The following is a 99,186-nucleotide window of genomic DNA, read 5'->3' as shown; positions in this document are numbered from 1 at the left end:
CATGTTCACTCAGAGACTTGGTATTCATTTATTGTCCGAAGACATTAAGAATCCATGTCACTTTGAGTGCCCACACAGATTGTCTGATAAATTGTTAAAGAGCAGTGCAACGCGGCTTTCGCTCACCGTTGCGAGGTCCCGTATATTACGTTTTCCTCATTCAGAGTCAAGCAATTATTTTCGCTTTTCTCTGCTGGCGTTCATCTCTGAACCCCGCTAACCCGGCGGCCTGTAAGCCGTTGTTCCGTGTCAGTGGAGGCGCATTATAGGGAGTTCTCAGACGTTGACAACCCCTCTTTTAAAAAAAACTTTCAACCGTCTCTTTTTTGCTCAAAACCGTGCTACAGCGCCAGTTTTTCGAGCGTTTCAAAGCCATAACGGCGTAAAACGGGTAAAAGTTGCTCAGTCTCTTTCGTGAGGGCCATACAAAACGCGATATTCGCATCGGTAGATTTCGCATCTGGCGCTTCATGCTCCAGCAGCCATGCGGTGCGACGGGCGATAGCGGCACCGGAATCCACCAGGCGCGTCCCTTCCGGCAGCACCTCTAATAGCTCTTCCTGTAATAGCGGGAAGTGGGTGCAGCCCAGCACAACGGTATCCGGGGGTTCGGGCATCCGCAGCCACGGACGAAGAATACGACGCAGCTCGTCGAGTGATACCGCCTTTCCATGCAGCTTCGCTTCCGCCATCTCCACCAGCTCAGCCGAACCCAGCATCGCAATCTGGCATTCGTTGGCAAAACGGTCGATCAGCTCGCGGGTATAAGGACGCTTCACCGTGCCTCGCGTTGCCAGCAAACCCACAATGCCGTTCGCCGTCAGACGTGCAGCAGGCTTTATTGCAGGAACGACACCCACAACCGGGAACGGGAATTTTTCACGCAGGGCGGGAAGAGAAACGGTGCTCGCCGTATTACAGGCGATAACGGCCAGCGCAAGGGGATAGCGCTTTTGTACGGCGGTGACGATTTCAACCACACGCTCAACAATAAAATCTTCGCTTTTTTCCCCATACGGGAAAGCGACGTTATCGAAGGCGTAGATGTAATGGAGATCCGGCAGTAGATGCCGAATCTCATCATAGACCGAAAGCCCACCGACGCCGGAATCAAACACCAGCACGGTGGGACGCGGATTAGAAGGTGTAGCTGCCAGACAAGGTGTATTCCCGTCCTGCAGTTTGGTAGCCATAAACTGTCTCGTAATCTTTATCGAACAGGTTGGCTATTTTACCACGAACTGTGAGATGTGAGGTGACAGGATACGAAACTGCGACATCCCACAGGCTTACACCGCCCATTTTTACTTTCTCAGACGGATAAGTACCAAAGTCAGTGTCGTAACGCGTACCGAGGTAGTGATAAGTCAGGCTCCAGTCGAAATCATAGATCTGCGTATCGAGCTGATATTTCACCTGCTGTTTAGCACGACGGTCCAGAAGTTCGTTGGTTGCGGCATTGCGGGCATCCACATAGTCGTAGCCTACAGTATGCGTCAACGGGCCCGTATCAAATGATGCTGTCGCTTCCACACCTTTGATGCGTGCTTTACCGACGTTGTAATATTGCTGGAGGTTATTATTGAAGTCGATGAGATTATCAACGTCATTACGGTAGCCGGAGACGCGCCAGCTCACGCCCGCCGTCAGCCCTTCAAACGCACCTTCCCACTGCTTGCTCTCTTCTGGATCAAGATGGTCATTGCCATATAAACCATAAAGCTGACCCAGATTCGGTGCTTTATAGGCCGTACCATAAGAAGCAACAAAGCGGTAACCCTCCACGAACTCCCAGGCCGCACTACTTTGCCAGGTACCATGGCGACCGAACTGAGAGTTGTCATCGCTGCGAACCGCGCCTTCCAGAGTGAAGTCACCAAACTGCTGCAACCCGGTCAGGTAAACGCCGGTGTTACGCAGGTCGTAGCCGTTGGTCACGTAGTTTGTACCCGGTTCAGTGCTCTGCTTCTGCCAGTCAACGCCCGCGCCAATGTTTCCATGGCCAACATCAACGGAGTTGATCCACTGGACGTTGTACTGTTTGATTTCATCCAGCGTGGCTGTCGAATCGTAGCGGCCCAAATTTGGGTCGTAGTTATAGTCCTTGCTGTGGCTATAGCTGGTGAGCAACTGTGAATGGAAGATGTCATCGTTGAAGCGCAATCCCGCATCCCAGGTCTGACTATAGAGCTGGCGGGTATCGACCAGTACGTTAGGGGTAAATGAACTGTAGTAAGCGTCGTAGGCGGTACGGTTGCTGTAGCCAAAGCCGCGAACAAATCCGCTCCACTGCTCCGAGAATGCGTGATCCAGTGCACCATAGAGCGTTTTATTCATAAAGCCGTCGCGATCGGTCTGGGCAAGACCACCATTGTTGCCGTCTGCAACCACATCAAACCCTTTGGTATAGGTGTAATCACCCGCAAGCGTGACGCGCGTGCTGTCGCCCAATGTTTGCTGAGTACTGCCGCCATAATTCTGGTAACCATGCGACCCTACACCTGCATTCAGCGTGGTACCGTCCTTCGCGCGAGTGGTAATAATGTTTACAACTCCGCCGATCGCGTCCGAGCCGTATACAGCCGAACGCGGACCACGCACATATTCGATACGCTGCACCAGAGAGATCGGGAACTGGCTGAGATCGGATGACCCCGTAACGCCAGCCTGGTTAAGGCGGATCCCATCAACAAGAATCAGGACGTGGCTGGAGTTGGTGCCACGTATAAAGAGAGAAGAGAGTTGCCCCATCCCACCACTTTGCGCCGTATCCACGCCGGGCAGGCGACGCATAACATCCAGGACCGAGGTTGACTGCCAACGGTCAATATCGGCACGCGTAACAACCGTGTTTGCAGCCAGAATAGTTTTTTCAGGTTGTTCAAAACGATTTGCCGTCACCACCAACGAGTCGGCGCTATCCTGCGCCCAGCCCGAAAATGCCGTGACGGACAGCGCCGTCAACAGCGATACTTTTTTAATCATTGTTAAAGCATCCACAATATAAGAAGGATGCCGCAGGCCTCATCGATAGCACGCGATGATGAAACCAAATGCGACGTGATCCCGGCAGGTCTTCGGGCTAGGTGGCATATAAGGATGAAGACTTCCCATTTTCACAGTGTCTACAACGCTCATCCCGCCAGACTTTACCGCTGCGCGTCAGCTCCAGATTTACACTGGATTCCCTTTTCACTCTCAGGAGACCGGAAACAGAATGCTACAATTAGACACGTATAGATGTCCAGACAGCTATTGGCCATTAAATCTGGACATCCCCTGAACAATGCCTACAATCCCCGCGTAATTCATTATCACTCAGGACGCATCATGACCCCAGAACACCTCCCGACAGAACAGTACGACGCGCAGCTGGCAGAGAAAGTTGTCCGCCTGCAGAGTATGATGACGCCTTTCAACGCGCCCGTTCCCGAGGTGTTCCGCTCTCCTGTCAGCCACTACCGCATGCGCGCCGAGTTCCGCATCTGGCACGACGGCGACGACCTGTACCACATCATTTTCGATCAGCAGACGAAGTCCCGTATCCGCGTGGACAGCTTTCCGGCGGCAAGCGAGCTCATTAACCAATTAATGACGCTCATAATGGACGGCGTGCGTAACAATCCGGTACTGCGTAACAAGCTGTTCCAGATTGACTACCTGACCACGCAAAGCAATCAGGCGATTGTCTCTCTGCTGTATCACAAAGCGCTTAACGACGAGTGGCGCGAGCAGGCAGAAGCCCTGCGCGATGCGCTGCGTGCGCAGAACATCAACGTTCACCTGATTGGCCGCGCGACAAAAACCAAAATCATGTTGGATCAGGACTACATCGACGAGCGTCTGCCGGTGGCGGGTAAAGAGATGGTGTATCGCCAGGTTGAGAACAGCTTCACCCAGCCGAACGCCGCGATGAACGTGCAGATGCTGGAGTGGGCGCTGAAGGCGACGGAAGGGTCAACGGGCGATCTGCTTGAGCTCTACTGCGGTAACGGCAACTTCTCGCTGGCGCTGGCGCGTAACTTCGATCGCGTCCTGGCAACGGAAATCGCCAAGCCGTCGGTGGCCGCAGCGCAGTACAACATTGCCGCTAACCATATCGACAACGTGCAGATCATTCGTATGGCCGCAGAAGAGTTCACGCAGGCCATGAACGGCGTGCGCCAGTTTAACCGCCTGGAAGGGATCGATCTGAAGAGCTACCAGTGTGAGACAATTTTTGTCGACCCGCCGCGCAGCGGCCTGGACAGCGAAACCGAAAAGATGGTGCAGGCGTACCCGCGTATTTTATACATCTCCTGTAACCCGGAGACGCTGTGCAAGAACCTCGAAACATTAGGCCAGACGCACAAGGTTGAACGTCTGGCACTGTTCGATCAGTTCCCATATACGCACCATATGGAGTGTGGCGTACTGCTCACGGCGAAGTAATGTGGGCCTTGTAGGGCAGGTAAGCGAAGCGCCACCTGCCAAAAAAGCCGGATGGCGCTTCGCTTATCCGGCCTACAATGACAAAACCCTTTACTCTGGTAACTGGCTCTTACGGCTACGCATGCGCGAGCCAATCCAGAACACTAGCGCCACAGACAGTACCGCAGGGAAGAAGTTAGAGCCGATATCCGGATACTCCGCGCGCACCACGGTGCTATACAGCAATACGCCCAGAATAAAGCAGGCAGCGGCCAGCCCCGGTAACCCCACCGGCATGGTGCGGTTCAGGTAACGTTGATGCAGGCAGTAAACCGTCAGCACCAGCGCAATAAGCGGGAAAATCGAAAACGGCACGATTGAGCTAAAAATAGCCGCAAACGTACCATTAATGGATAAGCCAGCGATCAATGCCAGCAACAGCGTCCCTTTATCCTGACCTGACTGTTTCATTACTCACCTTCACTCTTCGGTTTGATGTGCCAGTTTCTCTTGTTCACGGCGATACCAGTAGTACGCGCCTTTGGAGATCATCCTGAGCTGCAATACCAGTCGCTCTTCGAGCTGTTTGCGTTGTTCAATGCTGACATCCAGCGCTTCGGCACCCGCGCTGAAAACAATCGTCACCATCGCCTCGGCCTGTGCTTCAGTAAACGCACGCGGCATATGGTTTTCGAGTTCAAGATAGTCGGCAAGTTCCGCGATGAAGTGCTGAATTTCACGCGCGACGGCGGCACGAAACGCCGCCGACGTGCCCGAACGCTCGCGCAGTAACAGACGAAACGCGTTGGGGTTATTGCCGATAAATTCCATAAAGGTCGATACGGAGGTGCGGATCACGCTGCCCCCTTTGGCGATACGCTGACGCGCCTGGCGCATCAGCTGGCGCAGCATTAAACCGCTCTCGTCGACCATGGTCAGGCCCAGTTCATCCACGTCACGGAAATGACGATAGAAGGACGTTGGCGCAATCCCGGCCTCGCGTGCGACTTCGCGCAGGCTCAAACTGGCAAAACTCCGCTCAGCACTCAGTTGACTGAATGCGGCTTCCACCAGCGAACGCCGGGTTTTCTCTTTTTGTTGTGCTCTTACGCCCATCACGATAGTTGAATCCTTCCAAAGGCCTGATGGCACTATACCAGAGAATAAAATTAATCTGTTTGCCTGGCTTTGTGAATGATTGTTTACGTGCGGTTTGTGCTCCACTGCCGGAAAAAAGCACAACGATAATTGGGTTACTCTGGCAATGATGTTATGATTCTGTTGCTTTTATGTATAAGAACAGGTAAGCCTTGCCATGCCACATTCCTACGATTACGACGCAATAGTTATTGGTTCCGGCCCCGGCGGCGAAGGCGCTGCTATGGGTCTGGTGAAACAGGGAGCCAGAGTAGCGGTCATTGAGCGCTACCATAATGTCGGCGGCGGTTGCACCCACTGGGGCACCATCCCTTCGAAAGCCCTCCGCCACGCCGTTAGCCGCATTATCGAATTTAACCAGAACCCTCTTTACAGCGACCACTCCCGACTTCTTCGTTCATCTTTTGCTGACATCCTGAATCACGCGGATACCGTTATTAACCAGCAGACGCGCATGCGTCAGGGGTTTTATGAGCGTAACCACTGTGAGATTTTGCAGGGCAACGCGCATTTTGTGGATGAACACACCCTGGCACTCGAATGCCACGACGGTTCGGTTGAAACCATCACGGCTGAAAAATTTGTGATTGCCTGCGGTTCACGTCCGTACCATCCGGCAGACGTGGACTTCTCGCACCCGCGCGTCTACGACAGCGACTCGATTCTGAGCCTGCATCATGAACCCCGCCACGTCATTATCTATGGCGCGGGGGTCATTGGCTGCGAATATGCGTCGATCTTCCGCGGAATGGACGTCAAAGTTGACCTGATCAACACCCGCGACCGCCTGCTGGCGTTCCTCGATCAGGAAATGTCGGACTCCCTCTCCTACCACTTCTGGAACAGCGGCGTGGTGATTCGCCACAACGAAGAGTACGAGAAGATCGAAGGCTGTGACGACGGGGTGATCATGCACCTGAAGTCCGGTAAAAAGCTGAAAGCAGACTGTCTGCTGTACGCCAACGGCCGTACCGGCAACACCGATTCACTGCAATTGCAGAACATCGGTCTTGAAACCGATAGCCGCGGTCAGCTGAAGGTCAACAGCATGTACCAGACCGCCCTGCCGCACGTTTACGCGGTCGGCGACGTGATTGGTTACCCAAGCCTGGCCTCTGCCGCTTACGACCAAGGACGCATTGCCGCACAGGCGCTGGTAAAAGGCGAAGCGACGGCGCATCTGATTGAAGATATCCCGACGGGCATCTATACCATCCCGGAAATCAGTTCAGTCGGGAAAACCGAGCAGCAGCTGACGTCAATGAAGGTGCCTTACGAGGTGGGTCGTGCGCAGTTTAAACATCTGGCGCGGGCGCAAATCGTGGGTATGAGCGTGGGGACGCTGAAGATCCTGTTCCACCGCGAGACGAAAGAGATCCTCGGCATTCACTGCTTCGGTGAACGCGCGGCGGAAATCATTCATATCGGCCAGGCGATAATGGAGCAGAAAGGTGGTGGTAACACCATTGAGTACTTCGTTAACACCACCTTTAACTACCCAACTATGGCGGAAGCCTACCGGGTAGCGGCACTAAACGGCCTGAACCGCCTGTTTTAACGCGCTGTCGAAATGGCCATCCATCGAACCGCGGATGGCCTCTGCCAGCTGCTCATAGCGGCTGCGCAGCGGTGAACCCGGACGATAAACCAGGCCGATCGTGCGACGCGGCTCCGGCTTAATGCACGGCAGATAAACCACGCCATCACGTTTACGCTCGCGCGGCACGGCCAGCGCAGGCAGCAGCGTAATACCGCTTCCCGCCGCGACCATATTACGCAGCGTCTCCAGGCTGGTTGCGCGGAAATGGGTATCCTCATCCGCACCCGCTTCGAAGCAGAAACCCATCGCCTGATCGCGCAGGCAGTGGCCATCTTCCAGCATCAGCAGCTTTTCACCGGCCAGATCGGCCATCGGCACGCGATCGCGGTTCGCCCACGGGTGATCTTCATAGATCGCCAGCATCATCGGCTCATCGAACAGCGGCACTTCAATAAAGGCTTCGCTCTCTTTCACCAGCGCCAGAATGGCGCAGTCGAGCTTGCCGCTATCTAACTGCGCCAGCAGCTGATGGGTTTGCGCTTCGTGCAGGTACATTTCGAGTTTCGGGAACGTCTGGTGCAGCATCGGAATGATGTGCGGCAACAGGTACGGGCCAACGGTTGGGATCAGGCCAATATGCAGCGGGCCGGACATCGCCTCCCCCTGCTGGCTTGCCATTTCCTTGAGCACTTTGACCTCGCGCAGCACGGTGCGCGCCTGATCCACCAGCAGAAGACCTGCCTGTGTGAACAGAACCTTACGACTGGTGCGCTCCAGCAGCATCACGCCCAGCTCGTCTTCCAGCTTGCGGATCTGACCGCTCAGCGTGGGCTGGCTGACGTGGCAGGAATCTGCCGCGCGGCGAAAGTGACGATGCTCGGCTAACGCTACCAGGTATTCAAGATCACGAATATTCATTATTCATCCTCCGTCGCCACGATAGTTCATGGCGATAGATAGCATAGCAACGAACGATTATCCCTATCAAGCATTCTGTTGAATAATACACCACATAGACGAGGCGGCACGTGTTTGACCCTTGACGTCCCCGCACCGTCAGCGAGTTTCTCTCAAAACTCGAACAACTAAAGCCAACGTGAACTTTTGCGGACCCCGTGGTCCGCTTTTTTTTTGCGTAAAAAAAAGCCTGGCACTAAGCCAGGCTCTGTTTTTCTCCCTCTCCCCGTGGGAGAGGGCCGGGGTGAGGGCACCCGCCCGCACAAATCAAACCAGCCGGTTTTTCGCATCCGAAATCGCCTGCGCCACCTGCTTCGGCGACACGCCGCCTTTCGCCGCACGCTTGTCCAGACAAGACTGCAGGGCCAGAATCGGATACACATCGTCTCCAATCACCGCGCTGAACTTCTGCAGGTCGGCCAGCGCCAGATCTTCCAGCGGTTTACCCTGACGAATGGCTTCCACTACCGCTTCACCCACAATATGGTGCGCTTCACGGAACGGTACGCCTTTCGCCACCAGATAATCCGCCAGTTCGGTAGAGTTCGCATAGCCCTGCTGGGCCGCTTCCTGGCAGCGCGGACGTTTCACCTGAATGCCGTCCAGCACCAGCGCGCCCATATGCAGGCAGTCCAGCCAGGTGTCGAGGGCGTCGAACAGCCCTTCTTTGTCTTCCTGCATATCTTTGTTGTACGCCAGCGGCAGCCCTTTCAGGGTCATCATCATGCCGGTCAACGCGCCCTGCACGCGGCCACACTTGCCGCGGATCAGCTCCAGCGCGTCCGGGTTTTTCTTCTGCGGCATCAGTGAAGAGCCGGACGTCACGCGATCGGACAGCTCGACGAAGCCCGCTTCGCCAGAGTTAAAGAAGATCAGGTCTTCGGCAAAGCGCGACAGGTGCACCATCCCGATAGAGGCATTCGAGAGCAGCTCCAGCACGTGGTCACGGTCAGAGACGCTGTCCAGGCTGTTGCGGGTGGCGGAGGCAAAGCCCAGCCAGCCTGCCAGCTGCTCACGGTCGATTTCATACGCCGTACCGGCCAGCGCGCCGCTGCCCAGCGGGCTGACGTCCAGACGCTTGAGCGTATCCTGCAGGCGGCTTTCGTCACGCGCAAGCATCTCAACGTAGGCCAAACACCAGTGCGCAAAGGTCACCGGCTGCGCGCGCTGCAGGTGGGTATAACCCGGCATCACCGCGTCCTGATTATTCTGTGCGGTCTCCACCAGCGCGGTCTGCAGCTGACGATTAGCCGCCAGCAGTTCGCCGACGGTATCTTTACACCACAGCTTAAGATCGGTTGCGACCTGGTCGTTACGGCTACGGCCGGTGTGCAGCTTTTTACCCAGTTGACCGACCTTGTCGATAAGCTTGCCTTCCACCCAGCTGTGAATATCTTCAGCATCGCTTTCGAGGATCTGCTGCGGGTTAAGACGCACCTCTTCCAGCAGATTATTCAGCGCTTCTTCCAGCCGTAATTGTTCGTCTGCGGTCAGTACGCCCACCGTCACCAGCGCTTTGGACCAGGCCACAGAGCCGACAATATCCTGTTCGGCCAGGCGGTAGTCGAAGCGCAAAGAGTCGTTGAACTGTTTGAACCGCTGATCCGCTGCCTGTGTAAAACGCCCACCCCAAAGTGCCATAACATGATTCCTTTATTCGTTAGTTCTGCCGGGTGGCGCTTCGCTTACCCGGCCTACGGTCATTCAATAAAAACTTACGCTAAAATACGCGTGCCAATCGGCGTGCCGTTAAACAGCGCCGGGAGCTGCTCCGCGTGACGCCAGGAGGCGATATCCACCGGGCGGCCCAGCGTGCGTGCGGCATCCAGCGCGGCGTTCACTTTGACGATCATGCCGTCGGTAATAATGCCCTGAGCAATCAGCTGCTCGGCTTTCTCAGCCGTCATTTCCGCAATGCGCTGGCCTTTACCGTCCAGAATGCCGCTCACGTCGGAGAGCAGGATCAGATCCGCACCCAGCGTTGCCGCCAGGGCAGTCGCCGCCTGATCCGCGTTGACGTTCATCAGCTCACCCTCTTCGGTCACACCGATAGAGCTTACTACCGGCAGGAATCCGCCTTCCAGTAGGGTGTTAATCAGCTTAGGCGAACCTGGCTGCGCCAGTCCAACGTGGCCGAGCGCTTCGTCGAGCTGGGTCACTTTTACGCTGTCGCCATCGCCCAGATAGAGGCCCACGGACGCGATGTTGTGTTTCTTCGCCCACGCCAGCAGCGTTTTGTTCGCCGTACCCGCCAGCGCACCGGTAATGATGTCAATCTGGTCAGCAGGCGTGACGCGCAGGCCGTTCTTCTTTTTCACCGGCAGGTTGAGCCCTTTCATCAGCTCGTCCACCACGCAGCCGCCGCCGTGCACGATCACCAGCGGACGCTGGTGTGATTCGCGATAGTTCACCAGCGCGGTAAACAGACGCTCCAGCGCTTCTTCGCTGTCCAGTAGTACACCACCGAGTTTGATAATTAATGGGTTCATCATCACACCTTAAATAAGAGCCTGCGTTTCCGGGAAACCGAAACGAATATTTGCACACTGCACAGCCTGTGCGGCAGCGCCTTTGAGTAAGTTATCTTCTGCGGCGACAACGATGAGATGCTCGCCCTGCACGGCAAAGCCGATGTCGCAGAACGGCAGGCCGACCACGTTTTTCAGCGCCGGCACGCCTTTATCGTACAGGCGCACCAGCGGTTTATCCGCATAGGCCTGCGTGAAGGCCTCGTTCACCTGCTCTTTGGTCACGCCGGGCTTCAGGCGGCAGGTAATGGTTTCGAGGATCCCACGCGGGAAGCTGCCCAGGTGCGGCGTGAAAATCACCTCCGCGCCCAGATGAGTGGTGATTTCAGGGTGATGACGGTGATTAAACACACCATACGGCTGAAGGCTCACTTCGCAGAAGCTGTTGGAGATAGCCGCTTTGCGCCCTGCTCCGCTCACGCCGCTGGTGGCGTTGATCACCGGCCACTGGTTGAGATCCAGCAGGCCTGCATCGATCAGCGGCTTCAGGGAAAGCTGCGCCGCCGTCGGGTAGCAGCCCGGCACGGCAATCAGGTCCGCTTCTTTCAGCTTGTCTGCGCTCCACTCCGCCAGGCCGTACACCGCTTTTTCAAGCAGATCCGGGTGCTGATGAGTGAAGCCGTAATATTTTTCGTAAAACGCGCCGTCGTTAACGCGGAACGCGCCGGAGAGGTCGAAGACCACGCAGCCGGCCGCCAGGAACTGCGGCGCCAGGTCGTGGCTGACCTCGTGCGCAGTGGCTAAAAACACCACGTCGACGCCGTCGGTAAACTCGCTGATGTCAGACATTGGCTGCAGCGGCAGATCGACAATGCCCTTAAGCTGCGGATGCAAATCGGAAATTAACTTTCCTGCATCATTGCTTTGCGCTGACACGGTCAAAGCGGTTATGGTCATATGTGGATGGCGATTCACGTAGCTTACAAGCTCTGCGCCCGCATAACCGCTAGCGCCTACAATCAGCGTATTCAACATCGGGTTCCTTTATGCTCAACGTTAGTGTATTTTTATTCACATTTATTGCATGAATATTGATACTATCACGACCTAAGGTGTGTCAACAATGAAAATGAACTTACCGCCATTTATCGAGATCTACCGCGCCCTGATTGCCACACCGTCCATCAGCGCAACGGAAGAAGCGCTGGATCAGAGCAATGAGTCTTTAATCAATCTGCTGGCGGGTTGGTTTAGCGATCTTGGGTTCAACGTTGAGGTTCAGCCCGTACCCGGAACACGCCACAAATTTAACCTGCTCGCCAGCACCGGAACCGGTGCGGGTGGCCTGCTGCTGGCCGGTCATACCGACACCGTACCGTTTGACGATGGCCGCTGGACGCGCGACCCGTTCACCCTGACCGAGCACGACAACAAGCTCTACGGTCTGGGCACCGCTGACATGAAAGGCTTCTTCGCCTTTATCCTCGACGCCCTGCGTGACGTGGACGTGACGAAGCTGAAAAAACCGCTCTATATTCTGGCGACCGCCGATGAAGAGACCAGCATGGCGGGCGCGCGCTACTTCTCTGAAAACACCTCGATTCGCCCGGATTGCGCGATCATCGGCGAACCGACTTCTCTGCAGCCGATCCGCGCGCATAAAGGCCATATTTCTACCGCCGTGCGCGTGCTGGGCCAGTCCGGCCACTCCAGCGACCCGGCGCGCGGCGTCAACGCCATCGAGCTGATGCATGATGCCATCGGCCGCATCATGACCCTGCGCGACGACCTGAAAGAGCGTTACCACTACGAGGCGTTCACCGTACCGTATCCGACGCTGAACCTCGGCAGCCTGCACGGCGGCGATGCCTCTAACCGTATCTGCGCCTGCTGCGAACTGCATATGGACATCCGCCCGCTGCCGGGCATGACGCTGAGCGATCTGGATGGTTTACTGAACGAAGCGCTGGCTCCGGTAAGCGAGCGCTGGCCGGGCCGCCTGACGGTCTCCGAGCTGCATCCGCCGATCCCGGGTTATGAATGCCCGCCGGATCATCAGTTGGTCGAAGTGGTGGAAAAGCTGCTCGGCGAAAAAACCGACGTGGTGAACTACTGCACCGAAGCGCCGTTTATTCAGACGCTATGCCCGACGCTGGTGCTCGGCCCGGGCTCCATCAACCAGGCCCATCAGCCGGATGAATATCTGGAAACCCGCTTCATCAAGCCCACCCGCGAGCTGATCGCCCAGGTTGTGCATCACTTCTGCTGGCATTAATGACCTTTCCCCTCTCGGAAGAGAGGGGAAAATCCCGCGATCTCCGTCACATTCCCATAAGCATCTCTTATCTGACGCAATACGAATTAAATTTCGTAAATTACCCACATTTATTCGTTTGCTGAACCGTTTTCGCAGCAATTGACGACGGGGGTTTTACGTGGCTTTATAAAGGGAGATGACAAAATAATGTCCAGAAGATTCTCGCCTGGGCATAAACAAAAATGATGGGGTGACTGGGTTTTTATGAACGAACAATATTCCGCGTTGCGTAGTAATGTCAGTATGCTCGGCAAAGTGCTTGGAGATACCATCAAAGATGCGTTGGGGGAGAACATCCTCGACCGCGTTGAAACCATCCGCAAGCTGTCTAAATCTTCCCGTGCCGGTAACGAGGCCAGTCGTCAGGAGCTGCTCACCACCTTGCAGAACCTCTCTAACGACGAGCTGCTGCCCGTTGCACGCGCATTCAGCCAGTTCCTGAACCTGGCCAACACCGCTGAGCAATACCACAGCATTTCGCCTAACGGCGAAGCGGCCAGCAACCCGGAAGTCATTGCCCGCACCCTTCGTAAACTGAAAGACCAGCCAGACCTCAACGAAGCCACCATCAAAAAAGCGGTGGAGTCGCTTTCGCTGGAGCTGGTGCTGACAGCTCACCCAACCGAAATTACCCGTCGCACCCTGATCCACAAAATGGTGGAAGTGAACAACTGTCTGAAGCAGTTGGATAATAAAGACATTGCCGACTACGAACGCAACCAGCTGATGCGCCGTCTGCGCCAGCTGATTGCCCAGTCCTGGCACACCGATGAAATTCGTAAGCATCGCCCAAGCCCGGTAGACGAAGCCAAATGGGGCTTTGCGGTGGTGGAAAACAGCCTGTGGGAAGGGGTGCCTAACTACCTGCGCGAGCTGAACGAACAGCTGGAAGAGAACCTGGGCTACCGCCTGCCGGTCGACTTTGTTCCGGTGCGCTTCACCTCCTGGATGGGCGGCGACCGCGACGGTAACCCGAACGTGACCGCGGAAATCACCCGTCACGTCCTGCTGCTGAGCCGCTGGAAAGCGACCGACCTGTTCCTGAAAGACATTCAGGTGCTGATCTCCGAGCTGTCGATGGTTGAAGCGACGCCTGAACTGCGCGCGCTGGCCGGGGAAGAAGGTGCCAGCGAGCCGTACCGTTTCCTGATGAAAAAACTGCGTGGTCAGCTGATGGCCACTCAGGCCTGGCTGGAAGCGCGTCTGAAAGGTCAGCGCCTGCCGAAGCCGGAAGGGCTGCTCAGCCAGAACGAACAGCTCTGGGAGCCGCTCTACGCCTGCTATAAATCACTGCAGGCCTGCGGGATGGGGATTATCGCTAACGGCGAACTGCTCGACACCCTGCGCCGCGTGAAGTGTTTCGGCGTGCCGCTGGTGCGTATCGACGTACGTCAGGAAAGTACCCGTCATACCGAAGCGCTGGGCGAGCTGACCCGCTATCTCGGCATCGGCGATTATGAAAGCTGGTCCGAAGCCGACAAACAGGCCTTCCTGATCCGCGAGCTGAACTCGAAGCGCCCTCTGCTGCCGCGCAACTGGGAGCCAAGCAACGAAACCCGCGAAGTGCTCAACACCTGTAAAGCGATCGTGGATGCGCCGAAAGGATCGGTGGCCGCCTATGTGATCTCCATGGCGAAGACCCCGTCCGACGTGCTGGGCGTTCACCTGCTGCTGAAGGAAGCGGGAATCGACTACGCTCTGCCGGTCGCCCCGCTGTTTGAGACCCTCGACGACCTGAACAATGCCAACGACGTCATGAGCCAGCTGCTGAATATCGACTGGTACCGCGGCTTTATTCAGGGTAAACAGATGGTGATGATTGGCTATTCCGACTCCGCGAAAGACGCGGGCGTGATGGCTGCATCCTGGGCGCAGTATCAGGCGCAGGACGCGCTGATCAAAACCTGCGAGAAAGCCGGTATTGAACTGACCCTGTTCCACGGACGCGGTGGTTCAATTGGCCGTGGCGGCGCGCCAGCACACGCGGCGCTGCTGTCACAGCCGCCGGGAAGCCTGAAAGGCGGCCTGCGCGTCACCGAGCAGGGCGAGATGATCCGCTTCAAGTACGGCCTGCCGGAAGTGACCATCAGCAGCCTGTCGCTCTATACCAGCGCTATTCTGGAAGCAAACCTGCTGCCACCACCGGAGCCGAAAGCATCCTGGTGCCATATCATGGACGAACTGTCTGATATCTCCTGCGATCTGTACCGCGGCTACGTGCGTGAAAACAAAGATTTCGTCCCTTACTTCCGCTCGGCTACGCCTGAGCAGGAGCTGGGTAAACTGCCGCTGGGCTCACGTCCTGCGAAGCGCCGCCCAACCGGTGGCGTAGAGTCTCTGCGCGCGATCCCGTGGATCTTCGCCTGGACGCAGAACCGCCTGATGCTGCCCGCCTGGCTGGGTGCCGGTGCCGCGCTGCAAAAAGTGGTGGAAGACGGCAAACAGAACGAACTGGAAACCATGTGCCGCGACTGGCCGTTCTTCTCTACCCGTCTGGGCATGCTGGAGATGGTCTTCTCGAAAGCGGACCTGTGGCTGGCGGAATACTACGACCAGCGTCTGGTGAAACCTGAGCTGTGGGCGCTGGGTAAAGAGCTGCGCGAACTGCTGGAAGGCGACATCAAAGTGGTGCTGGATATCGCCAACGACTCACATCTGATGGCGGACCTGCCGTGGATTGCCGAGTCTATTCAGCTGCGTAACATCTACACCGACCCGCTGAACGTCCTGCAGGCAGAGCTGCTGCACCGTTCGCGTCTGGCGGAAGAAGAAGGTAAAGAGCCGGATCCGCGCGTTGAACAGGCGTTGATGGTGACGATTGCAGGCGTTGCGGCGGGTATGCGTAACACTGGCTAATGCTTTATGCCCGGCGGCGCTGCGCTTGCACGGGCCTACGTCAAGTAGGCCGGGTAAGCGTTAGCGCCACCCGGCAAATTTCGGTAGTCCCCTTATGCATTTCGATATCACCCTGATTTTGACTGACCTAGTGAACCGCACGTTACCGCTGGGTCAGATTCATTTCTCAGCGCTGACTGAACAGCATCCCCGAACCTCTCCCTGCCTCGGCATTACGCTTGATACCCCCTGCGAGGCCTTTTTTTCTTTTTTTGGACAAATCACACCTCCCGCGCCTCACGTCCTGAGCATACATTTCGGTAAGCAGCAGCTTACAATCGAGTTACAGCGTGACAATGTACTCTTACAACAATTACAGATTGCCCGACGCGGCCCGCGAACCGGGGCTTTTCTTCTGCAAACGCTCACCGAATTACAGATGCAGCCTGAGGAGCAAGACACAGCAAGGTTGGTGATTTTAAGTCTGCTCAGCCACTGCCGGGATCTGCTTGGCAGCGAAATTCACACCGACAGCCGCAGCCGGGCACTGTTCGAAGCCGTTCGGAGCTATATCGAAGAAAATTATGCCTCTTTGTTAACTCGCGAATCCGTAGCACAGGCGTTCTACATCTCACCAAACTACCTTTCCCATCTATTCCAGAAAGTCGGCAGCGTCGGATTCAATGAATATTTAACAAAAACGCGCCTGGAACATGCGCGTCAGCTACTGAAAGGCTACGATCTCAAAATTAAAGATATCGCCACTCGCTGCGGATTTACGGACAGCAACTACTTTTGCCGTCTCTTTCGCAAACACACCGAACGTTCCCCTTCCGAATATCGACGCCAGTATCACAGCCAGCTCATCGCAAAAAAAGTAGCATTGTGATCGCTCTCTCACTTCGCTAAGGACATTACATTTGTCCAGTATTTAGCAAAATTGACCTGTATCGGCCGCGCCTGGCAGGGCCTTATCCTTTATTTAACCTTTCTGACTTAAGGAAAAATAATGGAACTGTACCTGGATACCGCCAACGTGGCGGAAGTTGAACGCCTGGCCCGCATCTTCCCTATTGTGGGCGTCACCACCAACCCGAGCATCATTGCCGCCAGCCGTGAATCCATCTGGGACGTGCTGCCGCGTCTGCAAAAAGCCATTGGACCGGAAGGCACGCTGTTTGCTCAAACCATGAGCCGCGATGCCGAAGGCATGGTGGCGGAGGCAAAACGTCTGAGTAACGCCATCCCGGACATCGTGGTAAAAATCCCGGTCACGGCTGAGGGCCTTACCGCAATCAAGGTGCTGAAAAAAGAGGGCATTACCACGCTGGGGACCGCCGTTTACAGCGCGGCACAAGGTTTGCTTGCCGCGCTGGCAGGCGCGAAATATGTCGCGCCGTACGTCAACCGCGTTGACGCTCAGGGCGGTGATGGCATTCGCATGGTCCAGGAGCTGCAATCCCTGCTGGAACTGCACGCGCCAGAAAGCAAAGTGCTGGCCGCCAGCTTTAAAACCCCGCGTCAGGCGCTGGACTGCCTGCTCGCCGGATGTGAGGCAATCACGCTTCCCTTAGACGTAGCGCAACAAATGCTCGGCACGCCAGCGGTAGAGTCAGCCATAGAGAAGTTCGAGCAGGACTGGAAAAACGCGTTTGGTAACCTCAACCTCTAAGGGAGAACTGTTATGGACCGTATCATTCAATCGCCGGGGAAATATATTCAGGGCGCTGATGTGCTTACCCGTCTCGGCGACTACCTGAAACCTCTGGCCAATCGCTGGCTGGTTGTCGGCGATAAATTTGTGCTGGGTTTTGCCGAAGAGGCCCTGCGTCAGAGTTTTAAAAAAGCCGAACTGCATGCCGAAATCGCGCCGTTTGGTGGCGAATGTTCACAAAATGAAATCGATCGCCTGAAAAAGCTGGCCGATAGTGCCGACTGCATGGCGGTGCTGGGCATTGGCGGCGGTAAAACGCTGGATACCGCCAAAGCGCTGGCCCATTTTATGGACGTACCCGTCGCCATTGCGCCAACAATTGCCTCCACCGATGCGCCGTGCAGCGCCCTTTCCGTCATTTACACCGACAGCGGTGAGTTCGATCGCTACCTCATGCTGCCGCACAACCCGAACATGGTTATCGTCGATACCAAAGTGGTAGCGGGTGCGCCGGCACGTCTGCTTGCTGCCGGGATTGGCGATGCGCTGGCGACGTGGTTTGAAGCGCGCGCCTGCTCGCGCAGCGGCGCGACCACCATGGCGGGCGGCAAATGTACGCAGGCAGCACTCGCGCTGGCCGAGCTGTGCTACAACACGCTGGTTGAAGAGGGTGAAAAAGCCATGCTGGCCGCGGAACAGCATGTGGTTACACCGGCCCTGGAACGCATTATCGAAGCCAACACCTATCTCAGCGGCGTAGGCTTTGAAAGCGGCGGGCTGGCGGCGGCACACGCTATTCATAACGGTATGACGGCGGTACCGGACGCGCACCACTTCTATCACGGCGAAAAAGTGGCGTTTGGTACGCTGACGCAGCTGGTACTGGAAAACGCGCCGGTAGAAGAAATAGAGACCGTCGCCGCGCTTTGCCACAGCGTTGGGCTGCCGATCACGCTGGCACAGCTGAACATCAAAGAGGATATTCCGGCCAAAATGCGTCTGATCGCGGAAGCCTCCTGTGCCGAAGGAGAAACGATCCACAACATGCCCGGCGGCGTCACGCCGGATCAGGTGTATGCAGCGCTGCTGGTGGCCGACCAGTATGGCCAGCGGTTCCTGCAGGAGTGGGAGTAAATAGCGTGAATAAAAATCCCCGCATCAGCGGGGATTTTTTTTGCCTGTATGCCGGGTAAGCGTTAGCGCCACCCGGCACAAGGGTTACTGCAGGTCAAACCGGTCCAGATCCATGACCTTCGCCCAGGCGGCAACGAAGTCGCGGACAAACTTCTCATGCGCATCATCACTGGCATAAACCTCTGCCAGCGCGCGCAGGACGGCGTTAGAACCGAAGACCAGATCGGCGCGGGTGGCGGTGTATTTCACTTCACCGCTGGCGCGATCGCTTCCGGCAAACAGTTCGTTTGATTCGTCGGTCGCCTTCCACTGAGTGTTCATGTCCAGCAGGTTCACGAAGAAATCGTTGCTCAGCACGCCCTCGCGGTCGGTGAACACGCCATTCTTACCGCCATCAAAGTTGGCACCCAGCACGCGCAGGCCACCGATCAGCACCGTCAGCTCAGGCGCGGTCAGCGTCAGCTGCTGGGCTTTGTCGATCAGCAGTGACTCAGTGGTGGACACATCCACCTGCGCACGGTAGTTGCGGAAGCCGTCGGCAATCGGTTCGAGCAGGTTAAACATCTCGATATCCGTCTGATCCTGACGCGCATCCACGCGGCCCGGGGTGAACGGCACGTTGACATAAACGCCTGCGGCTTTTGCCGCCTGCTCAACACCTACCACGCCTGCCAGTACGATGATATCGGCCAGAGAAGCTTTGTTGGTGGTGCGCTGGATAGCCTCCAGAGCCGGCAACGCGCGAACAGCCGCGGCGTTAACGTCCCAGTCGCGCTGAGGAGCCAGCGCCAGACGCGCGCCGTTGGCACCGCCGCGCTTATCGCCACCGCGGAAGGTTGAAGCTGACGCCCAGGCAACCGAAACCAGTTCGCTCACGGACAGACCGGATGCCACGATTTCAGCCTTCAGGCTTTCAATGTCTTCTTTCGACGGATTGAACACCGCCTGCGGCAGCGGATCCTGCCAAATCAAATCTTCTTTCGGCACTTCAGGGCCGATGTAGCGCGCTTTTGGCCCCATATCACGGTGGGTCAGCTTGAACCAGGCACGCGCGAAGGCTTCGTTGAAAGCCTGCGGATCGTTCAGGAAGCGGCGGGAAATTTTCTCGAATTCCGGGTCAAAACGCAGCGTCAGGTCGGTGACCAGCATAGTAGGTTTGCGTTTTTTCGACGGGTCGAACGGATCGGGCATGATTTCCGGCGCATCCACGGCTTCAAACTGAATCGCACCCGCCGGGCTGCGGGTCTGTACCCATTCATATTTGAACAGGTTCTCGAAGAAGTAGTTGCTCCACTGGGTCGGGGTTTGCGACCAGATAACTTCCAGACCGGAGGTAATGGCATCTGCACCAACGCCCGTACCGTGCGTGCTGGCCCAGCCCAGACCCTGCGCTTCAATCGGCGAGGCTTCCGGATCGGTGCCCACGTGGGTGGCTTCACCCGCGCCGTGGGTTTTGCCGAGGGTGTGGCCGCCTGCGATCAGCGCAACGGTCTCCTCGTCGTTCATCCCCATGTTGCCGAAGGTCGCGCGAATGGCTGCCGCTGCAGACAGGGGTTCACCGCTGGCGTTCGGTCCTTCAGGGTTAACGTAGATCAGGCCCATTTCGGTGGCGGCCAGAGGGCGCTTCGCCAGCGCTTCCGGGTCGCGGTGGGTCAGCCAGGCTTTTTCATCACCCCAGTTCACGTCGAGATCCGGTTCCCAGACGTCTTCACGCCCGGCACCAAAACCAAAGGTGCGGAAGCCGGAGTTCTCCAGTGCGACGTTACCCGCGAGGATAAAGAGGTCAGCCCAGGAAATTTTTTGTCCGTATTTTTGCTTGATTGGCCACAGCAGACGACGCGCTTTATCCAGGCTCACGTTATCCGGCCAGGAGTTCAGCGGCGCAAAGCGCTGTTGACCGCGTCCAGCCCCACCGCGCCCGTCAACGGAGCGATAGGTACCCGCGCCGTGCCAGGCCATACGGATAAACAGGCCCGCATAGCTGCCCCAGTCGGCAGGCCACCACGGTTGGGAGTCAGTTAAAAGTGCTTTGAGATCGCCTTTAAGAGCGGAGTAATCAAGCTTGCTGAATTCTTTGCGGTAGTCGAAGTCTTCACCCAGCGGGTTCGAACGGTTGGAATGTTGGTTAAGAAGATCGATGCGGAGTTGTTTTGGCCACCAGTCGCGGCTGCTTGTACCTGCGCCCGCGCTGTGATCGACGCCGCCCTGATGGAACGGGCATTTGCCGACTGATGCCGCTTTATTGGTCTCGTCTGACGTGCTCATCGCTATGCTCCCTTTTACAGTGTTACCGTTACGATATACGCCCTTGTTGATAAGGTATAGTTGAGATAACCCACAGATTCGATAGTTAAATCCGTTTAATTTCCCATGGAAAATACATGAGTTATGTACGTCAAAGGCAGCATTGCTGATATGGCAGGAAAATAAAACCCTTATAAATCAAAAAACCCTCCGAAGAGGGCCCTTTTTTGTTACACGCCGGGTCTAACGCCGAGCGTATGGCATATGGCGTAACTCATCTCTGCACGGTTCAGCGTGTAGAAGTGGAAATCCTTCACCCCTTCACGACTTAAGATCTTCACCATGTCCATCGCGATATTTGCGCCCACCAGCTTGCGTGTTTCCGGGTCATCGTCCAGCCCCTCGTACATTTTAGACATCCACAGCGGAATGCGCACATTGGTCATATCAGCAAATTTCTTCGCCTGTTTGAAGTTAGACACCGGCAGAATACCCGGGATAATCTCAACGTCGATGCCTGCGGAGACGCAGCGGTCGCGAAAGCGCAGGTAGCTTTCCACATCAAAGAAGAACTGGGTAATGGCGCGGTTCGCGCCAGCGTCCACTTTACGCTTCAGGTTAAGCAGATCGGCCTGGGCACTTTTCGCTTCCGGATGCACTTCAGGATAAGCGGCAACGGAGATATCAAAGTCAGCCACATCTTTCAGCAGCGCGACCAGATCGGCGGCATACATGTCCGGCTTACCGCTACCCGGCGGCAGATCGCCGCGCAGCGCGACAATATGACGAATGCCGTTATTCCAGTAATCCTGGGCGATGGCCTGCAGCTCGTCGCGGGTGGCGTCGATACAGGTAAGGTGCGGCGCCGCTTCCAGACCGGTACGATCTTTAATGCCTTTAATGATGCTGTGCGTGCGGTCACGCTCGCCGGAGTTCGCACCGTAAGTCACGGAGACAAACTTCGGTTTCAGGCTGCTGAGACGATCGATAGAGCTCCACAGGGTTTGCTCCATTTCACTGGTGCGCGGCGGGAAAAATTCAAAAGAGACGTTAATCTGGCCGTTTACTTCGGCCAGGCTCTGATTCAGTGCTTCCCGCTGGTTGGCGTGAAAAAAGCTCATACCTTACCTCTATCAATCGCATGTCGTTGTCTGTTGTGTTGTGAACTTCTATACGTTTAGACGTCCAGATGTAAAAATGACGGAAAAGCGGAGGGACGTCAACATAAATAATCAACAATAACGGTGAGGTTTGCTCAGGGAAGATGAGAGAAATTCAGGATGAGGGTGGGAAGGCCCCTCACCCCGGCCCTCTCCCCAAAGGGGCGAGGGGGAAAAGACCGCACCGAGCAGTCCCCTCTCCCCTTTGGGGAGAGGGTTAGGGTGAGGGGTTACAGCAGCTTAGCCAGACGGTTAATGTCGGACTGGATCGCCCCGGCGGTGACATCGCGCCCCGCGCCCGGACCGCGGATCACCAGCGGGTTATCGCGGTACCAGCGGCTTTCGATGGCGAAGACGTTATCACACGGCAGCAGCGCCGCCAGCGGATGTTCAGGACGCACCGCCTCGACGCCGACTCGCGCTTTTCCGTTGGCCTCGAAACGCGCCACGTAGCGCAGCACCAGCCCCATCTCGTTCGCGGCTTCCAGACGCTGCACCATCTGCTCGTTAAGCTCTTCACCATTTTCAAAGAAATGGTCCACAGAGCCTTCTTCACAGCCGGCAGGCACCAGCGATTCGACGCGGACGGCATCCGGTTCGATGTCGTAACCGGCTTCACGCGCCAGGATCACCAGCTTACGCATCACGTCTTTACCGGAGAGGTCAACGCGCGGGTCGGGTTCCGTTAAACCCTGCTGCCAGGCCTGATCCACCAGGTCGGTGAAGGGTACGGTGCCGTCAAACTGCAGAAACAGCCAGGAGAGCGTGCCGGAGAAGATGCCGCTCAGCGCCAGAATGCTGTCGCCACTTTCAATGAGGTCGCGCACGGTGTGGTTAACCGGCAGGCCAGCCCCTACCGTGGCGTTATAAAGCCAGTGGCGCCCTGTTTTTTCAAACGCGTCGTGGATCTGGCGGTATTTGTCGGTGCTGCTCGCCCCCGCCAGCTTGTTGGCGCTGATGACGTGGAAGCCGTGGCTGGCGAAATCAAGGTACTGATCGGCAAGCTGTTCGCTGGCGGTCACGTCCAGCACCACCAGATCGTCATACGGGTGCGCGCGCATCCACAGGAACAGCGACTCTTCATCCTGCTCTACGGCTTCATCATTAAAGAAGGCAAGCGCGCGGCTGGCGTCCAGCCCTTCGTAGTTCAGCAGGCTGCGGCGGCTGTCCACGACGCCCGCGAGAATGAATTCGAATCCGGTACGCGCCGAGAGCGTGACCTGCTCGCGGGCGAACAGCTCCAGCCAGCGGGAACCGATGTTGCCTTTACCAAACAGCACCAGACCGATGCGCTTTTCCGCGCGGAACAGGGAGGTGTGCAGGCCCTGAATCAGGCTCTCGGTTGGCCCTTTACGCAGGACGGCGACCAGGCTGATACCCTCTTCCGACTGCCAGGTAAATTCCACCGGCTGGCCTTTCAGCTGCTGCCAGAAGCGGTGGCAGTGCAGCGGGTTACGGGTGACACCCGCACCCACCATCGCCACCAGCGCCAGCCCCTGACGCAGGCGAAGCTCGCCCGGCAGGCCCGCTTCATCCAGAATTTTCAGCGCGCTGTCAGCCACTTCAGCGGTATAGCAGAACTGCAGCAACTGGCGGTCATTGTGAACGCCAACGGCCAGCGGGCGCACCTGAGCGCGCTTTAATACCAGGTCGATATCTTTATGTGCCAGCTTGAAGTCCTGGCCCGCAGGCACCTGGAACTCAATCAGACAGATGTCGTCGTGGCTGGTGACAATACGCGCGCCCGTACCGGAGGCCAGTACGCGTTCAATACGGGTAGAGCCTTGATCCGGGGTATAGCTGCAGCGCAGCTGGAGGTCGATATCGCTGCCGGAAACCGGCTGCAGGGTGCGCGCGTGCAGTACCGGCGCGGCCAGGCGCGCCAGCTCGCTGGCTTCGTCGAGACGCAGCAGCGGCAGCAGACAGGCATCTTTTACTTTACGCGGGTCCGCGCTGTACACACCGGCCACGTCGCTCCAGATGGTGACGCGGGACACGCCCGCCAGCGCGCCAATTTGCGTTGCCGAGTAGTCCGAGCCGTTACGGCCCAGCAGCACGGTTTCGCCCGCGTTGCTGCGGCTGATAAAGCCGGTGACGACAATACGTTTGCCCGGATGCTGCACCAGCAGCTGTTGCAGCAGCGGGTAGGACAACCCTTCATCTACCTGCGGCTGCGCGGCGCGTTCGGCGCGCAGGAAATCACGCGCGTCGAGCCAGGCCGCCTCTACGCCCAGGTGCTGCAGCACGGCGGCCATCAGGCGCGCGGACCACACTTCACCGTGGCCCACCACTTCGGCGTACACCGCGTCGGTGATCCCGCTGTCCAGCAGGGCAGCCAGACGTTCAAGGTCATGCGTGAAGGCGCTGATCAGCCCGTCCGCCACGTCCGCAGGCAGCAGGCCGGCAATCAGCTCGCTCTGATAACGGCGTAAGGACTGTTGCACCTGATGCGCAGAAAGGCGATCGGTCTGGCTCAGTTTCAGCCAGCTAATCAACTGGTTGGTGGTGCTGCCCGCCGCCGAGACAACCATCATGTCACCCGGCTGTGAATATTCCGTCATGATCCCTGCAACGCGCAGGTAACACTTCACATCAGCAAGACTACTACCACCAAACTTGTGCAGTTGACGACCCTTCGCCCCTGCCTGCGCTATCACACTCATGATTACCCCTTGGCTGCGATCCGGAAGGCATTTTCCAGATCGGCAATTAAATCTTCAGAATCTTCAATACCGGTTGAGATCCGCAGCAGCGTCTCAGAAATCCCGGCGGCGGCACGTGCTTCCGGTGCCATACCTGCGTGCGTCATGGTCGCGGCGTGGGAGATCAAGCTTTCAACCCCACCTAAAGACTCCGCCAGCGTAAACAATGACAGCCCGCTCAGGAAGCGACGCAGCGTTTGCTCGTCACCGTCCAGTTCAAAACTTAACATCGCGCCAAACCCTTTCTGCTGGCGCGCGGCAATCTCGTGCCCCTGGTTTTCCGGTAGCGACGGGTGATACAGCTTCTTCACCAGCGGCTGGTTTTTCAGGAAATCGACGATCGCCTGGGCATTGCGCTGCGCCACGTCCATGCGCGGCGACAGCGTGCGAATGCCGCGCAACAGCAGATAGCTGTCGAAGGCACCCGCGGTGACGCCAATATTATTGGCCCACCATGCCAGTTCGGTGACAACGTCGGGATCTTTGGCAATCACCACGCCTGCTACCACATCAGAATGGCCGTTCAGATATTTAGTGCATGAATGCAATACCAGATCGGCACCCAGTGCGAGTGGGTTCTGAAGGGCCGGACTGAGGAACGTATTATCCACTACACTTATCGCTCCCGCATCCCTTGCGAGCTGACAAATTTTCGCAATATCGACAACGCGCAACAATGGATTGCTTGGACTTTCCACCAGAACCAGCTTTGGCTTCTCTGCCAGCGCCTGCTTCAGCGCCTGTTCGTCGTTTTGATCGACAAACAGCACGCGATAGCAGCCGCGTTTTGCCAGGCTATCGAACAGACGATAGCTGCCGCCGTAGCAATCGTGCGGCGCAACCAGCAGGTCACCTGGTTTCAGGAACACCGTGGTCACCAGGTGAATGGCTGACATCCCCGTATTGGTTAATACTGCACCTGCGCCACCTTCCAGCTCGGCCAGCGCACGCTGCGTCACGTCACGCGTAGGGTTGCCACGACGCGAATAATCATGCGCGCGGGGTTCATTAAATCCGGTGAAATTGTAGGTACTGGAAAGATGAATCGGCGGGACAACGCAGCCGTACTGCTCGTCATCATTTAATCCGCTACGCACTGCAATAGTGGCCTGTTTACGCGTCATGGTGAGGGCTTCCTGGCGAATGAGGTGAAAAGTCAGGCACCAGAGTAAACATTGAAAGTATGGACGTCAATACATCTGGACATCTAAACTTCTTTGCGTATAGATTGAGCAATGCGCAAATAGCCGTTAAAATTATATGCTTTAGTGCACGCTGCAGCGGCAATATCCGTGCCACGGTATCGTCTCTACGGTAAACTAGGCAAGATTGCGGTTCAAAACGGGTGGTTACAGGTTTTGCACCTTTAGATAAATGACTGAGAGGATTAAAGGTATCTCATGGCTGAATGGAGCGGCGAATATATCAGCCCATACGCTGAGCACGGTAAGAAGAGTGAACAAGTAAAGAAAATTACGGTTTCTATTCCTCTGAAGGTGTTGAAGATCCTCACCGATGAACGTACGCGTCGTCAGGTGAACAACCTGCGCCACGCGACCAACAGCGAACTGCTGTGCGAAGCGTTCCTGCATGCGTTTACCGGTCAACCGTTGCCGAACGATGAAGATCTGCGCAAAGAGCGCAGTGATGAAATCCCGGAAGAGGCGAAGGTGATCATGCGTGAACTGGGTATTGACCCGGATACGTGGGAATACTGAGAAGCGGATACAAAAAAGGCACCTTGCGGTGCCTTTTTTTCGGGAAACTTATTTAGCGCCCGGGATGCTGAAACGCTTGTTGAAGCGGTCAACACGGCCACCGGTTGCAACATCACGCTGCTTACCAGTGTAGAACGGGTGGCATTTGCCGCACACGTCCAGGTTCAGATCGTGACCCACGGTGGAGCGGATCTGGATAGAGTTACCGCAAGAACAGTTTGCAGTAATCATTTCGTATTTCGGGTGAATATCTTTTTTCATGGGAGAACCTCAGTTAAGGCCGCGTCGCTCTTCCAGCCCTAACGCCAGACACCACGCGATGTTGAATGTAATTTCTCTGGCGTAATATACACCAAAGGCGGCGAATCATACAGAATTTGACCAACGTATGCAAACTGATCCGCACGCCGCTTTCACTAATGTGTATACTAACGCGCCACTTTTCAAGTCAGGAAGATTCGATGCCCGTCGCTCACGTTGCCCTGCCCGTTCCGCTTCCCCGCACCTTTGACTACCTGCTGCCCGACAGCATGAGCGCTAAAGCGGGCTGTCGCGTGACCGTGCCGTTTGGCAAACAGCAGCGCGTGGGTATTGTTGTCTCCGTCAGCGACCAAAGCGAACTGCCGCTCAATGAACTGAAGTCGGTCGTTGAGGTGCTGGACAGCGAGCCGGTTTACTCCACCAGCACCTGGCGACTGCTGCTGTGGGCGGCAGATTATTATCATCACCCGATTGGCGACGTGCTGTTCCACGCCCTGCCGATCATGCTGCGCCAGGGCAAGAGCGCCAGCCACGCGCCGATGTGGTACTGGTTTGCTACCGAGCAGGGTCAGGCGGTGGATATTAACAGCCTCAAGCGCTCGCAGAAACAGCAGCAGGCCCTGGCGGCGCTGCGTCAGGGGAAAATCTGGCGTCATCAGGTCGACGAGCTTGAGGTCAGCGAAACGGCGCTACAGGCCTTAAGAAAGAAAGGGCTGAGCGAACTGGCCAGCGAAGCACCCGCTCTTTACGACTGGCGGGAGAGTTTCTCCGTTTCAGGGGATCGCCTGCGCCTGAATACCGAGCAGGCCACCGCCGTGGGCGCGATTCATAGCGCCTCCGATCATTTCTCTGCCTGGCTGCTGGCGGGCGTGACGGGTTCTGGCAAGACCGAAGTCTACCTGAGCGTGCTGGAAAACGTGCTCGCTCAGGGCAAACAGGCGCTGGTGATGGTGCCAGAAATTGGCCTGACGCCGCAAACCATCGCCCGATTCCGCGAACGCTTTAACGCGCCGGTTGAGGTGCTGCACTCCGGCCTGAACGACAGCGAGCGCCTAAGCGCCTGGCTGAAAGCGAAAAACGGTGAAGCGGCGATTGTGATCGGCACCCGCTCGTCGCTGTTTACCCCGTTTAAAAATCTTGGCGTTATCGTGATCGACGAAGAACACGACAGCTCCTATAAACAGCAGGAAGGCTGGCGCTATCACGCCCGCGACCTGGCTGTTTATCGCGCGCACAGCGAGCAAATTCCTATTATTCTCGGCTCCGCCACGCCTGCGCTCGAAACGCTGCACAACGTGCGCCAGCGTAAATACCATATGCTGCGCCTGACGCGTCGGGCGGGGAATGCCCGTCCGGCCATTCAGCACGTGCTGGATCTGAAAGGTCAGCAGGTCCAGGCCGGGCTCGCGCCTGCATTGATCACCCGTATGCGCCAGCATTTGCAGGCGGGCAATCAGGTCATTCTGTTCCTCAACCGACGAGGCTTCGCGCCCGCCCTGCTGTGCCACGACTGCGGCTGGATTGCCGAGTGCCCGCGCTGCGACCACTACTACACTTTCCACCAGGCCCAGCGGCATTTGCGATGTCACCACTGCGACAGCCAGCGGCCGGTGCCGCGCCAGTGCCCGTCATGTGGTTCCACGCATATCGTGCCGGTGGGTCTGGGAACGGAACAGCTGGAACAGGCGCTTGGCCCTTTCTTCCCGGACGTGCCTATTTCGCGTATCGACCGGGACACCACCAGCCGCAAAGGGGCGCTGGAACAGCAGCTGGCGGAAGTGCATCGCGGTGGCGCGCGCATCCTGATTGGCACCCAAATGCTGGCCAAAGGCCATCACTTCCCGGACGTGACGCTGGTCGCCCTGCTGGACGTGGACGGCGCACTGTTCTCGGCAGATTTCCGCTCCGCCGAGCGCTTCGCCCAGCTGTATACCCAGGTGGCGGGGCGCGCCGGTCGCGCCGGTAAACAGGGCGAAGTGGTGTTGCAAACGCACCATCCTGAGCACCCGCTGCTGCAAACTCTGCTGCATAAAGGCTATGACGCTTTTGCCGAGCAGGCGCTGGCCGAACGCCAGACCATGCAGCTGCCGCCGTGGACCAGCCACGTCATCATCCGCGCGGAAGATCACAACAACCAGCAGGCGCCGCTTTTCCTGCAGCAGCTGAGAAACCTCCTGCAGGCCAGCCCGCTGGTGGATAACCCGCTGTGGATTTTGGGCCCGGTGCCGGCGCTGGCACCAAAACGCGGCGGACGTTTCCGCTGGCAAATCTTACTTCAGCACCCCTCGCGGGTTCGTCTTCAGCATATCGTCAGCGGCACGCTGGCGCTCATCAACACCCTGCCGGAAGCGCGAAAAGTGAAGTGGGTGCTGGACGTCGATCCCATCGAAGGCTGAAGACGGATCGAAAAATTTAACGCTCCTCACACTTTTTATGAAAATTCTGTAACCGATTCCATTAACTATCTGTAAAAATGGTGATGTCAGAAGTTCGGTGTTCAGGCGAGGAGAAGACGTTGAAGTCCAGGAAAGAGGTTGCCACAGCGACCATGAAAGACGTTGCCGAGAAAGCACAAGTCTCAACGGCAACCGTGTCCCGCGCATTAATGAACCCGGACAAAGTCTCCCAGGCGACCCGTAACCGGGTGGAGCAGGCTGCGCTTGAAGTGGGCTATTTCCCACAGGCGATGGGGCGTAACGTTAAACGCAATGAGTCGCGCACCATTCTGGTGATTGTGCCGGACATCTGTGATCCCTTCTTCAGCGAGATCATCCGCGGTATTGAAGTCACCGCAGCGGAACAGGGTTACCTGGTGCTGATTGGCGATTGTGCTCACCAAAACCAGCAGGAAAAAACCTTCATCGACCTCATTATCACCAAGCAGATCGACGGCATGCTGCTGCTTGGCTCTCGCCTGCCGTTTGATGCCAGCATTGAAGAACAGCGTAATTTACCGCCGATGGTCATGGCCAACGAGTTTGCGCCAGAGCTGGAGCTGCCGACGGTCCACATTGATAACCTCACCGCCGCGTTCAACGCCGTAAACTATCTCCAGGAGCTGGGGCATAAGCGCATTGGCTGTATTGCCGGGCCGGAAGAGATGCCGCTGTGCCACTATCGCTTACAGGGCTACGTTCAGGCGCTGCGCCGTACCGGCGTCACCGTCGATCCGCACTACATTGCGCGCGGTGACTTTACCTTCGCCGCGGGTGGACAAGCGCTGGAGAAACTTCTGGATCTGCCTGAACCGCCAACCGCCGTATTTTGTCACAGCGACGTGATGGCGCTGGGCGCATTATCCTACGCCAAACGCCGCGGCCTGCGGATACCGAAAGATTTATCGATCGTCGGATTCGATAATATTTCGCTTTCAGAATTTTGCGACCCGCCGCTCTCAACGGTCGCTCAGCCGCGCTACCAAATCGGCCGCGAAGCGATGCTGCTTCTGCTGGATCAGCTTCACGGTCAAACAGTTAGCAGCGGCTCACGTTTGCTGGACTGCGAACTGATTGTTCGCGGCACTACCCAGGCATTGACTTAAAGTAAACGTCTTTCGGATACCCTTATCTGGTCAAAGCCCCGCCGCTTAAGTAACATGGCGGACTGACGAACGAATAAATACAGCGAAACGATAGTGGCACAACGAGATTATGTACGTCGCGGCCAGCCGGCACCTTCGCGACGCAAAAAGAGTAGCTCAAGGAAAAAGCAACGTAACCTGCCTGCTGTATCGCCAGCAATGGTCGCTATTGCTGCGGCTGTAGTCGTCGCCTTTATTGGTGGCCTGTACTTTATCACGCACCATAAAAAAGAAGAGTCTGAGGCGCTTCAGGCCAGTAAAGTTGCCGGAAATGGCCTTCCTCCGAAGCCTGAAGAGCGCTGGCGCTATATCAAAGAGCTGGAAAGCCGTCAGCCTGGGGTGCGTGCGCCAACCGAACCTTCTGCGGGTGGTGAAGTGCAGAATGCGAATCAGCTGACGGATGAACAGCGTCAGCTGCTGGCACAAATGCAGGCCGATATGCGCCAGCAGCCTACGCAGCTGAACGAAGTGCCGTGGAATGAGCAGACGCCGGCGCAGCGTCAGCAAACGCTGCAGCGACGTCAGGCGCAACAGCAGATCCAGCAGCAGCAACAACAGCAATGGGCGCAAACCCAGCCGGTGCAGCAGCCGAAAGCACAGCCGCGGGTAACGGAACAGCCATACCAGCAGCAGACGCGTACGGCGCAGTCCCAGCCTGTTCAGCAGCAGCCAAAAGCGCAGCCGCAAAAACAGGCGGCCCAGCCGTATCAGGATCTGCTCCAGACGCCAGCACATACCACCGCGCAGCAGCCGAAAACGCAGCCGGCCGCGCCGGTCACCAAAGAGACCGAAGCGCCGAAGCAGACGGCGGAGAAAAAAGACGAACGCCGCTGGATGGTGCAGTGCGGTTCGTTCAAAGGTGCCGAGCAGGCGGAAACGGTGCGCGCGCAGCTGGCCTTTGAAGGGTTTGATTCGCGTATTACCACCAATAACGGCTGGAATCGCGTGGTGATTGGTCCGGTCAAAGGCAAAGAAAATGCCGATGGCACCATTTCTCGTTTGAAAATTGCCGGTCACACAAACTGCATTCGACTCGCCTCCGGGGGTTGAAACCCCCAAATTCCCCCCCATCTATCATTTAATTCAGCCCTGAGCACAGGCTCAGGGCTTCTGTTTCCCGATTCTGTAACCAGGGGGTCTGCTCGTGACAACAATAGTAAGTGTACGCCGTAACGGCCATGTGGTAATCGCCGGTGATGGCCAGGCCACGCTGGGTAATACCGTCATGAAAGGCAACGTGAAGAAAGTGCGTCGTCTCTATAACGACAAAGTGATCGCCGGTTTTGCAGGCGGCACGGCGGACGCCTTCACGCTGTTTGAACTGTTTGAACGCAAACTGGAAATGCACCAGGGTCATCTGGTGAAAGCCGCCGTTGAGCTGGCAAAAGACTGGCGTACCGACCGCATGCTGCGCAAGCTCGAAGCGCTGCTGGCGGTAGCCGATGAAACCGCCTCGCTGATTATAACCGGTAACGGTGACGTGATTCAGCCGGAAAATGACCTGATTGCCATCGGCTCTGGCGGCCCGTACGCCCAGGCTGCAGCCCGCGCGCTGTTGGAAAATACCGACATGAACGCGCGTGATATCGCGGTGAAGGCGTTGGATATTGCAGGCGATATCTGCATTTATACCAACCACAACCACACCATCGAAGAATTGACCTCCAAAGCGTAAGGATCTCCCATGTCTGAAATGACCCCACGCGAAATTGTCAGCGAACTGAACAAACACATTATCGGCCAGGATAACGCGAAGCGTTCCGTGGCTATTGCCCTGCGTAACCGCTGGCGTCGTATGCAGCTTGACGAAGAGCTGCGCCACGAAGTGACGCCGAAAAACATTCTGATGATCGGTCCAACCGGCGTCGGTAAAACCGAAATCGCCCGTCGTCTGGCCAAACTGGCTAACGCACCGTTCATCAAAGTTGAAGCCACCAAGTTCACCGAAGTGGGCTATGTGGGTAAAGAAGTGGACTCCATCATCCGCGATCTGACCGACTCGGCGATCAAAATGGTGCGTGTCCAGGCCATTGAGAAAAACCGCTACCGTGCAGAAGAGATGGCCGAAGAGCGCATTCTCGACGTGCTGATCCCACCGGCAAAAAACAACTGGGGCCAGGCAGAACAGCAGGCGGAACCGTCCGCTGCGCGCCAGGCATTCCGCAAAAAGCTGCGTGAAGGCCAGCTGGACGACAAAGAGATTGAGATCGATCTCGCTGCCGCGCCAATGGGTGTGGAAATCATGGCACCTCCGGGCATGGAAGAGATGACCAGCCAGCTCCAGTCCATGTTCCAGAACCTGGGCGGCCAGAAGCAAAAAGCGCGTAAGCTGAAAATTAAAGACGCGATGAAGCTGCTGATTGAAGAAGAAGCGGCAAAGCTGGTGAACCCGGAAGAGCTGAAGCAGGACGCTATCGACGCGGTTGAGCAGCACGGTATCGTGTTTATCGACGAAATCGACAAAATTTGTAAGCGCGGCGGCAACAGCTCCGGTCCGGACGTGTCCCGCGAAGGCGTTCAGCGCGACCTGCTGCCGCTGGTTGAAGGCTGCACCGTCTCCACCAAGCACGGCATGGTGAAAACGGACCACATCCTGTTTATCGCTTCAGGCGCGTTCCAGGTTGCCAGCCCATCGGATCTGATCCCTGAGCTGCAGGGGCGTCTGCCTATCCGCGTTGAGCTGCAGGCGCTGACCACCGAAGATTTCGAACGTATTCTGACCGAGCCAAACGCCTCTGCTACCGTTCAGTACAAAGCGCTGATGGCGACCGAAGGCGTGAACCTCGAGTTCACCGAAGACGGTATCAAACGTATTGCCCAGGCTGCCTGGCAGGTTAACGAAACCACCGAGAACATCGGTGCGCGTCGCCTGCATACCGTGCTGGAACGCCTGGTCGAAGATATCTCTTATGATGCGAGCGACCTTAACGGTCAAACCGTTACCATTGACGCAGAATATGTGAGTAAACATCTGGATGCGTTAGTGGCAGATGAAGATCTGAGCCGTTTTATCCTATAATCGCGGTTACTGGATTCTCATCACGTTTAATGGGGGCTAATGCCCCCATTTTTATTGGCTAAATACTTATGACTGACATCAGCCGTACGCAGGCGTGGCTCGAAAGTCTGCGCCCTAAAACACTTCCTCTGGCCTTTGCCGCGATTATCGTCGGCACCGCCCTTGCCTGGTGGCAGGGTTATTTCGATCCGCTGGTCGCCGCGCTGGCGTTGATTACCGCGGGCCTGCTGCAAATTCTCTCCAATCTCGCCAACGACTACGGCGACGCGGTAAAAGGCAGCGACAAGCCGGACCGCATCGGGCCGCTGCGCGGAATGCAGAAAGGGGTGATTACCCAGGCGCAGATGAAACGCGCGCTGATTATCACCGTGGTGCTGATCTGCGTATCCGGCCTGGCGCTGGTGACGGTGGCGTCTAAAACCACCAGCGATTTCATCGGCTTCCTGGTGCTGGGTTTATTGGCCATTATCGCGGCCATCACCTACACCGTCGGCACGCGTCCTTACGGTTATATTGGGCTCGGAGATATCTCCGTACTGGTATTCTTCGGCTGGCTGAGCGTGATGGGGAGCTGGTACCTGCAGGCGCACACGGTGATCCCTGCCCTGTTCCTGCCCGCGACCGCCTGCGGTCTGCTGGCGACGGCGGTACTCAACATCAACAACCTGCGCGACATCGACAGCGATCGCGAGAACGGCAAAAATACCCTGGCGGTTCGTCTGGGACCGGTCAATGCGCGCCGCTATCATGCCTGCCTGCTCATTGGCGCGCTGGTCTGCCTGGCGCTGTTTAACCTGATTTCCTTGCAGAGCTTGTGGGGCTGGCTGTTTGTGCTTGCCGCGCCGCTGCTGATTAAGCAGGCCCGCTTTGTGATGCGTGAACTCAGCCCGGCAGCCATGCCGCCAATGCTGGAACGCACGGTAAAAGGCGCCCTGCTGACTAACCTGTTGTTCGTCATCGGGATTGTGTTAAGCCAGACGCTCAGTTAGCTGACAAATATCAATTAACAATTGATGATTTTGCCAACAACGCATTTCGCACGATATACTGAACACATTCGCAGCAACTGAGCGTTAAACCTATGAAATACGATACCTCCGAGCTTTGTGACATCTACCAGGAAGATGTCAACGTCGTTGAACCGCTGTTCTCCAACTTTGGTGGGCGGTCGTCGTTTGGCGGGCAAATCATCACGGTGAAATGTTTCGAGGACAACGGGTTGCTCTACGATCTGCTCGAACAGAATGGCCGCGGCCGTGTTCTTGTGGTCGACGGCGGCGGTTCCGTGCGCCGTGCATTGATTGATGCTGAACTGGCGGGAATTGCCGTCCAGAATGAGTGGGAAGGCCTTGTGGTGTACGGTTCCGTGCGTCAGGTGGACGATCTGGAAGACCTGGATATCGGGATTCAGGCCATCGCGGCTATCCCGGTAGGGGCGGCGGGCGACGGCATCGGCGAAAGCGACGTGCGCGTTAACTTCGGCGGCGTGACCTTCTTCTCCGGGGACCATCTCTACGCCGATAATACCGGCATTATCCTTTCCGAAGATCCGCTGGATATCGAGTAGTAAAACCGTAAGCGTGAACCATAAAAAAACCGCCAACAGCAATGTGGCGGTTTTTTTGTCCCTCGAGATTCGCGGTCCGTTGGGGAGTTTTGCAGGCTAACACCAGGGATCTTCATCATACTCTCGTCCAACCCTTGGGCAACCCCTCAGAAGCTTTATAAAATCCTAATTGTTTATGAATTCCTTAACACCACGGTTGCTGCTTATTATGATGCAGCGTCCCTTTCCGCCATCTCGCAAATGGGCATCGGTCCAGGGAAAGGTGTCTTCACAACCGTAAAACAGGCTAACACCAGGGCTTGTGTCCACCGACTTATCACCGGTGGTGAACGGTGGAGCGGTTAGCTGCAGGGACCGCATAATGAAACGCTATTTATGTATCGCGTTCATTGTCGCCAGCGTACTCGTGGTAAAGAGTGATGAACCCAATGTGTTCGTTGCTTATGCTATGACAGCGCAGGACAAGTAGCGTTAAGGCCGCCGTTGGCGGCCTTTTTTATAACCTGCATAAAAAAAGCCGGGTGGCGGCTTCGCCTTACCCGGCCAGGTCAGTTCATCCCGATGGGAATTAAACTTCTTCCATACGTCCCAGCAGCGCCTGCAGGCGATCCTGCCAGCCGTTCTGCTGCTCGCGCAAATGGTTGTTTTCGCGCTCCAGCTCTTCGCGGCCGTGCTGAGCGTTCTGAACTTCCTGCGCCAGGCTGTTGTTCTTCTCTTTCAGTTCTTCAATTTCCATCTGCAGCAGGGTGATGGTGTCAATCGCCTGCTGTACTTTCGATTCCAGTTTCTCAAACACTTCTAAAGACATGATGCTACCTCTCCTGAATTGCAAGGCGACGCTTTAACATAAACGCGCACGACATATACCGTCGATTGTATGGAGCGCGGCGCTCTGTGTCCAGCGACACACCGCGCAGATCGCGGTTTGCAACACTTTTAGGTCTGGTCCTGGTGCGTTCGCGTCATATACCCCTAAATTGTTAACTGATTCGTTAATGAAATGATTCAGCTCACATTCTTGTACTGATGCAAAAATGTGCTTTATGGCGCGAAAACGCTCATTTTATTGACGCAGACCACACATTTTGATTTCGATATTTCTCGTTTTTGCTCGTTAACGATAAATTAACACTATGTCTACAGGACATCGTGGCTGTCACGGGCGGCCATGCTAACAATAAACATCAATTTCTTCAGGATTCCGATTATGAGTCAGACATCAACCTTAAAAGGCCAGTGCATTGCCGAGTTCCTTGGTACCGGGTTGTTGATATTCTTCGGAGTGGGCTGTGTCGCTGCACTGAAAGTGGCAGGTGCCAGTTTTGGTCAGTGGGAAATCAGTATCATCTGGGGTCTGGGCGTGGCGATGGCCATCTACCTGACTGCAGGGGTTTCTGGTGCACATCTTAACCCGGCGGTGACAATCGCGCTGTGGCTGTTCGCGTGCTTCGATGGACGCAAAGTTGTTCCTTTCATCATTTCTCAGTTTGCCGGCGCCTTTTGCGCAGCGGCGTTAGTTTACGGGCTTTATTACAATCTTTTCATCGACTTCGAACAGACGCATCATATGGTGCGCGGCAGTGTCGAAAGTCTGGATCTGGCTGGCATCTTCTCAACCTATCCGAACCCGCATATCAATTTTGTGCAGGCGTTCGCAGTTGAAATGGTGATTACCGCTATTCTGATGGGCGTTATCCTGGCGCTGACCGACGACGGAAACGGCATTCCGCGCGGCCCGCTGGCCCCTCTGCTGATTGGTTTGCTGATTGCGGTGATTGGCGCATCCATGGGTCCGCTGACCGGATTCGCGATGAACCCGGCACGTGATATCGGACCAAAAGCCTTCGCCTTTATCGCAGGCTGGGGCGACGTCGCCTTCACCGGCGGCAAAGACATTCCTTACTTCCTGGTACCGCTGTTTGCACCGGTTGTCGGGGCTGCGCTGGGTGCGTTTAGCTACCGCAAATTAATTGGTCGCCACTTACCGTGCGACACCTGTGTGGAAGAGGAGAAGGAAACGACTTCTACCGCACAACAAAAAGCTTCGCTGTAATCTGACTACGGGACACATACCATGACCGAAAAAAAATATATCGTTGCGCTCGACCAGGGCACTACCAGCTCCCGCGCTGTCGTAATGGATCATGACGCGAACATCGTCAGCGTGTCACAGCGCGAATTTGAGCAAATTTATCCTCGTCCAGGCTGGGTAGAACACGACCCGATGGAGATTTGGGCGTCACAAAGCTCCACGCTGGTCGAAGTGCTGGCGAAAGCCGATATCAGTTCCGACGAGATTGCCGCGATTGGTATCACCAACCAGCGTGAAACCACTGTTGTCTGGGAGCGCGAAACCGGTAAGCCCATTTACAACGCTATCGTCTGGCAGTGCCGCCGTACATCCGAGATCTGCGAACAGCTGAAGCGCGACGGTATGGAAGAGTACGTGCGCAGCGCTACCGGTCTGGTGGTTGACCCGTATTTCTCCGGCACCAAAGTGAAATGGATCCTCGACCACGTGGAAGGTTCACGCGAGCGTGCTAAACGCGGCGAGCTGCTGTTCGGTACCGTCGATACCTGGCTTATCTGGAAGATGACTCAGGGACGCGTTCACGTCACCGACTACACCAACGCCTCGCGTACCATGCTGTTCAACATCAACACCCTAGAGTGGGATGACAAGATGCTGGACGCGCTGGATATTCCGCGTGCGATGCTGCCTGAAGTGCGTAAGTCTTCAGAAGTGTACGGCCAGACCAACATCGGCGGTAAAGGGGGCACCCGTATTCCTATCGCCGGTATCGCCGGTGACCAGCAGGCGGCCCTGTTCGGCCAGCTGTGCGTCAAGGAAGGGATGGCGAAGAACACCTACGGCACCGGCTGCTTTATGCTGATGAACACCGGCGAGAAAGCGGTGAAATCAGAAAACGGCCTGCTGACCACCATCGCCTGCGGCCCGCGCGGCGAAGTGAACTATGCGCTGGAAGGCGCGGTGTTCATGGCCGGTGCGTCTATCCAGTGGCTGCGCGACGAGATGAAGCTGATCAGCGATGCGTTCGACTCCGAGTACTTCGCGACCAAAGTGAAAGACACCAACGGCGTGTACGTGGTGCCTGCATTCACCGGTCTGGGCGCACCGTACTGGGATCCGTATGCCCGCGGCGCGATTTTCGGCCTGACGCGCGGTGTGAACTCTAACCACATCATTCGCGCCACCCTGGAATCTATCGCCTACCAGACGCGTGACGTGCTGGAGGCGATGCAGGCGGACTCCGGCATTCGTCTGCACGCCCTGCGCGTGGACGGCGGTGCGGTAGCGAATAACTTCCTGATGCAGTTCCAGTCCGACATTCTGGGCACCCGCGTTGAGCGCCCTGAAGTGCGTGAAGTGACGGCGCTGGGCGCGGCGTACCTTGCCGGTCTGGCGGTAGGCTTCTGGCAGAACCTGGACGAGCTGCAGGAAAAAGCGGTGATCGAACGCGAATTCCGCCCTGGTATCGAAACCACCGAGCGTAACTTCCGCTACAGCGGCTGGAAGAAAGCGGTGAAACGCGCCCTGGCGTGGGAAGAGCACGACGAGTAAGCCCCCCTCACCCTAACCCTCTCCCCAAAGGGGAGAGGGGACTTAAAACCCCCTCTCCACTCTGTGATAAACTTCGTGCAATTCCTTTTGATTGCACGAGTACCTCATGAAACGTGAACTTGCTATCGAGTTTTCCCGCGTCACCGAAGCTGCCGCCCTCGCCGGCTATAAATGGCTGGGTCGTGGCGACAAAAATACCGCAGACGGCGCAGCCGTCCATGCCATGCGCATTGTCCTTAACCAGGTCAACATCGACGGCACTATCGTGATCGGTGAAGGCGAGATCGACGAAGCGCCGATGCTCTATATCGGTGAAAAAGTCGGTACCGGAAAAGGCGATGCCGTGGATATCGCGGTCGACCCGATCGAAGGCACCCGCATGACGGCGATGGGTCAGGCCAATGCCTTAGCGGTGCTGGCCGTGGGCGATAAGGGCTGCTTCCTCAACGCGCCGGACATGTATATGGAAAAGCTGATTGTCGGTCCTGCCGCGAAGGGCGCAATCGACCTTAGCCTGCCGCTGGAAGAGAACCTGCGCAACATCGCTAAAGCCCTGGCTAAACCGCTTAGCGAACTTACCGTGACGATTCTGGCGAAACCGCGCCACGACGCCACCATCGCGCAGATGCAAAAACTCGGCGTGCGCGTGTTTGCCATTCCGGACGGTGACGTTGCCGCCTCAATCCTGACCTGCATGCCGGATAGCGAAGTGGACGTGCTGTACGGCATCGGCGGCGCGCCGGAAGGTGTGGTCTCCGCGGCAGTGATCCGCGCGCTGGATGGCGATATGCAGGCCCGTCTGCTGCCCCGCCATGAGGTGAAAGGCGACAGCGAAGAGAACCGCCGTATCGGGGAAAACGAGCTGGCACGCTGCGAAGCGATGGGCATCGAGGCCAATAAAGTGCTGGCTCTGGACGAAATGGCGCGTAGCGATAACGTTGTCTTCTCGGCGACCGGCATCACCAAAGGCGATCTGCTGGACGGCATCACCCGCAAGGGTAATATGGCCACCACCGAAACGCTGCTGATCCGCGGTAAATCACGCACCATTCGCCGCATCCAGTCTATCCACTATCTCGACCGCAAAGACCCGGACGTACAGACGCACATTCTGTAAAACCGTTTGATCGATAGAGCTTTCCGGCCCTGACGGGCTGGAAATTGTCACCACAAGTACGGAAGATAGAACAGAGAAACAGCACAGGAGAAGATCATGGCGGACTGGGTAACAGGTAAAGTCACAAAGGTACAGTTCTGGACCGATGCGCTATTTAGTCTCACCGTACATGCTCCCGTTCACCCGTTTAAAGCCGGGCAATTTGCGAAGCTGGGGCTGGATGTCGACGGCGAGCGCGTGCAGCGCGCATACTCTTACGTTAACGCGCCTGATAACCCGGATCTCGAGTTCTATCTGGTCACCGTTCCTGACGGTAAACTCAGCCCGCGGCTTGCCGCGCTTAAGCCCGGCGACGAGGTGCAAATTGTGAGTGAAGCAGCAGGCTTCTTTGTTCTCGAAGAGATCCCTGACTGCGACACGCTCTGGATGCTGGCAACCGGTACGGCCATCGGCCCTTATCTCTCTATTTTGCAGTACGGCAAAGATCTGGAACGCTTTAAAAACATCGTGCTGGTTCACGCTGCACGCTACGCCGCAGACCTGAGCTACCTGCCGCAGATGCAGGCGCTTGAACAGCAGTACGGCGGGAAGTTAAAGATTCAGACGGTGGTCAGCCGCGAAACCGTAGCAGGAGCGCTTACCGGCCGCGTACCGGCGTTAATTGAGAGTGGCGCCCTGGAAAACGCGGTGGGCCTGCCGCTGAACGCTGAAACCAGCCACGTCATGCTGTGTGGTAACCCGCAGATGGTGCGGGACACGCAGCAGCTTCTGAAGGATACCCGGCAGATGACGAAACATCTTCGCCGCCGACCGGGCCATATGACCGCCGAACACTACTGGTGATCAGCGGTACTTCACCTCAACGGTATCTTTACCGTATTTATTTTCGCTCTGGGTGCCAATAAACGCGCCCAGATCGACAATCATCATCACAAAGATGACCGACGGCAGCAGCCTGCCCACAACCCACGGCAGGATGGACGGAAGCATCGCCCAGTTTCCCGCCACCAGCATCCACGCCAGAATTATCAGAAATGCCCACGCGCCGGAACGTCCGCGATCGTGCAGACGCTTTACGACAACCGCCGCCGTTGGCCATAGCAGGCAGACCAGCGCGAAGGCCGCCGTTTGCGTGCTCAGCCATGCATTGTAAGCAACGAAAAACAGAAGCAGCATGGCGACAATCCACGTCACCATCCAGATCCAGAAATCACGGCGTCCAATACGCCCTTTGAACGAAAACAGCCACTGCTGTATGGTCATGTAAGGTTCCTTATTATCGTATAGCGCGCATTTTACCCTGGAGTTGTGACCTTTTGACAAGCCGACCAGATATCGTTTTAATCATGAGCACTTACGGCCAGGGGCAATGTTGATGAAAAGTTCGGCACGTTCTCTCTTCCTGTGTTTAGCGCTGCTCAGCGTGGGTTATCCCCTGCACGCCGCCGAAACCAGCGCCCCGACCACAGCACCGTATCTGCTGGCGGGCGCGCCGTCGTTCGATCAATCCATCAGCCAGTTTCGTGAAACCTTCAATCAGACCAACCCCACGCTGCCGCTGGATGAGTTTCGCGCGATTGATGGCTCACGCGATACCCCTACACTGACGCGTGCGGCAAGCAAGATAAATGAAAATTTGTATGCCTCCACGGCGCTGGAGCGCGGTACGTTAAAAATTAAAAGCATGCAAATCACCTGGCTGCCGATACAGGGACCAGAGCAGAAAGCCGCTAAGGCGAAAGCGCTGGAGTACATGAGCGCGGTATTGCAGGCCTTTACCCCTGCGCTGACGAAAAAGCAAAGTCAGCAAAAGCTGCAAAAACTCCTTACCGCCGGGAAAAACAAGCGTTACTACGCCGATACCGAAGGCGCGATCCGCTATGTTGTGGCGGACAACGGCGAAAAAGGACTGACCTTCGCTGTTGAACCGATTAAGCTGGCACTATCTGACACCCTCGGCGGGGCGAATTAATGACAAAAAGCAAAGCCTTTCGAGGGAAAATCTCTATACTGATTCACAGACCATGCTGCCCGACAGGGTGGCCATATTCCTTAATTCGCTTATTTAGCGTGGAGAATTGAAATGCGACATCCTTTAGTGATGGGTAACTGGAAACTGAACGGCAGCCGCCATATGGTAAACGAGCTGGTTGCGAACCTGCGTAAAGAGCTGGCTGGCGTAACCGGCTGCGCGGTTGCTATCGCTCCGCCAGATATGTACCTGGATCTGGCTAAACACGCCGCTGACGGCAGCCACATCATTCTGGGCGCGCAGAACGTTGACGTTAACCTGTCTGGCGCGTTCACCGGTGAAACCTCCGCTGAAATGCTGAAAGATATCGGCGCGAAATACATCATCATCGGCCACTCCGAGCGTCGCACCTATCACAAAGAATCCGATGAGTTCATCGCGAAGAAATTCGCCGTGCTGAAAGAGCAGGGTCTGATCCCGGTTCTGTGCATCGGTGAAACCGAAGCGGAAAACGAAGCGGGTAAAACCGAAGAAGTGTGCGCACGTCAGATCGACGCCGTGCTGAAAACCCAGGGCGCGGCAGCGTTCGAAGGCGCGGTCATCGCATACGAGCCAGTCTGGGCGATCGGTACCGGCAAATCGGCAACCCCTGCGCAGGCTCAGGCGGTTCACAAATTCATTCGTGACCACATTGCTAAAGCCGACGCAAAAGTCGCTGAGCAAGTGATCATCCAGTACGGCGGTTCCGTAAACGCCTCCAACGCTGCTGAGCTGTTCACCCAGCCAGACATCGATGGCGCGCTGGTTGGCGGTGCATCCCTGAAAGCTGACGCTTTCGCGGTGATCGTTAAAGCGGCAGAAGCGGCTAAACAGGCGTAATTGCCTTTGTGGCGGGTGGCGCTTGCGCTTGCCCGCCCTACAAAAAACCTACAACTTCCCTAACACGCTAAACCACAAATAATCCAGCGGCAGCAGCACCAGATAGGTCGCAATCGCCAGCGCCAGACAGAGCAGCATCCCCGCCTTCGCAGGCACCTTCCCCAAGCCCATCGCCACCACAATCGGCGACGCCTGATACGGCAGCAGCGGCGTGGAATAGCCCAGCACCTGAATCATGATCACCGACAGCAGCGGGAAACCGGTCGCGTCCGAGAAGCTCTGCGCCAGGGTGGTGTAAAGCGCCGGCACGCCGTTGGCGGTCATAATGAAGTTGAGCGCGGTGGTAATACCGGTCAGCGCCAGGAAACTGGTGAACGGCCTGTCTGCATCCAGCGGCATGATATGGAGCAACGCCTCGCCTACGGCCGAACCGATACCGGTCTGCGTCACCGTAATGGCCAGCCCGAGAATACCTGCGACGTAAATACAGGTGCGCATATTCACCCCCGCCGAGAACTCCTCGCCGGTGATAAAACCGATGCGCGGAAGCATGACGATGACCGAGGCCGCCAGCCCCGTCCACGCGGGCCCCACGCCGTGCCAGCTCTCCGTCACCCACATCCCCAGCACCACCGCCAGCAGCCAGGCAAGACGCTTTTCATCCCGCCCCATAGGCTCAGACGGCGCCTGTTCCTTCTGCGGTTTTGGATTGCCGGGAAATAGCCAGCAGATAAGGCCAATCAGAATCAGGCCTTTGAGAATACCGAGCACCGGCGTGTGCAGCAGCAGATACGGGACATAGTTCAGGTGAATACCGTACGAACCTTCGGCTGCGCCGCTCATCACCAGGTTGGGTACGTTAGCGGGCAGAATCGTCGCCGAAAGCTGGAAAGTCCCGAACCCCACGGCCAGCGCAAGCCCGAACCAGGCGCGGGAGCCGTCGGCGATACCGGCGCGTTTTGCCATCGCCGCGACAATCGGCATCAGCAGCGCAATACGCCCCATGTTTGACGGCATCACAAACGCCAGCGCGTAGCTCAGCAGCACCACGCTCGCCACCATCATCATCCAGGAGTCAGTGAGCCTTGCCGACAGCGCCCGGGCGGCCCTGTCCGCCAGGCCGGTTTTACGGATCGCCACGCCGAGAACAAAGCCGCTGAATACCAGCCAGAAAGCTGACGAGGCAAAACCGCCGAAGATAACCTCCGGCGGGGCGATTCTGGCGGTCATCGCCGCCGTGAAGAACAGCAGCGCGGTGATAAATTCCGGCAACAGCGACGTCGCCCACAGCACGATGGTGACGCCAACGATCAGTGAGGGCAGCAGCAGAGGATACGTTAACCAGAGCGACATACCTGTCTCCTGTAGAATTTTTCAGCAAGTCTACGGTGACAGGCCGCCCGAGTAAACGCGATTTATGGTGGGGTTATTTCAGGATAGTGCATTGATGATCCTGTAATTCCTCCGCTGACGCGCGATTAAGCGTGAGCAGGTTACGCTCTGTCGCCAGCAAAACGAACGAGCCGTCCGACTGCTGCGCCATCGCCAGGGCAAAGCGCCCCATATGGTCGCGCGCCTCCGGCAGCTCTTCCGCCAGCATCATAAACGGACTGCGCTGAACCAGCTCATTTTCCGTCACCCGACGAGCAAGATACTCATGCCCTTCCAGCCCACCCGGGAACGGCAGCCACTGGGTGCTGATTTCGCCCTGCGCCGCGTTGAGCTTCTCGCGCACGTCCGGGCGAAGGCAGGAGATATGAATATGGAAATGGTTCTGCGTGCGCCCTGTCGGGGAGTTAATCGTCAGCGAAATGGCGCTGTCAGGCACTTCGGATCCACGCTTCAGGGTCATAAAGCTGCGCGACTGCCACGCCAGCCAGAAAAAGTTCGGCGTATGAGCGTCGGTTAACAGCGGGCTCTCGGTACCGTTGATGCGATATGTCGGCATCAGCAGGTACTGCAGCGGCCCGTTGCGATCTTTAAATACCACATAGCCTGCATCCGTTTTCACCTGCGCACACGGCGCCGGGTTACGGTTCTGGATCTGATTCGGCACACACTGGTCGAGAACGATATGTCGCAACGCATTCGGATTACCCGCCTTCATCCAGTACCAGCCGCCAGCGGCAAGGGCGATGACAATGAGGATCAATAAGATAATTTTTTTCACAACGCGTTCCCTGTTTTCAATAGAGGCAAAAGAGTAACGCAAAATGATGACCAAATAAAAAACCCGGCGGATTTCTCACGCCGGGTTTTCGTGTCATGGGCTAATGGTTAGCGCTGGCTGATCTGGTCGAAAGTGCCGCCGTTAGAGAAGTGCTCTTTCTGCGCTTTCGTCCAGCCGCCGAACTCGTCATCAATGGTGAAGAGCTTCAGCTTAGGGAATACGCTTTCGTATTTCTTCGCAACGGCCGGATCGCGTGGACGGTAGAAGTTTTTCGCTGCAATTTCCTGGCCTTCTGGCGAGTAGAGATACTTCAGGTACGCTTCCGCCACCGCTTTGGTATCTTTTTTCTCAACCACTTTGTCGACCACGGAAACCGTCGGCTCAGCCAGAATAGACTCGCTTGGGGTGACGATCTCAAACTTGTCTTTACCCAGCTCGTTGGTGGCCAGCAGGGCTTCGTTTTCCCATGCGATCAGCACGTCGCCAATCCCGCGCTCGACGAAGGTGTTGGTGGCGCCACGCGCGCCGGAGTCCAGCACCTCAACGTTTTTATACAGCGCTTTCACAAATTCCTGCGCTTTGGCCTGGTCGCCATTGTTGTGGTGCAGCGCGTAGCCCCACGCGCCCAGGTAGTTCCAGCGAGCGCCGCCAGAGCTTTTCGGGTTCGGGGTAATCACAGAAACGCCCGGTTTGATCAGGTCATTCCAGTCATGGATCTGTTTCGGGTTGCCTTTACGTACCAGGAAAACAATGGTGGACGTGTATGGCGCGGAGTTATCCGGCAGGCGTTTGATCCAATTTTTGTCGATGCGGCCACGCTCGGCGATCGCGTCGACGTCGTAGGCCAGCGCCAGGGTCACCACGTCGGCTTCAATACCATTGATAACCGAGGTCGCCTGCTTGCCGGAGCCACCGTGAGACTGGCGAACCACGACATTGTCACCGGTTTCCTGCTTCCAGTGTGCTGCAAACGCTTTGTTGTATTGCTCGTACAGTTCACGCGTCGGGTCGTATGACACGTTCAGTAACTGGATGTCCTTAGCCAGAACGCTGGTCGATGCCAGCAATAATGTAAAACCCACGCCCCATTTATTCATCGCCCAGCTCTCTTATGTAGTGTTTTGATGAATGCAGCGTGCCAGAAAGCGAATCGAGGATTAAAGAATAAAAAAAGATTGGCTATAACGTAGTGGAATAAAAAAGCGTGCGCGCATAAAAAAGCCGGGTGGCGGCGACGCCTTACCCGGCCTACGAGTCGTGCTTTTGTAGGCCCGGTAAGCGCTGCGCCACCGGGCAATCAACATCGATCAGTACAGTTTTTTCGCGCAGTCCAGCCAGTCACCTTTAAACGGACGCTTCATGTTTTCAATCGCGTCGATGATGTCATGATGAACCAGTTTTTCGTTCTGAATACCGACGCAGCGGCCGCCGTGACCCTGCAGCAGCAGATCGATAGCGTACGCGCCCATACGGGACGCCAGAATACGGTCGTAAGGGCCTGGGGAACCGCCACGCTGGATGTGACCCAGTACGGTCGCGCGGGTTTCACGTTTGGTTTCGGCTTCGATGTACTTCGCCAGCTCGTCAACGTCACAGATGTGCTCGGTGATCGCCACGATCGCGTGTTTTTTACCTTTCGCGATGCCCGCTTTGATTTCAGCCACCAGATCTTCACGGCTAAATTCGACTTCTGGCACGACGATAAATTCGCAACCGCCCGCAATGGCTGCCGCCAGCGTCAGGTCGCCGCAGTAACGGCCCATCACTTCAACGATAGAGATACGCTGGTGAGAAGACGAGGTGTCACGCAGACGGTCAATCGCTTCAACAACGGTACCCAGTGCAGTAAAGAAGCCGATCGTGTAGTCAGTGCCTTTGATGTCGTTGTCGATGGTGCCCGGCAGACCGATGCACGGGAAACCCATTTCGGTCAGACGTTTTGCACCCATATAGGAGCCGTCACCCCCGATAACCACCAGGGCGTCCAGGCCGCGTTTCTTCATGTTTTCGATAGCCACTTCACGAACGTGTTCATCACGGAATTCCGGGAAGCGTGCAGAACCGAGGAAAGTACCGCCACGGTTGATCATGTCAGACACGCTGTAACGGTCGAGCTGGACCATACGATCTTCATACAGGCCCAGATAACCGTCATAAACGCCAAAAACTTCCAGGCCTTCCGTCAGCGCTGCACGGACAACACCACGAATTGCCGCGTTCATGCCCGGCGCATCACCGCCGCTTGTCAACACACCGATTTTCTTAATCATGACTACCTCTGAACTTAGGAATGCAAAATTGAAATCTGTTGCCGGAAGAAACTTATCGACCAACGAATACTGCAAATAGTATATCAATCCCTTCCAGCTGAATTGATTCAGGTCAGACCAAATGGCGGTAATTTATACACAAAATGCTGGCCTGGCTCACTTTTTTACAACGAATTACGAAAGCCCAACATGACCGGGTACAACCGAGCAGGGATCCTGGTGAATGATGACGTCTGAACCAGGAAAACGCTGCAAAATCGCCTGCTCGACCTGCTCAGCAATAACGTGAGCCTGTACCAGTGGCAGGTTGTCTTCCATTTCAATATGAATCTGAATAAAGCGGGTCGGCCCTGACTGCCGCGTTCGAAGATCGTGTGCACCGCTGACGCCGGGCCAGGAGGTCACGATGGAAAAAATTTCATTGCGTTCTGAGTCCGGGAGGGCGCGGTCAAGCAGTGATTGCACCGCTTCATACCCCATCCGCAGGGCACTATATAAAATATAGATACCAATCCCTAACGCAAACAACGCATCGGCCCGATGCCAGCCATACCAGGCCAGACCGAGCGCAATAAGAATAGCCCCATTCATCATAACATCAGATTGATAATGAAGCATATCCGCCCGTACAGCCTGACTTTGCGTTTTGCGAACCACCCAGCGCTGGAACGTTACCAGAACAAGTGTGCATATAAGCGCAACGACCGTTACAACGACGCCCACGCCGGGATCGTTCATCGGTGTCGGCGAGACGAGATGCTGAATGCCGGTGAGAAACAGGAACAGCGCAGAACCGGATATAAACATACTTTGCGCCAGCGCGGCCAGCGACTCCGCTTTACCGTGCCCAAAGGTGTGCTCTTCATCCGCTGGCTGCAGCGAGTAACGCACGACCAGCAGGTTGGTCAATGAGGCGGCAATGTCCATCAGCGAATCCACCAGCGCCGCCAGAATACTGACCGAGCCGGTGTACCACCAGGCAAAGATTTTAATCAGTAACAGGCTGGATGCCATAACGGTCGCCGCGATGGCGGCCCGGCTGACCAGTCTTCCATAGGATTGATTCATAAACGCTCCTGTCATGTCATGCCGCTATTATAACGGAAGCATGAGGAGTCGAAGGGTGAATAAACGGTTAACAATAGAGAATGACAGGCAAAAAAAACCCCCACATCATGTGGGGGAAGACAGGGATGGTGTCTATGGCAAGGAAAACAGGGTTTACTGGTTACTACGGGTACTGCTATTGCTACTGAAAAACGTCGTTTCTGAGCTTCGCTGCATCCGTGCAACCTCACGCAGCTGGTCCATTCGCTGCTGATGTTTGGTGTTCAAAACCGCTTGCTGCTCGGGCGTTAGCAGGTGGAACATCTGGTTGCGGACCTTCGCCATCTCTACCTGACGGGCAACCTGTTCCTGTGCCATTTTTTCGGCCTGAGCGCGTACAGCGCTTTCGTCAAAATTTTCTGCGGTGACAAGGCGATGCATTGTCTCCATTTCGCTAACATTAACAGGAGGCTGCTCGTGTCGTGCCCTCTGCATCAGATCTCGCATCTGTTGACGCTGATGTTCGGTTAAACTTATGCCGTCAAACATATGGCTTTGGCTGCTGTTCTGCGTTACACCCTCTTGTAAGGGACTGTTATCGCTGATGATAGCTACAGCAGCCTGGCTAAACGCACTGAACGCCAGCGTTGAGGCCATGACGGCAGCGGTAACTTTGCGCATCACTTGCTCCCAAAATCTTTCGTGTCGCGATTCAACGAGAGACAGTCTACGATTCAGGCTGCAAACATGCGTCAGGGGGTGTAAAACAACGTAAAGTCATGGATTAGACGGCCTTGATGTCGTAATTTCTGCCTCGGAGGTATTTAAACAATGAATAAAATCCTGTTAGTTGATGATGACCGAGAGCTCACATCCCTTTTAAAGGAGTTGCTCGACATGGAAGGTTTCAACGTCCTGGTTGCCCATGATGGCGAGCAGGCGCTGAGTCTCCTTGACGACAGCATCGATTTACTTTTGCTCGACGTGATGATGCCGAAGAAAAACGGCATTGATACGTTGAAAGAGCTTCGCCAGACACACCAGACCCCCGTTATTATGCTGACCGCACGCGGCAGCGAACTTGACCGCGTACTCGGCCTTGAGCTGGGCGCGGATGACTATTTACCGAAGCCGTTTAACGACCGTGAACTGGTTGCCCGTATTCGCGCTATCCTGCGTCGTTCCCACTGGAGCGAGCAGCAGCAAAATACCGACAACAGCTCACCTACTCTTGAAGTCGACTCCCTGAGCCTGAACCCGGGCCGTCAGGAAGCGAGCTTTGATGGCCAGACGCTGGAACTGACCGGCACGGAGTTCACCCTGCTGTATCTGCTGGCGCAGCACCTCGGCCAGGTGGTATCGCGTGAACACTTAAGTCAGGAAGTGCTGGGCAAACGTCTGACCCCGTTTGACCGCGCCATCGACATGCACATCTCTAACCTGCGCCGTAAGCTGCCGGAGCGTAAAGACGGTCATCCATGGTTTAAAACCCTGCGTGGTCGCGGTTATCTGATGGTTTCCGCTTCATGATAGGAAGCTTAACCGCCCGCATCTTCGCCATCTTCTGGCTGACGCTGGCACTGGTTTTAATGCTCGTACTGATGTTGCCAAAACTCGACTCACGCCAGATGACGGAGCTTCTCGACAGCGAGCAACGTCAGGGCGTGATGATCGAACAGCACGTGGAAGCCGAGCTGGCAAACGATCCGCCGAACGATTTAATGTGGTGGCGCAGGCTGTTTCGCGCTATCGACAAGTGGGCGCCGCCCGGACAACGCCTGCTGCTGGTGACCAGCGAAGGCCGCGTCATTGGGGCCGATCGCAATGAAATGCAGATTATCCGCAACTTTATTGGCCAGGCGGATAACGCCGATCATCCCCAGAAGAAGAAATATGGCCGCGTAGAGATGGTGGGGCCTTTCTCCGTCAGGGACGGGGAGGATAATTATCAGCTCTACCTGATCCGTCCGGCGAGCAACTCCCAGTCTGATTTTATTAACCTGCTGTTTGACCGTCCTCTCCTGCTGCTGATTGTCACCATGCTGGTCAGCTCGCCGCTGCTGTTATGGCTGGCGTGGAGCCTGGCAAAACCGGCGCGTAAGCTGAAGAATGCCGCCGATGAGGTGGCGCAGGGTAACCTGCGACAACACCCTGAACTGGAATCCGGGCCGCAGGAGTTCCTGGCCGCCGGAACCAGTTTTAACCAGATGGTGAGCGCGCTCGATCGCATGATGACGGCCCAGCAACGTTTACTGTCGGATATCTCCCACGAGCTGCGTACCCCGCTTACGCGCTTGCAGCTTGGCACCGCGCTGCTGCGCCGCCGCAGCGGTGAGAGCAAAGAACTGGAGCGTATTGAGACGGAAGCGCATCGCCTGGACAGCATGATCAACGACCTGCTGGTGATGTCGCGCAATCAGCAGAAAAACGCGCTGGTGAGCGAAACGGTGAAAGCCAATCACCTGTGGCATGAGGTGCTGGACAACGCGGCGTTCGAAGCGGAACAGATGGGTAAATCCTTCACCGTCAACTTCCCGCCGGGCCCGTGGCCGCTGTACGGTAACCCCAACACGCTGGAAAGCGCGCTGGAGAACATCGTGCGTAACGCCCTGCGCTACTCGCATACGAAGATTGAGGTGGCGTTCTCGGTGGATAAAGACGGGATCACCGTCATTGTCGACGACGACGGCCCCGGCGTGAGCCCGGAAGACCGCGAGCAGATTTTCCGTCCGTTCTATCGTACCGATGAGGCACGCGACCGGGAATCGGGTGGTACCGGACTGGGTCTGGCGATTGTTGAAACCGCCATGCAGCAGCACCGCGGCTGGGTGAAAGCCGACGACAGCCCGCTGGGCGGGTTGCGGTTAACGCTGTGGCTGCCGTTGTACAAGCGTTCGTAGTTCTCTGGCACCGTATTGTAGGCCCGGTAAGCGCAGCGCCACCGGGCAATAACAGCGCAGAGGCAAAAATGCCGGGTGGCGGCTTCGCCTTACCCGGCCTACACTCTTCCGTGGGCTATTTCCCCCACAATCTCCGAGAATTATCCTCGATCTTGCCGCTTACGCGCCGCTTCTGCATCGTTCTCGTCCAGCTGGTCGATAACCCCGCCGCCGACAGCAGGCGATGGTACTGCTCGTCGTCAAACGGCATATGCCACGCAATGGCGCAGGCATCATACACCGAAACATCGCTCAGCCGCGACGCCAGCTCAAGCGGCGCGTCCGCTGAAACCTGCCCAGCCAGCACCACGCGGTACAGCCAGCCGGTTTTGCCCGCGTTTTGCAGCTGGGCAGACATATCCTGAATGCCGAAATGGTAGTTGAGCTTGAAGCACGGCGAGCGCGGCTGCGTCACCTGAATCAGGGCATCGCCCCAGCGATAGATATCACCGATAAACACGTTCTTTTCGGTCAGCCCTTCGGTGGAAAGATTCTCGCCAAACGCGGGGGCGACGAAGAGGTCCGCCTGCTCGGGAAACTCGGTTCTCCAGTGCTGATAGTGTTCGCGAGGATAGTGGCACAGCGCGCGCTCGGGCCCGCCGTGGATTTTCTTTTCGGCCTGCTCGTCACCCGCAAGCCCGAGGTCGGTTAACGTCAGCTCACCGTCGACCTGAATTTTGGCGATGGCACTCGGGCGGCTGCCGTCGTACTCCCTTACCTTGCCTGTAAATACATTCACCGGATAATGCATCGCTGCTCCTTTTATGCCCTAAATAATTCGAGTTGCAGGAAGGCGGCAAGAGAGTGAATCCCCAGGAGCTTACTCAGGTAAGTGACTGGGGTGAGCGAACGCAGCCAACGCACCTGCAACTTGAAGTATGACGGGTATACAGATACAAAAAAAGCGAGTCATAAGACTCGCTTCTCACAGGCGTCAATGCAACCTTATTTTTTAGCGGCGAAACGTGCTGCTGCTTCGTCCCAGTTCACCACGTCCCAGAAGGCTTTGATGTAGTCCGGGCGACGGTTCTGGAATTTCAGGTAGTAAGCGTGTTCCCATACGTCCAGACCCAGGATTGGGAAGCCGGATGCGCCAGAGATCGCTTCACCCATCAGCGGGGAGTCCTGGTTAGCAGTAGAAACCACCGCCAGCTTGTCGCCTTTCAGAACCAGCCACGCCCAGCCAGAGCCGAAACGGGTTGCAGCAGCTTTTTCGAATTCCGCTTTGAAGTTGTCAACGGAACCGAAGTCGCGCTCGATAGCCGCTTTCAGGTCGCCCTGCAGGGTGGTACCGGTTTTCAGGCCTTTCCAGAACAGGCTGTGGTTAGCGTGGCCGCCAGCGTTGTTACGCAGAACGGTTTTCTTGTCCGCTGGCAGCTGGTCCAGCTTGGTGATCAGCTCTTCAGCAGACAGGTTAGCGAACTCAGGCAGGCTTTCCAGCGCGGCGTTCGCGTTGTTCACATAGGTCTGGTGGTGTTTAGTGTGATGGATTTCCATCGTCTGCTTGTCGAAATGCGGTTCCAGTGCGTCGTAGGCATACGGCAGGGATGGCAGTGTATAACTCATAATCCTCTCCATTATTGTCGGGCGGCACAGCTGTTAATGCCGCGTAAGCAGTTGGTTCATTATAGTTAATTAAATGATATTGAAAATGATTATCAATGCCGTAGTTTTTATAAGGTTATTCACATTCTGACAAAAGCCAAAATGGGTAATTCACTCAGGAGGTTAACGGAGGATACTGCCGCGATGACGGCAGCATTGTTGGGTTAGTTTTGTTCCGCCACCAGCAGCGCGTACGTGTCTGGCTCCAGGGCCTTAAAGATGTGCGGCTGGTCGGCGGGGTAACAGATGTAATCCCCTGCGCCGAGCTCTTCCGCCGCGTCAAGCAGGCCGACCAGCGCCCGTCCCTGCGTCACAATAATATGCTCAACCGAGCCCGGCGGATGCGGCTGAGAAATACGATCTGCGCCCGGCTGGGTCATCAGAAGATAGACATCGCGGCGCGCGCCGGGGGGGCATGCTGCCAGTAAAATAGCCTCGTAATTAGCCTGCCCGGCAACCACTTTCGTCCCTTCACCACGGCGGATCACCTGCGTAGTCGGCAGCTGCGGCTCTAGCAGGCGGGCGAAAGGTATATCCAGCGCCACGCAAAGCGACCACAGCGTTTCCAGGCTAGGGTTACCGTTGCCGGACTCCAGCTGGGAAAGGGTGGATTTTGCGATCCCGGCACGGCGGGCAATTTCCGCCAGTGAAAGCCCGGTTCGCAGGCGTTCCCGCACCAGACTTTTGGCGATCAGGCTGATCGGCTGCGTCATATAACGGCCTCTTTGTTCTATAAATCGAACGAATCGTTCATCTTGAAAAACACATCTGTTGCGTTCATTATAATGGATACACGTTCGTTATGGCTAAAAATGTATGAAGCATCATCTCTCTTGCCTGAAAGGCGACACCATAAAAGCAATCATCCTGGTCTGCCTCGCGGTCGGCGTGGTCGGAATGTCATACGGCTCCCTGGCGATGGCCTACGGTTTCCCGGTCTGGGTACCGTTTGTACTCTCCATCACCGTACTCGCGGGCGCGTCAGAGTTTATGTTTATCGGCATTGTAGCAAGCGGCGGTAACCCGCTGGCGGCCGCAGCCGCGGGGTTGCTGGTCAACGCGCGGCACGTTCCGTTTGGCGTGACGGTTCGTGAGCTGGTGGGTAAGCGCGGTCTGAGCCTGTTGGGCTGCCACATCATGAACGACGAAAGCGTGGTGTTTGGCCTGTCGCAAAAAACCGCCGAGCAGCGTAAGGCCGCCTACTGGCTGTGCGGCTTAGGCGTCGCCATCGTCTGGCCGCTCGGTGCGCTGCTGGGCGCAATGGTTGGCAAACTGTTACCTGACCCGGAAACCATCGGCCTGGATGCGGTATTTCCGGCCATATTGCTGGCGCTGGTGGTTCCCGCATTTAAAAACCGTACCACGCTGATCCGCGCCTGCAGCGGGGCCGCGCTTTCACTGGCTGCCGTGCCGTTTGCCCCGGTAGGATTACCGGTGCTGCTCTCTTTACTGGGTCTTGCTGCGAGGAAAAAATAATGGGAAATATGACGTTTTTTATTCTCGGCATCGCCATGTTGTCTGCGGGAACGTATCTGATGCGCCTTGGCGGGGCGAAACTGGGGAACAGGCTGGCACTGTCAGAACGCTCTCAGGCGCTGCTTTCGGACGCGGCAACAGTGCTGCTTTTTTCCGTGGCGCTGGCGACCACGTTTTATGAAGGCGAACATTTCGCAGGAATGGCGCGCGTGCTGGGCGTGGCGTTTGCGGTGTTTCTGGCCTGGAGAAAGATGCCGTTAATCGTGGTGATCGTCGCAGCAGCGGTGGTGACGGCGTTATTGCGTCTGGCGGGTCTCCACTAAGAGAAATGCCCGACAGAACCGAACTGTCGGGTACCCGAGGGATTAATGCGCCGGGAGCGTATCGACGTTAAGCGTTAGCGTCTCGTTAAAATCAGTGGTGTTGGTGACGCTAAATGCCTCATCAGAAAGATAGGTCGTGATCATCATAGTGGCGGTGAACTGCTCGCCCACCACTTCAGTGCCGTTAACCGCAGCCAGGGCTTTTTCAGGCTTCAGCGTAACCTGTGATGCGCCCCCCTGAACGGCAACCGCACCAATATCGACCGCAGCCAGTTGCACCGGACTCCCGTCAACTCGCCCATCCTTGAATTCAATTTTCATCGCGCCGCTGTCCGTAAAGCGATACGCCATGTTCTGTCGGGCTGCACCGTCAATGAAGATGCGCATTTTGCGCGGATCCGGGCACAGGACCGAAACCTGAAACTCGCGCGTTACCGAGGCATAACCGCTATAGACCTTACCAACATGTTCAGTGGAGGCCTGCCGCATATCCTCCTTACGGTAGCGTCCATAATCGACTTTCTTCACTGCAGACATCATGTCGCAGTCGCCATCATCGGCCCGGGCAACCGCCGGTAGCGTCGACGCGCCGCAGAGTAATGCGATCATCAGCGCGCATTTACGAACGTTATTTAGAGACATTTCCCTGTCACCTCTTCATAGAATTTATTCGGTTCCGCCTCTGGCAGGGTGTACGTCAGCTTGCAGCGTCTGTCGTCCAGCTTCGCATACAGCGCCTGGCTGGCGGAGATATCGTTCAGGAAGATCACGCCGTCTTCGGGTGCGCTCGTCACGTATTCACCCGCGCCGTTCACAATGGAGACCCCTTCCGGCAGCGGCGTGCCGTCCGCACGTTGAATATTGAGCAGCACGCGGCGCTGGCTTAACGTCGCAAATTCCCACTTCGCCACGGCGCCGTGAGACGCTTTGATCGCCGTTCGGCCATTTCTCACGTCCAGATTGCCTGGCAGACTTTCCGTGTTGATCTCAATCGAGCTTTCACGGAACGGCGTCAGCGCAGGAATAATCGCCTGACCCCATTTATCGGTCCATACTGCACCGCGTGAGGTGTCTAACTCGATGCCGGCCACCGGTTTATCCAGTCTGGCAATGGCATAGGTATCGGTAACCCGATAAGGCGAGAAGGTCACCCCGTCGCTGTGGGCGACAATGCCACCGCTTAACGCTGCAGAGTAGTTGGTGTTGTTGTCGTTATCGCCACCTGCCGCCAGCGCCAGGTTGGTGTAATGCAGATTACTGTTCAGCGAGCTATCCCAGCTGGTGGTGTTCTCGTCATGATCCTGCGTCACGCCTACCGTGTACTGGTTTTCGGTATTAAGTGACCCCATCGCGCGCGTGCCGTAGGAGCTCTTACCTTCACTCTCGCGATACCAGGAGCTGGTCGTCACCCCGGACCGCCCCAGCGGGATCGACACGTTCACGTAAAACTGATCGTTGTCGCTGCTGTCGTTCCGGCTAACGTCCGACTCCCAGTTCACGCTCACGTTGAAATACTTAAAGGTCTGCGACCACGAGGTGATAAACCGGCGGCTGTCATACTCGCTGTCCCAGCTCTCATTGCGGTAATAGCTTAGAGAGAAGCGGCCGAGCGTCGCGTTTGACCAGTTGATGCCGACGTTAGAGTCGTATTTGGTTTGCGACATATCATCATCGTCGCCGTAGAGTTCCTGCATCTCCCGATAATCCGGCGTGCCGTAGCTGCCGCCCAGCGAAATGCCGATGCCGTACGGCAGGGCATAGCCCAGATCCAGCGTCGTTTTGTTGCCATCGGTTTGCGTCTGGTTGTCAATTGACGCCAGAAAACCCAACGAGGCATACAGGTTCTGCATGGGTACGGTATCCAGGTTGCCGGAGAAGCCATAATAGTGGTTATCCGCCATGACCATACCGGCCAGGAAATTCATGCGCTTGTTGATAGACCAGCCGTTGTTGGCAGAAACCACCCACGGGTTTTCAAAGCGCGAGTCCATGTCTTCAACGCGACCCACAGCCAGCGTAAAGCCCGGGGCGCGTCCCACGTGGTTGCTGCGAAATGTGCTCGCCGAGACGGTAAACCGGTTTTCACTGCCGTCTGTCTCGGTCACGGTGACGTTCAGGTCGGTATTAAGATTAGCCAGCGGCACATCATCTAAGTTAAACGGCCCGGCGGGAACCAACGTAGAGTAGATGAGCTGTCCGCCCTGGCGGATATCGACGCGCGCCTGCGGATTACGGGCAATACCGCTGACTTCGACGCCTGTACCCGCCTGGGAAGCGAGTGCGGTATCCGGCATCATCTGGACCCCGTAAATACTCGGGATACTGAAGCGGCTGTTGGCGACGTTAATCTGGCCGCCCTGCACCATGATGCCGTAATCGGTAAAGGTACGTTGGGCATAGGTGTAGAGAGACTCGACGTCAAAACCCTGATCGCTGCCGTCGCTAATAAACTGCGTGCTGCGTACAATCCAGTCGCCGGCGTTAAAGCCCATTTCAAAGGTCGACTGAAAACGGTCGGCGTTGTCACCATCATATTGATTATGGGTGCCGAACATGGAGTAATTCAGCATGGCTGCACGTCCGCCGCTTACCTCTGCGAACTGGCGGCCGTAATCAGGATCCACCGCTTCCGGCGGAACGACCACCGATATTTCTTCAATATCGGGTGACGTCTGAATCGTTGACCCGGACCAGTATTGATGAATCTTCGGGCAGGCCCCTCTTTTTATCTGTTTAATCAGACCTGCGTTTTCCAGAAAATCTTTATCAATACAGGGCGTTCCTTCTTCATCAAATTTCACAGGCATAATATTGCGCGGCTTACCGTTAATATTAACCGTCACATTATGGTAGCCAGGGGTAAAACGGGGAGCAAGGGAATAGTAATCCGCAATGGCCGGATCAAGGCCATTGTTTTTTAAAGCTTCACCATCAAATATGGCTCGCGCCAGCTCCAGAGAGTCATTTGCCGTAGAGGAAATTCCAGCCCGAATATTAAATGCCAGCGCGCTAAGGCAAAACACGAGCATTCCCTTTTTACAGGAACCGTTTAACATAACTACTCCATGTACCGTTAAGTAATTTTATTGCTTAAGGTCGGCAATATAACTGCTCGCCTTATAGCCATAGCGCGTTGCTGGATAGATTTCGATTTGTTTTTCGGATGCTGATATATTGGTTGGTGCGCTGGCCGTCATTTTTTCGCCCGGAAGGATATAAGACTTACCCAGTTTGGCAACCGTTCCTGACGCCATTAATTTTACCTTTGGCTCCATCCGGACGATATAAGGCGTAGTGTTCTCCACCGTGACGTTGCCATTTTTAATTTGCCAGGTAAGTGCCTTCCAGGGTTCAATATTTACCGCCAGGCCGGCCGGGTGAATAATGACGGGAAGGTTCTGGCTAAATACCACTTTGACCTTGTTTTTTTCACGCTGCGGGATGGCGGTAAAAATGACGCGCTTGAAATGCTCCACTTTCAGCGGCTCGGCGCTGCTTTTCAGCACAAAGCGTACGCGCTGGGTTTTACCCGCATCTACGCGCACAACCGGCTGCGTGGCAATCAGGCCAGGTTTTGGGTCATCCGGGAGATCGATAATTTTGGTGTACAGCAGCTGTGCGTCAGCATCGGTGTTTTTGACATCCATGCTGGCTCCCTGCTCGTCTTCATTGACAATAAGCAGCGAGGTATCCGGCACCATTCCCGCAGCCATACCGTTAAATGAGGCCAGCAGGCAGGCACAGATCAGCGTTCTCTTTAAAAGCAGCATAATATTAGTCCATTAATATTGATAAATGACACCCCACCGGAGTGAGGTGTCAGGTATTTCATGACGCGCGGGGGCGATTACAGGTAAACCAGCTCAACGTTGGTTAAGCCGTCCAGCGTGACTTCATCCGTGATATTTAAATCGTCTGTTGGGTTAATCATCGCGGCAACACCCACGTTAAAGTTAACCTTGGTTTGTGCGACAGGCGTGCCGCCCAAAGTGTCACTGAAGGAATATAATTCGCTTTTGTCTGTGTTAACTTTTAAATAGCGCTCTCCGCCTGTTGTTGCCCAGGTTGCTCCGTTATCGCGCGAAGCGGTAGGATACAGTTCATCGCCAGCGTCATTCGTGACAGCGCCTTTCGTCATCTGAATCGCTAATGAATAGGCACCAATTTTCTTATCATTGTACATACCCAGCCCTGCGGTTTGGTACGCCTGTCGCCCAAATTCCGTATCAATAAAATATGTCGGCAAAGCTTGAGTGGGTCCTGAATCTGCATGGGCATCATTAAACGTTACTGCAACGCGGGTGGCCTCATCGCAGGTAATGGAGATAGGAATAATTTTAACATCCGCCAATGGTGTAGCCGACGTGGCATTCAGTGAAGACACTCTTATCGTGCCATAATCGGCGATACCACCACCGCTAATAAATGCAGGCGTACAGGAAGCGGGAACGATTTTACCGGTCACCTGAATATCAACACTTGAAGCGGCCATAGCAGAGGACGCCACGACAGCCAGCGCGGACGCCAGCATTCCTTTTTTGAACATCGCGTTCATTTAATTTCCTTATAAAAGTGAAATACAAAATATGCCAAATAATTAATATTTGGCCTGATGGGTTACAACTAAACATTATTTTAGAAAGTAGCATTACAGATAGGTCAGATCAATAACCCTAAAATCTTTTAGGATTAGCACCTGAGGAATTCCTTAATTCTCAAGATCAACAATAATTATTTTGTATGCAAAACTCAAAACACCGGCTTATAGCCGTCAAAAACATTCACCAAAAAAATGTTGAAAATTAACTGGCCAGACCATTTATTTAAATTATTTATAGGATTGTTGTTTTTTAAACAAACGTAACATAAGAAACCGGATTCTTACTTTTTTATTTTGTTTATCAGGATTATCCTGGAGGACATAACTGTTTTGGGAGGAGACGGACGGAAGTAAAGCAGAGGGGAGCAGAAGAACAACCTGTCCCTGCTCCGAAGAGCGAGGGACAGTGGCTACACGACTTATTTGGTCAGTTCAGCAGTCATGTGTACGCGGTTACCTGAGAACGCCTGGGTAATTTTGTACGATGACGCACCCGCTTCCTGAGCCTGAGCCGCGATTTTAGCTTCTGCACCATCAATGGTTGATGCGGTTGCGGTTACGGTCTGCGCAGCGAAAGAACCGAAAGAAGTAGCCAGAGCGATTACAGCGACAAAAGTTTTGATGCTATTCATGTGTTTTAACCCTTTCATTAAGTTGTTTAGGTAAGGCACCGTGCCTTGATGAGATAAATACTAGACCTCATCACGAACAACTAAAAGCGGAAGGATTTGCTAATATCATTCAAAATTATTGATTAACGATTAATCGCTGTGGATGGGTATAAATGGTTGCCCTTCCCGGCTTGCAGAAGCCCACCAGCGTCAGGTTGCAGCGCTCCGCCACCTCCACCGCCAGCGTCGTTGCGGCTGAGACCGCAAACAGAATTTCCACACCGCACATCGCGGATTTTTGCACCATCTCATAGCTGGCGCGGCTGGAAACGAGTGCCGCCCCCTGCTTCCAGACGTCACTTTCACGCGCCCGGCGACCGAGCAGCTTATCCAGCGCCACGTGGCGGCCAACGTCCTCATGCCCCCCGGCAATATCCCCCGACGGCATCACCCATGCCGCCGCGTGCGTGCAGCCGCTCAGCTGGCCGATGGGCTGTACATCGTTCAGGTGCTCGAGCGCAGGGTCGAGGTGAGCCAGATTAAAGGTCTGAGTAAACGGCAGTGGTGCAACGGGTTTGCCAATATCATTGAGCTGCTCAACGCCACAGACGCCGCAACCGGTACGCCCGGCCAGCGCGCGGCGGCGCTCTTTCAGCCCCATAAAGCGGCGGCTGGAGAGTTCGATTTGCACTTCAAGGCCGTTGCAGGCCTGCACCACGTCCATGCCGTAGATCTCCTGCGGATGGTCAATGATGCCTTCCGAGAGGGAAAAACCGATGGCGAACAGCTCAAGATCTTTCGGCGAAGCCATCATCACCACGTGCGAGATGCCGTTGTAAACGAGCGCCACGGGCACTTCTTCCGCCAGAAAATCCGGCGTGGCATGGGTGATGTGGGGCGGTCTGTGTACCGACAATTCCACAATGCCCGCAGGCAGAGGTGACGAGTGGGGAGCACGGTTTTGTTTAGACACAGCGGTATTCCTGAACAACCACGGAGGTGAGCCTGCTATTGCAGCATAATCCACAGGCTTTACGCATAGTATGGATCAACTTTTCAACAATCATTTTCCTACTCATTTAGAAGCGGTGCAACCCGACACCCGCTACACCCCTTTAACAAGCAGAGCTGTTAATGTGATCGGTATCACACTTTATAATCAACATGGTGATAATACGTTCACTTTGTATTAACGCCATTAGAACAGCTGTACCGACATTGTGGTATTCTGATGATATCCCTCGTGGAATTGAGGGATTAACGCAAATTTTTCTCCTTTGCGGTCATTCTTCAACCGCGAAGTCAAAACACCATATGTAAGCAATGTCGAAACAAGGAGTGACCCATGCAGGTCAGCAGAAGGCAGTTCTTTAAGATCTGCGCTGGCGGTATGGCAGGCACCACGGCAGCGGCACTGGGCTTTGCGCCCGGCGTAGCGCTGGCGGAAACGCGGCAGTATAAACTGCTGCGCACCCGTGAAACCCGTAATACCTGTACGTACTGCTCTGTCGGTTGCGGGCTGTTAATGTATAGCCTCGGCGACGGTGCTAAAAACGCCAAAGCGTCTATTTTCCATATCGAAGGTGACCCGGATCATCCGGTCAACCGCGGCGCATTGTGCCCGAAAGGGGCCGGTCTGGTGGACTTTATCCACTCCGAAAGCCGCCTCAAATTCCCTGAGTATCGCGCGCCTGGTTCCGACAAATGGCAGCAAATCAGCTGGGAAGAGGCGTTTGATCGCATCGCAAAACACATTAAAGAAGACCGCGATGCCAACTTTGTTGAGAAGAATGCCGACGGCGTTACGGTCAACCGCTGGCTCTCCACCGGGATGCTGTGTGCCTCTGCTTCCAGCAACGAAACCGGTTATTTAACCCAGAAATTTACGCGCGCACTCGGTATGCTCGCGGTCGACAACCAGGCGCGTGTCTGACACGGACCAACGGTAGCAAGTCTTGCTCCAACATTTGGTCGCGGTGCGATGACCAACCACTGGGTCGACATCAAGAACGCCAACCTCATTGTGGTGATGGGCGGTAACGCCGCTGAAGCGCACCCTGTCGGGTTCCGCTGGGCGATGGAAGCCAAAATCCACAACGGTGCGAAACTGATTGTGATCGATCCCCGCTTTACGCGTACTGCGTCAGTGGCGGATTTCTACACCCCTATTCGTTCAGGTACTGACATCACTTTCCTGTCAGGCGTATTGCTGTACCTGATTACCAACGAAAAATATAACCGCGAATACACCGAAGCCTATACCAACGCCAGCCTGATCGTGCGTGAGGATTACCACTTCGAAGATGGCCTGTTCAGCGGTTACGACGCCGAAAAACGCAAATACGATAAAACCAGCTGGAACTACGAGCTGGATGAGAAAGGCTTTGCTAAGCGCGATACCACTCTGCAACACCCGCGCTGCGTGTGGAACCTGCTGAAAGAGCACGTATCCCGCTACACGCCGGAGGTTGTCGAAAACATCTGCGGTACGCCGAAGGCAGACTTCCTGAAGGTGTGCGAGCTTATCGCCGAAACCAGCGCGAAAGACAAAACCGCGTCGTTCCTGTACGCCCTCGGCTGGACGCAGCACTCCATCGGCGCGCAGAACATCCGTACCATGGCGATGGTTCAGCTCCTGCTCGGTAACATGGGGATGGCAGGCGGCGGCGTGAACGCCCTGCGCGGTCACTCCAACATTCAGGGTCTGACCGACCTCGGCCTGCTGTCTCAGAGCCTGCCGGGTTACATGAACCTGCCAAACGAGAAACAGACCGACCTGCAAACCTACCTGACGGCCAGCACGCCTAAACCGCTGCTCGAAGGCCAGGTAAACTACTGGGGCAACTATCCGAAGTTCTTCGTCTCAATGATGAAAGCCTTCTTCGGCGACAAAGCGACGGCTGAAAACAGCTGGGGCTTTGACTGGCTGCCGAAATGGGACAAAGGTTACGACGTTCTGCAGTATTTCGAGATGATGCACCAGGGCAAAGTGAACGGCTATTTGTGCCAGGGCTTTAACCCGGTTGCCTCGTTCCCGAACAAGAACAAGGTTGTTGAGTCCCTGTCGAAGCTGAAGTTCCTGGTGACGATTGACCCGCTCAATACCGAGACTTCAACCTTCTGGCAGAACCACGGTGAATCGAACGACGTCGATCCATCGAAGATTCAGACCGAAGTGTTCCGTCTGCCGTCGACCTGCTTCGCGGAAGAGAACGGGTCTATCGTCAACTCCGGACGCTGGCTGCAGTGGCACTGGAAAGGCGCGGACGCCCCGGGCATCGCCATGAACGACGGCGAGATCCTGGCCGGTATCTTCTTGCGCCTGCGTAAGATGTATGCGGAAGAAGGCGGCGCGAACCCGGAACCGGTGCTGAACATGACCTGGAACTACTCGACGCCGGAAAACCCAGCGCCGGAAGAAGTGGCGATGGAGAGCAACGGTAAGGCGCTGGCGGACGTTATCGACCCGGCCACCGGCACCGTACTGGCAAAGAAAGGCGATCAGCTCAGCACCTTCGCGCACCTGCGCGATGACGGTACCACGTCAAGCGGCTGCTGGATCTTTGCCGGTAGCTGGACGCCGAAGGGCAACCAGATGGCCAACCGCGATAACGCCGACCCGTCGGGCCTCGGCAATACGCTGGGCTGGGCATGGGCGTGGCCGCTCAACCGCCGCATCCTCTATAACCGCGCGTCCGCTGACCCGCAGGGCAACCCGTGGGATCCGAAGCGTCAGCTTCTGAAGTGGGACGGCGCGAAATGGGGCGGCGTGGATATTCCGGACTACAGCACTGCCGCACCGGGCAGCGACGTTGGGCCGTTTATCATGCAGCCTGAAGGGATGGGACGCCTGTTTGCTATCGATAAGATGGCGGAAGGTCCATTCCCGGAACACTACGAGCCGTTTGAGACGCCGCTGGGCACCAACCCGCTGCACCCGAACGTGGTCTCTAACCCGGCAGCCCGTATCTTTAAGGGCGATTTCGACGCGCTGGGTAAAAAGGACAAGTTCCCGTACGTGGGCACCACCTACCGTCTGACCGAGCACTTCCACTACTGGACCAAGCACGCGCTGCTTAACGCCATCGCGCAGCCGGAACAGTTCGTGGAGATCGGCGAGAAGCTGGCGGGCAAGCTCGGCATTGCCCATGGCGATACCGTGAAGGTCTCTTCTAACCGCGGCTATATCAAAGCCAAGGCGGTGGTGACCAAGCGTATCCGCACGCTGAACGTTCACGGACAGCAGGTGGATACCATCGGCATCCCAATTCACTGGGGTTACGAGGGCGTGGCGAAGAAAGGGTTCATTGCGAACACCCTGACGCCGTTCGTCGGCGATGCGAACACGCAGACGCCGGAGTTTAAGGCCTTCCTCGTGAACGTGGAAAAGGTGTAACGGAGACGACTTATGGCTTATCAATCTCAAGACATTATCCGTCGTTCCGCGACTAACGGTTTCACGCCCGCGCCTCAGGCGCGGGACCACCAGCAGGAAGTGGCGAAGCTTATCGACGTGACCACCTGTATCGGCTGCAAAGCCTGTCAGGTGGCGTGTTCTGAGTGGAACGACCTGCGTGACGAAGTGGGTCACAACGTCGGGGTGTATGACAACCCGGCGGACCTGACCGCCAAGTCCTGGACGGTGATGCGTTTCTCGGAAGTGGAGCAGAACGACAAACTGGAATGGCTTATCCGCAAAGACGGCTGTATGCACTGTGCGGATCCGGGCTGCCTGAAGGCATGTCCGTCAGAAGGGGCTATCATTCAGTATGCCAACGGCATCGTCGACTTCCAGTCCGAACAGTGCATCGGCTGCGGCTACTGCATCGCGGGCTGTCCGTTCGACGTACCGCGCCTGAACCCTGAAGACAACCGCGTCTACAAATGCACGCTGTGCGTTGACCGCGTCACCGTCGGCCAGGAGCCAGCGTGCGTGAAGACCTGCCCAACCGGCGCTATCCACTTTGGCTCCAAAGAGGATATGAAAACGCTGGCAGCAGAGCGTGTGGGCGAGCTGAAAACCCGTGGTTACGACAACGCAGGCCTGTACGATCCGGCCGGGGTTGGCGGTACGCACGTGATGTACGTGCTGCACCACGCCGACAAGCCGAATCTGTACCACGGCCTGCCGGAGAACCCGGAAATCAGCGCCACCGTGAAGTTCTGGAAAGGCATCTGGAAACCGCTGGCAGCGGTCGGTTTTGCTGCCACCTTCGCAGCGAGCATCTTCCACTACGTCGGCGTTGGTCCGAACCGCGCGGAAGAGGAAGACGACAACCTGCATGAAGAGAAAGACGAGGTGCGCAAATGAGAAAACGTGACACCATCGTGCGCTACACCGCGCCGGAACGCATCAACCACTGGGTCACCGCCTTCTGCTTCATGCTGGCGGCGATAAGCGGGCTGGGGTTCTTCTTCCCGTCCTTCAACTGGCTGATGCAGATCATGGGGACACCACAGCTGGCGCGTATACTGCACCCGTTTGTGGGCGTCATCATGTTCGCGTCGTTCATCATCATGTTTTTCCGCTACTGGCACCATAACCTAATCAATCGGGATGATATCTTTTGGGCGAAGAATATTCGTAAGATCGTCGTCAACGAGGAAGTGGGTGATACCGGGCGTTATAACTTCGGCCAGAAATGCGTATTCTGGGCGGCGATTATCTTCCTGGTCCTGTTGCTGGTGAGCGGCGTGATCATCTGGCGTCCGTACTTTGCGCCTGCTTTCTCAATCCCGGTGATCCGATTCGCGCTGATGCTGCATTCATTTGCCGCAGTGGCGTTAATTGTGGTTATCATGGTGCATATCTACGCCGCCCTCTGGGTGAAAGGCACCATTACCGCGATGGTGGAAGGATGGGTAACCAGTACGTGGGCGAAGAAACATCACCCGCGCTGGTACCGTGAAGTCCGCCAGAAACAGGAAAAGTCATCTGAATGAGTATTCGCATAATCCCGCAAGATGAGCTGGGGTCGAGCGAGAAACGCACGGCGGATTATATTCCGCCGTTGTTATTCCCCAGACTCAAGAACCTCTACAACCGCCGCGCAGAGCGTCTGCGCGAGCTGGCAGAGAACAACCCGCTGGGTGATTTTCTGCGCTTTGCCGCGCTGGTTGCCCACGCGCAGGAAGTGGTGCTGTATGACCACCCGCTGCAAATGGATCTGACCGCACGCATCAAAGAAGCCAACGCGCAGGGCAAGCCGCCGCTGGACATTCACGTCCTGCCGCGCGACAAGCACTGGCAAAAGCTGCTGCATTCGCTGATTGCCGAGCTGAAGCCGGAGATGAGCGGCACCGCGCTGGCGGTCATTGAGAATCTGGAAAAAGCGTCCGAACTGGAGCTGGAAGAGATGGCGAGCGCGCTGTTTGCTTCCGACTTCTCGCTGGTCAGCAGCGATAAAGCACCGTTCATTTGGGCTGCGCTGTCGCTCTACTGGGCGCAAATGGCAAGCCTGATCCCGGGTAAAGCCCGCGCCGAATACGGCGAAGCGCGTCAGTTCTGCCCGGTCTGCGGCTCCATGCCGGTATCGAGCATGGTGCAAATCGGCACCACTCAGGGGCTGCGCTACCTGCACTGCAACCTGTGTGAAACCGAGTGGCACGTGGTGCGCATCAAGTGCAGCAACTGCGAGCAGACGCGCGATCTGAACTACTGGTCGCTGGAAAATGAAGAAGCGGCGGTGAAAGCCGAAAGCTGCGGCGACTGCGGGACCTACCTGAAGATTCTGTATCAGGAAAAAGACCCGAAAGTTGAAGCGGTCGCTGACGATCTCGCCTCGCTGATTCTGGACGCGAAAATGGAGCAGGAGGGCTTTGCCCGCAGCTCGATCAACCCGTTCCTGTTCCCGGGTGAAGGGGAGTAATCTCCTGTGAGAGTGCCGGGCGGCGCGAGCTTGCCCGGCCTACAGTTGATAAGGTAAAACCACCCCGGCGATGCCCTGAAAGTCTTTGGTGTTCCGGGTGATTAACGGGCAATTTCTGCTTTGGGCAGTCGCTAAAATAATGGCATCCGGAAGTTTCATGCCATGCTTCTCGCGGAGCACTACGCTTCTTTCCGCTATCTCTCGGGTTACATCAATAATCTCAAAAGCGCCCATTACCGCCGCTGTTTTCGCTTCATGACCATGCTTACGTGCCCCGACCATGACTTCCATCCATGTGATTAGACTGATCGCTCGGTGCGATGCTGCGCTTTCGATTGTATTTGCTGCCTCGACGCGATTATTGAAAAGGTCGATCAGAATGTTGGTATCAAACACCGCCATGTGTTCCATACCTACCACTCCTCACGCAGCTTACGTTCATACTCAAGCCCGTCCTCTTTTCTGTCTCCCCACAGACCAAGCGCATTTCGGATAACAGAAGAACTCTGCTGGTCGAGATATTGCTCAATTGCTTCACGCAGTAATTCGGCACGAGGTTGGTTACGCAGCTGCTTCAGATTATCCAGTCGTTGAATTACGTCATCAGACAAATCGATCAGAATTCTGCCCATATCAAGATCCGCGAAAAGACTCATATATCACCTTAGTATATCACCATTGTCTATTTTTAAGGCAACATACGCTTTCATTCAGAAGGGTTAAAGCCCGTAGCTATAGTTTTCCTGCTATTTGCGAAGCGCTTTCCAGATTTTTAGTCCTCGACAATTTTCTTATTTTCTTTTGAATTAAACCAGGTTATAAAACTGTATATCCATACAGTTAAAGGGAATTTTCATGGCACTGGAACAGGGTATTGCGCAGCTGGTTCAGGGATTTATCGCTGCAGGCCGGCCTTCGTCACGTCGACAGCCCATTGAGGTACGACGAGCAGGGTACATTGCCAGCACGGGGCTTGCCGGGAAGACAGAAACGCGCGTTCAGGTGGAGACGCTAGTGCTTGAGGGCCTTACCATTCGGATATTTGCACCTCTTAATGCCCCTGAAATATTGCCTGCTGCCATCTACTATCACGGCGGATGTTTTATCAGCGGCGGCTTTGAAACCCATGACAACCAACTCCGTCAGTTAGCCTGCTACGGCAATTGCCGGGTGATCGCGATTCAGTACAGGTTGGCACCAGAGCATACCTTCCCCGCCGCACATGACGATGCAGAAAGACGTGCGAATCTGGTCTGGCAGTATGCAGACGAATTAGGCGTGGATAAGAACCGGCTCACCCTCTGTGGGGACAGCGCAGGAGGGCATCTGGCGCTGGTAACGGCGCTGCGACTTAAGGTTAAAAAGCTGTGGCAACCTGTACAGCTTATTCTTATCTATCCCATGCTCGATGCCACGGCCAGTTTTGAAAGCTATGCCCTTAATGGCACGGATTATATTATCACCCGCGATACCCTGCTCAGCGGGTATGAAATGTATCTCGCAGAGACTGACCGCCAGCATCCGGAAGCCAGCCCACTGTGGCGGGATGATTTTAACGGTCTTCCGCCAGTGCACATTATTACCGCAGAGTACGATCCGCTATGCGATGAGGGAGAAATGTTGTATCAGCATCTGACTGAGCAGGGTGTGAAGTGTACCGCTCAGCGCTGGCTGGGCGTCATCCATGGCTTCTTTCAGCTTGGCGGGGTTAGCCAGTCAGCACGAGACGTTATACGGGACATCGCCTGGCGGATTCACTCCGCCCAGCGATAACAACGGAGGGATTATTCCTCCTCGTTACCGCCCTCTTCATACGCGCCAAAGGGCTTCGCCGGAAGAACGATATAGGTACCTTCAAACACCGCGCCCGGCGTTTTATCGCCAAACAGCTCTACCTGCATTTGTACGCGAGCTTTGCGACCGCGTGCCAGACGGTCAAGATCGCCGCCCAGCGAACCCAGATCGGCCACGGCGCTCGGCTTGCCGCTGATCGGCGCACTGTAGCGGATATGGGCATCGGCCAGAATGATGGTGCCGCCGAGATGACGCTCGCGCAGCATCAGCCAGATCAGTCCCCAGCCGGTGAGCGTGGCGAGTGAAAACAGGCTGCCGGCAAACAGAGTATGGTGCGGGTTCTGATTGCCGGTTTCCGGCATGGTGGTAATGAATTTCTGCCCTGTGTACTGCTGAATGCGAACGCCCATTTTTTCGCTGAGCGGAATATGCTGATACCAGGCCTGCTGGAGTTGCCCGCACCAGTCGGCGCGATGCAGTATGTCATCCAGCGTGGCGATGGGTTTGATCATCAAAAAGTGACGAATCGGCGTGGTTTGCGGGGCGGTAATTTCCCCCTGATTCACAAAGCCGAGCTTAGCAAAGAACTCGACGGCGTCTTCACGGGCGCTACAGGTGACGCGCTTCACCCCTTCCTGACGGGCGACGGATTCCAGCGTCATGGCCATCAGGGTGCCGAGCCCTTTGTCCTGCACGGAGGGATGAACGGCCATAAAGCGAATAGACGCTTCGTTGTCGGCGTTGATATACAGACGCCCCACGGCGACGAGATTACCCTCTTCATCAACCACCATCTGGTGGTGCGCCATTGCGTCCCAGGCGTCGCGTTCAGATCCTTTCGGCTGATGCAGTGGCTTGCGTAGCATTTCCCAGCGGAACTGGTAATAAGCATCTAACTCTTCTTCCGTTTGCGGTACTCGAAGGTGATACATAGCTGTACTCTCTCTTGTTACCCGCGGCCACGCCGCCAGTTGGCTCATACCTGGAGCCAGAATGTGACGGGGCCATCGTTCACCAGCGAAACCTGCATATCTGCAGCGAATCGTCCGGTTTGCGTATTCATTTCCTGCTGGCGACAACGCTCAACAAAGTACTCGTAAAGTGCTTCTGCACGATCCGGCGCGGCGCCTTTAGAGAAACTCGGGCGCATGCCGCGCTCGGTATCCGCTGCCAGCGTAAACTGGGAAACCACCAGCACGCTGCCGCCCGCCTGCTGGACGTTCAGGTTCATTTTACCTTCCGCATCGCTGAAAATACGGTAGCCCAGCACGCGCTCACACAAGCGGTTGGCTTTTTGTTCGTCGTCATCCTTTTCGACACCTAACAACACCAAAAGTCCTGGGCCAATTTCACCCGTCACCTCTCCCTCCACGGTGACGCTGGCACGGGTTACGCGCTGTATCAATGCAATCATGGTTGGTCTGCTTCTTGTTGTTTTTCAGCTGCTGCTGCTTTTTTAAGTTCGCGGTATACACCGAGAGTGACAGTTATTTCAGCCCCAAGCAAGACGATACACCAGGTCCAGTAGACCCAGACAAACAAAATGGGGATCACCGCCAGCACGCCGTAAATCAGCTGATAGGACGGGAACATGGTGATGTAGAGGGCAAACCCTTTTTTGCCCAGCTCAAAGAGCAACGCCGCCACCAGCGCCCCCACGACCGCATCGCGGTTAGGCACGCGCGTGGTTGGTACGACGCTATAGAGCAGCCAGAACGAGAGCCACGACAGGATCAATGGAAAAATGCGAAGCCCATTATCAATAACGCCGTTTAAATCACTCGCCCAGCGCAGGGAAAGAAGGTAAGAACTGATTGCCAGGCTCGCCCCGGCCAGCAACGGCCCCAGCGTAAGAATCATCCAGTACACGGCAAAGGAATAGACCTTTGGTCGTGCCTTTTTACTCCGCCAGATGGTGTTCAGCGCGTTATCAATGGCGTACATCAACAACAGCGCAGTGACGATAAGACCGCATGCCCCCACAGCCGTCATCTTGCTGGAGTTGGCGACAAACTGCTCAATGTAGTTCTGGATGACATCCCCGGTTGCAGGGATAAAATTCGCGAAGACAAAATGGCGAAGCTGCAGGCTAACGTCCGCAAACATTGGAAAAGCGGAAAACAGGGCAAAGATAACGGCCACCAGCGGCACTAATGAGAGCAACGACACGTAGGCGAGGTTACCCGCCAGCGTGGTCATGTTGTCCTCATCAATGCGGTGCCAGAGCAGCTTCAGCCAGGCCCTCAGCGGACGAGTATGATGCGTGGCTTTTTGATGAACGGTTTTTAACATAGCTGCTTCGCAAAGTAGTTTGGTATCGTCTCTTTTCCGGTCACCAGAATTGACGTGATACCCAACTGGTTAGCTCCCTCTATATTATCGGCGTTGTCGTCGAAAAAGACCGCATCGGCCGCGGTGAATCCCTCTGACTGCAGAACAGCCTGATAAATTCGCGCTTCAGGCTTACGCATCCCCATCTCCTGCGAAAGGTAGATCTTATCGGCCGCCGCCTTAACTTCAGGGTATTCCTCAGGCCAGAACGTGGTGTGCAGACGGTTGGTATTTGACAACACAACGACCCGATGCCCCTGCTCGCGCAGTTTGTGCATAATGTCGATCGCTTCAGGCCTGATGGCGACAAATACTGCCTGCCAGCCGTGTGAAAACTGCTCATAGCTTAGCGGTAGATCCATCTCCTGACAGAAACGTTCAGCAAACTCCTCATCGCCGATCTCGCCGCGTTCATGCTGATGGAAGGTCTCCCCCATAGTGAAATTCTGTTTCAATGTCGCCAGCGGAACGCGGCTAAAGTCGCTCCATGCACCCAGCACGCGATTAAAATCGATATCGACGATTACGTTTCCTAAATCAAAGATATAAAGCATGTTTATCTCCTGCTCGCCGTGGAAAAATAACTGTAGCGGGAAAGAGAAGGTTTGGCTATGCGCCAGATTCAGCTTAAAGAAAGGAATGGCCCGGACGTGAATACCGGGCCAGAAGAGGCGTTAACCTGCCTGCTGTTCATCGGTTGAAATCACTTCAACAATTTCAACTTTGCTGGATTTGAGATGATTTTGCAGCGCCGAACCGGGCAGTTCGTCGGTGAAGAGCGCCGTCGCCTGCGCAACATTGCCAATTTCCACCGCCGCAGACGCCTGATATTTCGTATGATCGGCCGCTAACAGAATGTGGCGAGAGTGGGCCATCATGGTTTTCACCACGCTGGCTTCATTGACGTCAAATTCCATCATCGCACCGTCGTGTTCGATCGCCCCGACGCTGGTGACCAGGTAATCCGCACGGAATCCCGATACGAACGCCGTGGCCGCCGGGCCGATAATGCCGCCGTTATGTGGACGCAGCGTGCCGCCCGGCACCATGACTTCAAAGCGCGGATTCTTATACAGAATATGCGCCACCCGCAGGCTGTTGGTGATGATGCGCAGATGATTATGGTTAAGCAACGCCCGGGCAACATGCTCCACGGTCGTCCCGATGGTGATAAAGATAGTTGAGCCATCGGGAATATAGTCCGCAATCGCCTCAGCAATTGCCCGCTTCTCTTCGGTAAGCGAGACTTCGCGCTGCTCGAATGCCGTGTTCACCACGCTGGATGCCCTGCCCGCGCCGCCGTGATGACGCGTGATTAGCCCCTGCTCGCTGAGCTTGCGGATATCCCGGCGCACCGTTTGCGTGGAGACATCCAGCAGCTGTGCCAGTTCATCAATGTTCATATAGCCGCGATCGGCAATCAACGTCAGCAGCTGATCGTGACGCGGGTTGCCGGTCAGTTCGGTAAGGCTCATGGGCTGTCCTCTGAAAACCATCACGCCCCGCATTTTATACAAAAAGTGACAAAAAAGAGCGGGTTTGATCACAGTCGGGTATACCCGCACGCCCGCCGGGCCTTGTGCATTTCAGGGCTGCGACGGCGCTGGCAAAACGCACGGCATCTGCGGCGGGCAATTTCTGCCCCAGGCTGACCGCCAGCGCGCCGTGGAACACGTCGCCCGCCCCGGTGGTATCAATAACGTTCACCTCAAAGCCGGGCTGATGGCACATCATGTCATTTTCCAGCCAGAAGCAGCCGTCTCGCCCCTGCGTGACGTAAACATGTCCATTTGTGAGCGTTTGTGCTTTTTTCAGCGCGTCTTCGCTTTCCTCCCGCTGCGTTAAGCGCCGAAGTCCCGGTGCGGAGAAGGCCGCGTGATCGCTTAAGGCAACCAGATCCGCAATGTCCTGCGGGGTGACATCCGCATCAAGAAGGGTCGGCACACCCTGCTGACGGGCAAGGGTAAACGCCTGCTTTGCGCCGTCATGCCAGCGCACGTCCGCTAACACGATATCCCATTGCGAGAAGTCGATTTCACGCAGCCAGTCTGCCGCGGCAGGGAGATCGGGGCTGGGATAGTTCGCAATCACGCGCTCCCCGCTGCCGTCAACCAGCACCGCAGACTGTGACGAACGCGCATCTTTAACCACGCGCGTGTAGCGGGTATTCACCCCCAGGGACTCCAGCTCCGCCAGCAGCCGTCTGCCGGTATCGTCGTCCCCCACCCGACCAATAAAATCCACTTCCGCGCCCAGCTTTGCCGCCGCCACGGCCGCCGTTGCCGCCGGACCGCCGCCCACTTCCGTATAGTCTTTTGCGACATATTTCCCACCTTCTTTAGGTAAATCATCGAGATACCAGATGCGATCCAGCACGGTTATGCCGACACAAACGATGCGAGTCATGGTGATTCCTTCTGCAATTTCTGATGCTTTCATTTTAATTTCATCAAATGTTTAAAAAGTGACCCGTGTCAATTTTTTGACTATAAATTACAAATACGATCAAAAACAGACAACACAAACGCGCAGAAATTGACACGATGTGACAGGAGAGAGGCATGTCAGCAATCGCATTTATCGGATTAGGACAGATGGGCGCGCCAATGGCGACGAATCTGTTGAAGCAAGGCCACCAGCTTAACGTTTTTGACGTGAACCCGCAGGCGGTTCAGGCGCTGGTGGAGAACGGCGCACGAGCGGCGGCAACACCCGAGCAGGCCGCAACGGCTGCTGAATTCGTGATTACCATGCTGCCAAACGGCGACCTGGTGCGCAGCGTGCTGTTCGGCAAGCACGGCGTATGCGAAGGGTTATCCCGCGACGCGCTGGTCATTGATATGTCCACCATTCACCCGCTGCAAACCGACGCGCTGATCCGCGACATGGCTGAACGCGGCTTCAGCCTGATGGACGTGCCCGTCGGACGCACCTCTGACCATGCCGTCGCCGGGACGCTGCTCCTGTTGGCTGGCGGCACGGCGCAGCAGGTTGAGCGTGCCACGCCCGTATTAATGGCAATGGGCAATGAGCTGATTAACGCCGGCGGGCCGGGTATGGGCATTCGCGTGAAGCTTATCAATAACTATATGAGCATCGCCCTCAACGCCCTGTCGGCAGAGGCGGCCGTGCTGTGCGAAGCGCTCGGTCTCTCCTTTGACGTGGCGCTAAGGGTGATGAGCGGCACGCCTGCGGGTAAAGGCCACTTCACCACCTCATGGCCGAACAAGGTGCTGAAAGGGGATCTTTCACCCGCCTTCATGATCGACCTTGCGCATAAAGATCTGGGGATCGCCCTGGACGTGGCCAACCAACTCCACGTTCCGATGCCGCTGGGCGCGGCCTCCCGCGAAGTTTACAACCAGGCACGCGCCGCCGGGCGCGGGCGCGAAGACTGGACGGCCATTCTTGAACAGGTTCGCGCATCTGCCGGGCTGAAAAAATCACACTGATACGAAAGGACTGAGGAATGACGATGTACACCCTGAAAGATATCACCCGACCTTCCGGCGGTTTTGCGATGCTGGCCGTGGACCAGCGCGAAGCGATGCGCCTGATGTTTGCTGCGGCAGGCGCGCCGGTGCCGGTAACCGACCAGCACCTCACGGATTTTAAGGTTAACGCGGCGAAGATTCTGTCGCCGTACGCCTCTGCCATTCTCGTCGACCAGCAGTTCTGCTATCGCCAGATTGTGGCGCAGCAGGCCGTCGCCAAAAGCTGCGCGATGATTGTGGCGGCCGACGAGTTTATCCCGGGTAACGGCATTCCGGTCGACAGCGTGGTGATCGACAAGAATATTGACGCGCAGGCGGTGAAACGCGATGGCGGCAAGGCGCTGAAGCTGCTGGTACTGTGGCGCAGTGATGAAGATCCGCAGCAGCGTCTTGAGATGGTGAAGGCGTTCAACACGCTGTGCCACGACAACGGGCTGTTGAGCATTATCGAGCCGGTTGTGCGTCCGCCGCGTCGCGGTGCCGCGTTTGACCGTGAACAGGCGATTATCGACGCGGCCAAAGAGCTGGGTGACAGCGGTGCCGACCTCTACAAAGTGGAGATGCCGCTGTTTGGCAAAGGCACGCAGCCGGCGCTGCTGGCGGCCTCGCAGAAGCTGAACGAGCACATCGCTATGCCGTGGGTGATCCTCTCCTCCGGCGTGGACGATAAGTTATTCCCGCGCGCCGTGAGCGTAGCGATGCAGGCAGGGGCATCGGGCTTTTTAGCCGGTCGCGCCGTCTGGTCATCGGTGATTGGCCTGCCGGATACGGAGCTGATGCTCCGCGATATTTCCGTACCAAAACTGCAGCGTCTGGGTGAGATCGTCGACGAAATGATGGCTCGCCGTTAAGAAAGGACCCGAACATGAAATGGTTTAACACCCTGAGCCATAACCGCTGGCTCGAACAAGAGACCGACCGCATTCTCGATTTCGGTAAAAACGCCGCCGTACCAACCGGCTTTGGCTGGCTGGGCAATAACGGGCAGGTGCGCAGCGATATGGGCACCCATCTGTGGATCACCGCCCGCATGCTGCACGTGTATGCGGTGGCGGCGAACATGGGGCGCCCCGGCGCGTACGCCCTGGTTGAGCACGGCATTAATGCCCTGAACGGTCCGCTGCGCGACAAACAGCACGGCGGCTGGTACGCCTGCGTAAACGATGAAGGCGTGATTGATGCGTCCAAGCAGGGCTATCAGCATTTCTTCGTCCTGCTGGGCGCGGCGAGCGCCGTCACCACCGGCCACCCCGAGGCGCGCAAGCTGCTGGACGACGCCATCGAGGTGATTGAGCGCTACTTCTGGAGCGAACAGGAGCAGATGTGCCTGGAGTCCTGGGACGAAGCCTTCAGCAAAACGGAAGATTACCGCGGCGGTAACGCCAACATGCACGCCGTGGAAGCCTTTCTGATTGTCTATGACGTGACCCACGACCGGAAATGGCTCGACCGCGCCCTGCGTATCGCCTCGGTGATTATTCACGACGTGGCGCGCAAAGGAGAGTATCGCGTTAATGAGCATTTCGATACGAACTGGAACCCGATCCGCGATTACAACATCGATAACCCCGCCCACCGCTTCCGCGCCTATGGCGGCACACCGGGGCACTGGATTGAGTGGGGCCGCCTGATGCTGCACCTGCGCGCCGCGCTGGAAGCCCGCTTTGAAAACCCGCCGGAGTGGCTGCTGGAAGATGCGAAAGGCCTGTTTCACGCCACTATCCGCGACGCCTGGGCACCCGACGGGGCCGACGGGTTTGTCTACTCCGTGGGCTGGGACGGTAAGCCTATCGTGCGCGAACGCGTGCGCTGGCCGATCGTCGAGGCGATGGGCACGGCTTATGCCCTCTACACCGTCACCGGTGAGGCGCAGTACGAAGCCTGGTATCAGAAATGGTGGGATTACTGCATCAAGTACCTGATGGATTACGAAAATGGTTCCTGGTGGCAGGAGCTGGACACCAATAACGAAGTGACCACCAAAGTCTGGGACGGCAAGCAGGATATTTACCATCTGCTGCACTGTCTGGCGATCCCCCGCCTGCCGCTTGCGCCGGGCTTAGCCCCAGCCGTAGCCGCCGGATTACTGGATAGCCTGGCCAAATAATAAAGACGGAGTTTTTATGCGTACCCTACATAATATTGACCTGAAAAATAACGAAAGTGGTTTCACCCTGCGCTGGCAGGACCGTCTGATTTTATCCCACACCGCGGATGCCCCTTGCCTGTGGATCGGCGCAGGCGAGGCGGATATCGAGATGTTTCGCGGCAACTTCAGCATCAAAGACAAGCTCAACGAAAAGATTGCCCTGACGGACGCGACCGTCACGCACCAAAGCGCGGGCTGGGCGATCCGCTTTACCCGCGGCGATGCGGTGAGCGCGACGCTGCTGGTGGGCGTGGATGGCGAAGGCCGTCTGGAGCTGAAGCTGAAAAATGACGCCACCAGCCATAACCGCATCTGGCTGCGGCTGGCGGCCCAGCCAGAAGATCATATCTACGGCTGTGGCGAGCAGTTCTCGTATTTCGATCTGCGCGGCAAGCCGTTCCCGCTGTGGACCAGCGAGCAGGGCGTGGGCCGCAATAAGCAAACCTACGTAACCTGGCAGGCCGACTGCAAAGAGAACGCGGGCGGCGACTACTACTGGACCTTCTTCCCGCAGCCCACCTTCGTGAGCACCCAGAAGTACTACTGCCACGTGGACAACAGCTGCTACATGAACTTCGACTTCAGCGCGCCGGACTTCCACGAGCTGGCGTTCTGGGAAGATAATGCCACATTGCGCTTCGAATGTGCGGAAACCTACGTCGATCTGCTGGAAAAACTGACCGGCCTGCTGGGGCGTCAGCCTGAACTGCCGGACTGGGTGTACGACGGCGTGACGCTGGGTATTCAGGGCGGCACCGACGTGTGTCAGCAAAAGCTCGACGTTATGCGCCAGGGCGGCGTGAAGGTGAACGGTATCTGGGCTCAGGACTGGTCCGGCATCCGCATGACCTCCTTTGGCAAACGCGTAATGTGGAACTGGAAGTGGAACAGCGCGCTCTATCCGCAGCTTGATGAGCGGATTGCGCAGTGGAAACAGGAAGGCGTGCAGTTCCTCTCCTATATCAACCCGTACGTCGCCAGCGATAAAGATCTCTGCGAAGAGGCGTCGAAGCGCGGCTATCTGACCAAAGATGCCGACGGCAAGGATTACCACGTTGAGTTCGGCGAGTTCTACGCGGGCGTTATCGACCTGACCAACTCGGAAGCCTACAGCTGGTACAAAGAGGTGATTAAAAAGAACCTGATTGAACTGGGCTGCGGCGGCTGGATGGCCGATTTCGGGGAGTATCTGCCGACCGATACCTTCCTGCACAACGGCGTGAGCGCGGAGATCATGCATAACGCCTGGCCTGCCCTGTGGGCGAAATGTAACTACGAAGCGCTGGAGGAGACCGGCAAGCTCGGGGAGATCCTGTTCTTCATGCGCGCGGGCTACACCGGCAGCCAGAAGCACTCGGTGATGATGTGGGCCGGGGATCAGAACGTCGACTGGAGCCTGGACGATGGTCTGGCGTCCGTCGTACCGGCGGCGCTGTCGCTGGCGATGACCGGGCACGGGCTGCACCACAGCGACATTGGCGGCTATACGACCCTCTTCGAGATGAAGCGCAGCAAAGAGCTGCTGCTGCGCTGGTGCGACTTCAGCGCCTTTACGCCGATGATGCGTACCCACGAGGGCAACCGCCCTGGCGACAACTGGCAGTTCGACGGCGACGCGGAAACCATCGCCCACTTCGCGCGCATGACCACCGTGTTCACCACCCTGAAGCCGTACATCAAAGCTGCGGTTGCGCAGAACGCGAAAAGCGGCCTGCCGGTGATGCGCCCGCTGTTCCTGCACTACGAGGACGACGCGCGCGCCTTCACGCTGAAATACCAGTATCTGTTTGGCCGTGACCTGCTGGTGGCGCCGGTTTATGAAGAGGGCCGTCGCGACTGGACGCTCTATCTGCCGCAGGACAGCTGGGTCAATGCGTGGACCGGGGAAACCTGCCAGGGCGGTGACGTCACCGTTGATGCCCCGCTCGGCAAACCGCCGGTGTTCTATCGCCAGCACAGCGAATGGGCAGATCTGTTTAGCACCTTACGTCATATCTGATAAGGCTCGCCCGCAGGGAAACCTGCGGGCAGACGGAGAATAATAATGAGTCAACTTACTTCCGATCCGGCAACCCTGCGACTGCCGTTTAAAGAAAAACTCGCCTACGGGATGGGCGACCTCGGCTCTAACATCCTGCTGGATATCGGCACGCTCTATTTGCTGAAATTTTACACCGACGTGCTGGGGCTTCCGGGCACCTACGGCGGGATTATCTTCCTGATTGCGAAGTTCTTTACCGCCTTCACCGACATGGGGACCGGGATCATGCTCGACTCCCGGCGCAAGATCGGCCCGAAAGGGAAGTTCCGCCCGTTCGTACTGTATGCGGCCTTCCCGGTGACGCTGCTGGCGATTGCCAACTTTGTCGGCACGCCGTTTGAGGTAACCGGCAAAACGGTGATGGCGACGGTGCTGTTCATGCTTTACGGCCTGTTCTTCAGCATGATGAACTGCTCCTACGGCGCGATGGTGCCCGCCATTACTAAAAACCCGGACGAGCGCGCGTCGCTGGCCGCCTGGCGTCAGGGCGGCGCCACGCTGGGCCTGCTGCTCTGTACCGTGGGTTTTGTGCCAGTGATGAACCTGATTGAAGGTAACGACCAGCTTGGGTATATCTTCGCTGCGACCCTCTTCTCGCTGTTCGGGCTGTTCTTCATGTGGTGGTGCTATAAGGGCGTGACCGAGCGTTACGTCGAGACACAGCCTGCAAACCCGGCGCAAAAACCGGGCCTGCTGCAGTCGTTTCGCGCCATCGCCGGGAACCGTCCGCTGTTTATCCTCTGCATCGCCAACCTGTGCACGCTGGGCGCCTTTAACGTCAAACTCGCTATTCAGGTCTACTACACGCAGTACGTGCTGAATGACCCGATCCTGCTGTCGTATATGGGCTTCTTCAGCATGGGCTGTATTTTTATCGGCGTCTTTATGATGCCCGGCGCGGTGCGGCGTTTTGGCAAGAAAAAGGTCTACATCAGCGGGCTGACGATTTGGGTGGCGGGCGATCTGCTCAACTACTTCTTCGGCGGCGGATCGGTGAGCTTTGTGGCGTTCTCCTGCCTGGCGTTCTTTGGCTCCGCGTTTGTGAACAGCCTGAACTGGGCGCTGGTGTCCGATACCGTGGAATACGGCGAGTGGCGCACCGGCGTGCGCTCCGAGGGGACGGTCTATACCGGCTTTACCTTCTTCCGGAAGGTATCGCAGGCGCTGGCGGGCTTCTTCCCGGGGATCATGCTCACGCAGATCGGCTATGTACCCAACGTGGTGCAATCCGCCGGAACGGTTGAAGGGCTGCGGCAGCTGATATTTATCTACCCGAGCCTGCTGGCGGTCATCACCATCGTGGCGATGGGCTGCTTCTACAACCTCAACGAGAAGATGTATGTGCGCATCGTGGAAGAGATCGAACTGCGCAAACGTACGGCATAAATGACGTGAGAAAGCGCCCTGCGGGGCGCTCTGAGGATCGACCATGACACATAATACTGATCCGTTAACCCTGAAGTTGAGCCTGCGAGAGAAGTGCGCCTACGGGATGGGCGATTTTGGCTCGAACCTGATGCTCTGTATTGGCACGCTGTATCTGCTGAAGTTTTATACTGACGAACTGGGTCTGCCTGCGTTCTATGGCGGCATCATTTTTCTGGTCGCCAAGTTCTTTACCGCGTTGACCGACATGCTGACCGGCGTGCTGCTCGACTCCCGGCGCAACATCGGACCGAGGGGGAAGTTCCGGCCATTCATTCTTTACGCTTCCGTCCCGGTGGCGCTGGTCGCCACGGCGCAGTTTATGGCCAACGACTTTAGCCTGACGGTGAAAACGGCTCTCGCCACCCTGCTCTTCATGATGTTTGGCCTCTGTTATAGCCTGATGAACTGCGCCTACGGCGCGATGGTCCCGGCCATCACCAAAAACCCGAACGAGCGCGCGCAGCTGGCGGCGTGGCGTCAGGGTGGCGCAACGGTGGGACTGTTGCTCTGCACCGTCGGCTTTATGCCCATTCAGGCGCTGTTCGTCAGCCAACCCTCCCTGGGCTATCTGGTGGCCGCGCTGGCGTTCGTCACCGGCGGCCTGTTCTGCATGTGGTGGTGCTATAGCGGCGTGAAAGAACGCTACGTGGAGCTCACGCCCGATCATCATAAGCCCGGCATGCTGAAATCGTTCTGCGCCATCTTTCGTAACCCGCCGCTGCTGGTGCTGTGTATCGCCAACCTGTGTACCCTCGCCGCATTTAACATCAAGCTGGCGATTCAGGTCTATTACACCCAGTACGTGCTGAACGATCTGCACCTGCTGTCGTGGATGGGCTTCTTCAGCATGGGCTGCATTCTGATTGGCGTGTTTCTGGTGCCGGGCGCGGTGAAGCGATTTGGCAAGAAGCCGGTCTATCTGGGCGGGCTGACGCTGTGGGCGGTGGGCGACGTGCTGAACTTCTTCTGGGGAACCAGCTCCCTGCTGTTCGTGCTGTTTTCCTGCATGGCCTTCTTCGGCACGGCGTTTGTGAACAGCCTCAACTGGGCGCTGGTTCCGGATACGGTTGATTATGGCGAGTGGAAAACCGGCATTCGCGCCGAAGGATCGGTGTATACCGGCTACACCTTCTCGCGCAAAATCTCCGCCGCGCTCGCCGGTTTTCTGCCCGGCATTATGTTGACCCAGATTGGCTACGTTCCCCATGCCGTGCAGAGCGCGGGCACGCTGCTTGGGTTGCGTCAGCTTATTTTCCTCTGGCCGTGCGGCCTGGCGATCGTGGCCGCCGTGACCATGGGGTTGTTTTATAAACTCAACGAAGCGCGCTTCGCCTTTATTATTGAGGAGATTGGAAAACGGAAAAAACAATCAGCGAATACCCCTGAGATAACCACCAACAATAAAGCGTCAGCAGTCACTTTATAACAATAAATCCGGCCATTCTTTCCTTCCTGTTAATCAGGAGGGAGGCCTTTCTGTACCTGATACATGGACAAATTATGAAAAGAATCATTACCGTACTGATCGTGTCGTCTGTGTCCTGCCCGGTATTTGCCGGAGCGTATGTCGAAACGCGTGAAGCCTACAATACGGCCTCTGAGCTGCACGAGGTGATCCTGCGCGCGGGATATAACTTCGATATGGGCGCGGGGCTGATGTTCACCAACGCCTATAACGTGGGGAAATGGGATGAGCTCAAGCACAGCTATAACGAAATAGAGGGGTGGTATCCGCTCTTTAAACCGACCGACAAACTCACCTTCCAGCCCGGCGGATTAATTAACGACAGCAGCGCAGGGTCCGGCGGTGCGGTTTATTTAGATACCAACTACAAATTTACAGACTGGTTTAATCTGACGTTCCGCTATCGCTATAACCATAACAACTACGATACGCCGAACTATAACGGGCAGATGGATAAGAATGACACGCACGAATTTGCCAACTACTGGAATTTCAAAGTGACGGATGCGTTTTTCTACACCTTTGAGCCGCACTTTTTCCAGCGGGTGAATGATTACCACAGCAAAAATGGCAAAGATCATCACTGGGAAATTACCAACAAGTTCAGCTATAAAATCGACAGAAACTGGCTGCCGTACCTCGAACTGCAGTGGCTGGACAGGTGGAATGATTACAACCGGGAGCAGTACCGGATCCGTTTAGGGTTACGGTATTCGTTCTAATAAAAAAGCCGCTGATCGCTCAGCGGCTTTTTCGTTGCCGGGTGGCGCATGCGCTTACCCGGCCTACGGCATAACCGTATTAGTCTTCTTTCGCACCGCGCATAGCACGTTTACGATCGTTCTCGGTCAGGTGACGTTTACGGATACGAATTGACTGTGGAGTCACTTCGACCAGTTCGTCATCATCAATGAATTCCAGAGCCTGCTCCAGAGTCATCTTGATCGGTGGAACCAGAACCGTTGCTTCGTCAGTACCGGACGCACGCATGTTGGTCAGTTTCTTACCGGTCAGGCAGTTTACGGTCAGGTCGTTAGAACGACTGTGAATACCGATGATCTGGCCTTCGTAAACTTCAGCACCGTGACCCAGGAACAGCTTACCGCGATCCTGCAGACCGAACAGCGCAAACGCAACCGCTTTACCCTGACCGTTGGAGATCAGCACGCCGTTGTTACGCTGGCCCACTTCGCCCGGACGAACGTCGTCGTAGTGGCTGAAGGTGGAGTACAGCAGACCGGTACCGGAGGTCATGGTCATGAACTCTGAACGGAAGCCGATCAGACCACGGCTTGGGATCACGTAGTCGAGACGTACGCGGCCTTTGCCATCTGGATTCATGTTTTTCAGGTCGCCTTTACGCTCACCCAGAGCCTGCATCACAGAACCCTGGTGCTGCTCTTCAACGTCCAGCGTTACGTTTTCGAACGGCTCTTGTTTACGGCCGTCGATTTCGCGGAAGATTACTTTCGGACGGGAAACCGCCATTTCGAAACCTTCACGACGCATGTTTTCGATCAGAACAGACAGGTGCAGCTCACCACGACCCGAAACGCGGAATGCATCAGCGTCTTCGGTTTCTTCAACGCGCAGCGCAACGTTGTGCACCAGCTCTTTGTTCAGGCGGTCAAGGATCTGACGAGAGGTAACGAATTTACCTTCTTTACCACAGAACGGAGAGGTGTTGACGTTGAAGAACATGGATACGGTTGGTTCATCAACGGACAGGGCTGGCAGCGCTTCGACGTTCTGCGGATCGCAGATGGTGTCGGAGATGTTCAGTTCACCCAGACCGGTGATAGCGATGATGTCGCCCGCTTCCGCAACGTCACTCTCGATACGCTCAAGACCCAGGTGAGTCAGTACTTTACCGACTTTACCGTTACGGGTTTTGCCTTCGCTATCGATGATAGTAACCTGCTGGTTAGGCTTCACTTTACCGCGCTTGATACGACCAATGCCGATTACGCCAACGTAGTTGTTGTAGTCGAGCTGAGAGATCTGCATCTGCAGGGTGCCGTCGAGATCGACGTTTGGCGCAGGAACACGGTCAACAATCGCCTGATACAGCGGGGTCATGTCTTCAGCCATGTCTTCGTGGTCCAGACCTGCGATACCGTTCAGCGCAGAGGCGTAAACGATAGGGAAGTCCAGCTGCTCGTCGGTCGCGTCGAGGTTAACGAACAGGTCGAAGACCTGGTCAACAACCCAGTCAGGACGCGCGCCAGGGCGGTCAACTTTGTTGATAACAACGATTGGCTTCAGACCATGGGCAAAAGCTTTTTTGGTCACGAAGCGCGTCTGTGGCATTGGGCCATCCATTGCGTCAACGACCAGCAGAACGGAGTCTACCATGGACATTACACGTTCAACTTCACCACCGAAGTCGGCGTGCCCTGGGGTATCAACGATGTTGATACGGTAGTCATTCCATTTAATCGCGGTGTTTTTCGCGAGGATGGTAATCCCACGCTCTTTCTCCAAATCGTTGGAGTCCATCACGCGTTCTTGGGTTTCGGCACGCGCATCAAACGTACCGGATTGCTGCAGCAGCTTGTCAACCAGGGTAGTTTTACCATGGTCTACGTGCGCGATGATGGCGATGTTACGCAAATTTTCGATCACAACTTTGCCTCAGGCATTTAGAAATAGCGCGTTATTGTACACGGATTAATCGCACTACAAAACAGGATCACAAACATCCCCCGCAAACAAGTATTGCAGAGATGCTTTGTGATCGCTTTCACGGAGCGGTAAAAGGGCACTTTAACGTAAATTGCACCAATATGGTGCTCAATGTTCACATTGAAGCACTATACTGGTGCAACAAATCCATCGTGGTGCAGCCCTTTTGCACTATGGTGCGCATGATAACGCCTTTTTGGGGTGTTTTAAAAGTTGGCACAGATTTCGCTTTATAAAAAATACATGGCACCAGCCAGTACAAACAGAAATTGAAGACCTCGTTACCACGACGACAATGACCAATCTGGAGAGTTAAGTATGTCCGCTGAACACGTTTTGACGATGCTGAACGAACATGAAGTGAAGTTTGTTGATCTGCGCTTCACCGATACCAAAGGTAAAGAACAGCACGTCACAATCCCTGCTCATCAGGTGAACGCCGAATTCTTTGAAGAAGGCAAAATGTTTGACGGCTCCTCCATTGGTGGCTGGAAAGGCATTAACGAATCCGACATGGTTCTGATGCCGGACGCGACCACTGCGCTCATTGACCCGTTCTTCGAAGAACCCACTCTGATCATCCGTTGCGACATCCTCGAGCCAGGCACCCTGCAGGGCTACGACCGCGACCCACGCTCTATCGCAAAACGTGCTGAAGAGTACCTGCGTTCTACCGGCATCGCGGACACCGTTCTGTTCGGACCAGAGCCAGAGTTCTTCCTGTTTGACGACATCCGTTTCGGCGCTTCAATTTCTGGTTCCCACGTGGCTATCGACGACATCGAAGGCGCATGGAACTCTTCCACCAAATACGAAGGTGGTAACAAAGGTCACCGTCCTGGCGTGAAAGGCGGTTACTTCCCGGTTCCTCCGGTCGATTCTTCACAGGACATCCGTTCTACCATGTGTCTGATCATGGAAGAGATGGGCCTGGTTGTTGAAGCGCACCACCACGAAGTGGCGACCGCTGGCCAGAATGAAATCGCTACCCGCTTCAACACCATGACCAAGAAAGCGGATGAGATTCAGATCTACAAATACGTTGTGCACAACGTTGCGCACCGTTTCGGTAAAACCGCGACCTTCATGCCAAAACCAATGTTTGGCGACAACGGTTCCGGTATGCACTGCCACATGTCTCTGTCCAAGAACGGGACCAACCTGTTCTCTGGCGACAAATATGCCGGTCTGTCCGAGCAGGCGCTGCACTACATCGGTGGTGTTATCAAACACGCTAAAGCGATCAACGCCCTGGCGAACCCAACCACCAACTCCTACAAGCGTCTGGTCCCAGGCTACGAAGCGCCGGTGATGCTGGCCTACTCTGCCCGTAACCGTTCTGCTTCTATCCGTATCCCGGTTGTTGCTTCTCCGAAAGCGCGTCGTATCGAAGTTCGCTTCCCGGACCCAGCGGCTAACCCATACCTGTGCTTCGCAGCACTGCTGATGGCCGGTCTGGACGGTATCAAGAACAAGATCCACCCGGGCGAAGCGATGGACAAAAACCTGTACGACCTGCCGCCAGAAGAAGCGAAAGAGATCCCACAGGTTGCTGGCTCTCTGGAAGAAGCCCTCCAGGCGCTGGACGCAGACCGTGAGTTCCTGACTGCGGGTGGCGTGTTCACAGATGAAGCGATTGACGCTTACATCGCTCTGCGTACTGAAGAGAACGACCGCGTGCGTATGACTCCGCACCCGGTTGAGTTCGAACTGTACTACAGCGTTTAATAAAGTTGTTTTACCCGGCGTGACAAGCGCCGGGAGTAGTTGCCGTGGAAACTTTTAGCCCATCTCCGGATGGGCTTTTTTCTCCACCAACAACCTGATCTCACGCGCTTTTTACGCCGAAAACGCTATACTGCACTAAATTAGTGCAAACGACTCCAGGAGACTGCTGAATGGCAACTGGCACGCTGCCCGATGCTGGGCAGATCCTCAATTCTTTGATTAACAGCATCTTGCTGGTCGATGACGAGCTGGCCGTTCATTACGCCAACCCGGCGGCGCAGCAGCTGCTTGCCCAAAGCGCACGTAAACTGTTTGGCACCCCGCTTCCTGAACTCCTGAGCTATTTTTCGCTGAATATTGGCCTGATGCAGGAAAGTTTGCAGGCTGGCCAGGGGTTTACCGATAACGAAGTGACGCTGGTGATCGACGGGCGCTCGCACATTCTGTCGCTAACCGCGCAGCGTCTTCCTGATGGGATGATCCTGCTGGAAATGGCGCCGATGGATAATCAGCGTCGACTGAGCCAGGAGCAGCTTCAGCATGCGCAGCAGATTGCCGCCCGTGACCTGGTGCGCGGTCTGGCGCATGAAATCAAGAACCCGCTGGGTGGATTACGGGGCGCGGCGCAGCTTCTGACCAAGGCGCTGCCCGACCCCGCGCTGGCGGAGTATACCAACGTCATCATTGAGCAGGCGGACCGTCTGCGGAATCTGGTAGACCGTCTTCTTGGGCCACAGCAGCCGGGAATGCACGTCACTGAAAGCATCCATAAAGTGGCTGAGCGGGTGGTGAAGCTCGTCTCAATGGAGCTGCCGGAGAACGTCACGCTGGTACGCGATTACGACCCAAGCCTGCCGGAACTGGCCCATGACCCGGACCAGATTGAGCAGGTCTTGTTGAATATTGTGCGTAATGCCCTGCAGGCGCTGGGACCTGAAGGGGGCGAGATTATTTTACGCACCCGCACCGCCTTCCAGCTCACGTTACACGGCGTGCGCTACCGGCTGGCGGCCCGAATCGACGTTGAGGATAACGGGCCCGGCATTCCATCGCATCTGCAGGATACCCTGTTCTACCCGATGGTAAGCGGTCGCGAAGGCGGGACCGGCCTGGGCTTATCCATTGCCCGCAGTTTGATCGATCAACACTCCGGGAAAATTGAATTTACCAGTTGGCCGGGACATACCGAGTTTTCGGTTTTCCTGCCGATTAAAAAATAAAGGTGACGTTTATGCAACGAGGGATAGTCTGGGTAGTCGATGACGATAGCTCCATCCGTTGGGTGCTTGAACGCGCGCTCACGGGGGCGGGATTAAGCTGCACGACGTTTGAGAGCGGCAGCGAAGTGCTCGACGCACTTACCACCAAAACGCCAGACGTTCTGCTTTCGGATATTCGTATGCCGGGCATGGACGGGCTGGCGCTGTTAAAGCAGATCAAACAACGCCACCCTATGCTTCCGGTCATCATAATGACCGCGCACTCCGATCTGGATGCCGCAGTGAGCGCCTATCAGCAAGGGGCATTCGATTACCTGCCCAAACCGTTTGATATCGACGAAGCGGTGGCGCTGGTTGAGCGCGCGATTAGCCATTATCAGGAGCAGCAACAGCCGCGCCACGCGCCTGATTTTGGGCCAACGACAGACATCATCGGCGAAGCGCCGGCGATGCAGGACGTGTTTCGCATTATTGGTCGTTTGTCCCGCTCGTCCATCAGCGTATTAATTAACGGTGAATCGGGAACCGGTAAAGAGCTTGTGGCGCATGCATTGCACCGCCACAGCCCGCGGGCAAAAGCGCCATTCATCGCCCTGAATATGGCGGCGATCCCGAAGGATTTGATTGAGTCCGAACTGTTCGGCCATGAAAAAGGGGCATTTACCGGCGCAAATACCATTCGCCAGGGGCGCTTCGAACAGGCTGACGGCGGCACGCTGTTCCTGGATGAAATCGGCGATATGCCGCTGGATGTCCAGACTCGCCTGCTGCGCGTGCTGGCCGACGGGCAGTTTTATCGCGTGGGCGGCTATGCGCCGGTGAAGGTGGACGTGCGTATTATCGCCGCGACCCACCAGAACCTGGAGCAACGCGTGCAGGAAGGCAAATTCCGTGAGGATTTATTCCACCGTCTGAACGTCATCCGCGTTCATCTGCCGCCGCTGCGCGAGCGCCGGGAAGATATTCCCCGCCTGGCACGCCATTTCCTGCAGGTGGCCGCCCGCGAGCTGGGTGTGGAAGCCAAGCAGCTTCACCCGGAAACCGATGCCGCTCTGACGCGTCTGGCGTGGCCGGGCAACGTGCGTCAGCTGGAAAACACCTGCCGCTGGTTGACCGTGATGGCAGCCGGGCAGGAAGTGTTGATTCAGGATTTACCGGCCGAGCTGTTTGAAGCGACCGCGCCTGAAAGCAGTACCGGGCACGCGCTGCCGGACAGCTGGGCGACGCTGCTGGCGCAGTGGGCCGACCGCGCGCTGCGTTCCGGTCATCAAAACCTGTTGTCTGAAGCTCAGCCAGAGATGGAGCGTACGCTGTTAACCACCGCGCTTCGTCATACGCAGGGTCATAAGCAGGAAGCCGCTCGCCTGTTGGGATGGGGACGTAATACCCTGACGCGCAAGCTTAAAGAGCTGGGAATGGAGTGATCGTACATCCCTGTGTAAAGGTTATTAATTGAGCGCAAATTGCCGTTATTTTGCGCTTTACTGTTCCGATGAGTTTTGTATGATCGTGCCCGGAAATTGGGGGGAAGATCATGCTGGAAACAATCGTGAATATGCTCTCTAGCGGAGCCGCTGAAAGCCACACGCCACAAACAGCCGTTGCGGCTATGTTGTGTGCGGCGCTGGTTGGGCTGTTTAGCTAACGGGGTTGAACGTAAAAGCCGGGTGGCGGCTTCGCCTTACCCGGCCTACGTTTTGCGCTTTTGCGGCTTAAATCACCCGCGAGAACTGCTGCAGTCGCGCTTTCTGGCGCAGATACGCGTCAAAGCACATGCAGATATTACGAATCAACAGACGCCCTTTCGGCGTGACCTCAATCGCGCTCTCAGACACATCCACCAGCCCGTCTTTCGCCAGCGGTGCAATCAGCTTCAGGTCTTCTGCAAAATAATCGCTGAAGTGCAGATCCCACTGCGACTCAACGTCGCCGAAATCGAGACGGAAGTTGCAGATAAGCGCCTTAATGACATCCCGACGGATGCAGTCGTCGCGCGTTAACGCAATGCCGCGCCACAGTGCGCTGCCGGTCTCATCAACCTGCTGATAGTACAGCTTCAGCTCTTTCTGGTTCTGCGCGTAACAGTCGCCAATCATGCTGATAGCGGAAACGCCCATCCCCAGTAAATCGGTATCGCCCTGGGTTGTGTAGCCCTGGAAGTTACGGTGCAGAACGCCTTCCCGCTGAGCAATCGCCAGTTCGTCATCCGGACGGGCAAAGTGATCCATCCCGATAAACTGATAGCCGGTTTCGGTCAGCGAGGTGATGGTTTCCTGCAGAATATCCAGCTTCTGCTGGGCAGAAGGCAGATCGGCATCTTTAATTTTGCGCTGGGCGGCAAAGAGCGTCGGCAGATGCGCATAGTTAAAGACGCTCAGGCGGTCCGGGTTGAGTTCGGCCACGCGCTTCAGGGTGAAGGCGAAGCTTTCCGGCGTTTGCTTTGGCAGGCCGTAAATCAGGTCGATATTGGTCGAGGTGAAACCAATCTCACGCGCGTGGTTGAGTAAGGCGAAGATAAACGCTTCGTCCTGTTCGCGGTTCACCAGACGCTGAACCTCTTTATTGAAATCCTGCACGCCCATGCTCAGACGATTGAAGCCTTCGGCGCGTAAGTGATCCAGTACATCCAGCTCTATTTCACGCGGATCGACCTCGATCGAGATTTCAGCGTCGGCGTTAAAACTGAAATTGCCGCGCAGCAGGGTCATCAGGCGGCTGATTTGCGCTTTATTCAGATAGGTTGGCGTGCCCCCGCCCCAGTGAAGCTGGCTGACGTGACGGCCAGCAAACAGCGGCGCGCGATGGACAATTTCTTGTTCGAGCGCATCAAGATACTGGTCGGCTTTGTGCTGCTGACGGGTAACGATTTTATTGCAGCCGCAGAAGTAACACAGCTTATGGCAGAACGGAATATGGACGTAGAGCGACAGCGGACGCTCAGGATAGCGCGCGACAGCCTGCTGAAAATCATCCTCGCCGAAGGCATCGGAGAACTCCAGCGCGGTGGGGTATGACGTATAACGCGGCCCGGAATAGTTATATTTCTGGATTAGGGCCAAATCCCAGTCGATAGTTGGTGCTGACATGCTCACTCCTTCCGTTGGTGTCGCGTTCGTATACGGCGGCCCGTTCTGGCCCCATTGCGGGCCATCACTCGGGTGCGCAACCACTTCTGTCGCCGCGACAACCGCCGTAGTTTAACGAATAACCACACCAGATAACATATAACCGGAAGGGTTATAAGCAGGACTATCGTGCCTGCCGGGTGCAAATGTTAGTTTCCACCCTTCAGAAGACGCATCATATCTTCCTGCTTCTCGTCTTCTTCTTCATCTTCGTCATCGTCGTATGACAGGCCCAGCTTCTGCATCAGTTCATCGATACGATCCAGTTTGGCATCCACCCATGACTGCTCTTCAGCGGTCAGGGTTTCACCCTCTTCAAGACGTTCCAGCAGCGCGTCCAGGCGCTCATCGTTCTCCAGCAAATCCAGCTCAGCCTGCGGTGAAAGCATAGGTTTCTCGCTCTTTGGTTTGTGCTGCTTAGTGACCGGGGTGTCTGTCACGCCCAGTGGAATGGGAGTTTTACTGCCGATACGAGGGTCTTTCTGCTGTTTGCCATTTGCAGAAGCACCCGCTGCACCACCACCGTTGGCACGGCTACCCGCAGCATGACCGCGATGTTTTTTGTCGCGTTTACGATCGCGCGCTTCCTGGTTCAGTTCTTCGCGCGTTTTGCGGCGTGCTTTTGCAGGGCGTTTCGCGCCTGCTGCGGTGGTCGGTTTTTTCATGATGTTTTATCTTTAAGCCGTTTTATTCAGTATAGAATTGCGGCGAAATCTAGCAGAAAGCAAGCAAAGAAAAAAGGCGACAGAGCAATCTGTCGCCTTTTTTCCTGACTCACAACCCTTAGCGGGTCAGACATTCCATGTTTGCCAACAACAAACCCTGTTTATCCCTTGGCTAATACCGTCCGTGATACGGTTCCATTTCCTGTTAAAACGCCTCCAGGCGCTGGTCATCCTGACAATCCTGCGTCTTCGCCTCCTGGCGTTCCTGACCCTTGTCCTTAAGTCGATATCCTGCTGGCTTCCTCGCCCTGACGCACACTTTACCTTGTTCCGTTAAACTAACAAGCAACGAAACGGTACAAAAAGGGATTTTCAGATAATTACCTGGAAATAAGATTATGATTTAAAACAGTTTGGCTTTTTTGACGCCTGCGAATTCTCTGAAATCTCCCATAGCATCATTAGCCGATCTCTCACACCGGTTGGGGTATTCGCCTACAGCTCATCGCAATCAGAAAAGCCTTTTGCCTGCATTCGGGTATAATCCCCTTCAGATTACGATTTTGGAGACGACCACGTGACTACCTGGAACTACCAACAGACGCATTTTGTCACCAGTGCGCCCGATATTCGCCACCTTCCTTCTGATACAGGTATTGAAGTGGCATTTGCTGGCCGCTCCAATGCGGGGAAATCCAGCGCCCTGAATACGCTGACCAATCAGAAGAGCCTGGCGCGTACCTCAAAAACACCTGGCCGTACCCAGCTGATCAACCTGTTTGAAGTGGCAGAAGGCAAACGCCTGGTCGACTTACCGGGCTACGGTTACGCGCAGGTACCGGAAGAGATGAAAATCAAATGGCAACGTGCGCTGGGTGAATACCTGGAAAAACGCCTGTGCCTGAAAGGTCTGGTGGTGCTGATGGATATTCGTCATCCCCTGAAAGACCTGGATCAGCAGATGATCGACTGGGCTGTAGCAAGCGATATCGCCGTGCTGGTGCTGCTGACGAAAGCCGATAAGCTGGCGAGCGGCGCGCGCAAAGCGCAGGTGAATATGGTTCGCGAAGCGGTGCTGGCGTTCAACGGTGATGTGCAGGTTGAGCCGTTCTCCTCGCTGAAAAAGCAGGGCGTGGACAAGCTGCGTCAGAAGCTCGATACCTGGTTTAGCGAGCTGGAACCCGCGACGGAAGCGGAAGAAGAGTAATACCGAACGCGGCGATAGCCGCGTTTTTTTTGCCTGAATTTTTCTTTGCCGCAATAAAAAACGCCCCAGTCATTACTGACTGGGGCGGCTAAAATATTCAGCCAAATCCGATTACGTGAAGTAAAAGGTCTGAAAGATAGAACATCTTACCTCTGTACCCTACGCCGATAACTCTACCCCTTTTTGTGCTGCAGAAAAAGCACTTTTTGTAGTTTTTTTTCATTCTTTACATAGGGAATTCTAATGATCGTCACAAAACGCGCGTTGTTATGTTGCAAACTTACATAAAAAGCGCGTTATGCGAAGAACCGTTAGTGAGCCTGATCCCAGTTTTCGCCACTTCCCACTTCCACCAGCAACGGCACGTCAAGCGTCATGCTGCTTTCCATCAGTTCGTGGATCTTCTTCGACACGGCGTCGAGGTCGTCTTTGTGCACTTCAAATACCAGTTCATCGTGTACCTGCATGATCATTTTCACGCGAGGCTGCTCTTCTTCCAGCCAGGCATCAACGGCGATCATTGCACGCTTAATAATGTCCGCCGCGGTACCCTGCATCGGGGCGTTGATCGCCGCACGCTCTGCGCCAGCGCGACGCGCCGCGTTGCTGGATTTGATGTCCGGTAAGTAGAGACGGCGGCCATCCAGGGTTTCGACGTAACCTTTTTCCTTCGCCTGCGCGCGGGTGCGTTCCATATATTCCAGCACGCCCGGATATCGCTCAAAGTAGAGATCCATATACTTCTGCGACTCTTTACGCGGAATATTGAGCTGGCGCGAAAGACCAAATGCACTCATGCCGTAAATCAGGCCGAAGTTGATCGCTTTAGCGCTGCGGCGCTGTTCGTTGGTCACGCTGTCCAGTGGCAAGCCGAAGACTTCCGCCGCGGTTGCCCGGTGGATATCCTTCCCTTCGGCAAACGCGGTCAGCAGGCCTTTGTCGCGGGACAGATGCGCCATAATGCGCAGCTCAATTTGCGAGTAGTCAGCAGAGACAATCAGATAATCCTCTGGTGCGATGAAAGCCTGGCGAATACGGCGGCCTTCTTCATTACGTACCGGGATGTTCTGCAGGTTAGGATCGGTTGATGAGAGACGACCGGTCGCCGCGACAGCCTGATGATACGACGTGTGCACGCGACCCGTTTTCGGGTTGATCATCAGCGGGAGCTTGTCGGTGTAGGTAGACTTCAGCTTCGCGAGACCACGGTACTGCAGAATCACTTTTGGCAGCGGGTAATCCAGCGCCAGCTCTTCCAGCACCTCTTCAGAGGTTGACGGTGCGCCGCCAGGGGTTTTCTTCAGCGGCTTGATGCCCTGCTTTTCAAACAGAATGGTTTGCAGCTGCTTCGGTGAAGAGAGGTTAAACGGCTCGCCTGCAAGCTCATGCGCTTTTTGCTCAAGCTCGGTCAAACGCTGCGCCAGCTCCCCGGAGTGGTTATGCAGCACCGTTGGGTCGATTTTGACGCCGTTACGTTCAATGCGTGACAGCACGGGCACCAGCGGCATCTCAATATGCTGGAACACGTTCAGTGGGCCTTCATGCTTCTGCAGTTTTGGCCACATCTTCAGGTGCAACTGCAGCGTAACATCGGCGTCTTCCGCCGCATAGCGCCCCGCCTCTTCAAGAGCAATCTGGTTAAAAGTGAGCTGATTTTTCCCTTTACCGGCAATCTCTTCAAAGGTGATGGTTTTGTGCTTGAGCCAGCGGTCAGATAAGGAATCCATATCATGACGGCCCGCGACGCTGTCCAGAATGTAGGATTCAAGCATGGTGTCGAAGGCAATCCCGCGCAGTTCAATGCCGTAGTTTTGCAGAATGCCGCGGTCGTACTTGAGGTTTTGCCCAACCTTGAGCGCCTTTTCGTCTTCCAGGATCGGCTTCAGCAGCTCAAGCACGCGCTCACGGGAAATTTGCTCTGGCGCATCCAGGTAGTCATGCGCCACAGGAACGTAGGCGGCAATACCCGGCTCTGTCGCAAATGACAGGCCAACCATATTGGCTGAGATGTTATCGAGACTGTCAGTTTCGGTATCAAAGGCAAAGACCGGCGCCTTTTTCAATTTCTCGATCCAGGCGATCAGCTGCGACTCTTCAAGAATGGTTTCGTAGTTGTCGAAGGAAAGCACCACGGCTTCTTCTTCCGCCTGCTCTTCTGCGTCAACGACGATCGTCTCCTTCGGCTTAGCAGCAGGTTTGGCCCCTTTTGCCTGTAGCCATTTACCGGCTTCCACGTCAGTGATCCAGCGCTTGAATTCGTATTTCTTAAACAGGCTCAGCAGATCGTCAGCGGAAGGCTGTTGCACTTCAAGCTGCTCACAGCCCAGCTCCAGTTCGACATCGGTCTTGATTGTCGCCAGCTTATAGGAGAGATAAGCCACCTCTTTGTTCTCTTCCAGTTTTCCGGCCATGGTTTTTGCGCCACGGAAGGAGAGACCGGCGATTTTATCCGATTCCGCGTATAGCGTATCCAATCCGCCCAGCCCCTGAAGCAGCGCCTGCGCGGTTTTTTCACCGACGCCAGGCACACCCGGGATGTTATCCGAGGAGTCGCCCATCAACGCGAGGAAGTCGATAATCAGTTCAGGCGGCACGCCATACTTAGTGACCACCTCTTCAGGCCCCAGAATAGTGTTGGTCATGGTGTTAATCAGGGTGATACCTGGCGTCACCAGCTGCGCCATATCTTTATCACCGGTGCTGATCAGTACAGGACGGCCCATTTTTTCGGCTTCACGCGCCAGCGTGCCGATGACGTCATCGGCTTCCACGCCAGAGACGGCCAGCAGCGGTAGCCCCATCGCTTTTACCATGGTGTGCAGCGGCTCAATCTGCGCACGCAGATCGTCAGGCATTGGCGGACGGTGAGATTTGTAATGCTCAAACAGCTCATCGCGGAAGGTTTTACCTTTAGCATCAAAGACCACAGCCGCATGAGTTGGCTGATACTGAAGGATCAGGCTGCGCAGCATGTTGAGCACGCCGTACATTGCGCCGGTGGGTTCCCCTGCGCTATTGGTCAGAGGAGGAAACGCATGGTATGCCCGATACAGGTAAGAAGAGCCATCGACGAGAATAAGAGGGTTTTCTGGGATCTGAACCATAATGTCCGTGCCTTTAATCAATTTATGGTTAAAGGATGCCACAGAAGGATGAAAACATCAGTTATTAGCGCCAGATACAGGAAAAGATTTTGCGATCGTGAGGATCGCTCGTAAAAATCAAACTGTGGATAAGTTTGTGCATATTTTCACTTCATATGAATAACAGACGTAAAAAATACATATGAGTTAATTTTTAGATCTTAATTATCATGCTGTTATGGCAATAGATCTTATCGATATGGTCAACTGATGGCAATTTAGTCTATGTGGATATAAGCCTTGCTAAGCGCAGAATCACAGTGAAATATTCTACGTCAGGGTAAAAGCGGTCAAATCATCACGTGAAAGCACCATTAATTTGTCTGTTTTCTGATAAAATCAGCGCCCGGCGTCGCATAGCCGGCCGCTCACTTACAGCTAACTACCTGAAAAAGCTCATCATGCCGAGATTGCTCGCAGCAATAACATTACTCTTAAGCATCATTTTAACTATTCTGGTGACGGTCGCCTGCTCTGTGCCAATCATTGTCGCCGGGATCATAAAACTTCTGCTGCCTGTCCCTGTGGTGTGGCGAGCCGTGTCCGCATTTTGTAACTTCATGATGTACTGCTGGTGCGAAGGACTGGCGATCCTGCTATGCCTGAACCCGCATCTGAAGTGGGATGTCAAAGGACTTGAAGGTCTTAACAAGAAGAACTGGTACCTGCTGATCTGTAATCACCACAGCTGGGCGGACATCGTGGTGTTATGCGTGCTTTTTCGCAAACACATCCCGATGAACAAATACTTTCTGAAACAGCAGCTCGCCTGGGTGCCTTTTATCGGGCTGGCCTGCTGGGCGCTCGATATGCCATTTATGAAACGCTATTCGCGCAGCTATTTGATTCGTCATCCCGAGCGCCGCGGCAAAGATGTTGAGACCACGCGCCGTTCCTGCGAAAAGTTTCGCGCGCATCCAACGACCATCGTGAACTTTGTTGAAGGCTCCCGGTTTACGGAAGAGAAGCATCAACAAACGCGCTCTCCTTACCAGCATCTTCTGCCGCCGAAGGCGGCGGGTATTGCGATGGCGCTTAACGTACTGGGAGCTCAGTTCGATAAACTCCTGAACGTCACGCTCTGCTATCCGGAAAATAATAAGACGCCGTTCTTCGATATGCTCAGCGGCAACCTGACGCGCATTGTTGTGCGTGTCGATCTGGTCCCGATTGATGCCGAGCTGCACGGTGATTACGTTAACGATAAGAATTTCAAACGTCGTTTCCAGCAGTGGCTTAATACGCTCTGGAAAGAGAAAGACGAACAGATAGACAGTATTAAATCTTCATACAAAAACGCCGGTCACTGACCGGCGTTTTTACATCAACAAAATTACTTCTTCTCAACCAGGTATTTCACGGTATCAGCATACTGCTGTACGAAGATATCCATGCTGCTGGTGTCCATGCCCTGCATGTTCAGCTGGTATTTGCCGTTAACAAACATCGCCGGAACGCCCTGAAGCTGGAGGTCAGCAGCCGCTTTTTCCTGCTGAGCCACCAGGGATTTCACCACAAAGCTGTTCCATGCTGAGTCATACTCTTCACCTTTCACGCCAGCATCAACGAACACTTTACGGATATCCGCAGTAGTCTGAACGGTCTGGGTTTTCTGTACGGCTTCAAACATTGGCGCAGTGATTTTATCTTCCACGCCCAGTGCCATCGCGACCGCCCATGCCTGAGTCAGGTCTTTACCCAATGGGCCCAGGAACTCGACGTGGTACTTGGTCATTTTGGTGCCTTCTGGCAGCTTTTTCTTCACGTTGTCAGACACATGCAGAACCTGCTCGAACTGATAGCAGTGTGGGCAATAGAACGAGAAGAACTCCAGAACCTGCGGCTCACCAGCAACCGGCTTTTCCAGCGTGGTAAACTGTTTACCATCGGTAAACTGCGCAGCAGAAGCGCTAAATGCCAGAATCATACCTGCCAGCGCCAGCCAAATTTTTTTCATGATTAACTCTCTCCTGGGTGTGTCCAATTAATACATCGGCGTTAATTGCAGAGGGGGTTCCTGAAGAACCTTGACCTGCTCAGTAAATGTAGATATCTGGCTGCGCCAGTAATCCTCTCCGGTAAGCCACGGGAAATTCCGGGGAAATGCGGGATCGTCCCAACGCCTGATTAACCATGCGAGATAATAAACAAAACGCATCGCACGTAAAGGCTCAATCAGGCCAATTTCGTCTGAATTAAACGGGCTAAATTCTTCATAAGCTTCAATAATGGTTTCAAGCTGCATGCGTTGCTCGGCTTTGTCGCCATTGAGCAACATCCACAGGTCCTGAACCGCTGGCCCCATACGCGCATCATCGAGATCGACAAACAGCGGGCCATCACGCCAGAGGATATTTCCGGCATGACAATCGCCATGCAGGCGCAGGACCGGAATATCGTCGCGCCAGCAGGTTTTCACTGCAGCAATGAGCTTATCGGTGGAGTTGAGGAAATCATCCTTTAACGCAGTGGGGATCAGGGCAGACGTTTCGAATATTTTGCGCGGTTCAAGAAGGTATTCCTGAATCCCGATAGTCGGGCGGGCAATAAAGGCTTTTTTGCGTCCCGTCTGGTGTATACGCCCCAGATAGCGAGCCACCCATTCCATCTGATCGATATTATCCGCCTCAAACTGTCGACCACCCAGACTTGGGAATACAGCGTAATAAAACCCTTCGTGCGTGAGGAGCGTCTGGTTATTGAATTTTAGCGGTGCGGCAACGGGGACATCGTCATCCAGCAGATCGTGAGCAAACTGATGCTCTTCCTGAATTTGTTCTGCGGACCAGCGTTCAGGACGATAGAACTTTACGACGAAGCGCTGACGCTCCTCATCCTGAAATTGATAGACGCGGTTTTCGTAGCTGTTTAACGGTGTTAGCCCGGAATCCACCCGAATACCCTGTTCAAACAGGGCATCCATAATGGTGTCCGGGTGTAATGTCTGGAAAGTAAAAGCCTGGTCGTTCATCCGATCATCCGGAAATTATACGAATGATTCAGGATATCATCTTGTAGCGATTTCGGTGCCGCCGCTTACAAGCTTTTACTCTTTAATTACGCCTCGGGCGCGCAATAATGCGGTCTTAAAATCTTCCTCATAATCCTTCTGAATACCAGGAATAACAGCATCTTTGGCAGAGTCACGCATTTTAAGGTGGTAGATCAGGATGTCGTCAGAAAGGTCTGCCAGATCGCCGTCAAAACCTGACTCTTTCGCCAGTTTCTGTAAAAATTGCATCAGATTTAGCTCTGGCTCTTTTTGCCAGGCGGGCTGGAGGAGTTCAATAACTTCATTCAGACGTTTACATTTCATGGTGGTGCTCCTTTCATTTAGAGTGACACGTTAGCAGGGTCAATCCCACAATAAAAGAGGCGATATTCGTGAATCTTAGCCAGGAAATCATTGGGGTCGTTCTGGCAGGTGGCAGAGCGACGCGAATGGGCGGAAAAGATAAGGGGCTTCAACGCCTGAACGGCAAACCCTTATGGCAATGTGTCGCTGATACGCTCGCAGGCCAGGTGTCGACAATGGTCATCAGCGCTAACCGGCATATCGATACTTACCAGCTCAGCGGGTACGCCGTTTACCAGGATATCCTTGAGGATTTCCCGGGACCGTTAGCCGGTATGCTTTCGGTCATGCAACAGTCTCGCGGAGAGTGGTTCATCTTCTGTCCCTGCGATACCCCGTTTATTCCGTCCTGTCTTGTCGAGCGTTTTTTACAGCTTCGCGGTACGGCCCCTGTGGTTTGGGTACATGACGGCGAGCGTGACCATCCTGCTATCGCATTGATGCACCGATCGCTAGTACCTTCCCTGCAGGCCTATCTGGCTGCGGGAGAACGCAGGGTAATGGCTTTTATGCACGAGTCTGGCGGTCATCCCGTTGATTTTAGCGATTTGAAATCAGCATTTGTGAACGTGAATACGCCTGACGATTTGCAGATGATGCAGGAGAAAAGATGATACCTGTTGTCGCCATTTCCGCCTGGAGTGGGACCGGGAAAACCACGCTGCTGAAAAAGCTCATTCCTGCGCTTTGTGCCAGAGGTATCCGTCCAGGATTGATTAAGCATACCCACCATAATATGGATGTCGATAAACCGGGAAAAGACAGCTTTGAGCTGCGTAAAGCGGGCGCGGCACAGACGATGGTGGCAAGTACTCAACGCTGGGCGTTGATGACAGAAACGCCGGATGAGGCGCCGCTGGATCTCGCTTATCTGGTCAGCCGGATGGATCATGCCACGCTGGATCTGGTGCTGGTTGAAGGATTTAAGCATGAGGCCGTGCCTAAGATCCTGCTGTTCAGAAGCGATGCCGGGCATGATTTCAGCGAGTTAACCCTGGATGAGCATGTGATTGCGGTGGCCAGTGATGTTGTATTGCCGCTAGAAGTTCCGGTGCTGGATTTAAATGATGTGGATGGAATTGCAGAGTTTATTGTGGCGTGGAGTACGGCCTGACTTGCCGGGTCGAGGCTTTGCCTTACCCGGCCTACAAATTCGTTGGTTCAGAAACGC

The 99,186-nt window shown here is 55.6% G+C and carries 91 protein-coding genes and 1 riboswitch; of the genes, 45 read left to right on the top strand and 46 right to left on the bottom strand.

Going from position 1 to position 99,186, the window contains the following annotated elements:
- Window positions 1–341 precede the first annotated feature (341 nt).
- Complete coding sequence (gene murI / locus N037_RS07420) at window positions 342–1,193, bottom strand: glutamate racemase (RefSeq protein WP_023333835.1); 852 nt, start codon at window positions 1,191–1,193, stop codon at window positions 342–344.
- Window positions 1,138–2,985 (bottom strand): TonB-dependent vitamin B12 receptor BtuB, encoded by a 1,848-nt coding sequence (gene btuB / locus N037_RS07415; RefSeq protein ID WP_023333836.1) that lies wholly within the window; start codon window positions 2,983–2,985, stop codon window positions 1,138–1,140. The genes murI and btuB overlap by 56 nt, the downstream gene beginning before the upstream one ends.
- 66 nt (window positions 2,986–3,051) lie before the next feature.
- A riboswitch (cobalamin riboswitch) is annotated at window positions 3,052–3,226 on the bottom strand.
- A gap of 104 nt (window positions 3,227–3,330) precedes the next feature.
- Here btuB and trmA point away from each other — a divergent pair.
- Window positions 3,331–4,431 (top strand): tRNA (uridine(54)-C5)-methyltransferase TrmA, encoded by a 1,101-nt coding sequence (trmA, locus tag N037_RS07410; RefSeq protein WP_023333837.1) that lies wholly within the window; start codon window positions 3,331–3,333, stop codon window positions 4,429–4,431.
- A 90-nt stretch (window positions 4,432–4,521) separates the two neighbouring features.
- On the opposite strand, the gene N037_RS07405 is transcribed toward trmA, so the two are convergent.
- Both N037_RS07405 and fabR read right to left on the bottom strand, forming a co-directional pair.
- Window positions 4,522–4,881 (bottom strand): YijD family membrane protein, encoded by a 360-nt coding sequence (locus N037_RS07405; RefSeq protein WP_008501783.1) that lies wholly within the window; start codon window positions 4,879–4,881, stop codon window positions 4,522–4,524.
- Window positions 4,882–4,890: 9 nt separating this feature from the next.
- Entirely contained in the window at window positions 4,891–5,529 is a 639-nt protein-coding gene (fabR, locus tag N037_RS07400) for an HTH-type transcriptional repressor FabR (RefSeq protein ID WP_008501784.1), read from the bottom strand.
- Between the two features lie 196 nt (window positions 5,530–5,725).
- Here fabR and sthA point away from each other — a divergent pair, with 196 nt between their 5' ends.
- Window positions 5,726–7,126, top strand: coding sequence for a Si-specific NAD(P)(+) transhydrogenase (sthA, locus tag N037_RS07395; protein ID WP_023333838.1), 1,401 nt, complete (start codon window positions 5,726–5,728; stop codon window positions 7,124–7,126).
- On the opposite strand, the gene oxyR is transcribed toward sthA, so the two are convergent.
- From oxyR to argC, 4 genes are all read right to left on the bottom strand, one after another.
- Window positions 7,100–8,026, bottom strand: a complete 927-nt coding sequence (gene oxyR / locus N037_RS07390) for a DNA-binding transcriptional regulator OxyR (protein ID WP_023333839.1) — start codon at window positions 8,024–8,026, stop codon at window positions 7,100–7,102. The genes sthA and oxyR overlap by 27 nt on opposite strands.
- Before the next feature lie 306 nt (window positions 8,027–8,332).
- Window positions 8,333–9,706: an argininosuccinate lyase gene (argH, locus tag N037_RS07385; RefSeq protein WP_023333840.1), complete on the bottom strand. Its 1,374-nt coding sequence runs from the start codon at window positions 9,704–9,706 to the stop codon at window positions 8,333–8,335.
- Window positions 9,707–9,780: 74 nt separating this feature from the next.
- A complete protein-coding gene (gene argB, locus N037_RS07380) occupies window positions 9,781–10,557 on the bottom strand; it encodes an acetylglutamate kinase (RefSeq protein ID WP_156369714.1) in 777 nt (258 codons plus the stop codon).
- A 6-nt stretch (window positions 10,558–10,563) separates the two neighbouring features.
- Window positions 10,564–11,568, bottom strand: coding sequence for an N-acetyl-gamma-glutamyl-phosphate reductase (gene argC, locus N037_RS07375; RefSeq protein WP_032639981.1), 1,005 nt, complete (start codon window positions 11,566–11,568; stop codon window positions 10,564–10,566).
- 88 nt (window positions 11,569–11,656) lie between these two features.
- Here argC and argE point away from each other — a divergent pair, with 88 nt between their 5' ends.
- The 5 genes from argE (at window position 11,657) to gldA (ending at window position 18,473) form a co-directional block, all read left to right on the top strand.
- A complete protein-coding gene (gene argE / locus N037_RS07370; RefSeq protein ID WP_023333843.1) occupies window positions 11,657–12,808 on the top strand; it encodes an acetylornithine deacetylase in 1,152 nt (383 codons plus the stop codon).
- Window positions 12,809–13,054: 246 nt separating this feature from the next.
- Complete coding sequence (ppc, locus tag N037_RS07365; protein WP_032639978.1) at window positions 13,055–15,706, top strand: phosphoenolpyruvate carboxylase; 2,652 nt, start codon at window positions 13,055–13,057, stop codon at window positions 15,704–15,706.
- 94 nt (window positions 15,707–15,800) lie between these two features.
- A complete protein-coding gene (locus N037_RS07360) occupies window positions 15,801–16,574 on the top strand; it encodes a helix-turn-helix transcriptional regulator (RefSeq protein WP_032639975.1) in 774 nt (257 codons plus the stop codon).
- Between the two features lie 120 nt (window positions 16,575–16,694).
- Complete coding sequence (gene fsa / locus N037_RS07355; protein WP_023333846.1) at window positions 16,695–17,357, top strand: fructose-6-phosphate aldolase; 663 nt, start codon at window positions 16,695–16,697, stop codon at window positions 17,355–17,357.
- Window positions 17,358–17,369: 12 nt separating this feature from the next.
- Entirely contained in the window at window positions 17,370–18,473 is a 1,104-nt protein-coding gene (gene gldA / locus N037_RS07350) for a bifunctional L-1,2-propanediol dehydrogenase/glycerol dehydrogenase (RefSeq protein WP_032639972.1), read from the top strand.
- Window positions 18,474–18,557: 84 nt separating this feature from the next.
- On the opposite strand, the gene katG is transcribed toward gldA, so the two are convergent.
- The 4 genes from katG to metB all read right to left on the bottom strand — a co-directional run bounded on the left by katG (window position 18,558) and on the right by metB (window position 25,703).
- A complete protein-coding gene (gene katG, locus N037_RS07345; protein ID WP_032639971.1) occupies window positions 18,558–20,738 on the bottom strand; it encodes a catalase/peroxidase HPI in 2,181 nt (726 codons plus the stop codon).
- A gap of 209 nt (window positions 20,739–20,947) precedes the next feature.
- Entirely contained in the window at window positions 20,948–21,838 is an 891-nt protein-coding gene (gene metF, locus N037_RS07340; RefSeq protein ID WP_023333849.1) for a methylenetetrahydrofolate reductase, read from the bottom strand.
- Between the two features lie 269 nt (window positions 21,839–22,107).
- Window positions 22,108–24,540: a bifunctional aspartate kinase/homoserine dehydrogenase II gene (locus N037_RS07335; RefSeq protein WP_023333850.1), complete on the bottom strand. Its 2,433-nt coding sequence runs from the start codon at window positions 24,538–24,540 to the stop codon at window positions 22,108–22,110.
- Window positions 24,541–24,542: 2 nt separating this feature from the next.
- Window positions 24,543–25,703, bottom strand: a complete 1,161-nt coding sequence (gene metB / locus N037_RS07330; protein WP_023333851.1) for a cystathionine gamma-synthase — start codon at window positions 25,701–25,703, stop codon at window positions 24,543–24,545.
- 276 nt (window positions 25,704–25,979) lie between these two features.
- Here metB and metJ point away from each other — a divergent pair, with 276 nt between their 5' ends.
- Entirely contained in the window at window positions 25,980–26,297 is a 318-nt protein-coding gene (gene metJ / locus N037_RS07325) for a met regulon transcriptional regulator MetJ (protein WP_007369220.1), read from the top strand.
- Between the two features lie 48 nt (window positions 26,298–26,345).
- On the opposite strand, the gene rpmE is transcribed toward metJ, so the two are convergent.
- Window positions 26,346–26,558, bottom strand: a complete 213-nt coding sequence (gene rpmE, locus N037_RS07320; RefSeq protein ID WP_003862040.1) for a 50S ribosomal protein L31 — start codon at window positions 26,556–26,558, stop codon at window positions 26,346–26,348.
- Between the two features lie 200 nt (window positions 26,559–26,758).
- Between rpmE and priA the strand changes: the two genes are divergently transcribed.
- From priA to rraA, 7 genes are all read left to right on the top strand, one after another.
- Window positions 26,759–28,954 carry a primosomal protein N' gene (gene priA / locus N037_RS07315; RefSeq protein WP_032639968.1) on the top strand — a complete coding sequence of 732 codons (2,196 nt, stop codon included), beginning with the start codon at window positions 26,759–26,761 and terminating at the stop codon, window positions 28,952–28,954.
- Between the two features lie 119 nt (window positions 28,955–29,073).
- Window positions 29,074–30,099, top strand: a complete 1,026-nt coding sequence (cytR, locus tag N037_RS07310; RefSeq protein ID WP_023333853.1) for a DNA-binding transcriptional regulator CytR — start codon at window positions 29,074–29,076, stop codon at window positions 30,097–30,099.
- 93 nt (window positions 30,100–30,192) lie between these two features.
- A complete protein-coding gene (ftsN, locus tag N037_RS07305) occupies window positions 30,193–31,188 on the top strand; it encodes a cell division protein FtsN (protein WP_032639966.1) in 996 nt (331 codons plus the stop codon).
- Between the two features lie 94 nt (window positions 31,189–31,282).
- Window positions 31,283–31,813: an ATP-dependent protease subunit HslV gene (gene hslV, locus N037_RS07300; protein ID WP_008501802.1), complete on the top strand. Its 531-nt coding sequence runs from the start codon at window positions 31,283–31,285 to the stop codon at window positions 31,811–31,813.
- A 9-nt stretch (window positions 31,814–31,822) separates the two neighbouring features.
- Window positions 31,823–33,157, top strand: coding sequence for an HslU--HslV peptidase ATPase subunit (gene hslU / locus N037_RS07295; RefSeq protein ID WP_023309685.1), 1,335 nt, complete (start codon window positions 31,823–31,825; stop codon window positions 33,155–33,157).
- Window positions 33,158–33,225: 68 nt separating this feature from the next.
- Window positions 33,226–34,146, top strand: a complete 921-nt coding sequence (gene menA, locus N037_RS07290; RefSeq protein WP_032639965.1) for a 1,4-dihydroxy-2-naphthoate polyprenyltransferase — start codon at window positions 33,226–33,228, stop codon at window positions 34,144–34,146.
- Between the two features lie 92 nt (window positions 34,147–34,238).
- A complete protein-coding gene (gene rraA / locus N037_RS07285; protein ID WP_023333856.1) occupies window positions 34,239–34,724 on the top strand; it encodes a ribonuclease E activity regulator RraA in 486 nt (161 codons plus the stop codon).
- Between the two features lie 568 nt (window positions 34,725–35,292).
- Here rraA and zapB read toward each other — a convergent pair.
- Complete coding sequence (gene zapB, locus N037_RS07280; RefSeq protein WP_032639963.1) at window positions 35,293–35,532, bottom strand: septal ring assembly protein ZapB; 240 nt, start codon at window positions 35,530–35,532, stop codon at window positions 35,293–35,295.
- A gap of 399 nt (window positions 35,533–35,931) precedes the next feature.
- On the opposite strand from zapB, the gene N037_RS07275 reads away from it, so the two are divergent.
- The 4 genes from N037_RS07275 (at window position 35,932) to fpr (ending at window position 40,267) form a co-directional block, all read left to right on the top strand.
- Window positions 35,932–36,777, top strand: a complete 846-nt coding sequence (locus N037_RS07275) for an MIP/aquaporin family protein (RefSeq protein ID WP_032639961.1) — start codon at window positions 35,932–35,934, stop codon at window positions 36,775–36,777.
- A 21-nt stretch (window positions 36,778–36,798) separates the two neighbouring features.
- Entirely contained in the window at window positions 36,799–38,307 is a 1,509-nt protein-coding gene (gene glpK / locus N037_RS07270; RefSeq protein ID WP_023333857.1) for a glycerol kinase GlpK, read from the top strand.
- 106 nt (window positions 38,308–38,413) lie between these two features.
- A complete protein-coding gene (glpX, locus tag N037_RS07265; protein WP_032639959.1) occupies window positions 38,414–39,424 on the top strand; it encodes a class II fructose-bisphosphatase in 1,011 nt (336 codons plus the stop codon).
- 96 nt (window positions 39,425–39,520) lie between these two features.
- Complete coding sequence (fpr, locus tag N037_RS07260; RefSeq protein ID WP_023333859.1) at window positions 39,521–40,267, top strand: ferredoxin--NADP(+) reductase; 747 nt, start codon at window positions 39,521–39,523, stop codon at window positions 40,265–40,267.
- Here the strand turns inward: fpr and N037_RS07255 are convergent, their stop codons facing one another.
- Window positions 40,268–40,687, bottom strand: a complete 420-nt coding sequence (locus tag N037_RS07255) for a DUF805 domain-containing protein (protein WP_023333860.1) — start codon at window positions 40,685–40,687, stop codon at window positions 40,268–40,270.
- A 112-nt stretch (window positions 40,688–40,799) separates the two neighbouring features.
- Between N037_RS07255 and N037_RS07250 the strand changes: the two genes are divergently transcribed.
- Both N037_RS07250 and tpiA read left to right on the top strand, forming a co-directional pair.
- On the top strand, window positions 40,800–41,396 hold the full coding sequence (locus tag N037_RS07250; protein ID WP_032639956.1) for a DUF1454 family protein: 597 nt from the start codon (window positions 40,800–40,802) through the stop codon (window positions 41,394–41,396).
- Between the two features lie 111 nt (window positions 41,397–41,507).
- Window positions 41,508–42,275: a triose-phosphate isomerase gene (gene tpiA, locus N037_RS07245; protein ID WP_014172206.1), complete on the top strand. Its 768-nt coding sequence runs from the start codon at window positions 41,508–41,510 to the stop codon at window positions 42,273–42,275.
- Between the two features lie 48 nt (window positions 42,276–42,323).
- Here tpiA and N037_RS07240 read toward each other — a convergent pair whose 3' ends face one another.
- From N037_RS07240 to cpxP, 6 genes are all read right to left on the bottom strand, one after another.
- Complete coding sequence (locus N037_RS07240; RefSeq protein WP_032639954.1) at window positions 42,324–43,628, bottom strand: SLC13 family permease; 1,305 nt, start codon at window positions 43,626–43,628, stop codon at window positions 42,324–42,326.
- A gap of 73 nt (window positions 43,629–43,701) precedes the next feature.
- Window positions 43,702–44,445: a CDP-diacylglycerol diphosphatase gene (locus tag N037_RS07235; RefSeq protein ID WP_032639953.1), complete on the bottom strand. Its 744-nt coding sequence runs from the start codon at window positions 44,443–44,445 to the stop codon at window positions 43,702–43,704.
- A 107-nt stretch (window positions 44,446–44,552) separates the two neighbouring features.
- A complete protein-coding gene (locus N037_RS07230; RefSeq protein ID WP_023333864.1) occupies window positions 44,553–45,542 on the bottom strand; it encodes a sulfate ABC transporter substrate-binding protein in 990 nt (329 codons plus the stop codon).
- Between the two features lie 210 nt (window positions 45,543–45,752).
- The gene (pfkA, locus tag N037_RS07225; protein ID WP_023309696.1) at window positions 45,753–46,715 is read right to left on the bottom strand and encodes a 6-phosphofructokinase; all 963 of its coding nucleotides are present in this window, start codon (window positions 46,713–46,715) and stop codon (window positions 45,753–45,755) included.
- 174 nt (window positions 46,716–46,889) lie between these two features.
- Window positions 46,890–47,783 carry a CDF family cation-efflux transporter FieF gene (gene fieF / locus N037_RS07220; RefSeq protein WP_023333865.1) on the bottom strand — a complete coding sequence of 298 codons (894 nt, stop codon included), beginning with the start codon at window positions 47,781–47,783 and terminating at the stop codon, window positions 46,890–46,892.
- A 153-nt stretch (window positions 47,784–47,936) separates the two neighbouring features.
- Complete coding sequence (gene cpxP / locus N037_RS07215) at window positions 47,937–48,443, bottom strand: cell-envelope stress modulator CpxP (RefSeq protein WP_023333866.1); 507 nt, start codon at window positions 48,441–48,443, stop codon at window positions 47,937–47,939.
- 150 nt (window positions 48,444–48,593) lie between these two features.
- On the opposite strand from cpxP, the gene cpxR reads away from it, so the two are divergent.
- Together cpxR and cpxA are read left to right on the top strand one after the other, a co-directional pair.
- Window positions 48,594–49,292, top strand: coding sequence for an envelope stress response regulator transcription factor CpxR (gene cpxR, locus N037_RS07210; protein ID WP_006179159.1), 699 nt, complete (start codon window positions 48,594–48,596; stop codon window positions 49,290–49,292).
- Window positions 49,289–50,662 carry an envelope stress sensor histidine kinase CpxA gene (gene cpxA / locus N037_RS07205; RefSeq protein ID WP_023333867.1) on the top strand — a complete coding sequence of 458 codons (1,374 nt, stop codon included), beginning with the start codon at window positions 49,289–49,291 and terminating at the stop codon, window positions 50,660–50,662. The genes cpxR and cpxA overlap by 4 nt, the downstream gene beginning before the upstream one ends.
- Window positions 50,663–50,777: 115 nt before the next feature.
- Here the strand turns inward: cpxA and yiiM are convergent, their stop codons facing one another.
- The 3 genes from yiiM to N037_RS07190 all read right to left on the bottom strand — a co-directional run bounded on the left by yiiM (window position 50,778) and on the right by N037_RS07190 (window position 53,019).
- Window positions 50,778–51,452, bottom strand: coding sequence for a 6-hydroxyaminopurine reductase (gene yiiM, locus N037_RS07200; RefSeq protein WP_032639951.1), 675 nt, complete (start codon window positions 51,450–51,452; stop codon window positions 50,778–50,780).
- Between the two features lie 194 nt (window positions 51,453–51,646).
- Window positions 51,647–52,267 (bottom strand): superoxide dismutase [Mn], encoded by a 621-nt coding sequence (sodA, locus tag N037_RS07195; RefSeq protein WP_004203668.1) that lies wholly within the window; start codon window positions 52,265–52,267, stop codon window positions 51,647–51,649.
- Between the two features lie 203 nt (window positions 52,268–52,470).
- Window positions 52,471–53,019, bottom strand: coding sequence for a helix-turn-helix domain-containing protein (locus tag N037_RS07190; protein WP_023309744.1), 549 nt, complete (start codon window positions 53,017–53,019; stop codon window positions 52,471–52,473).
- A 103-nt stretch (window positions 53,020–53,122) separates the two neighbouring features.
- Between N037_RS07190 and N037_RS07185 the strand changes: the two genes are divergently transcribed.
- The gene (locus N037_RS07185) at window positions 53,123–53,782 is read left to right on the top strand and encodes an AzlC family ABC transporter permease (protein WP_023333870.1); all 660 of its coding nucleotides are present in this window, start codon (window positions 53,123–53,125) and stop codon (window positions 53,780–53,782) included.
- The gene (locus tag N037_RS07180; protein ID WP_023333871.1) at window positions 53,782–54,105 is read left to right on the top strand and encodes an AzlD domain-containing protein; all 324 of its coding nucleotides are present in this window, start codon (window positions 53,782–53,784) and stop codon (window positions 54,103–54,105) included. Before N037_RS07185 ends, N037_RS07180 begins: the two co-directional genes overlap by 1 nt.
- 42 nt (window positions 54,106–54,147) lie before the next feature.
- Here the strand turns inward: N037_RS07180 and N037_RS07175 are convergent, their stop codons facing one another.
- The 6 genes from N037_RS07175 to fdhD form a co-directional block, all read right to left on the bottom strand.
- The gene (locus tag N037_RS07175) at window positions 54,148–54,747 is read right to left on the bottom strand and encodes a hypothetical protein (protein ID WP_032639949.1); all 600 of its coding nucleotides are present in this window, start codon (window positions 54,745–54,747) and stop codon (window positions 54,148–54,150) included.
- Complete coding sequence (locus tag N037_RS07170) at window positions 54,738–57,161, bottom strand: fimbrial biogenesis usher protein (protein WP_032639947.1); 2,424 nt, start codon at window positions 57,159–57,161, stop codon at window positions 54,738–54,740. Before N037_RS07170 ends, N037_RS07175 begins: the two co-directional genes overlap by 10 nt.
- Window positions 57,162–57,188: 27 nt before the next feature.
- The gene (locus N037_RS07165) at window positions 57,189–57,875 is read right to left on the bottom strand and encodes a fimbria/pilus chaperone family protein (protein WP_032639945.1); all 687 of its coding nucleotides are present in this window, start codon (window positions 57,873–57,875) and stop codon (window positions 57,189–57,191) included.
- A 77-nt stretch (window positions 57,876–57,952) separates the two neighbouring features.
- Window positions 57,953–58,660 carry a DUF1120 domain-containing protein gene (locus N037_RS07160; protein WP_032639942.1) on the bottom strand — a complete coding sequence of 236 codons (708 nt, stop codon included), beginning with the start codon at window positions 58,658–58,660 and terminating at the stop codon, window positions 57,953–57,955.
- 464 nt (window positions 58,661–59,124) lie between these two features.
- A complete protein-coding gene (locus N037_RS07155; protein ID WP_032639988.1) occupies window positions 59,125–59,337 on the bottom strand; it encodes a DUF1471 domain-containing protein in 213 nt (70 codons plus the stop codon).
- Between the two features lie 115 nt (window positions 59,338–59,452).
- On the bottom strand, window positions 59,453–60,289 hold the full coding sequence (fdhD, locus tag N037_RS07150; RefSeq protein WP_032639940.1) for a formate dehydrogenase accessory sulfurtransferase FdhD: 837 nt from the start codon (window positions 60,287–60,289) through the stop codon (window positions 59,453–59,455).
- A gap of 372 nt (window positions 60,290–60,661) precedes the next feature.
- Here fdhD and fdnG point away from each other — a divergent pair, with 372 nt between their 5' ends.
- The 4 genes from fdnG to fdhE are packed head-to-tail and all read left to right on the top strand — an operon-like array spanning window position 60,662 to window position 66,185.
- On the top strand, window positions 60,662–63,712 hold the full coding sequence (gene fdnG / locus N037_RS07140) for a formate dehydrogenase-N subunit alpha (protein ID WP_156369713.1): 3,051 nt from the start codon (window positions 60,662–60,664) through the stop codon (window positions 63,710–63,712).
- Window positions 63,713–63,724: 12 nt separating this feature from the next.
- A complete protein-coding gene (fdxH, locus tag N037_RS07135; protein ID WP_008501831.1) occupies window positions 63,725–64,627 on the top strand; it encodes a formate dehydrogenase subunit beta in 903 nt (300 codons plus the stop codon).
- Window positions 64,624–65,259, top strand: coding sequence for a formate dehydrogenase cytochrome b556 subunit (fdoI, locus tag N037_RS07130; RefSeq protein ID WP_008501832.1), 636 nt, complete (start codon window positions 64,624–64,626; stop codon window positions 65,257–65,259). Before fdxH ends, fdoI begins: the two co-directional genes overlap by 4 nt.
- Window positions 65,256–66,185 (top strand): formate dehydrogenase accessory protein FdhE, encoded by a 930-nt coding sequence (gene fdhE / locus N037_RS07125; protein WP_023333878.1) that lies wholly within the window; start codon window positions 65,256–65,258, stop codon window positions 66,183–66,185. The genes fdoI and fdhE overlap by 4 nt, the downstream gene beginning before the upstream one ends.
- 39 nt (window positions 66,186–66,224) lie before the next feature.
- Here the strand turns inward: fdhE and N037_RS07120 are convergent, their stop codons facing one another.
- Window positions 66,225–66,596, bottom strand: coding sequence for a type II toxin-antitoxin system VapC family toxin (locus tag N037_RS07120; RefSeq protein WP_032639936.1), 372 nt, complete (start codon window positions 66,594–66,596; stop codon window positions 66,225–66,227).
- A 2-nt stretch (window positions 66,597–66,598) separates the two neighbouring features.
- The gene (locus N037_RS07115) at window positions 66,599–66,841 is read right to left on the bottom strand and encodes a ribbon-helix-helix protein, CopG family (protein WP_032639934.1); all 243 of its coding nucleotides are present in this window, start codon (window positions 66,839–66,841) and stop codon (window positions 66,599–66,601) included.
- 199 nt (window positions 66,842–67,040) lie between these two features.
- On the opposite strand from N037_RS07115, the gene N037_RS07110 reads away from it, so the two are divergent.
- Window positions 67,041–67,958 carry an alpha/beta hydrolase gene (locus N037_RS07110; protein WP_032639932.1) on the top strand — a complete coding sequence of 306 codons (918 nt, stop codon included), beginning with the start codon at window positions 67,041–67,043 and terminating at the stop codon, window positions 67,956–67,958.
- Between the two features lie 11 nt (window positions 67,959–67,969).
- Here N037_RS07110 and fabY read toward each other — a convergent pair whose 3' ends face one another.
- The 6 genes from fabY to N037_RS07080 form a co-directional block, all read right to left on the bottom strand.
- Window positions 67,970–68,911 (bottom strand): fatty acid biosynthesis protein FabY, encoded by a 942-nt coding sequence (gene fabY, locus N037_RS07105; RefSeq protein WP_023333882.1) that lies wholly within the window; start codon window positions 68,909–68,911, stop codon window positions 67,970–67,972.
- A 44-nt stretch (window positions 68,912–68,955) separates the two neighbouring features.
- Entirely contained in the window at window positions 68,956–69,393 is a 438-nt protein-coding gene (dtd, locus tag N037_RS07100) for a D-aminoacyl-tRNA deacylase (RefSeq protein WP_008501836.1), read from the bottom strand.
- Entirely contained in the window at window positions 69,390–70,271 is an 882-nt protein-coding gene (locus tag N037_RS07095) for a virulence factor BrkB family protein (protein WP_023333883.1), read from the bottom strand. Before N037_RS07095 ends, dtd begins: the two co-directional genes overlap by 4 nt.
- Window positions 70,265–70,864, bottom strand: coding sequence for a glucose-1-phosphatase (gene yihX, locus N037_RS07090; protein ID WP_032639930.1), 600 nt, complete (start codon window positions 70,862–70,864; stop codon window positions 70,265–70,267). The genes N037_RS07095 and yihX overlap by 7 nt, the downstream gene beginning before the upstream one ends.
- Window positions 70,865–70,984: 120 nt before the next feature.
- On the bottom strand, window positions 70,985–71,785 hold the full coding sequence (locus N037_RS07085) for a DeoR/GlpR family DNA-binding transcription regulator (protein WP_032639926.1): 801 nt from the start codon (window positions 71,783–71,785) through the stop codon (window positions 70,985–70,987).
- Window positions 71,786–71,819: 34 nt separating this feature from the next.
- Window positions 71,820–72,716 (bottom strand): sugar kinase, encoded by an 897-nt coding sequence (locus N037_RS07080; protein ID WP_032639986.1) that lies wholly within the window; start codon window positions 72,714–72,716, stop codon window positions 71,820–71,822.
- A 155-nt stretch (window positions 72,717–72,871) separates the two neighbouring features.
- Here N037_RS07080 and yihU point away from each other — a divergent pair, with 155 nt between their 5' ends.
- From yihU to ompL, 7 genes are all read left to right on the top strand, one after another.
- The gene (yihU, locus tag N037_RS07075; RefSeq protein ID WP_032639924.1) at window positions 72,872–73,762 is read left to right on the top strand and encodes a sulfolactaldehyde 3-reductase; all 891 of its coding nucleotides are present in this window, start codon (window positions 72,872–72,874) and stop codon (window positions 73,760–73,762) included.
- A 17-nt stretch (window positions 73,763–73,779) separates the two neighbouring features.
- Window positions 73,780–74,655, top strand: a complete 876-nt coding sequence (gene yihT / locus N037_RS07070) for a sulfofructosephosphate aldolase (RefSeq protein WP_023333889.1) — start codon at window positions 73,780–73,782, stop codon at window positions 74,653–74,655.
- Window positions 74,656–74,669: 14 nt separating this feature from the next.
- Window positions 74,670–75,911 (top strand): sulfoquinovose isomerase, encoded by a 1,242-nt coding sequence (gene yihS / locus N037_RS07065; protein WP_023333890.1) that lies wholly within the window; start codon window positions 74,670–74,672, stop codon window positions 75,909–75,911.
- Window positions 75,912–75,927: 16 nt separating this feature from the next.
- Window positions 75,928–77,952: an alpha-glucosidase gene (locus tag N037_RS07060; protein ID WP_032639922.1), complete on the top strand. Its 2,025-nt coding sequence runs from the start codon at window positions 75,928–75,930 to the stop codon at window positions 77,950–77,952.
- 45 nt (window positions 77,953–77,997) lie between these two features.
- Complete coding sequence (locus N037_RS07055) at window positions 77,998–79,380, top strand: MFS transporter (protein WP_032639920.1); 1,383 nt, start codon at window positions 77,998–78,000, stop codon at window positions 79,378–79,380.
- 43 nt (window positions 79,381–79,423) lie between these two features.
- The gene (locus N037_RS07050) at window positions 79,424–80,848 is read left to right on the top strand and encodes an MFS transporter (protein ID WP_032639918.1); all 1,425 of its coding nucleotides are present in this window, start codon (window positions 79,424–79,426) and stop codon (window positions 80,846–80,848) included.
- A 74-nt stretch (window positions 80,849–80,922) separates the two neighbouring features.
- The gene (gene ompL, locus N037_RS07045) at window positions 80,923–81,609 is read left to right on the top strand and encodes a porin OmpL (protein ID WP_032639916.1); all 687 of its coding nucleotides are present in this window, start codon (window positions 80,923–80,925) and stop codon (window positions 81,607–81,609) included.
- Window positions 81,610–81,688: 79 nt separating this feature from the next.
- On the opposite strand, the gene typA is transcribed toward ompL, so the two are convergent.
- Complete coding sequence (gene typA / locus N037_RS07040) at window positions 81,689–83,512, bottom strand: ribosome-dependent GTPase TypA (RefSeq protein ID WP_032639914.1); 1,824 nt, start codon at window positions 83,510–83,512, stop codon at window positions 81,689–81,691.
- A 378-nt stretch (window positions 83,513–83,890) separates the two neighbouring features.
- Here typA and glnA point away from each other — a divergent pair, with 378 nt between their 5' ends.
- The 4 genes from glnA to N037_RS24810 all read left to right on the top strand — a co-directional run bounded on the left by glnA (window position 83,891) and on the right by N037_RS24810 (window position 88,165).
- Window positions 83,891–85,300: a glutamate--ammonia ligase gene (gene glnA, locus N037_RS07035; RefSeq protein ID WP_023333896.1), complete on the top strand. Its 1,410-nt coding sequence runs from the start codon at window positions 83,891–83,893 to the stop codon at window positions 85,298–85,300.
- A gap of 170 nt (window positions 85,301–85,470) precedes the next feature.
- Window positions 85,471–86,520, top strand: coding sequence for a nitrogen regulation protein NR(II) (gene glnL / locus N037_RS07030; RefSeq protein ID WP_023333897.1), 1,050 nt, complete (start codon window positions 85,471–85,473; stop codon window positions 86,518–86,520).
- Window positions 86,521–86,531: 11 nt separating this feature from the next.
- Window positions 86,532–87,944 carry a nitrogen regulation protein NR(I) gene (gene glnG, locus N037_RS07025; RefSeq protein ID WP_023309765.1) on the top strand — a complete coding sequence of 471 codons (1,413 nt, stop codon included), beginning with the start codon at window positions 86,532–86,534 and terminating at the stop codon, window positions 87,942–87,944.
- A 110-nt stretch (window positions 87,945–88,054) separates the two neighbouring features.
- A complete protein-coding gene (locus tag N037_RS24810; protein ID WP_023333898.1) occupies window positions 88,055–88,165 on the top strand; it encodes a YshB family small membrane protein in 111 nt (36 codons plus the stop codon).
- A gap of 67 nt (window positions 88,166–88,232) precedes the next feature.
- Here the strand turns inward: N037_RS24810 and hemN are convergent, their stop codons facing one another.
- Window positions 88,233–89,606 (bottom strand): oxygen-independent coproporphyrinogen III oxidase, encoded by a 1,374-nt coding sequence (gene hemN, locus N037_RS07020; RefSeq protein ID WP_023333899.1) that lies wholly within the window; start codon window positions 89,604–89,606, stop codon window positions 88,233–88,235.
- Window positions 89,607–89,794: 188 nt separating this feature from the next.
- On the bottom strand, window positions 89,795–90,310 hold the full coding sequence (yihI, locus tag N037_RS07015; protein WP_032639912.1) for a Der GTPase-activating protein YihI: 516 nt from the start codon (window positions 90,308–90,310) through the stop codon (window positions 89,795–89,797).
- Window positions 90,311–90,887: 577 nt separating this feature from the next.
- Between yihI and yihA the strand changes: the two genes are divergently transcribed.
- Window positions 90,888–91,517, top strand: a complete 630-nt coding sequence (gene yihA / locus N037_RS07010) for a ribosome biogenesis GTP-binding protein YihA/YsxC (protein WP_023309768.1) — start codon at window positions 90,888–90,890, stop codon at window positions 91,515–91,517.
- A gap of 97 nt (window positions 91,518–91,614) precedes the next feature.
- On the opposite strand, the gene N037_RS25390 is transcribed toward yihA, so the two are convergent.
- Window positions 91,615–91,662, bottom strand: a complete 48-nt coding sequence (locus N037_RS25390) for a spot 42 RNA, inhibition of DNA synthesis (RefSeq protein WP_071892919.1) — start codon at window positions 91,660–91,662, stop codon at window positions 91,615–91,617.
- 166 nt (window positions 91,663–91,828) lie between these two features.
- Window positions 91,829–94,621: a DNA polymerase I gene (polA, locus tag N037_RS07005; RefSeq protein ID WP_032639910.1), complete on the bottom strand. Its 2,793-nt coding sequence runs from the start codon at window positions 94,619–94,621 to the stop codon at window positions 91,829–91,831.
- 440 nt (window positions 94,622–95,061) lie between these two features.
- On the opposite strand from polA, the gene N037_RS07000 reads away from it, so the two are divergent.
- Complete coding sequence (locus N037_RS07000; protein WP_032639908.1) at window positions 95,062–95,970, top strand: acyltransferase; 909 nt, start codon at window positions 95,062–95,064, stop codon at window positions 95,968–95,970.
- A gap of 23 nt (window positions 95,971–95,993) precedes the next feature.
- Here the strand turns inward: N037_RS07000 and dsbA are convergent, their stop codons facing one another.
- The 3 genes from dsbA to N037_RS06985 form a co-directional block, all read right to left on the bottom strand.
- Entirely contained in the window at window positions 95,994–96,617 is a 624-nt protein-coding gene (gene dsbA, locus N037_RS06995) for a thiol:disulfide interchange protein DsbA (protein ID WP_032639906.1), read from the bottom strand.
- A gap of 27 nt (window positions 96,618–96,644) precedes the next feature.
- Window positions 96,645–97,631, bottom strand: a complete 987-nt coding sequence (locus N037_RS06990; RefSeq protein ID WP_032639903.1) for a serine/threonine protein kinase — start codon at window positions 97,629–97,631, stop codon at window positions 96,645–96,647.
- A 75-nt stretch (window positions 97,632–97,706) separates the two neighbouring features.
- Complete coding sequence (locus N037_RS06985; protein WP_008501866.1) at window positions 97,707–97,976, bottom strand: YihD family protein; 270 nt, start codon at window positions 97,974–97,976, stop codon at window positions 97,707–97,709.
- A gap of 68 nt (window positions 97,977–98,044) precedes the next feature.
- On the opposite strand from N037_RS06985, the gene mobA reads away from it, so the two are divergent.
- Together mobA and mobB are read left to right on the top strand one after the other, a co-directional pair.
- The gene (gene mobA, locus N037_RS06980; RefSeq protein WP_032639900.1) at window positions 98,045–98,629 is read left to right on the top strand and encodes a molybdenum cofactor guanylyltransferase MobA; all 585 of its coding nucleotides are present in this window, start codon (window positions 98,045–98,047) and stop codon (window positions 98,627–98,629) included.
- The gene (gene mobB / locus N037_RS06975) at window positions 98,626–99,129 is read left to right on the top strand and encodes a molybdopterin-guanine dinucleotide biosynthesis protein MobB (protein WP_032639898.1); all 504 of its coding nucleotides are present in this window, start codon (window positions 98,626–98,628) and stop codon (window positions 99,127–99,129) included. The genes mobA and mobB overlap by 4 nt, the downstream gene beginning before the upstream one ends.
- Window positions 99,130–99,186 lie beyond the last annotated feature (57 nt).

The sequence above is a fragment of the Enterobacter sp. EGD-HP1 genome, from assembly GCF_000733275.2.
In the GTDB taxonomy this organism is placed as follows: domain Bacteria; phylum Pseudomonadota; class Gammaproteobacteria; order Enterobacterales; family Enterobacteriaceae; genus Enterobacter.
This window is presented reverse-complemented; position numbering and strand designations above follow the sequence as displayed.

Bases quoted from the DNA above. Each gene is read 5' to 3' on its own strand.
- murI (WP_023333835.1), bottom strand. From the start codon at position 1,193: ATGGCTACCAAACTGCAGGACGGGAATACACCTTGTCTGGCAGCTACA.
- btuB (WP_023333836.1), bottom strand. From the start codon at position 2,985: ATGATTAAAAAAGTATCGCTGTTGACGGCGCTGTCCGTCACGGCATTT.
- trmA (WP_023333837.1), top strand. From the start codon at position 3,331: ATGACCCCAGAACACCTCCCGACAGAACAGTACGACGCGCAGCTGGCA.
- N037_RS07405 (WP_008501783.1), bottom strand. From the start codon at position 4,881: ATGAAACAGTCAGGTCAGGATAAAGGGACGCTGTTGCTGGCATTGATC.
- sthA (WP_023333838.1), top strand. From the start codon at position 5,726: ATGCCACATTCCTACGATTACGACGCAATAGTTATTGGTTCCGGCCCC.
- oxyR (WP_023333839.1), bottom strand. From the start codon at position 8,026: ATGAATATTCGTGATCTTGAATACCTGGTAGCGTTAGCCGAGCATCGT.
- argH (WP_023333840.1), bottom strand. From the start codon at position 9,706: ATGGCACTTTGGGGTGGGCGTTTTACACAGGCAGCGGATCAGCGGTTC.
- argB (WP_156369714.1), bottom strand. From the start codon at position 10,557: ATGATGAACCCATTAATTATCAAACTCGGTGGTGTACTACTGGACAGC.
- argC (WP_032639981.1), bottom strand. From the start codon at position 11,568: ATGTTGAATACGCTGATTGTAGGCGCTAGCGGTTATGCGGGCGCAGAG.
- argE (WP_023333843.1), top strand. From the start codon at position 11,657: ATGAAAATGAACTTACCGCCATTTATCGAGATCTACCGCGCCCTGATT.
- ppc (WP_032639978.1), top strand. From the start codon at position 13,055: ATGAACGAACAATATTCCGCGTTGCGTAGTAATGTCAGTATGCTCGGC.
- N037_RS07360 (WP_032639975.1), top strand. From the start codon at position 15,801: ATGCATTTCGATATCACCCTGATTTTGACTGACCTAGTGAACCGCACG.
- fsa (WP_023333846.1), top strand. From the start codon at position 16,695: ATGGAACTGTACCTGGATACCGCCAACGTGGCGGAAGTTGAACGCCTG.
- gldA (WP_032639972.1), top strand. From the start codon at position 17,370: ATGGACCGTATCATTCAATCGCCGGGGAAATATATTCAGGGCGCTGAT.
- katG (WP_032639971.1), bottom strand. From the start codon at position 20,738: ATGAGCACGTCAGACGAGACCAATAAAGCGGCATCAGTCGGCAAATGC.
- metF (WP_023333849.1), bottom strand. From the start codon at position 21,838: ATGAGCTTTTTTCACGCCAACCAGCGGGAAGCACTGAATCAGAGCCTG.
- N037_RS07335 (WP_023333850.1), bottom strand. From the start codon at position 24,540: ATGAGTGTGATAGCGCAGGCAGGGGCGAAGGGTCGTCAACTGCACAAG.
- metB (WP_023333851.1), bottom strand. From the start codon at position 25,703: ATGACGCGTAAACAGGCCACTATTGCAGTGCGTAGCGGATTAAATGAT.
- metJ (WP_007369220.1), top strand. From the start codon at position 25,980: ATGGCTGAATGGAGCGGCGAATATATCAGCCCATACGCTGAGCACGGT.
- rpmE (WP_003862040.1), bottom strand. From the start codon at position 26,558: ATGAAAAAAGATATTCACCCGAAATACGAAATGATTACTGCAAACTGT.
- priA (WP_032639968.1), top strand. From the start codon at position 26,759: ATGCCCGTCGCTCACGTTGCCCTGCCCGTTCCGCTTCCCCGCACCTTT.
- hslU (WP_023309685.1), top strand. From the start codon at position 31,823: ATGTCTGAAATGACCCCACGCGAAATTGTCAGCGAACTGAACAAACAC.
- menA (WP_032639965.1), top strand. From the start codon at position 33,226: ATGACTGACATCAGCCGTACGCAGGCGTGGCTCGAAAGTCTGCGCCCT.
- rraA (WP_023333856.1), top strand. From the start codon at position 34,239: ATGAAATACGATACCTCCGAGCTTTGTGACATCTACCAGGAAGATGTC.
- zapB (WP_032639963.1), bottom strand. From the start codon at position 35,532: ATGTCTTTAGAAGTGTTTGAGAAACTGGAATCGAAAGTACAGCAGGCG.
- N037_RS07275 (WP_032639961.1), top strand. From the start codon at position 35,932: ATGAGTCAGACATCAACCTTAAAAGGCCAGTGCATTGCCGAGTTCCTT.
- glpK (WP_023333857.1), top strand. From the start codon at position 36,799: ATGACCGAAAAAAAATATATCGTTGCGCTCGACCAGGGCACTACCAGC.
- glpX (WP_032639959.1), top strand. From the start codon at position 38,414: ATGAAACGTGAACTTGCTATCGAGTTTTCCCGCGTCACCGAAGCTGCC.
- fpr (WP_023333859.1), top strand. From the start codon at position 39,521: ATGGCGGACTGGGTAACAGGTAAAGTCACAAAGGTACAGTTCTGGACC.
- N037_RS07255 (WP_023333860.1), bottom strand. From the start codon at position 40,687: ATGACCATACAGCAGTGGCTGTTTTCGTTCAAAGGGCGTATTGGACGC.
- N037_RS07250 (WP_032639956.1), top strand. From the start codon at position 40,800: ATGAAAAGTTCGGCACGTTCTCTCTTCCTGTGTTTAGCGCTGCTCAGC.
- tpiA (WP_014172206.1), top strand. From the start codon at position 41,508: ATGCGACATCCTTTAGTGATGGGTAACTGGAAACTGAACGGCAGCCGC.
- N037_RS07240 (WP_032639954.1), bottom strand. From the start codon at position 43,628: ATGTCGCTCTGGTTAACGTATCCTCTGCTGCTGCCCTCACTGATCGTT.
- N037_RS07230 (WP_023333864.1), bottom strand. From the start codon at position 45,542: ATGAATAAATGGGGCGTGGGTTTTACATTATTGCTGGCATCGACCAGC.
- pfkA (WP_023309696.1), bottom strand. From the start codon at position 46,715: ATGATTAAGAAAATCGGTGTGTTGACAAGCGGCGGTGATGCGCCGGGC.
- fieF (WP_023333865.1), bottom strand. From the start codon at position 47,783: ATGAATCAATCCTATGGAAGACTGGTCAGCCGGGCCGCCATCGCGGCG.
- cpxP (WP_023333866.1), bottom strand. From the start codon at position 48,443: ATGCGCAAAGTTACCGCTGCCGTCATGGCCTCAACGCTGGCGTTCAGT.
- cpxR (WP_006179159.1), top strand. From the start codon at position 48,594: ATGAATAAAATCCTGTTAGTTGATGATGACCGAGAGCTCACATCCCTT.
- cpxA (WP_023333867.1), top strand. From the start codon at position 49,289: ATGATAGGAAGCTTAACCGCCCGCATCTTCGCCATCTTCTGGCTGACG.
- yiiM (WP_032639951.1), bottom strand. From the start codon at position 51,452: ATGCATTATCCGGTGAATGTATTTACAGGCAAGGTAAGGGAGTACGAC.
- sodA (WP_004203668.1), bottom strand. From the start codon at position 52,267: ATGAGTTATACACTGCCATCCCTGCCGTATGCCTACGACGCACTGGAA.
- N037_RS07190 (WP_023309744.1), bottom strand. From the start codon at position 53,019: ATGACGCAGCCGATCAGCCTGATCGCCAAAAGTCTGGTGCGGGAACGC.
- N037_RS07185 (WP_023333870.1), top strand. From the start codon at position 53,123: ATGAAGCATCATCTCTCTTGCCTGAAAGGCGACACCATAAAAGCAATC.
- N037_RS07180 (WP_023333871.1), top strand. From the start codon at position 53,782: ATGGGAAATATGACGTTTTTTATTCTCGGCATCGCCATGTTGTCTGCG.
- N037_RS07175 (WP_032639949.1), bottom strand. From the start codon at position 54,747: ATGTCTCTAAATAACGTTCGTAAATGCGCGCTGATGATCGCATTACTC.
- N037_RS07170 (WP_032639947.1), bottom strand. From the start codon at position 57,161: ATGTTAAACGGTTCCTGTAAAAAGGGAATGCTCGTGTTTTGCCTTAGC.
- N037_RS07165 (WP_032639945.1), bottom strand. From the start codon at position 57,875: ATGCTGCTTTTAAAGAGAACGCTGATCTGTGCCTGCCTGCTGGCCTCA.
- N037_RS07160 (WP_032639942.1), bottom strand. From the start codon at position 58,660: ATGAACGCGATGTTCAAAAAAGGAATGCTGGCGTCCGCGCTGGCTGTC.
- N037_RS07155 (WP_032639988.1), bottom strand. From the start codon at position 59,337: ATGAATAGCATCAAAACTTTTGTCGCTGTAATCGCTCTGGCTACTTCT.
- fdxH (WP_008501831.1), top strand. From the start codon at position 63,725: ATGGCTTATCAATCTCAAGACATTATCCGTCGTTCCGCGACTAACGGT.
- fdoI (WP_008501832.1), top strand. From the start codon at position 64,624: ATGAGAAAACGTGACACCATCGTGCGCTACACCGCGCCGGAACGCATC.
- fdhE (WP_023333878.1), top strand. From the start codon at position 65,256: ATGAGTATTCGCATAATCCCGCAAGATGAGCTGGGGTCGAGCGAGAAA.
- N037_RS07120 (WP_032639936.1), bottom strand. From the start codon at position 66,596: ATGGAACACATGGCGGTGTTTGATACCAACATTCTGATCGACCTTTTC.
- N037_RS07115 (WP_032639934.1), bottom strand. From the start codon at position 66,841: ATGAGTCTTTTCGCGGATCTTGATATGGGCAGAATTCTGATCGATTTG.
- N037_RS07110 (WP_032639932.1), top strand. From the start codon at position 67,041: ATGGCACTGGAACAGGGTATTGCGCAGCTGGTTCAGGGATTTATCGCT.
- fabY (WP_023333882.1), bottom strand. From the start codon at position 68,911: ATGTATCACCTTCGAGTACCGCAAACGGAAGAAGAGTTAGATGCTTAT.
- dtd (WP_008501836.1), bottom strand. From the start codon at position 69,393: ATGATTGCATTGATACAGCGCGTAACCCGTGCCAGCGTCACCGTGGAG.
- N037_RS07095 (WP_023333883.1), bottom strand. From the start codon at position 70,271: ATGTTAAAAACCGTTCATCAAAAAGCCACGCATCATACTCGTCCGCTG.
- yihX (WP_032639930.1), bottom strand. From the start codon at position 70,864: ATGCTTTATATCTTTGATTTAGGAAACGTAATCGTCGATATCGATTTT.
- N037_RS07085 (WP_032639926.1), bottom strand. From the start codon at position 71,785: ATGAGCCTTACCGAACTGACCGGCAACCCGCGTCACGATCAGCTGCTG.
- N037_RS07080 (WP_032639986.1), bottom strand. From the start codon at position 72,716: ATGACTCGCATCGTTTGTGTCGGCATAACCGTGCTGGATCGCATCTGG.
- yihU (WP_032639924.1), top strand. From the start codon at position 72,872: ATGTCAGCAATCGCATTTATCGGATTAGGACAGATGGGCGCGCCAATG.
- yihT (WP_023333889.1), top strand. From the start codon at position 73,780: ATGACGATGTACACCCTGAAAGATATCACCCGACCTTCCGGCGGTTTT.
- yihS (WP_023333890.1), top strand. From the start codon at position 74,670: ATGAAATGGTTTAACACCCTGAGCCATAACCGCTGGCTCGAACAAGAG.
- N037_RS07060 (WP_032639922.1), top strand. From the start codon at position 75,928: ATGCGTACCCTACATAATATTGACCTGAAAAATAACGAAAGTGGTTTC.
- N037_RS07055 (WP_032639920.1), top strand. From the start codon at position 77,998: ATGAGTCAACTTACTTCCGATCCGGCAACCCTGCGACTGCCGTTTAAA.
- N037_RS07050 (WP_032639918.1), top strand. From the start codon at position 79,424: ATGACACATAATACTGATCCGTTAACCCTGAAGTTGAGCCTGCGAGAG.
- ompL (WP_032639916.1), top strand. From the start codon at position 80,923: ATGAAAAGAATCATTACCGTACTGATCGTGTCGTCTGTGTCCTGCCCG.
- glnA (WP_023333896.1), top strand. From the start codon at position 83,891: ATGTCCGCTGAACACGTTTTGACGATGCTGAACGAACATGAAGTGAAG.
- glnL (WP_023333897.1), top strand. From the start codon at position 85,471: ATGGCAACTGGCACGCTGCCCGATGCTGGGCAGATCCTCAATTCTTTG.
- glnG (WP_023309765.1), top strand. From the start codon at position 86,532: ATGCAACGAGGGATAGTCTGGGTAGTCGATGACGATAGCTCCATCCGT.
- N037_RS24810 (WP_023333898.1), top strand. From the start codon at position 88,055: ATGCTGGAAACAATCGTGAATATGCTCTCTAGCGGAGCCGCTGAAAGC.
- hemN (WP_023333899.1), bottom strand. From the start codon at position 89,606: ATGTCAGCACCAACTATCGACTGGGATTTGGCCCTAATCCAGAAATAT.
- yihI (WP_032639912.1), bottom strand. From the start codon at position 90,310: ATGAAAAAACCGACCACCGCAGCAGGCGCGAAACGCCCTGCAAAAGCA.
- polA (WP_032639910.1), bottom strand. From the start codon at position 94,621: ATGGTTCAGATCCCAGAAAACCCTCTTATTCTCGTCGATGGCTCTTCT.
- N037_RS07000 (WP_032639908.1), top strand. From the start codon at position 95,062: ATGCCGAGATTGCTCGCAGCAATAACATTACTCTTAAGCATCATTTTA.
- dsbA (WP_032639906.1), bottom strand. From the start codon at position 96,617: ATGAAAAAAATTTGGCTGGCGCTGGCAGGTATGATTCTGGCATTTAGC.
- N037_RS06990 (WP_032639903.1), bottom strand. From the start codon at position 97,631: ATGAACGACCAGGCTTTTACTTTCCAGACATTACACCCGGACACCATT.
- N037_RS06985 (WP_008501866.1), bottom strand. From the start codon at position 97,976: ATGAAATGTAAACGTCTGAATGAAGTTATTGAACTCCTCCAGCCCGCC.
- mobB (WP_032639898.1), top strand. From the start codon at position 98,626: ATGATACCTGTTGTCGCCATTTCCGCCTGGAGTGGGACCGGGAAAACC.